Origin of the sequence: Roseibium aestuarii, from assembly GCF_008477545.1 — a bacterium.
GTDB classification, from domain to species: domain Bacteria; phylum Pseudomonadota; class Alphaproteobacteria; order Rhizobiales; family Stappiaceae; genus Roseibium; species Roseibium aestuarii.
In genome coordinates, this window is the sequence record NZ_VORA01000003.1 from 168,042 (window position 1) to 281,571 (window position 113,530).

Annotated in this window: 108 protein-coding genes (2 of these 108 only partly in view); 50 read left to right on the plus strand and 58 right to left on the minus strand. The window is 64.3% G+C overall.

The window, feature by feature from the left end:
• Nucleotides 1-1,113 carry the 5' portion of a D-alanyl-D-alanine carboxypeptidase family protein gene (locus FR728_RS13690; RefSeq protein ID WP_208998816.1) on the minus strand. 306 nt of this gene lie to the left of the window's left edge, so the window shows 1,113 of its 1,419 coding nt (coding positions 1-1,113); the start codon lies at nt 1,111-1,113; its stop codon lies beyond the left edge, outside the window.
• Nucleotides 1,114-1,509: 396 nt separating this feature from the next.
• Between FR728_RS13690 and FR728_RS13695 the strand changes: the two genes are divergently transcribed.
• From FR728_RS13695 to acs, 12 genes are all read left to right on the plus strand, one after another.
• On the plus strand, nt 1,510-2,385 hold the full coding sequence (locus FR728_RS13695; RefSeq protein ID WP_149893284.1) for an urease accessory protein UreD: 876 nt from the start codon (nt 1,510-1,512) through the stop codon (nt 2,383-2,385).
• 69 nt (nt 2,386-2,454) lie between these two features.
• Nucleotides 2,455-2,757, plus strand: a complete 303-nt coding sequence (locus FR728_RS13700) for an urease subunit gamma (RefSeq protein ID WP_149893285.1) — start codon at nt 2,455-2,457, stop codon at nt 2,755-2,757.
• 62 nt (nt 2,758-2,819) lie between these two features.
• The gene (locus tag FR728_RS13705; protein WP_149893286.1) at nt 2,820-3,017 is read left to right on the plus strand and encodes a hypothetical protein; all 198 of its coding nucleotides are present in this window, start codon (nt 2,820-2,822) and stop codon (nt 3,015-3,017) included.
• Between the two features lie 8 nt (nt 3,018-3,025).
• Entirely contained in the window at nt 3,026-3,313 is a 288-nt protein-coding gene (locus tag FR728_RS13710) for a GIY-YIG nuclease family protein (RefSeq protein ID WP_149893287.1), read from the plus strand.
• Nucleotides 3,314-3,446: 133 nt separating this feature from the next.
• Nucleotides 3,447-3,752 carry an urease subunit beta gene (locus FR728_RS13715; RefSeq protein WP_149893288.1) on the plus strand — a complete coding sequence of 102 codons (306 nt, stop codon included), beginning with the start codon at nt 3,447-3,449 and terminating at the stop codon, nt 3,750-3,752.
• Nucleotides 3,753-3,788: 36 nt separating this feature from the next.
• A complete protein-coding gene (locus tag FR728_RS13720; protein WP_244304632.1) occupies nt 3,789-4,232 on the plus strand; it encodes a lysozyme inhibitor LprI family protein in 444 nt (147 codons plus the stop codon).
• A gap of 65 nt (nt 4,233-4,297) precedes the next feature.
• Complete coding sequence (ureC, locus tag FR728_RS13725) at nt 4,298-6,010, plus strand: urease subunit alpha (RefSeq protein ID WP_149893289.1); 1,713 nt, start codon at nt 4,298-4,300, stop codon at nt 6,008-6,010.
• Nucleotides 6,011-6,117: 107 nt separating this feature from the next.
• Nucleotides 6,118-6,723, plus strand: coding sequence for a glutathione S-transferase family protein (locus tag FR728_RS13730; protein ID WP_149893290.1), 606 nt, complete (start codon nt 6,118-6,120; stop codon nt 6,721-6,723).
• Nucleotides 6,720-7,259 (plus strand): urease accessory protein UreE, encoded by a 540-nt coding sequence (locus FR728_RS13735; RefSeq protein ID WP_149893291.1) that lies wholly within the window; start codon nt 6,720-6,722, stop codon nt 7,257-7,259. Before FR728_RS13730 ends, FR728_RS13735 begins: the two co-directional genes overlap by 4 nt.
• Entirely contained in the window at nt 7,189-7,971 is a 783-nt protein-coding gene (locus tag FR728_RS13740) for an urease accessory protein UreF (protein WP_244304634.1), read from the plus strand. The genes FR728_RS13735 and FR728_RS13740 overlap by 71 nt, the downstream gene beginning before the upstream one ends.
• Entirely contained in the window at nt 7,968-8,579 is a 612-nt protein-coding gene (ureG, locus tag FR728_RS13745) for an urease accessory protein UreG (RefSeq protein ID WP_149893292.1), read from the plus strand. Before FR728_RS13740 ends, ureG begins: the two co-directional genes overlap by 4 nt.
• Nucleotides 8,580-8,794: 215 nt before the next feature.
• Nucleotides 8,795-10,735 carry an acetate--CoA ligase gene (acs, locus tag FR728_RS13750; RefSeq protein WP_149893293.1) on the plus strand — a complete coding sequence of 647 codons (1,941 nt, stop codon included), beginning with the start codon at nt 8,795-8,797 and terminating at the stop codon, nt 10,733-10,735.
• Nucleotides 10,736-10,812: 77 nt separating this feature from the next.
• Here the strand turns inward: acs and FR728_RS13755 are convergent, their stop codons facing one another.
• The 5 genes from FR728_RS13755 to trmD all read right to left on the minus strand — a co-directional run bounded on the left by FR728_RS13755 (nt 10,813) and on the right by trmD (nt 16,521).
• Nucleotides 10,813-12,243: a TadE/TadG family type IV pilus assembly protein gene (locus FR728_RS13755; RefSeq protein ID WP_149893294.1), complete on the minus strand. Its 1,431-nt coding sequence runs from the start codon at nt 12,241-12,243 to the stop codon at nt 10,813-10,815.
• Between the two features lie 172 nt (nt 12,244-12,415).
• On the minus strand, nt 12,416-12,973 hold the full coding sequence (locus FR728_RS13760) for an HNH endonuclease (RefSeq protein WP_149893295.1): 558 nt from the start codon (nt 12,971-12,973) through the stop codon (nt 12,416-12,418).
• A 392-nt stretch (nt 12,974-13,365) separates the two neighbouring features.
• Nucleotides 13,366-14,781, minus strand: coding sequence for a 3-isopropylmalate dehydratase large subunit (leuC, locus tag FR728_RS13765; RefSeq protein WP_149893296.1), 1,416 nt, complete (start codon nt 14,779-14,781; stop codon nt 13,366-13,368).
• A 322-nt stretch (nt 14,782-15,103) separates the two neighbouring features.
• Complete coding sequence (rplS, locus tag FR728_RS13770; protein WP_149893297.1) at nt 15,104-15,574, minus strand: 50S ribosomal protein L19; 471 nt, start codon at nt 15,572-15,574, stop codon at nt 15,104-15,106.
• Nucleotides 15,575-15,825: 251 nt separating this feature from the next.
• Nucleotides 15,826-16,521: a tRNA (guanosine(37)-N1)-methyltransferase TrmD gene (gene trmD, locus FR728_RS13775; protein WP_149893298.1), complete on the minus strand. Its 696-nt coding sequence runs from the start codon at nt 16,519-16,521 to the stop codon at nt 15,826-15,828.
• A 150-nt stretch (nt 16,522-16,671) separates the two neighbouring features.
• On the opposite strand from trmD, the gene FR728_RS13780 reads away from it, so the two are divergent.
• Entirely contained in the window at nt 16,672-17,178 is a 507-nt protein-coding gene (locus FR728_RS13780) for a VanZ family protein (protein WP_149893299.1), read from the plus strand.
• Here FR728_RS13780 and rimM read toward each other — a convergent pair.
• The 4 genes from rimM to ffh all read right to left on the minus strand — a co-directional run bounded on the left by rimM (nt 17,127) and on the right by ffh (nt 20,084).
• Nucleotides 17,127-17,684: a ribosome maturation factor RimM gene (gene rimM / locus FR728_RS13785; RefSeq protein ID WP_149893300.1), complete on the minus strand. Its 558-nt coding sequence runs from the start codon at nt 17,682-17,684 to the stop codon at nt 17,127-17,129. The two genes, FR728_RS13780 and rimM, sit on opposite strands and share 52 nt — an antisense overlap.
• 80 nt (nt 17,685-17,764) lie before the next feature.
• Nucleotides 17,765-18,160, minus strand: a complete 396-nt coding sequence (gene rpsP / locus FR728_RS13790) for a 30S ribosomal protein S16 (RefSeq protein WP_149893301.1) — start codon at nt 18,158-18,160, stop codon at nt 17,765-17,767.
• Between the two features lie 20 nt (nt 18,161-18,180).
• Nucleotides 18,181-18,510 carry a chorismate mutase gene (locus FR728_RS13795; protein WP_188318907.1) on the minus strand — a complete coding sequence of 110 codons (330 nt, stop codon included), beginning with the start codon at nt 18,508-18,510 and terminating at the stop codon, nt 18,181-18,183.
• Nucleotides 18,507-20,084: a signal recognition particle protein gene (gene ffh / locus FR728_RS13800; RefSeq protein WP_149893302.1), complete on the minus strand. Its 1,578-nt coding sequence runs from the start codon at nt 20,082-20,084 to the stop codon at nt 18,507-18,509. The genes FR728_RS13795 and ffh overlap by 4 nt, the downstream gene beginning before the upstream one ends.
• Before the next feature lie 466 nt (nt 20,085-20,550).
• Here ffh and FR728_RS13805 point away from each other — a divergent pair, with 466 nt between their 5' ends.
• Nucleotides 20,551-21,993 carry a TrkH family potassium uptake protein gene (locus FR728_RS13805; protein WP_149893303.1) on the plus strand — a complete coding sequence of 481 codons (1,443 nt, stop codon included), beginning with the start codon at nt 20,551-20,553 and terminating at the stop codon, nt 21,991-21,993.
• A gap of 329 nt (nt 21,994-22,322) precedes the next feature.
• On the opposite strand, the gene FR728_RS13810 is transcribed toward FR728_RS13805, so the two are convergent.
• Complete coding sequence (locus FR728_RS13810; protein ID WP_149893304.1) at nt 22,323-23,000, minus strand: YggS family pyridoxal phosphate-dependent enzyme; 678 nt, start codon at nt 22,998-23,000, stop codon at nt 22,323-22,325.
• 217 nt (nt 23,001-23,217) lie between these two features.
• Here FR728_RS13810 and leuS point away from each other — a divergent pair, with 217 nt between their 5' ends.
• The 3 genes from leuS (at nt 23,218) to holA (ending at nt 27,535) form a co-directional block, all read left to right on the plus strand.
• A complete protein-coding gene (leuS, locus tag FR728_RS13815) occupies nt 23,218-25,827 on the plus strand; it encodes a leucine--tRNA ligase (protein ID WP_149893305.1) in 2,610 nt (869 codons plus the stop codon).
• Nucleotides 25,814-26,422 carry a hypothetical protein gene (locus FR728_RS13820; RefSeq protein ID WP_149893306.1) on the plus strand — a complete coding sequence of 203 codons (609 nt, stop codon included), beginning with the start codon at nt 25,814-25,816 and terminating at the stop codon, nt 26,420-26,422. The genes leuS and FR728_RS13820 overlap by 14 nt, the downstream gene beginning before the upstream one ends.
• A 69-nt stretch (nt 26,423-26,491) precedes the next feature.
• Nucleotides 26,492-27,535, plus strand: a complete 1,044-nt coding sequence (holA, locus tag FR728_RS13825; protein WP_149893307.1) for a DNA polymerase III subunit delta — start codon at nt 26,492-26,494, stop codon at nt 27,533-27,535.
• 142 nt (nt 27,536-27,677) lie between these two features.
• Here holA and FR728_RS13830 read toward each other — a convergent pair whose 3' ends face one another.
• The 5 genes from FR728_RS13830 to mnmE all read right to left on the minus strand — a co-directional run bounded on the left by FR728_RS13830 (nt 27,678) and on the right by mnmE (nt 33,747).
• Nucleotides 27,678-28,583 (minus strand): ParB/RepB/Spo0J family partition protein, encoded by a 906-nt coding sequence (locus tag FR728_RS13830; protein ID WP_149893308.1) that lies wholly within the window; start codon nt 28,581-28,583, stop codon nt 27,678-27,680.
• Nucleotides 28,584-28,701: 118 nt separating this feature from the next.
• Entirely contained in the window at nt 28,702-29,526 is an 825-nt protein-coding gene (locus FR728_RS13835) for a ParA family protein (protein ID WP_149893309.1), read from the minus strand.
• Nucleotides 29,527-29,541: 15 nt separating this feature from the next.
• Entirely contained in the window at nt 29,542-30,201 is a 660-nt protein-coding gene (gene rsmG, locus FR728_RS13840; protein ID WP_244304636.1) for a 16S rRNA (guanine(527)-N(7))-methyltransferase RsmG, read from the minus strand.
• Nucleotides 30,198-32,075 carry a tRNA uridine-5-carboxymethylaminomethyl(34) synthesis enzyme MnmG gene (mnmG, locus tag FR728_RS13845; protein ID WP_149893310.1) on the minus strand — a complete coding sequence of 626 codons (1,878 nt, stop codon included), beginning with the start codon at nt 32,073-32,075 and terminating at the stop codon, nt 30,198-30,200. Before mnmG ends, rsmG begins: the two co-directional genes overlap by 4 nt.
• Nucleotides 32,076-32,400: 325 nt before the next feature.
• Nucleotides 32,401-33,747, minus strand: coding sequence for a tRNA uridine-5-carboxymethylaminomethyl(34) synthesis GTPase MnmE (gene mnmE / locus FR728_RS13850; protein WP_149893311.1), 1,347 nt, complete (start codon nt 33,745-33,747; stop codon nt 32,401-32,403).
• Nucleotides 33,748-33,888: 141 nt separating this feature from the next.
• Here mnmE and FR728_RS13855 point away from each other — a divergent pair, with 141 nt between their 5' ends.
• Entirely contained in the window at nt 33,889-35,892 is a 2,004-nt protein-coding gene (locus FR728_RS13855; RefSeq protein ID WP_149893312.1) for a thioredoxin domain-containing protein, read from the plus strand.
• Nucleotides 35,893-35,925: 33 nt separating this feature from the next.
• Here FR728_RS13855 and FR728_RS13860 read toward each other — a convergent pair whose 3' ends face one another.
• From FR728_RS13860 to hemE, 4 genes are all read right to left on the minus strand, one after another.
• Nucleotides 35,926-36,489, minus strand: coding sequence for a GNAT family N-acetyltransferase (locus FR728_RS13860; RefSeq protein ID WP_149893313.1), 564 nt, complete (start codon nt 36,487-36,489; stop codon nt 35,926-35,928).
• A 156-nt stretch (nt 36,490-36,645) separates the two neighbouring features.
• Nucleotides 36,646-37,911, minus strand: coding sequence for a transcription termination factor Rho (gene rho / locus FR728_RS13865; protein WP_149893314.1), 1,266 nt, complete (start codon nt 37,909-37,911; stop codon nt 36,646-36,648).
• Between the two features lie 278 nt (nt 37,912-38,189).
• Complete coding sequence (gene hemJ, locus FR728_RS13870) at nt 38,190-38,618, minus strand: protoporphyrinogen oxidase HemJ (RefSeq protein WP_149893315.1); 429 nt, start codon at nt 38,616-38,618, stop codon at nt 38,190-38,192.
• Nucleotide 38,619: 1 nt separating this feature from the next.
• Complete coding sequence (gene hemE, locus FR728_RS13875) at nt 38,620-39,648, minus strand: uroporphyrinogen decarboxylase (protein ID WP_149893316.1); 1,029 nt, start codon at nt 39,646-39,648, stop codon at nt 38,620-38,622.
• A gap of 431 nt (nt 39,649-40,079) precedes the next feature.
• Here hemE and FR728_RS13880 point away from each other — a divergent pair, with 431 nt between their 5' ends.
• The 5 genes from FR728_RS13880 to dnaQ all read left to right on the plus strand — a co-directional run bounded on the left by FR728_RS13880 (nt 40,080) and on the right by dnaQ (nt 43,819).
• Nucleotides 40,080-40,976, plus strand: a complete 897-nt coding sequence (locus FR728_RS13880; RefSeq protein ID WP_149893317.1) for a pyruvate, water dikinase regulatory protein — start codon at nt 40,080-40,082, stop codon at nt 40,974-40,976.
• The gene (locus FR728_RS13885) at nt 40,973-41,566 is read left to right on the plus strand and encodes a Maf-like protein (RefSeq protein ID WP_149893318.1); all 594 of its coding nucleotides are present in this window, start codon (nt 40,973-40,975) and stop codon (nt 41,564-41,566) included. The genes FR728_RS13880 and FR728_RS13885 overlap by 4 nt, the downstream gene beginning before the upstream one ends.
• Complete coding sequence (locus FR728_RS13890; RefSeq protein ID WP_149893319.1) at nt 41,563-42,408, plus strand: shikimate dehydrogenase; 846 nt, start codon at nt 41,563-41,565, stop codon at nt 42,406-42,408. Before FR728_RS13885 ends, FR728_RS13890 begins: the two co-directional genes overlap by 4 nt.
• Nucleotides 42,405-42,992 carry a dephospho-CoA kinase gene (gene coaE / locus FR728_RS13895; RefSeq protein WP_149893320.1) on the plus strand — a complete coding sequence of 196 codons (588 nt, stop codon included), beginning with the start codon at nt 42,405-42,407 and terminating at the stop codon, nt 42,990-42,992. The genes FR728_RS13890 and coaE overlap by 4 nt, the downstream gene beginning before the upstream one ends.
• Nucleotides 42,993-43,102: 110 nt before the next feature.
• Nucleotides 43,103-43,819: a DNA polymerase III subunit epsilon gene (gene dnaQ, locus FR728_RS13900; RefSeq protein WP_149893321.1), complete on the plus strand. Its 717-nt coding sequence runs from the start codon at nt 43,103-43,105 to the stop codon at nt 43,817-43,819.
• Nucleotides 43,820-43,911: 92 nt separating this feature from the next.
• Here the strand turns inward: dnaQ and FR728_RS13905 are convergent, their stop codons facing one another.
• Nucleotides 43,912-44,898: a 2-hydroxyacid dehydrogenase gene (locus FR728_RS13905; RefSeq protein WP_149893322.1), complete on the minus strand. Its 987-nt coding sequence runs from the start codon at nt 44,896-44,898 to the stop codon at nt 43,912-43,914.
• Nucleotides 44,899-45,137: 239 nt separating this feature from the next.
• On the opposite strand from FR728_RS13905, the gene FR728_RS13910 reads away from it, so the two are divergent.
• A complete protein-coding gene (locus tag FR728_RS13910; protein WP_244304638.1) occupies nt 45,138-45,686 on the plus strand; it encodes an SH3 domain-containing protein in 549 nt (182 codons plus the stop codon).
• Nucleotides 45,687-45,767: 81 nt separating this feature from the next.
• Here FR728_RS13910 and fabI read toward each other — a convergent pair whose 3' ends face one another.
• The 3 genes from fabI to fabA form a co-directional block, all read right to left on the minus strand.
• Entirely contained in the window at nt 45,768-46,583 is an 816-nt protein-coding gene (gene fabI / locus FR728_RS13915) for an enoyl-ACP reductase FabI (RefSeq protein WP_149893323.1), read from the minus strand.
• A gap of 9 nt (nt 46,584-46,592) precedes the next feature.
• Nucleotides 46,593-47,816 (minus strand): beta-ketoacyl-ACP synthase I, encoded by a 1,224-nt coding sequence (gene fabB / locus FR728_RS13920; RefSeq protein WP_149893324.1) that lies wholly within the window; start codon nt 47,814-47,816, stop codon nt 46,593-46,595.
• A 149-nt stretch (nt 47,817-47,965) separates the two neighbouring features.
• On the minus strand, nt 47,966-48,472 hold the full coding sequence (fabA, locus tag FR728_RS13925) for a 3-hydroxyacyl-[acyl-carrier-protein] dehydratase FabA (RefSeq protein WP_149893325.1): 507 nt from the start codon (nt 48,470-48,472) through the stop codon (nt 47,966-47,968).
• Nucleotides 48,473-48,894: 422 nt separating this feature from the next.
• Here fabA and irrA point away from each other — a divergent pair, with 422 nt between their 5' ends.
• Complete coding sequence (gene irrA / locus FR728_RS13930; protein WP_244304640.1) at nt 48,895-49,332, plus strand: iron response transcriptional regulator IrrA; 438 nt, start codon at nt 48,895-48,897, stop codon at nt 49,330-49,332.
• A 28-nt stretch (nt 49,333-49,360) separates the two neighbouring features.
• Here the strand turns inward: irrA and FR728_RS13935 are convergent, their stop codons facing one another.
• Entirely contained in the window at nt 49,361-49,885 is a 525-nt protein-coding gene (locus FR728_RS13935) for a GNAT family N-acetyltransferase (RefSeq protein WP_149893327.1), read from the minus strand.
• Nucleotides 49,885-50,748 carry an endonuclease III gene (nth, locus tag FR728_RS13940; protein WP_149893328.1) on the minus strand — a complete coding sequence of 288 codons (864 nt, stop codon included), beginning with the start codon at nt 50,746-50,748 and terminating at the stop codon, nt 49,885-49,887. Before nth ends, FR728_RS13935 begins: the two co-directional genes overlap by 1 nt.
• A gap of 22 nt (nt 50,749-50,770) precedes the next feature.
• Between nth and FR728_RS13945 the strand changes: the two genes are divergently transcribed.
• Nucleotides 50,771-51,331: a DUF2244 domain-containing protein gene (locus FR728_RS13945; RefSeq protein WP_149893329.1), complete on the plus strand. Its 561-nt coding sequence runs from the start codon at nt 50,771-50,773 to the stop codon at nt 51,329-51,331.
• 3 nt (nt 51,332-51,334) lie between these two features.
• Here FR728_RS13945 and mutS read toward each other — a convergent pair whose 3' ends face one another.
• Nucleotides 51,335-54,052, minus strand: a complete 2,718-nt coding sequence (mutS, locus tag FR728_RS13950) for a DNA mismatch repair protein MutS (RefSeq protein WP_149893330.1) — start codon at nt 54,050-54,052, stop codon at nt 51,335-51,337.
• Between the two features lie 130 nt (nt 54,053-54,182).
• On the opposite strand from mutS, the gene FR728_RS13955 reads away from it, so the two are divergent.
• From FR728_RS13955 to FR728_RS13990, 8 genes are all read left to right on the plus strand, one after another.
• Nucleotides 54,183-56,465 carry an NADP-dependent malic enzyme gene (locus FR728_RS13955; protein WP_149893331.1) on the plus strand — a complete coding sequence of 761 codons (2,283 nt, stop codon included), beginning with the start codon at nt 54,183-54,185 and terminating at the stop codon, nt 56,463-56,465.
• A gap of 136 nt (nt 56,466-56,601) precedes the next feature.
• Nucleotides 56,602-57,264: a phosphoribosylanthranilate isomerase gene (locus tag FR728_RS13960; RefSeq protein ID WP_149893332.1), complete on the plus strand. Its 663-nt coding sequence runs from the start codon at nt 56,602-56,604 to the stop codon at nt 57,262-57,264.
• Between the two features lie 5 nt (nt 57,265-57,269).
• The gene (gene trpB, locus FR728_RS13965) at nt 57,270-58,484 is read left to right on the plus strand and encodes a tryptophan synthase subunit beta (protein WP_149893333.1); all 1,215 of its coding nucleotides are present in this window, start codon (nt 57,270-57,272) and stop codon (nt 58,482-58,484) included.
• A gap of 257 nt (nt 58,485-58,741) precedes the next feature.
• Nucleotides 58,742-58,966 (plus strand): hypothetical protein, encoded by a 225-nt coding sequence (locus FR728_RS13970; protein WP_149893334.1) that lies wholly within the window; start codon nt 58,742-58,744, stop codon nt 58,964-58,966.
• A 156-nt stretch (nt 58,967-59,122) separates the two neighbouring features.
• The gene (gene trpA / locus FR728_RS13975; protein ID WP_149893335.1) at nt 59,123-59,956 is read left to right on the plus strand and encodes a tryptophan synthase subunit alpha; all 834 of its coding nucleotides are present in this window, start codon (nt 59,123-59,125) and stop codon (nt 59,954-59,956) included.
• Between the two features lie 143 nt (nt 59,957-60,099).
• Nucleotides 60,100-61,017 (plus strand): acetyl-CoA carboxylase, carboxyltransferase subunit beta, encoded by a 918-nt coding sequence (gene accD, locus FR728_RS13980; protein ID WP_149893336.1) that lies wholly within the window; start codon nt 60,100-60,102, stop codon nt 61,015-61,017.
• A 175-nt stretch (nt 61,018-61,192) separates the two neighbouring features.
• Nucleotides 61,193-62,509 (plus strand): bifunctional folylpolyglutamate synthase/dihydrofolate synthase, encoded by a 1,317-nt coding sequence (locus FR728_RS13985; protein WP_149893337.1) that lies wholly within the window; start codon nt 61,193-61,195, stop codon nt 62,507-62,509.
• 204 nt (nt 62,510-62,713) lie between these two features.
• The gene (locus FR728_RS13990; RefSeq protein WP_149893338.1) at nt 62,714-63,910 is read left to right on the plus strand and encodes a hypothetical protein; all 1,197 of its coding nucleotides are present in this window, start codon (nt 62,714-62,716) and stop codon (nt 63,908-63,910) included.
• Nucleotides 63,911-63,921: 11 nt separating this feature from the next.
• Here FR728_RS13990 and FR728_RS13995 read toward each other — a convergent pair whose 3' ends face one another.
• Nucleotides 63,922-64,830: a methylated-DNA--[protein]-cysteine S-methyltransferase gene (locus FR728_RS13995; RefSeq protein ID WP_149893339.1), complete on the minus strand. Its 909-nt coding sequence runs from the start codon at nt 64,828-64,830 to the stop codon at nt 63,922-63,924.
• A gap of 78 nt (nt 64,831-64,908) precedes the next feature.
• Nucleotides 64,909-65,361, minus strand: a complete 453-nt coding sequence (locus FR728_RS14000) for an Lrp/AsnC family transcriptional regulator (RefSeq protein ID WP_149893340.1) — start codon at nt 65,359-65,361, stop codon at nt 64,909-64,911.
• Between the two features lie 132 nt (nt 65,362-65,493).
• On the opposite strand from FR728_RS14000, the gene rocF reads away from it, so the two are divergent.
• The 3 genes from rocF to dgt all read left to right on the plus strand — a co-directional run bounded on the left by rocF (nt 65,494) and on the right by dgt (nt 69,033).
• Complete coding sequence (rocF, locus tag FR728_RS14005) at nt 65,494-66,429, plus strand: arginase (protein WP_280115346.1); 936 nt, start codon at nt 65,494-65,496, stop codon at nt 66,427-66,429.
• 5 nt (nt 66,430-66,434) lie between these two features.
• Nucleotides 66,435-67,532 carry an ornithine cyclodeaminase gene (locus FR728_RS14010; protein WP_149893341.1) on the plus strand — a complete coding sequence of 366 codons (1,098 nt, stop codon included), beginning with the start codon at nt 66,435-66,437 and terminating at the stop codon, nt 67,530-67,532.
• A gap of 157 nt (nt 67,533-67,689) precedes the next feature.
• Nucleotides 67,690-69,033, plus strand: coding sequence for a dGTP triphosphohydrolase (gene dgt, locus FR728_RS14015; RefSeq protein WP_208998819.1), 1,344 nt, complete (start codon nt 67,690-67,692; stop codon nt 69,031-69,033).
• 299 nt (nt 69,034-69,332) lie between these two features.
• Here the strand turns inward: dgt and pyrF are convergent, their stop codons facing one another.
• The gene (pyrF, locus tag FR728_RS14020) at nt 69,333-70,061 is read right to left on the minus strand and encodes an orotidine-5'-phosphate decarboxylase (protein ID WP_149893344.1); all 729 of its coding nucleotides are present in this window, start codon (nt 70,059-70,061) and stop codon (nt 69,333-69,335) included.
• 324 nt (nt 70,062-70,385) lie between these two features.
• On the opposite strand from pyrF, the gene hisB reads away from it, so the two are divergent.
• The 7 genes from hisB to coaA are packed head-to-tail and all read left to right on the plus strand — an operon-like array spanning nt 70,386 to nt 75,078.
• Nucleotides 70,386-70,979 (plus strand): imidazoleglycerol-phosphate dehydratase HisB, encoded by a 594-nt coding sequence (hisB, locus tag FR728_RS14025; RefSeq protein WP_149893345.1) that lies wholly within the window; start codon nt 70,386-70,388, stop codon nt 70,977-70,979.
• A gap of 15 nt (nt 70,980-70,994) precedes the next feature.
• Nucleotides 70,995-71,501, plus strand: a complete 507-nt coding sequence (locus FR728_RS14030) for a DUF2628 domain-containing protein (RefSeq protein ID WP_149893346.1) — start codon at nt 70,995-70,997, stop codon at nt 71,499-71,501.
• Nucleotides 71,498-72,151, plus strand: a complete 654-nt coding sequence (hisH, locus tag FR728_RS14035) for an imidazole glycerol phosphate synthase subunit HisH (protein WP_149893347.1) — start codon at nt 71,498-71,500, stop codon at nt 72,149-72,151. Before FR728_RS14030 ends, hisH begins: the two co-directional genes overlap by 4 nt.
• A 24-nt stretch (nt 72,152-72,175) precedes the next feature.
• On the plus strand, nt 72,176-72,916 hold the full coding sequence (gene hisA, locus FR728_RS14040) for a 1-(5-phosphoribosyl)-5-[(5-phosphoribosylamino)methylideneamino]imidazole-4-carboxamide isomerase (RefSeq protein WP_149893348.1): 741 nt from the start codon (nt 72,176-72,178) through the stop codon (nt 72,914-72,916).
• Entirely contained in the window at nt 72,913-73,698 is a 786-nt protein-coding gene (gene hisF, locus FR728_RS14045; protein ID WP_149893350.1) for an imidazole glycerol phosphate synthase subunit HisF, read from the plus strand. The genes hisA and hisF overlap by 4 nt, the downstream gene beginning before the upstream one ends.
• A gap of 46 nt (nt 73,699-73,744) precedes the next feature.
• A complete protein-coding gene (locus FR728_RS14050) occupies nt 73,745-74,068 on the plus strand; it encodes a phosphoribosyl-ATP diphosphatase (protein WP_149893351.1) in 324 nt (107 codons plus the stop codon).
• 44 nt (nt 74,069-74,112) lie between these two features.
• Nucleotides 74,113-75,078, plus strand: coding sequence for a type I pantothenate kinase (gene coaA, locus FR728_RS14055; RefSeq protein ID WP_149893352.1), 966 nt, complete (start codon nt 74,113-74,115; stop codon nt 75,076-75,078).
• Between the two features lie 76 nt (nt 75,079-75,154).
• On the opposite strand, the gene FR728_RS14060 is transcribed toward coaA, so the two are convergent.
• The 4 genes from FR728_RS14060 to FR728_RS14075 form a co-directional block, all read right to left on the minus strand.
• The gene (locus tag FR728_RS14060) at nt 75,155-76,759 is read right to left on the minus strand and encodes a methyl-accepting chemotaxis protein (RefSeq protein WP_208998820.1); all 1,605 of its coding nucleotides are present in this window, start codon (nt 76,757-76,759) and stop codon (nt 75,155-75,157) included.
• Between the two features lie 244 nt (nt 76,760-77,003).
• Nucleotides 77,004-78,947, minus strand: a complete 1,944-nt coding sequence (locus tag FR728_RS14065; RefSeq protein WP_149893354.1) for a VHL beta domain-containing protein — start codon at nt 78,945-78,947, stop codon at nt 77,004-77,006.
• A 144-nt stretch (nt 78,948-79,091) separates the two neighbouring features.
• Nucleotides 79,092-79,649: an ActR/PrrA/RegA family redox response regulator transcription factor gene (locus tag FR728_RS14070; RefSeq protein WP_149893355.1), complete on the minus strand. Its 558-nt coding sequence runs from the start codon at nt 79,647-79,649 to the stop codon at nt 79,092-79,094.
• A gap of 77 nt (nt 79,650-79,726) precedes the next feature.
• The gene (locus tag FR728_RS14075) at nt 79,727-81,082 is read right to left on the minus strand and encodes an ActS/PrrB/RegB family redox-sensitive histidine kinase (protein ID WP_149893356.1); all 1,356 of its coding nucleotides are present in this window, start codon (nt 81,080-81,082) and stop codon (nt 79,727-79,729) included.
• 216 nt (nt 81,083-81,298) lie between these two features.
• Here FR728_RS14075 and secB point away from each other — a divergent pair, with 216 nt between their 5' ends.
• Entirely contained in the window at nt 81,299-81,784 is a 486-nt protein-coding gene (gene secB / locus FR728_RS14080; protein WP_149893357.1) for a protein-export chaperone SecB, read from the plus strand.
• A gap of 144 nt (nt 81,785-81,928) precedes the next feature.
• On the opposite strand, the gene FR728_RS14085 is transcribed toward secB, so the two are convergent.
• The 11 genes from FR728_RS14085 to FR728_RS14135 form a co-directional block, all read right to left on the minus strand.
• Nucleotides 81,929-83,332: a TRAP transporter large permease gene (locus tag FR728_RS14085; protein WP_149893358.1), complete on the minus strand. Its 1,404-nt coding sequence runs from the start codon at nt 83,330-83,332 to the stop codon at nt 81,929-81,931.
• Between the two features lie 11 nt (nt 83,333-83,343).
• A complete protein-coding gene (locus FR728_RS14090; RefSeq protein WP_149893359.1) occupies nt 83,344-83,964 on the minus strand; it encodes a TRAP transporter small permease in 621 nt (206 codons plus the stop codon).
• Between the two features lie 165 nt (nt 83,965-84,129).
• Nucleotides 84,130-85,137: a DctP family TRAP transporter solute-binding subunit gene (locus FR728_RS14095; RefSeq protein ID WP_149893360.1), complete on the minus strand. Its 1,008-nt coding sequence runs from the start codon at nt 85,135-85,137 to the stop codon at nt 84,130-84,132.
• Nucleotides 85,138-85,349: 212 nt separating this feature from the next.
• Nucleotides 85,350-86,327 carry an RNA polymerase sigma factor SigJ gene (gene sigJ / locus FR728_RS14100; RefSeq protein ID WP_149893361.1) on the minus strand — a complete coding sequence of 326 codons (978 nt, stop codon included), beginning with the start codon at nt 86,325-86,327 and terminating at the stop codon, nt 85,350-85,352.
• A gap of 1 nt (nt 86,328) precedes the next feature.
• The gene (locus tag FR728_RS14105; RefSeq protein ID WP_149893362.1) at nt 86,329-86,763 is read right to left on the minus strand and encodes a carboxymuconolactone decarboxylase family protein; all 435 of its coding nucleotides are present in this window, start codon (nt 86,761-86,763) and stop codon (nt 86,329-86,331) included.
• 92 nt (nt 86,764-86,855) lie between these two features.
• Entirely contained in the window at nt 86,856-88,208 is a 1,353-nt protein-coding gene (locus FR728_RS14110) for a sigma-54-dependent transcriptional regulator (protein ID WP_149893363.1), read from the minus strand.
• Between the two features lie 51 nt (nt 88,209-88,259).
• The gene (locus FR728_RS14115) at nt 88,260-90,017 is read right to left on the minus strand and encodes a sensor histidine kinase (RefSeq protein WP_149893364.1); all 1,758 of its coding nucleotides are present in this window, start codon (nt 90,015-90,017) and stop codon (nt 88,260-88,262) included.
• 39 nt (nt 90,018-90,056) lie between these two features.
• Nucleotides 90,057-91,151: a molybdenum ABC transporter ATP-binding protein gene (gene modC / locus FR728_RS14120; protein WP_149893365.1), complete on the minus strand. Its 1,095-nt coding sequence runs from the start codon at nt 91,149-91,151 to the stop codon at nt 90,057-90,059.
• Nucleotides 91,144-91,809, minus strand: coding sequence for a molybdate ABC transporter permease subunit (gene modB / locus FR728_RS14125; RefSeq protein ID WP_244304653.1), 666 nt, complete (start codon nt 91,807-91,809; stop codon nt 91,144-91,146). The genes modC and modB overlap by 8 nt, the downstream gene beginning before the upstream one ends.
• Before the next feature lie 96 nt (nt 91,810-91,905).
• Entirely contained in the window at nt 91,906-92,697 is a 792-nt protein-coding gene (modA, locus tag FR728_RS14130; RefSeq protein ID WP_149893367.1) for a molybdate ABC transporter substrate-binding protein, read from the minus strand.
• Nucleotides 92,698-92,814: 117 nt separating this feature from the next.
• Nucleotides 92,815-94,434, minus strand: coding sequence for a GMC family oxidoreductase (locus tag FR728_RS14135; RefSeq protein WP_149893368.1), 1,620 nt, complete (start codon nt 94,432-94,434; stop codon nt 92,815-92,817).
• A gap of 205 nt (nt 94,435-94,639) precedes the next feature.
• Here FR728_RS14135 and FR728_RS14140 point away from each other — a divergent pair, with 205 nt between their 5' ends.
• Nucleotides 94,640-95,809 (plus strand): hypothetical protein, encoded by a 1,170-nt coding sequence (locus tag FR728_RS14140; RefSeq protein ID WP_149893369.1) that lies wholly within the window; start codon nt 94,640-94,642, stop codon nt 95,807-95,809.
• A 27-nt stretch (nt 95,810-95,836) separates the two neighbouring features.
• Here the strand turns inward: FR728_RS14140 and FR728_RS14145 are convergent, their stop codons facing one another.
• From FR728_RS14145 to rsmI, 4 genes are all read right to left on the minus strand, one after another.
• Nucleotides 95,837-96,574: a tellurite resistance TerB family protein gene (locus FR728_RS14145; protein WP_149893370.1), complete on the minus strand. Its 738-nt coding sequence runs from the start codon at nt 96,572-96,574 to the stop codon at nt 95,837-95,839.
• Nucleotides 96,575-96,764: 190 nt separating this feature from the next.
• Complete coding sequence (gshB, locus tag FR728_RS14150) at nt 96,765-97,709, minus strand: glutathione synthase (protein ID WP_149893371.1); 945 nt, start codon at nt 97,707-97,709, stop codon at nt 96,765-96,767.
• Nucleotides 97,710-97,838: 129 nt separating this feature from the next.
• The gene (locus FR728_RS14155) at nt 97,839-98,216 is read right to left on the minus strand and encodes a YraN family protein (protein WP_149893372.1); all 378 of its coding nucleotides are present in this window, start codon (nt 98,214-98,216) and stop codon (nt 97,839-97,841) included.
• 4 nt (nt 98,217-98,220) lie between these two features.
• Complete coding sequence (gene rsmI, locus FR728_RS14160; RefSeq protein WP_149893373.1) at nt 98,221-99,129, minus strand: 16S rRNA (cytidine(1402)-2'-O)-methyltransferase; 909 nt, start codon at nt 99,127-99,129, stop codon at nt 98,221-98,223.
• Nucleotides 99,130-99,440: 311 nt separating this feature from the next.
• Between rsmI and FR728_RS14165 the strand changes: the two genes are divergently transcribed.
• Together FR728_RS14165 and coaBC are read left to right on the plus strand one after the other, a co-directional pair.
• A complete protein-coding gene (locus tag FR728_RS14165) occupies nt 99,441-100,670 on the plus strand; it encodes a penicillin-binding protein activator (protein WP_341872937.1) in 1,230 nt (409 codons plus the stop codon).
• Nucleotides 100,671-100,720: 50 nt separating this feature from the next.
• Nucleotides 100,721-101,947, plus strand: coding sequence for a bifunctional phosphopantothenoylcysteine decarboxylase/phosphopantothenate--cysteine ligase CoaBC (gene coaBC / locus FR728_RS14170; RefSeq protein ID WP_149893374.1), 1,227 nt, complete (start codon nt 100,721-100,723; stop codon nt 101,945-101,947).
• A 17-nt stretch (nt 101,948-101,964) separates the two neighbouring features.
• Here the strand turns inward: coaBC and FR728_RS14175 are convergent, their stop codons facing one another.
• The gene (locus FR728_RS14175; protein ID WP_149893375.1) at nt 101,965-102,777 is read right to left on the minus strand and encodes a DODA-type extradiol aromatic ring-opening family dioxygenase; all 813 of its coding nucleotides are present in this window, start codon (nt 102,775-102,777) and stop codon (nt 101,965-101,967) included.
• A 269-nt stretch (nt 102,778-103,046) separates the two neighbouring features.
• Here FR728_RS14175 and dut point away from each other — a divergent pair, with 269 nt between their 5' ends.
• Both dut and cysK read left to right on the plus strand, forming a co-directional pair.
• Nucleotides 103,047-103,496 (plus strand): dUTP diphosphatase, encoded by a 450-nt coding sequence (dut, locus tag FR728_RS14180; RefSeq protein WP_188318909.1) that lies wholly within the window; start codon nt 103,047-103,049, stop codon nt 103,494-103,496.
• Between the two features lie 131 nt (nt 103,497-103,627).
• Nucleotides 103,628-104,587, plus strand: coding sequence for a cysteine synthase A (gene cysK, locus FR728_RS14185; RefSeq protein ID WP_149893377.1), 960 nt, complete (start codon nt 103,628-103,630; stop codon nt 104,585-104,587).
• Nucleotides 104,588-105,010: 423 nt separating this feature from the next.
• Here cysK and FR728_RS14190 read toward each other — a convergent pair whose 3' ends face one another.
• The 8 genes from FR728_RS14190 to mltA all read right to left on the minus strand — a co-directional run.
• Nucleotides 105,011-105,337: a heavy metal-binding domain-containing protein gene (locus tag FR728_RS14190; RefSeq protein WP_149893378.1), complete on the minus strand. Its 327-nt coding sequence runs from the start codon at nt 105,335-105,337 to the stop codon at nt 105,011-105,013.
• Between the two features lie 62 nt (nt 105,338-105,399).
• Nucleotides 105,400-105,963, minus strand: a complete 564-nt coding sequence (locus tag FR728_RS14195; RefSeq protein WP_149893379.1) for a DUF1176 domain-containing protein — start codon at nt 105,961-105,963, stop codon at nt 105,400-105,402.
• 137 nt (nt 105,964-106,100) lie between these two features.
• Nucleotides 106,101-107,180, minus strand: coding sequence for a tryptophan--tRNA ligase (gene trpS / locus FR728_RS14200; RefSeq protein WP_149893380.1), 1,080 nt, complete (start codon nt 107,178-107,180; stop codon nt 106,101-106,103).
• A 123-nt stretch (nt 107,181-107,303) separates the two neighbouring features.
• On the minus strand, nt 107,304-108,866 hold the full coding sequence (murJ, locus tag FR728_RS14205) for a murein biosynthesis integral membrane protein MurJ (protein ID WP_149893381.1): 1,563 nt from the start codon (nt 108,864-108,866) through the stop codon (nt 107,304-107,306).
• Nucleotides 108,867-108,912: 46 nt separating this feature from the next.
• Nucleotides 108,913-111,759: a [protein-PII] uridylyltransferase gene (locus FR728_RS14210; RefSeq protein WP_188318910.1), complete on the minus strand. Its 2,847-nt coding sequence runs from the start codon at nt 111,757-111,759 to the stop codon at nt 108,913-108,915.
• Between the two features lie 138 nt (nt 111,760-111,897).
• Nucleotides 111,898-112,269, minus strand: coding sequence for a helix-turn-helix domain-containing protein (locus FR728_RS14215; RefSeq protein WP_149893382.1), 372 nt, complete (start codon nt 112,267-112,269; stop codon nt 111,898-111,900).
• Nucleotides 112,266-112,901 (minus strand): Smr/MutS family protein, encoded by a 636-nt coding sequence (locus FR728_RS14220; protein WP_149893383.1) that lies wholly within the window; start codon nt 112,899-112,901, stop codon nt 112,266-112,268. Before FR728_RS14220 ends, FR728_RS14215 begins: the two co-directional genes overlap by 4 nt.
• A protein-coding gene (gene mltA / locus FR728_RS14225) for a murein transglycosylase A (protein ID WP_208998821.1) crosses the window boundary here: on the minus strand, nt 112,898-113,530 show its final stretch. It continues 672 nt past the right edge of the window; the window shows 633 of its 1,305 coding nt (coding positions 673-1,305); its start codon lies beyond the right edge, outside the window — the gene reads right to left on this strand; it ends in the stop codon at nt 112,898-112,900. The genes FR728_RS14220 and mltA overlap by 4 nt, the downstream gene beginning before the upstream one ends.

Here is a 113,530-nt window from a genome sequence, read left to right on the forward strand (position 1 = left end):
CTTCCAGTCCGGTTCGCCATTGGGCAGCTTGACGTCTGAGAGATCGGCCTTGCCGCCCGCCGCCGGTGCGGTGGCAGCTCCCGGCTTCAGCACGCTGCCCGGCCGGCCCGCCATGAAGGACATGAGACCGCTCGGCGCACCGCCCTGAAGATCAAAATCCGCCATCAGGCCTTCAAGACCGGGCTTCGCATTGCGCTTGCAATAGCCGTCGGCCGGTGGCTGACCCGGATTGCTGCTGAGACTGGCGAGCGAGCGGGATCCGGCGCGCTCGCGGAAGGCCTTGTCGATCACCTGACGGGCGAAGGCGGAACGCTCGAGCCCCGAGGCGCCGCCCAGCACCACCGCAATGATGGTGCGGCCGGACCGGGTGACCGAGGCGGCCACGTTGTAGCCGGAGTTGCAGATGTAACCGGTCTTTAGGCCGTCCGCGCCGGGAACCCGGGAGAGAAACTCCCGGTTGGCGGAGAGCAGGGTCTTCTGACCGTATTCGAGCCCACCCAGCCTGTAATAGTCGCGGGATTCGGGGAAATCCCGGCGCAGGGCCACGGCGAGAAGCGCCAGGTCGCGGGCGCTGGAGACCTGAGCATTGTCCGGCAGCCCATGGGGATTGACGAAACGGGTGCTGCGCATGCCGAGCCGCTGGGCCTCGGCATTCATCATGCCGACAAAGGCCCGCTCCCTGCCGCCGATGGCTTCCCCAAGCGCCACGGCAATGTCATTGGCTGACTTCACCATGACGATCTTGAGCGCCGTATCCACAGTCAGCGTCGTGCCGACCTTGAACCCCATCTTGCTCGGCGCCTGATTGAGCGAATTAGCCGATTGCACCACCACCGAGTTCAGACTGGCCCGGCCTTCGCGGATCGCCTTGAAGGTCACATAGGCGGTCATCATCTTGGTCAGGCTGGCCGGATACCAGAGGCGGGTGGCATTCTTCTCGTCCATCACCGTGCCGGTTCCCGCATCGACCACCACATAGGCGCCGATCTCGGCGCGCACCGGAGAGGCGACCAGACCGATGAGCCCCATCATCAGGCTCAGCAGCGCCAACAGGCGGCGCGCGGACCCATTGCGGGGCAGGCACAGGTCGGAACAGGCGGAACGTGACGTCACGGGAACCCTCTCTTGTGGTCTCCGGGTGTGGCCGCTGGCAGCACGGCACCTTACCCCATCAGACATAGCTGAAAACACGGTAAAGGACCAAAGGCTCCCCGGACCTTCACGCGATCCAAACGGACCATCGACGCCTCAGGCGCCGCTGTTTTGGGCAATTGCTGAAAATTGATGCAGTTGTAGATCATGACCCCGGACCCGGCGCCCGGCAACCCCGCGTGCCCTACAAAACCCCATCTGGCCCCGGCCTTGCTTGGTGAGGAAGGTTGACCGGACAGGGGGCCTGCCGTCTCGTCGACCCTTCCGCCGCCAGTCGCCCCAGGGGCTGGCCCTTGCCAGAATTGTCCAGGGACTTCACAGTCCTCTCACTCAGAGATCCCGAGTCCAGATCTGCCCATGCTTCATCCTCAGGTGCCGCTGACCCTTGCAGAACCGACCGCCCCGGACACCGTCCGGGACGTGACCCTGCAGCGCGCGCGCGGCGAGGCGCGGGTCACCTTCAAGCTCGCCCGCGGGCGCAGCTGTCTCGACGATCTCTATCAGGCCGGCGCAACCAAGGTGCGCCTGCCAAAGATCCATGAGCCGCGCCCGGTCGCCGTCTTCATCAACACCGCAGGCGGCATCACCGGCGGAGACCGCCTGTCCTATTCCGCCGGCACGGGCGAGGGGGCAGAGGCCACCCTCACCACCCAGGCGGCCGAGCGCGCCTATCGCCGCAGCACTGGTGTCGGCCGGGTCGAGACCCGGCTCACGGCCGCCGCAGGCAGCACCCTGGAGTGGCTGCCTCAGGAAACCATTCTCTTCGACCGTTCGGCCCTTGCCCGGCGTCTTCATGTGGACCTCACCGGCGACGCCCGGTTTCTCGCCCTCGAAAGCACGGTTCTCGGCCGCACCGCCATGGGCGAAAGCGTGGACGAGGTGCTCTTCCGCGACAGTTGGCGCATCCGCCGCGACGGCCGCCTGATCTTTGCCGACGAGATCCGCCTGGAAGGCAATTCCCGCGAGATCCTGAAAGGCGCGGCCACCGGGGACGGTGCGCTCGCCTTTGCCTCGCTCGTCGATTGCCGCCCGGATGCCGAGGACCATCTCGCCCGCGCCCGTTCCGCCCTTGAAGCCGCAGCACGACCCGGTCTGCGTGCCGCCGCCAGCGCCTGGAACGGCGTTCTGGCGGTCCGCCTCGTCGGCCGTGACGGCCGATGCCTGCGCGACGGACTGATGGCGTTTCTCGAAGCCTACCGGGCCCGGGCCCTGCCACGGGTCTGGCGACTCTGATCCGGGTTCCCAGAACCCGCACTCTTCCCGCCCGAGCGGCGGACCGAAAACACGAAAGGGAGGCTGTCCGTGAACCTGACGCCGCGCGAAAAGGACAAGTTGCTGATTTCCATGGCCGCCATGGTGGCCCGTCGCCGTCTCGAACGGGGCGTGAAGCTCAACCATCCCGAAGCCATCGCCCTGATCACCGATTTCGTGGTCGAAGGCGCCCGGGATGGCCGCACCGTCGCCGACCTGATGCAAGCCGGTGCCCAGGTCATCACCCGCGATCAGGTGATGGCAGGCGTCGCCGAAATGATCCACGACGTGCAGGTGGAAGCCACCTTCCCCGATGGCACCAAGCTCGTGACCGTTCACGAACCCATCCGCTGATCCCGGATCCTGCCCCCAGATCCTGCTCCAGTTCCTGCCTCCCTCAATGCAAGGAGACCCCGATGTTGAAGTTCCTGACCAGCCTCGCCACCGCCAGCCTTGCCGGCATCGCCACCGCCGCCGCGCATCCCAGCGCCCTGAACCACGCCCACCCGCATGAAGCCACCGGGATCTTCACCCCGGAGATGATCGTCGCCATCGCCCTCGGCCTCGCCATCGGCGGCGCCGTCGCCTTCGTCCGCAAGGGGCGCGGGGAGTAGGCCATGCCGTGACCGCCTTCGTCTACATCCTGGCATCTGCTCGCAACGGAACGCTTTACACCGGCGTGACCAATGACCTGAAGCGACGGATCTTCGAACACAGGACGGAAGCGGTTCCCGGTTTTACCGGGAAATATGGATGCAAGAGACTGGTCTGGTACGAAGTGCATGACACGATCGCCACCGCAATCCAGCGGGAAAAGTCGATCAAGCGCTACTACCGGGACTGGAAGCTGAACCTGATCGAGGGGATGAACCCGGAATGGGACGACCTTTACGATCACCTGAATAAGTGACTGGATTCTCGGGACGAGCCCGAGAATGACCATCGGAAGGGTGAAAAGCCTCTCACCGTCATCCTCGGGCTTGTCCCGAGGATCCAGATTGATGTCTTCGCCACGGCCCCGCGCCAGCACAGGAGAACCGCAGATGATCCCCGGAGAAATCTTTGCCGCCGCGGGCGAAATCGAGCTCAATGCCGGTCTTGAAACCGTCACCCTCGACGTGACCAACACCGGCGACCGGCCGATTCAGGTCGGCAGCCACTATCATTTCGCCGAGACCAATCCGGGTCTCGACTTCGACCGGGACAAGGCCCGCGGCATGCGCCTCGACATTCCCGCCGGCACCGCCGTGCGCTTCGAACCGGGCCAGAGCCGCTCGGTCACGCTCGTGGCATATCGCGGCGACCGCAAGGTCTATGGCTTCAACCAGAAGGTCATGGGCACGCTGTAAGCGCACCCGGCACCGGATCGCCAGGGGAGAGCATACATGATGGGTTCGAAAGCACGGATCAGCCCGCGTCTGGCTCTCGCAGCCGTGGCCGTGATCGCTCTCACACTGTCCCGGCCAGCCTTCGCCCAGGAGCCCAAGCTCGACTGCGCCGATGCCTACACCCAGTCCGACCTCAACCGCTGCGCCTATCAGGACTACGAGGCTGCCGATGCGGAGCTGAACCGGGTCTATGCGCAGGCGGTGGCCGCCATGACCGAAATGGACGAGGCGCTGACCGGCACCGGGCTTGAAGGCGCGGTCAAGGCCCTGCGCGCGGCGCAGAGAGCCTGGATCCCCTTCCGGGATGCGGCCTGCGAATCCGAGGGCTTCATGGCCCGAGGCGGCACCATGGAACCGATGGTCGTGGCCGGATGCATGACCACGCTGACCAAGCAGCGCATCGACGACTTGAAACAACTCGCCGAAGGTCTCGGCAACTAGAACGACATCGCCCGCCGGATCCCGCCCAGTGCGTGGGATCGGCCGCCGGCGAACAGGAGGATGACATGGCTTACAGGATGCCCCGCGCCGCATATGCGGACATGTTCGGACCGACCACCGGCGACAGGATCCGCCTGGCCGACACGGACCTGATCATCGAGGTGGAGAAGGACTTCACCATCTATGGCGAGGAAGTGAAATTCGGTGGCGGCAAGGTCATCCGCGACGGCATGGGCCAGGGTCAGCATTCCCGCGCCGCAGGGGCGGTGGACACGGTGATCACCAACGTGCTGATCGTCGACCACTGGGGCATCGTCAAGGCCGACGTGGGCCTGAAGGACGGCCGCATCGTCGGCATCGGCAAGGCAGGAAACCCGGATGTTCAGCCCGGCGTCGACATCATCGTCGGTCCGGGCACGGAGGCCATTGCCGGCGAGGGCAAGATCCTCACCGCCGGCGCTCTGGATGTGCACATCCACTTCATCTGCCCGCAGCAGATCGACGATGCGCTGATGTCCGGCGTGACGACCATGCTCGGCGGCGGCACGGGTCCGGCAACGGGAACCAACGCCACCACCTGCACCCCCGGCCCCTGGCACATCACCCGCATGCTGCAGGCCGCCGACAGCTTCCCCATGAACCTGGCCTTCGCCGGCAAGGGCAACGCCTCCCTGCGCGAAGGTCTGGAAGAGCAGATCCTCGCGGGCGCCTCCTGCCTGAAGCTGCATGAGGACTGGGGCACGACCCCAGCGGCCATCGACACCTGCCTGTCGGTTGCCGACGACTACGACATCCAGGTGATGATCCACACGGATACGCTCAACGAGAGCGGCTTCGTCGAGAACACCACCTCCGCCTTCAAGGGCCGCACCATCCACGCCTTCCATACGGAAGGGGCGGGCGGTGGCCACGCGCCGGACATCATCAAGGTCTGTGGCGAGAGCAACGTCATCCCGTCCTCCACCAACCCGACCCGCCCCTACACGGTGAACACCCTCGAAGAGCATCTCGACATGCTCATGGTCTGCCACCACCTGGATGCGTCCATCCCGGAGGACGTGGCCTTTGCCGAAAGCCGCATCCGCAAGGAAACCATTGCGGCGGAAGACATTCTCCACGACATGGGCGCCTTCTCCATCATCGCCTCCGACAGCCAGGCCATGGGCCGGGTCGGCGAAGTGATCATCCGCACCCTGCAGACCGCCCACAAGATGAAGGTCCAGCGCGGCCGCCTGTCGGAAGAAGCCGGCGAAAACGACAATTTCCGCGTCAAGCGCTACATGGCCAAGGTCACCATCAACCCGGCCATTGCCCATGGTCTCGATGCCCATATCGGCTCGGTGGAAGTCGGCAAGCTGGCCGATCTGGTTCTCTGGTCCCCAGCCTTCTTCGGTGTGAAGCCCGACATGGTGATGAAGCTCGGCACCATCGCCGCTGCCCCCATGGGCGACCCTAACGCCTCCATCCCGACGCCCCAGCCGGTGCATTATCGCCCGATGTTCGGCGCCTTCGGCAAGGCCATGACCGCCAGCCGCGTGACCTTCGTGTCCCAGGCTGCCTATGACAACGGCGTCAAGGACACGGCCGGGCTCGACAGTCTGGTTCTGCCGGTGAAGAACACCCGCGGCGGCATCTCCAAGGCCTCCATGGTGCACAATTCCGCCACCCCGGAGATCGACGTGCACCCGGAGACCTATGAAGTCCGCGCCAATGGCGAGCTGCTCACCTGTGAGCCGGCAAAGGAGCTGCCGATGGCCCAGCGGTACTTCCTGTTCTGAGGACATGAGGAATGGCCCTGCTCCGCGCGCCGGTCCCGGTCAGCGGAGCAGGGCAAGAGCCGCGAGAAAGACGGCAACCGGGCACGCAAGCCCTGAAGGGAGACAGCATGTACAAGATCATCGGAATGCCGCGCACCCGCGCCATGCGGGTCATGTGGGTGCTCGAGGAACTGGGCGAGCCCTATGAGATCGAACCGGCGGCCCCCCAGTCGCCGCAGATCCTGACCTACAACCCGAGCGGCAAGGTTCCGGTGCTCCTCGACGGGGATGCGGTACTCACCGATTCCGTCGCCATCTGCACCTATCTGGCCGACAAGCACGGCAAGCTCACCTTCCCGGCCGGCACCCTGGACCGTGCGCGGCAGGACAGCTTCACCCAGTTCTGTGTCGACGAGCTGGAAGGCGCACTCTGGACGGCGGCCAAGAACTCCTTCGCCAATCCGGAAGACGTGCGCGTGCCCGAGGTCAAGAAGGCGTGTGCCTTCGATTTCGCGCGCGGTCTCAAGACCCTGGAAGCCCGTCTGGGCGACGGCCCCTATGTGATGGGCGAGACCTTCACCATTGCCGACATCATCATCGGCCATTGCGGTGGCTGGGCGGTGGCAGCCAAGTTCGACCTGCCGAAGGACGGGCCGCTGGCGGCCTATTTCAAGCGCCTGCGCGAACGCCCGGCCTTCCAGGCGATGATGGCCAAGGTGCAGGCCCTGTCATGATCCGCGTCAGCGAAATTCTGCCTGCAGGAAGCTGGACCGCTGCCCCCGCCGACCGGATCACCCTGGACAGGGAGGACCGCCACCGGCGCCGCGCCGTGCTTACCGGGGAGGCGGGCACCGCCTTCCTTCTGGATGAGCCCGTTGCCGTCCACCTGCGCCACGGTGACGCCCTCAGGCTGGAGGACGGACGGATCGTCGAGGTCTGCGCCGCACCGGAAGAGCTGGTGGAAATCGCCGCAAACGATCACGCCCACCTGGTGAAGATCGCCTGGCATCTGGGCAACCGGCATCTGCCCACCCAGCTCATGGGCGAGACCCTGCGCATCCGCCGGGACCACGTGATCGAGGACATGGTGAAGCTGCTGGGCGGCACCATGACCGTCCTGCAGGCGCCCTTCGACCCGGAAGGCGGCGCCTATGGTCACGGCCAGACCCAGGGCCACAATCACGGGCATGGTCATTCTCATGACCACGGCCACGGGCACTCACACGAGCACGATCACGGGCATCATCACCATGATCACGACCATGGCTGACGCGCTCGACACGGCGACCCTCTACCGGCTGCTGGCGTTTCTCTCGCCCGCCTTTCCGATCGGCGCCTTCACCTACAGCCACGGGCTGGAGCAGGTGATCGACGAGGGGGACGTGCGCGATGCCGCCAGCCTGCAGGCCTGGCTTCAGGACGTTCTGACCCATGGAGCAGGGCGCAGCGACGGAATCCTGCTCGTGGAAACCCTGCGCGCGGCACACTCCGGCGATCGGGCGGCCGTGGAGGACCTGATCGAGCTCGGGCTCGCCCTGCAGCCGTCGAAGGAACGGCACCTGGAAAGCAGTGCCCAGGGCACGGCCTTCATGGGCGCTGTGACCGCTGCCTGGGCCCCTGAAGCCACGACACCGGCAAGCCGCCTTCTGGCCAATCTGACCATGGGCGAAGACAGGATCGAGACCTGGCCCTATCCGGTGGCCGTCGGCCTTGTCGCCGCCGCCTGGGCCGTTCCGGAAGACGCTATCCTGACCGCCTTCCTCCATGCCTTTGCCGCCAACATGGTCTCCGTTGCCATCCGGGCCGTGCCGCTCGGCCAGAGCGACGGCCAGCGCTGCCTTGCCGCCGCGCAAGGCCGGATCGCCACGCTCACCGACCGGATCCGCGCCTCCGGGCTGGAGGACCTGGGCACGGCCGGCCTTCTCACCGACATCGCCTCCATGGCGCACGAAACGAAATATTCGAGGTTGTTCCGCTCATGACGTCCCCCAACGGCCCCCTTCGCGTCGGCATCGGCGGTCCGGTTGGCGCCGGCAAGACCACGCTCACCGAAAAGCTCTGCAAGGCCATGCGTGACCGCTACTCGCTGGCGGTCATCACCAACGACATCTACACTGCCGAAGACGCCGAAGCCCTGATGCGCGCCCAGGCCCTCACGTCGGATCGCATTCGCGGCGTGGAGACCGGCGGTTGCCCACACACGGCCATCCGCGAGGACGCCTCGATCAATCTGGCCGCCGTTGCCGATCTCACCCGCTCCATTCCGGGCCTCGAGCTGATCCTGATCGAGAGCGGCGGGGACAATCTGGCAGCAACCTTCTCGCCCGAGCTGGCGGATCTGACCCTCTATGTCATCGACGTGGCGGCGGGAGAGGAAATCCCGCGCAAGGGCGGTCCGGGCATCACCCGCTCTGACCTGCTGATCATCAACAAGACCGATCTGGCGCCCTATGTGGGGGCGGACCTCTCGGTGATGGACCGGGACGCCACCCGCATGCGCAAGGGCAAGCCCTTCGTCTTCGCCAACATGAAGAAGGGCGACGGAATCGACACGGTGGTCGATTTCATCATCTCCCGCGGCGGGCTGTGACACAGGCCGCTTCCTCGATCGACGGCGGATTTCCGTCGGGAGAGACGCGGTCCGGGTCATTTCGCCGCCAAACTGACTGCTTCACGCTAACGTAACGCTACGAAAGTTCGATCGCGACCATATGGACGCGATCCGGCCCGACCCGCATAATCGGCACCGAGGAGATGGCGGCGCCGGAAGGCGTTCGCCCAAGATGTGTTCGGGAGGTCACATAAATGTCCGAAGCTGTTTTTCCCGTGCCCGCGGATGTCGCGGCGCGCGCGCTCGTGGACGATGCCAAGTACCAGGAAATGTACAACCGATCCGTCACGGACCCGGCCGGGTTCTGGGGCGAGCACGGGAAGCGCATCGACTGGATCAAACCCTTCACCAAGGTGAAGAACACGTCCTACGATTACCACAACGTGGCCATCAAGTGGTTCGAGGACGGCACGCTGAACGTCTCCGCCAACTGCGTTGACCGCCACGTGGCCACCCGCGGCGACCAGGCCGCCATCATCTGGGAGGGCGATGACCCGTCCGAGCACAAGGTCATCACCTATCGCGAGCTCCATGTTGAAGTCTGCAAGTTCGCCAACGTCCTCAAGGAGCAGGGCGTCAAGAAGGGCGACCGGGTCACCATCTATCTGCCGATGATCCCGGAGGCTGCCTATGCCATGCTGGCCTGCGCCCGCATCGGCGCGGTGCATTCCATCGTCTTTGCCGGCTTCTCTCCGGACAGCCTGGCGCAGCGGATCGAGGATTGCGGCTCGAAGATCGTTCTCACCGCCGATGAAGGCCTGCGCGGCGGCCGCAAGGTGCCGCTGAAGGCCAATGTGGACCGCGCCTGCGAGAAGGCCCCGGTCGACAGCGTTGTCGTAGTCAAGCGCACCGGCGGCGACGTGAAGATGGTCGACGGTCGCGACGTCTGGTACCACGAGGCCACCGCGAAGGTGCCGGCCACCTGCGAACCGGAAGAAATGAACGCGGAAGATCCGCTCTTCATCCTCTACACCTCCGGCTCCACCGGCAAGCCCAAGGGTGTGCTGCACACCTCCGGCGGCTATCTGGTCTACGCCTCCATGACCCACCAGTACGTCTTCGACTATCAGGACGGCGACATCTACTGGTGCACGGCCGACGTGGGCTGGGTCACCGGCCACAGCTACATCGTCTACGGGCCGCTGGCCAACGGCGCGACGACCCTGATGTTCGAGGGCGTGCCCACCTATCCCTCCGCCAGCCGCTGCTGGGATGTGGTCGACAAGCACAAGGTCAACATCTTCTACACCGCGCCGACGGCCATCCGCGCCCTCATGGGTGCCGGCACCGACTTCGTCACCCGCACCGACCGCTCGTCCCTGCGCCTGCTCGGCTCGGTCGGCGAACCGATCAACCCGGAAGCCTGGACCTGGTACTACAATGTGGTCGGCGAGAAGCGCTGCCCCATCGTCGACACCTGGTGGCAGACGGAAACAGGCGGCATCCTCATCACTCCGCTGCCCGGCGCCACGGCCCTCAAGCCCGGCTCGGCCACGCGGCCCTTCTTCGGCGTCCAGCCGGCGATCGTCGATGCGGAAGGCAACATCCTGGACGGCGCCACCGAGGGCAACCTGGTGATCACCGACAGCTGGCCCGGCCAGATGCGCACGGTCTATGGCGATCATGAGCGCTTCGTGCAGACCTATTTTGCCACCTACAAGGGCTATTACTTCACCGGCGACGGCTGCCGCCGCGATGCGGACGGCTACTACTGGATCACCGGCCGCGTTGACGACGTGATCAACGTCTCCGGTCACCGCATGGGCACCGCAGAGGTGGAAAGCGCGCTCGTTTCCCACCCGAAGGTCTCCGAAGCCGCGGTGGTCGGCTATCCCCATGACCTCAAGGGGCAGGGCATTTATGCCTATGTCACCCTGATGGAAGGGGAGGAGCCCACCGACGCCCTCAAGAAGGAGCTGGTGCAGCACGTTCGGGCCGAGATCGGTCCGATTGCCTCGCCGGACCTGATCCAGTTCGCACCCGGCCTGCCCAAGACCCGCTCCGGCAAGATCATGCGCCGCATCCTGCGCAAGATCGCGGAAGACAGCTTCGACAGCCTGGGCGACACCTCGACCCTCGCCGATCCGGGCGTCGTCGACGATCTGATCGACAACCGCCAGAACCGCGCCGGCTGACCGGACGATCCTGCGGAAGATATGAAAAAGGGCGGCTCACGGGCCGCCCTTTGTTTTTCTGCCGGAACCGGCAAACGTCACTTCGCCAGATAGATCGCCTGGATCTTCTTCGCGATATTCGCAAACGCGCTGTTCAGCGTGTCTGCATCATCGGCAAAGTAGAAATTCTTGCTGCTGCTTGCACAATAGCGCATCTCGTCTTCGCCGAAAGCGGAGCCCGTCGTCTCAAAATAGATCGAATAGACCGCTATCCCTGCAGACTTCATGTTGTCGCAAATGGCCCGTCCCCGAACCGCAGGATTGCCGTTGTAGCTGGAATTGCTCGTGTAGGTTTCGCGCCAGCCGTAATTGTCCTTGTAGGCATCGCAGACATAGACGTTCCTGGTCCGCCACTGCCAGCCATTCCAGTAATACTGGGTCTCGTAGTGACCGCTGGTGCAGGTGGTGCTCGTCTTCACATAGTTGTATTCCATGTTGAAGTCGCCATCGGTCATGATGATCGCGAATTTCAGAATGTCGTCGTTGGTGTATTCGGCAGGCTCGCTCCCCGCGGGCCAGAAGCTGGCCCAGTTCGGCGACAGTGTGAACCAGCCCCAGGCGATGCCCACCTGACCGGCCGTGCCGTTCACACCGCTCAGCGCACGGATCGCGGAAATCAGGGTCGTGCGGCTGGCAGTCAGAGGCACGACCGGGTTCGTCGGTGGGCAATCGGTCGAGCCGCCGCCGAAATAGGTGGTGATCGTTGGATCATTGCCCTCGATATCCGCGCCCCAGTCATAGGGATCATCGGTGAATTGCGCGTCGCTGATGCGCTCGGTCACACAGCCACCCGAGGCCTTGCCGTTGGACGCCGCGCTGGCATTTCCCGAGCCGATATTCACCCCTTCGCTGTAGGGAATCACCGAGATCTTGACCTTGCTGTCGGCCGCCACCGTCCCGTCAGGGATCAACGTGTCCACCAGCCCTTCGGAAGCGTCCCGAAGGGCGGCAATGTCGCGGTAGTCCTGCGCCATCGACCCGGTCACGTCGAGAATGAGTGCCAGTTCCACCTCGAATTTCGAATAGTTGACCTCGGAGCTCACCGTCATGGTGATCTTCTTGGGACCGATATCGCCGATATGAATGAAATAGGTCGGCACCGAAATCTCGGAGGCCACCGTCACCACCCCCTCGTCCGGATTGACGTTGAAGGTGAGATTCTCGAGCGCCTCGTCCGTATAGCCGAGAGAAGTCAGATTGGCCTCGAAGGCCGCTTCCAGAGCCGCCTGGATCTCGTCATCCGTCATGATGGAGGCGGAGAGCTGGCTCGCGATGTTCAGCGCCGCAACGTCCAGGGCGTTGGAGAGAACCTCACGCTGGCTGATGGCCCGGCCATAGTCGATGCCCGCTCCGGCAATCACCACCAGCGGGATCATTGCAAGCGCAAGGATGGGCAGGATCGCGCCACGCACATCGTGGCCGAACTCACGGGTCAGACGGGACAGGCGGCGCAGTGCGGCAAGGTCCATGAAGTCGGCTCCAGACATCGGTTGAACCGTTCTAGCCGAAACATGCTGACCGCGACGTAAACCTAGGCGGTTCTGACGGGGAGAATGAAGATGTCCCTAATTCTTCGTAAAGCGGCCACCGGATCTCGCCGGGCGGTTAAGGAAGATTGACCCGCATCTCAAAAAGAATGGCTTACGGTTCCAGCTCCGTATCCCAGTAGAGGAAGTCCAGCCAGCTGTCGTGCAGGTAGTTGGGCGGGAAGCCGCGACCGTTGTTGTGCAGGTCCTGGATGGTCGGCTGATGGGGCATGTGGAAAGGCCACATGTCGAGCTGCTCGCAGCTCTTGTTCGCCTTCTTCAGATTGCAGGGAGAGCAGGCGGTGATCACATTGTCCCAGGTGGTCAGGCCGCCCCGGGAGCGCGGGATCAGGTGATCGAAGGTCAGTTCCTCGCGAGAGCCGCAATACTGGCACTGGAATTTGTCGCGGAGAAAGACGTTGAAGCGCGTGAAGGCAGGATATCGGCTCGGCTTGACGAAGGTCTTGAGCGAAACGACGCTCGGAAGTCGGAATTCGAAGCTCGGACTTCGGACCAGCGTCTCGTATTCGGCAACAATATTCACCCGGTCGAGAAAGACCGCCTTGATCGTGTCCTGCCACGACCAGAGGGACAGCGGATAATAGCTCAAGGGCCTGTAATCCGCGTTCAGAACCAGCGCCGGATGTGCGCCCGCCGAGACCGCAATCGTCACCTTCCGCTCCTCATGCCTGTTTCGGCCCGCCGGAAGGATCCTGTCGACGCATCCTCTTTCCGTACTGGAAGTTTCAGTACTGCAGGGAACGCGTCTCACCTGATCACCGGGCGGGATCAGTCTTCATGAGACGAGAGTATTGTAGAGCCCACATGACACCCTTGTGAAGCCTGTTAAATTGTCTGGTGAGACGAGTTGTCACGCCCAGAGTGCTTGCGATTAACAAAGGTTAATAAGTTGATTTCGCTGGCCTTTCGCAAAGCGCCCACAAAGGACGGCAGACCCTCTTCCAAAAAACAAGGCGGGTGCCCGTAAGACACCCGCCTCGCATGGATCGAACCGGCTCGAATCACCCCCTTATCGGGAGCGCTGCAAGCCTAGAAGATCTGACCTCAGGCGACCTGTTCCCACTCGCGCACGTCGACGAAATGGCCGGCGATGGCGGCTGCTGCGGCCATGGCAGGAGACACCAGATGGGTGCGGCCCTTGAAGCCCTGACGGCCCTCGAAGTTACGGTTGGAGGTGGAGGCGCAGCGCTCGCCCGGCTTCAGCTTGTCCGGGTTCATGGCCAGGCACATGGAGCAGCCCGGCTCGCGCCATTCGAAGCCCGCGTCCTTGAAGATCTTGTCCAGACCCTCGGCTTCCGCCTGTTCCTTCACCAGACCGGAGCCCGGAACCACCATGGCCCCAACGTGCGACGCAACCTTGCGGCCGCCGATGACGGCAGCGGCCGCGCGCAGATCCTCGATGCGGCCGTTGGTGCAGGACCCGATGAAGACCCGGTCGATCTTGATGTCGGTGATCTTGGTGCCCGGGGTCAGGCCCATGTACTCCAGCGCGCGCCACTTGGACTTGCGGGTGTTCTCGTCCTTGATGTCATCCGGGTTCGGAACGACGCCCTGCACGGAGATCACGTCTTCGGGGGATGAGCCCCAGGAGACGATGGGCGGCAGATTGGCGGCATCCAGCTTCACCACCTTGTCGAACTTGGCGCCCTCATCGGTCGCCAGGCTCTTCCAGTAGGCAACGGCCCGGTCCCAGGCTTCGCCGGTCGGGGCCTTCGGGCGGCCCTTCAGATATTCGAAGGTCTTCTCGTCCGGAGCGATCAGGCCGGCGCGGGCGCCTGCCTCGATCGACATGTTGCAGACGGTCATGCGGCCTTCCATGGAGAGCGAACGGATGGCTTCACCCGCATACTCGATCACATAGCCGGTGCCGCCTGCGGTGCCGATCTCGCCGATGATGGCGAGGATGATGTCCTTGGCGGTCACGCCGTCCGGCAGCTGGCCGTCGACCTGGACCAGCATGTTCTTGCCCTTCTTCTGGATCAGCGTCTGGGTGGCCAGAACGTGTTCCACTTCGGACGTGCCGATGCCGTGGGCCAGAGCACCGAAGGCGCCGTGGGTCGAGGTGTGGCTGTCGCCGCAGACGATGGTCATGCCCGGCAGGGTGAAGCCCTGCTCCGGACCGACGATGTGCACCACGCCCTGACGCTTGTCATGGGCATCGTAATATTCGATGCCGAATTCTTCGGTGTTCTTCGCCAGCGCCGCGATCTGGATGACGCTGTCCGGATCCGGGTTCGGCAGGCTGCGGTCGGTGGTCGGAACGTTGTGGTCCACCACGGCCAGGGTGCGCTCCGGACGGCGGACCTTGCGGCCGGTCATGCGCAGACCTTCGAACGCCTGAGGGCTGGTGACTTCATGCACCAGATGGCGATCGATGTAGAGCAGGCCCGTTCCGTCTTCCTGCACGTCGACCAGATGGTCGTCCCAGATCTTGTCGTAAAGCGTCCTGGCCTTGGTCATGGTTCTCTCCTGAAACCCGGGCGGTCTCTTGATTGTGTCGCGTCGCGAGGAGAAGACCCCTGTCTCCCGTCCTCCCGGACCACCCGTCGTGGCGAACCGTCGGAACGCACGCGCCGACAGCCCTCAAGTCGTCATTTTAATGCCTGATCCCGTGGATCCGGGTCAAGGATCTCAAGTTGAGCATTTATCAAGTGCCCTTGAGACGGCGTTCGATGAGCAGCGCCGTCCGGCCCGATCCGCATACCTCGGGCTCAAATGCAAAAAAAAGGCGGACCCGAAGGCCCGCCTTTTCGAAAATTCGTCTCGCGAAACCGCGCAGATCTTATTCTGCGGCGCCTTCAGCAGAAGCCTTGGCGGCTTCCTTCTCGGCTGCCTTGGCAGCGCGCTCTGCAGCAGCTGCAGCGCGGGTTTCTTCGTTGAGGCGCTTGGCGCGAGCGTTGGTGGCTTCAACGATACGGGCAGACTTGCCGCGACGGTCGCGCAGGTAATAGAGCTTGGCGCGACGGACCTTGCCGCGACGGACCACTTCGACGCCTTCCAGCATCGGGGAGTAGACCGGGAACACGCGCTCGACGCCTTCGCCGTAAGAGATCTTGCGAACGGTGAAGCTCTCGTTGATGCCGCCGCCGGAGCGGGCAATCACGACGCCTTCATAGGCCTGCGTACGGGTACGGTTGCCTTCGGTAACCTTCACGTTCACGCGGACGGTGTCGCCGGGGGAAAACTCGGGCAGCTTGCGCAGCGCCTCGATGCGTTCCATTTCTTCCTTGTTCAGCTGCTCAATAATGTTCATGGCGTGTTTCCCTTTTCAATTTCGAAGCGGCCAGAGCACCCCTCAATCCGGAAGACTTTTGAGCCTGTCTCCAGGACGCAGGACGGATGAACCCGCTTCGAGCCATGGTGAAATCATTGCATGCACCGCCTGAAGGCGGCACCGGAAACGCCAGCCGAACCCCGGCCGGACGGATCCCCATCCAACAACTTGGGCGCGGTCATACAGGAGTTCGGCCCGGTTGTCATGCGGAATCTTGCAGGAAACCTGCGCTATTTCCGGGTGTAGGCGTCCCACAGATCCGGGCGGCGCTGCTGTGTCAGCTCCTCGGCCTGCTGCCGCTGCCATTCGGCGATCTTCTTGTGATTGCCGGAGGTCAGAACCTCGGGGATCGTCATCCCCTCGAACTCCTGCGGGCGGGTATATTGCGGGTGCTCCAGGAGCCCGGTCTCGAAGCTTTCCGTGTCGGCGCTGTGCATGTTGCCCATGACGCCGGGGATCAGACGCACCACCGCATCGAGCAGGGTGATGGCGCCGATCTCGCCCCCGGAGAGGATGTAGTCGCCGATGGAAATTTCCTCCAGCCGGCGACTGTCGATGACACGCTGGTCCACCCCTTCGAACCGGCCGCAGACGATAATCGCACCGGGTCCTTCCGCCAGCTCATGAGCGCGCGCCTGGGTGAGGGGACGTCCGCGCGGGCTCATCAGGATGCGCGGACGGGGATCCTCGACAGTGGCCGCATCATCGATGGCGCGCGCCAGAATGTCGGCGCGCAGCACCATGCCGGCACCGCCACCCGCAGGCGTATCATCGACGGAGCGATGCTTGTCCGTGGCGTAATCGCGGATCTGACGGGTCTGAAGGCCCCACAGGCCCTTCTCCAGCGCACGTCCCGACAGGCTGTGACCGAGCGGCCCCGGAAACATGTCCGGATAGAGGGTCAGGATCGTTGCTTCAAAGGCCATCGTCATTTGTCCGTATGTACTTGGGGTTACGCAAGGTACTGTTAACCCTGAACTTTCTTACTTCACCCAACGGCGTTCTGAGCCAATGCCGGTAGGATCACGTTAATCCTCGAGCGGCCAAGCTGACTCCAGTTTTTCGGAGGTTTCAGCGTGCGCAGTTTCCGCCTTCCCTTGCCCGTTTTCTTTCGCAAGTTTGCTCGGACGGACCACGTCGACATCGAGCCGATCCGCCTTGTCCCGCTGACCATCCTGCTTGTTGTCGGCGCGCTGCTCGGTCTGGTGTTCAACACCGGCGTCGGCCACCCCTATGACAAGATCATCCATATCAGCTTCTATGCAATGCTGACCCTGTCGATCCACGTTCTCTTCAATTGCCGCCTGCGGATTTCCGCCGTCACGGCCTTCGGGCTCGGGGTAGGGGGCGAGATCGCCCAGGCATTCGTCCCCCATCACGAAGCGTCCTTTGCGGACGCTTTCGCAAATGGTGTCGGCGTCGCCCTGATCGTCGCCGCCATTGCCCTGCGCCGGTCCGAGGAAAAGCAGGCGGTCAAGCAGGCCCCGGTCGAAGTCGATTATCGCGGCATGGGCCTCGAGCCGGTCAAGGCTTACATCTCGTCCGCACCGGACTCCTCGTCCAGCCGTTCTTCCGAGAAGTAATCCTCCGGCAGATCCACCACGAGACGTCCTTCCTCCAGGCTCACGTGGGGCACGAACTCCCGCGTGAAGGGAATGTAGAAGCTCTTGCCGCGCAGGGGCCGCACTTCCAGCAGGTCACCGGCACCGAAATCCTGCACAGCGATCACCTTGCCCAGAACCGCTCCCGCCGTATCCTCGACCGGAAGGCCGGTCAGGTCGGAATAGTAGAACTCGTCCTCTTCCGTTTCCGGCAGCTGGTCCCGCTCCACATAGAGATCCAGACCATTCAGCGCTTCGGCCTGGTTGCGGTCGGTGATGCCCTTGAACTGGGTCACGACGACGGTCTTCTGCACCCTTGCGCGCAGCACCTCGAAGCGCTGCTTGCCCGTCACATCGGTCAGCACGCCATAATCCGTGAAGGAGAGGGGGTCGTCGCCGAAGGACTTGACGCGAACCTCGCCGCGAATGCCATGCGCCGCGCCAATGCGCGCCAGCAGCACCTTGTCTCCGGCCTTGGTCTCAGACATTCAGATCTCCCGCTGTCTGGATACGAAAGCGCCGGGGCAAGCCCCGGCGCAAGCGTCACGTTGAAAACGTAAGGGTCCGATTACTCGGCAGCAGCTTCTTCGCCAGCGGAAGCAGCTTCAGCAGCAGCAGCAGCGGCTTCTTCTTCAGCCTGCTTCTTGAGAGCCAGCTTTTCCTTGGCCTTTGCACCCGGCTCACCCTTCTTCGGGTTGTTGCGGGCGTCGCGCTTCAGCAGGCCGGCAGCGTCCAGGAAACGGGCAACGCGGTCGGTCGGCTGTGCGCCGGTGCCGAGCCAGTACTGAACGCGCTCGACGTTCAGGGTCACGCGCTCTTCGGAATCCTTCGGCAGCATCGGGTTGTAGGCGCCGATCTTTTCGATGAAGCGGCCATCGCGCGGAGCGCGGATGTCGGCAACGACGATGCGGTAGTACGGACGCTTCTTGGAGCCGCCACGTGCGAGACGAATTTTGGTAGCCATTTTCTAGTTCTCCAGTTTGTTCAGTTGCCGGTTTCAGCGGCGATGGCTTCATGGTGCCGGATGACTTCCCGAACGATGAAGTTCAGGAATTTCTCGGCGAAATCAGGATCGAGCTGAGCGTCGCTCGCAAGCTGGCGCAGACGTTCGATCTGAATCTTTTCGCGAGCCGGATCCGCCGCGGGCAGATCGTTGGTCGCCTTGAGAACACCCACTTTCTGGGTGCACTTGAACCGCTCGGCCAGCATGTGGACCAGTGCGGCGTCAATGTTGTCGATGGAGGATCGCAGGGCCTTCAGCTCTTCGAGGGCCCGAGACTGGCCCAGCTGGATTTCCGCTTCGCTCACACTCATTTCTTCTTCCCCCGTCCCAGGCCGGGAAGGCCACCGAGACCGCCGGGAAGCTTCGGACCACCGAGCCCCGGAAGACCGGGCAGACCGCCAGGCATTCCTCCGCCGAGGCCCCCTCCGAGCCCCCCAAGACCACCGGGCAGGCCCTTGGGCAACTCGCCGCCGCCGGGCAGCTTGCCCGACTTGACCATCTCTTCAAGCTGCTTGGGATCGACGTCCGGCATGCCCATGCCGCCGGTCAGACCACCCATGAGCTTGCCGAGCATGCCCTTCTTCTTGCCCATCATCTTCATCATGTCCGCCATCTGGCGGTGCATCTTCAGAAGCTTGTTCACTTCGGCCACATCCACGCCGGAGCCGGCGGCGATGCGCTTCTTGCGGCTCGCCTTCAGGATGTCCGGCTTGGAGCGTTCCTGCTTGGTCATGGACGAGATGATGGCGACCTGACGCTTGAACACCTTGTCGTCGATGTTCGCGGCCTCGATCTGCTTCTTCATCTTGCCGACGCCCGGGAGCATGCCCATCATGCCGGACATGCCGCCCATCTTTTCCATCTGGCGCAGCTGCTCGGCCAGATCGTCCAGGTCGAAGTGACCCTTCTGCATGCGGGCGGCCATCTTGGCCGCCTTTTCCGCATCGATGGCTTCCGCGGCCTTTTCGACCAGCGAGACGATATCGCCCATGCCAAGAATGCGGTCGGCGATGCGCTTAGGATAGAAATCTTCCAGCGCGTCGGACTTTTCGCCCGTCCCGATCAGCTTTACCGGCTTGCCGGTCACGGCCTGCATGGAGAGCGCCGCGCCACCGCGTCCGTCGCCGTCCATACGGGTCAGGGCAATCCCGGTGATGCCGACACGCTCATCGAAGCTCTGGGCCAGATTGACCGCGTCCTGACCGGTCAGCGCATCGGCCACCAGCAGGATTTCATGCGGATTGGCGGCGGCCTTGACCTCGGCCATTTCCACCATCAGCGGCTCGTCGATGTGGATGCGGCCGGCGGTATCCAGCATCACCACGTCATAACCGCCGAGCCGTGCGGCCGTCATGGCGCGCTTGGCGATCTCGACCGGGCCCTGGCCCTCGATGATCGGCAGGGTGTCGACGCCGTTCTGCTCGCCGAGAACCTTCAGCTGCTCCTGAGCCGCCGGACGGCGGGTATCGAGCGAGGCCATCAGGACCTTGCGCTTGTCGCGCTGGGTCAGGCGACGGGCGATCTTGGACGTGGTCGTCGTCTTGCCCGAGCCCTGAAGACCGACCATCATGATGGCAACCGGGGCAGGGGCATTTAGGTCGATCCCGCCACCCACGCTGTCACCGCCGAGCATCTCGACGAGCTGGTCGTGAACGATCTTCACCACCATCTGGCCCGGAGTGATCGACTTGACCACCTCCGCGCCGACGGCGCGATTGCGGACCTTGTCCGTGAACGAGCGAACGACCGGCAGGGCAACGTCGGCTTCGATCAGTGCGCGGCGAATTTCGCGCATTGCCTCGTTGACGTCGTTTTCCGACAGCGCACCACGTCCGGTGAGCTTGTCGAAAATTCCGCTCAGTCGATCTGACAGGCTTTCGAACATGCAAAGGTCCTTACGGTCTCGTTCCTCGGGAGAAGTCTCCCGTCATATGGGGTGCCCGGTCCTGCGTGCCACCGCCCTGCGCCTTGTGCCGACATCGACATGCGCAAAGCAGATTGACACCCGAGGGCGCATCGCGCTGTCGGGTGGTGACCTCCGGGATCTCTTTACACCTTTACGGGTCCCGGTCGGCGGCTCGAATTTTCAGTCACTCATATGGAGTTGGACGGGGTTCTGCCCCAAAACAGCGAGGGAGTCAAGGAACCCTGCGGATTTCCTGCTGCCCCGGGACCGATCCGGCTCTGCGGAACAACCGGACCGCCCCGCCGTTATCGCTCAGGACGGCCCGAAACCGAGATGACTTGCAAGTGATCCGGAGCAGGACTAATCAGGGAGGAGAGAAGCAGGCGATCCCTTCCCGGTCGCCTCATGCCATCCGGTTCTCCCACGGTCGAGGCAGGACACACACATGGATTTCCGCGCGGTTGCGCTCCCGATCGGCAAGCTGCTGATCGTGATTGCCGTGTTCATGCTGATCCCGGCCTCGGTCGACCTGATGGCCCGCAACTCCGACTGGCAGGCTTTCCTCTTCTCGGCAGCCATCATCGGCTGTATCGGGGCGCTGTCGACGGCAGCCCTGTCCGGGCGCAGCGGCACCCTGCGCCGGCGCGAGACCTTTCTCTTCGTCAACATGGCCTGGCTCGCCTTCTGCACGGCCGGGGCCGTGCCGCTCTATGCCAGCGGCCTGCACATTTCCTTCACCGACGCCTTCTTTGAATCCGCCTCCGGTCTGACCACCACCGGTTCGACCATCCTCACCGGCCTCGACAAGCTGCCGCCCGGCATCCTGCTCTGGCGCTCGCTGCTGCAGTGGATCGGCGGCATCGGCATCGTGGTCATCGGCATCTGGCTTCTTCCCGGCCTGCGGGTGGGGGGAAGCCAGCTCTTCGCCATCGAGTCCTCGGAAAACACCGCCAAGCCCTATGGCCGCATCGAGCCCTTCATGATGCGGCTCCTGACCCTCTACGGCACCCTGACGGTCACCTGCATCCTGCTCTACATTGCCTGCGGCATGACCCTGTTCCAGGCGATCAACCACGCAATGACCACCGTCTCCACCGGCGGCTACTCCACCTCCGACAGCTCCTTCGGGCAGTTCTCCGGCAACGCGGTCTTCTGGGTCTCCAGCGTCTTCATGCTGGCCTCTTCAGTGCCGTTCCTGTTTCTCATCCGCCTGATCGAGGGCAGGGAGCTCAACGACAAGCAGCAGGTCTTCTGGCTGCTCGGCATCGTTGCCGCCGCCAGTGCCGCCATCTTCCTGGACCAGCGCTGGGTCCAGAGCGACGATCCGTTCCACCTGCTGACCATGGCCGTCTTCCACGTGGCCTCGGTCATCACCACCACCGGCTACGCGGCGACCGACTATCTGCAATGGGGCCCCTTCATCATCGCCCTGTTCTTCCTGCTCACCTTCCTGGGCGGGTGCAGCGGTTCGACCTCCGGAGGCTTCAAGATCTTCCGTATCGTTCTGCTGCTGCAGTTCATCCTGTCGCTGCTCCGCCGCATGGTATTCCCGCACCGCATCCTCGCACCGCGCTATGGCGACAAGCCGATTTCGCCCTCGGTCATGGAAGGTGTTCTGGTCTTCGGCATCCTCTATGCGGGCACCTTCGCGCTCTTCGCGATGATCTACGGATTCTTCGGCCTCGACCTGCCGACAGCGCTAAGCGCCTCGATCACGGCACTGGCCAACGTCGGCCCGGGGGTAGGGGACATCATCGGCCCCTCCGGCACCTTCAAGCCCATGCCCGACGCCGTGAAATGGATGCTGTCGATCCAGATGATCCTCGGCCGACTGGAAATCATCGCCGGACTGATCCTCATCTCGCCGGATTTCTGGCTGGAAGACTGAGCCGCGACATCCGGACAGGCACGCTATCAAGCTTGCGAGTCCCAGCCTCTCACCTCAAGCCACTTCATTCGTCATCCCTGCGCAGGAAGGAATCCAGTAACCCATTGAAGTGGCGTCGATTTTCGATCATCGGCCACCGCGATGACGACAGGTGAGGCGGGAGAGGTCCCGGCTCGAGGCCGGGACAGCTTGCTCAAAAAGGTGTGTCAGAGCGGCCTTGTGCGCCGCTCCTGACGCCATCATGCCATGGCCCGAACAGGACGAAGGAGAGGTCGGGAGCCACAGGAGAAGCGCAAGCCCCCTGCCCTATCGGCCGAAACCCGGCCTTATCACGCTGGGTAATCGCGATGCCCGAAGATGGCGGAGCCAACGCGGACATGGGTGGCGCCGAAGCCGACCGCAATCTCGTAGTCCGACGACATGCCCATGGAGAGCCCGGTGAGCCCGTTGCGCCGGGCGATCTGCTCCAGCAGCGCGAAGTGCGGGCCCGGCGCCTCGTCGACCGGCGGTATGCACATGAGGCCCACCACATTCAGCCCGATCTCGTCGCGGCAAAGCGTGAGGAACCCGTCCACCTCCGTCGGCGAAACGCCAGCCTTTTGCGGTTCCTCGCCCGTATTCACCTGGAGATAGCACGGCAGCGACCGGCCCTGCCTGTCCATTTCCACCTTCAGCGCCCGGGCGATCTTCTCCCGGTCGATGGTGTGGATCACGTCGAAGGTGGCCACCGCTTCCTTGGCCTTGTTGGACTGCAGCGGGCCGATGAGATGCAGCTCGATGCCCTCATACTCAGTCCGCAACCCCGGCCACTTGCCCATGGCTTCCTGCACCCGGTTCTCGCCGAAAACCCGCTGTCCCGCGTCGAGCACCGGCCGGATATCCTCTGCCTCGAAGGTCTTCGACACGGCGATGAGCGTCACGCTGCCCGGAGCGCGGCCCATTTCGGCCTCGGCAGCGGAAATGTCGGCGCGGACGGCGGAAAGACGCTCGGCGGCAGGTGCGGTCATGGCGTTCGGGGCCCCTCATCGGTTCGGGTGGTGTCTTGTCGTGCCCTCTGATAGGGTCGCGCGGACCAAAATTGCAAGCACCCCGGGCGCAGACAGGAAAATGCCTTCATTTTCCTGCCATCTCTGTTGACCGGGCGGCGGATTTCTGGTGACAGTCCGCCAGCACCCACAGACCTTTCGGCGCCTCTTTCTGGCGCCCTTCAAGACGGCATTACGAATGGCAACGGAACGGTATAACGCGCGGGAAGTCGAAGCGCGCTGGCAGAAGACCTGGACCGAGAAGGACGTCTTCGTCACGTCCAACGAAGACCCCCGCGACAAGTACTACGTCCTGGAGATGTTCCCCTATCCGAGCGGGCGCATCCACATGGGCCATGTGCGCAACTACACCATGGGCGACGTGGTGGCCCGCTACAAGCGCGCCGCCGGCTTCAACGTGCTGCATCCCATGGGCTGGGACGCCTTCGGCATGCCCGCCGAAAATGCCGCCATGCAGAACAAGGTTCATCCCAAGGACTGGACCTACGAGAACATCGCCACCATGCGCGACCAGCTCAAGATCATGGGCCTGTCCCTTGACTGGAGCCGCGAGTTCGCCACCTGCGACGTGGAATATTACACCCAGCAGCAGCGCCTGTTCCTGAAGTTCCTGGAAGCCGGTCTGGTCTATCGCAAGAACGCCAAGGTCAACTGGGATCCGGTCGACATGACCGTGCTCGCCAACGAGCAGGTGATCGACGGGCGCGGCTGGCGCTCGGGCGCCCTGGTGGAACAGCGCGAGCTGACCCAGTGGTTCTTCCGCATCTCCGACTATTCCGAAGACCTGCTCGAAGCCATCGACACCCTGGACCGCTGGCCGGACAAGGTGCGCCTGATGCAGAAGAACTGGATCGGCAAGTCGGAAGGCCTGCGCGTCCGCTTCGAATTCACCACGCCTGCCCCCACCGGTGACACGGCGCTCGAGATCTTCACCACCCGTCCAGACACCCTCTTCGGCGCCTCCTTCATGGGCCTGTCGCCGGACCATCCGGTGACGGCGAAGCTTGCCGAAACCAATCCGGAGCTGCAGGCCTTCATCGAGGAATGCCGCCGCATCGGCACCTCGGCGGAAGCCATCGAAACCGCCGAGAAGAAGGGCTTCGACACCGGCCTGCGCGTGCGTCATCCGCTGGATGCCTCGATCGAGCTACCGGTCTATGTGGCCAACTTCATCCTCATGGACTACGGCACCGGCGCCATCTTCGCCTGCCCGGCCCACGACCAGCGCGACCTGGACTTCGCCCGCAAGTACGACCTGCCGGTCAAGGCCGTGGTTCTGCCGAAGGATGCGGATCCGGCGAGCTTCGAAGTCGGCGACACCGCTTTCACCGATGACGGCACCATCTTCAATTCCGCCTTCCTCGACGGTCTGACGATTGCCGAGGCCAAGGAAGCCGTGGCAGCCAGGCTGGAGGCCATCTCCATTGACGGCGCGCCCCAGGCCGAACGCCAGGTGAACTACCGTCTGCGCGACTGGGGCATTTCCCGTCAGCGCTACTGGGGCTGCCCGATCCCGGTCATCCACTGCGATGACTGCGGCGTGGTTCCGGAAAAGGACGAGAACCTGCCGGTTCAACTGCCTGACGACATCAACTTCGACAAGCCGGGCAACCCGCTCGACCGTCACGCGACCTGGCGCAACACCTGCTGCCCGAAATGCGGCAAGGATGCCCTGCGCGAGACGGACACGATGGACACCTTCGTCGACAGCTCCTGGTACTTCGCCCGCTTCACCGCGCCGCGTTGCGACCAGCCGACAGAGCCGAAGGCCGCCAACGAATGGCTGCCGGTGGACCAGTATATCGGCGGCATCGAGCATGCGATCCTGCACCTGCTCTATTCCCGCTTCTTCACCCGGGCCATGCAGAAGGTCGGCGCGCTGGACCTGAAGGAGCCGTTCAAGGGCCTCTTCACGCAAGGCATGGTGACCCACGAGACCTACAAGTCCCAGGACGGAAAGTGGCTGAGCCCGGCCGAGATCACCCTCTCGGAGAACAACGGCGTGCGCGTCGCGGTTCATGCGGTCTCCGGCGAACCGGTCACCATCGGCTCCATCGAGAAGATGTCGAAGTCGAAGAAGAACACGGTCGACCCGACGGACATCATCGAGACCTACGGCGCCGACACGGCCCGCTGGTTCGTGCTCTCCGACAGCCCGCCCGAGCGTGACGTGATCTGGACCGAAGAAGGCGTCCAGGGCGCCTGGCGCTTCGTCCAGCGCGTCTGGCGTCTGGTGCAGGAAATCGCCGACGCCACCTCTGCCGCCCCTGCCCCGGCAGAGCTGGGCGAAGCCGCCACCGAGCTGCGCCGCGCCACCCACAAGACGCTCGCCGCAGTGACCAAGGATCTGGAAACCCTCGGGTTCAACCGCTCCGTTGCGCGCATCTACGAATATGTGAACCAGATCGGCAAGGCCCTGAACGACGGCGTCAGCGCCCCCGACATGGCCTTTGCGGTGCGTGAGGCCGGCGAATATCTGGTCCAGATGATCGCCCCGATGATGCCGCACCTCGCCGAGGAATGCTGGACCCGCCTGGGCAAGGACACGCTGATCTCCGAAGCCTCCTGGCCGGCGATCGAGGACGCGCTCCTGGTCGATGACAGCGTGGTTCTGCCCATCCAGGTGAACGGCAAGCGCCGCGGTGAGATCAAGGTTGCACGTGACGCTTCCATTCAGGAGGTCGAAGCAGCTACCTTGGCTCTGGATTTCGTGCAGCGGGCGCTGGAAGGCAAGCCGCCGCGCAAGGTGATTGTGGTGCCGCAGAGGATCGTGAATGTCGTTGCCTGAGGCTGTCCGGACCGCTCGGACCCGATTTGAAACCCTGACCCGGCGCGGAGCTTCCGCGCCGGGTCTCGGTGTTGCGCTCTGTCTGGCTCTGGGCCTGGCCCTGACCGCCTGTCAGGTCCGTCCGCTCTATGGCACCGCGCCCTCCGTCGGAGCTCTCGACCAGAGCGACACGGTCCAGACCCATCTCGCCTCCATCGAGATCGACAGCATTTCCAGCTCCAACGGTGTCGACAAGGACGCAAGGCGCGAGCTCTACAACGAGCTGACCTTCCTGTTCGAACGCGGCGCCGGCACCCCGGACAAGCGCTACCGCCTGGAGATCCTTATGGATCAGGCCACGGCGGAAGTGGGTGTCGAGCAGCTGGCGGACGTTCCGGCCGCCTACACGATGACGGTGAACACCAGCTTCGTTCTGGTGGACAAGGAAACCGACACGACGCTGATGACAGGCAAGTCCTTCGCCACCGCGTCGTATGACTTCTCGAACCAGCGCTTCGCCAACATCCGCGCCAAGCGGGATGCCGGCCAGCGCGCGGCTCGCGTGGTCGCAGCCGACATTCAGGCCCGCGTAGCCGGCTATTTCGCCACACGCTGACACGGAAAAACGGGGCCGGACCTTCCCTGAGGTCTCCGGCCCCTTCCCCCGCATCCGGAGATACCCGTCATGACCGCCCTGAAACCCGGCGACGTCGATCGGTTTCTCGCCCAGCCTCCCAAGGGTGGTGCCCTCGTTCTCATCTACGGACCGGATACGGGCCTCGTGAGCGAGCGGGCCGGACTGCTGGTCGCCAAGGCCTCGGAAGGCGACGACGATCCCTTCAACCTGGTCAAGATTGACGCTTCCGACATCGTTTCTGATCCGACTCGACTGATCGATGAAGCGCTGACCATTCCCCTGTTCGGTGGCCAGAGGGTCATCTGGATCAAGGATGCGGGCGGCAAGAACCTGCTGCCTGCCGTCTCGCCCCTGATCGAGACGCGGGACCTTTCCGCCTTCATCGTCATCGAGGCCGGTGACCTGAAGAAGGGAACGGGCCTGCGCAAGCTCTTCGAGAACGACCGCTCGGCCGTCGCCATCGCTTGCTACGCCGACACGACCCGCGATGTCGACCAGCTCATCGACCAGGAAACCCGCGCCGCCAATCTCACCATCAGCCGGGAGGCCCGGGCTGCCCTGCACTCCCTTCTGGGCGCCGATCGCATGGCAAGCCGGGGCGAGCTGAAGAAACTCTGCCTCTATGCCCATGGCCGCGAACGCATCGAAAGCGAGGATGTGGAGGCAATCATCGGCGATGCCTCGGCCTTCGAGCTGTCGCAACTCATCGATGCCACGGCGCTCGGCGATTTGGCAAAGCTGGATCACGGGCTAGAACGGCTGGATGCCGCTGGGGGCAGTGCCTCGGTCATGGCCGGACAGGCCCTCTCCCATTTCCAGATGCTGCACCGGATGCGGGCCATCGTCGACCGGGGAACTTCGGCCAAGGACGTGGTGGACGGCGCCCGCCCCCCTATCTTCTGGAACCGCAAGGCCGATATTGCCCGCCAGCTCACCCTCTGGCCCCTCGGCGATCTGGACAAGGCCACAGAGCGCCTGGGAGAGGCACAGAAGGTCTCCCGGCTCAATGACAAGCTTGGGGTGCCTGTACTCTCCGAAACGCTCCTGACCCTCGCCAGAGTCGCCAGAATGCACGCCCAGAGACGGCGCTGACCCTCAGCGGTCCTGAATCCTGGCGTGGCACCACGGCAACGCGGAGCCAGGTAAGATATCAAGCTATTGAGTTAAAAGAGAAAAAGCCGGGACAGGATCCCGGCTTTCGTGATTGTTTCGCTGTCGAATCCGTTTGAGCGGATTACCCGATCTGGACACCCAGCTTGCGGCAGAGTTCATCCAGCTGGTCGAGCGAGGTGTACTTGATCTTCAGGTCCCCGCTTTCCTTGCCCGGCTTGTGACCGACCACCACCTTCAGGCCAAGCGTATCGGTGAGGCGCTTCTCGAGGGCGCGCGTGTCGGCATCCTTGTCGAGCTTCGGCTTGCCTTCGGCCTTCTTCGACTGGGCCCAGTTCGGGTCCTGCGCCAGCTTCTCCGCCTCGCGGACGCTCAGGCCCTTCTCGACAATGATTTCCGCCAGAGCGGCCGGATCTTCCGCCGTGATCAGCGCACGCGCATGGCCGGCGGTCAGCAGACCTTCCGCCAGATAATCCTTCACCGAATTCGGAAGCTTCATCAGGCGCAGGGTGTTGGCCACATGGCTGCGGCTCTTGCCGATCACCTTGGCCAGCTCGCCCTGGCTGTAGTTGAACTCCTCGATCAGCTGATCATAGCCCATGGCCTCTTCGATCGGGTTGAGATCCGCGCGCTGCACGTTCTCGATGATCGCGAGCTCAAGCGCTTCCTGATCGGTCACATCGCGGATGACGATCGGAGCTTCGTGCAGCCCGGCCTTCTGGGCCGCCCGCCACCGGCGCTCGCCGGCGATGATCTCGAAGCGGTCCGCCTGCCCTGCTGCCGGACGAACCAGGATCGGCTGGATGATCCCCTTGGCGCGCAGCGACTCGCTGAGATCTTCCAGATCCTTGTCCGCAAAGGTCTTGCGCGGGTTGCGCGGGTTCGGCACCAGATGCTCGATCGGAACCTTGCGCACGTCCCGCGAGATCCGCTCGGCCGCCTTGGTCGGCTCCTGCATCATCGCGGAATCCCCGATCAGCGCGGCGAGACCGCGCCCGAGCCGTTTGTTCTTGTTGCTGTCATCCGCCATGACGAAACCCGTTGTCTTCCTGCTTCAGAAAAAACCGAAGGGCCGGACAGCCCTTCGGAGAATATGTCGGAGAGACCCGCGAGGGGGTCATCCCGGATCCGAATCGATCAGCCTCGGATCAGGCCGCCACGCGCCGCAGATTGCGCTCGCGCTGAATGATCTCGGAGGCCAGCCGCAGATAGGCCTGGCTGCCGGCACACTTCAGATCATAGAGCAGCGCCGGCTTGCCATAGGACGGCGCTTCGGAGATGCGCACATTGCGCGGGATCACCGTCTCGTAGACCGCATCGCCCATGGTTTCGCGAACGTCTGCAACTACTTGCGCCGAGAGATTGTTCCGGCTGTCATACATGGTCAGCACGATGCCGTGGATCGTCAGTTCCCGGTTCAGGGCATTGCGCACCTGCTCCACCGTGCTGAGCAGCTGGCTGAGACCTTCCAGCGCGAAGAACTCGCATTGCAGCGGCACGAGGATCGAATGGGCCGCAGACAGTGCATTGATCGTCAGCAGGTTGAGCGAGGGCGGACAGTCGACCAGCACATAGGTGAAGCCGAGCTCCTGATAGAGACTGGAGTGAGTCAGCCCCTCGATCGCCTGGCGCAGACGGAAGGCCCGGTCCGCGCTCGAGGCAATTTCCAGCTCCAGCCCGAGCAGGTCCATGGTGGACGGCGCCACCCAGAGCCGCGGCACGGAGGTTTCCTTGATCGCCTCGTCTAGGCTGCAGTCACCGGCCAGCACCTCGTAGGTGGACAGCCCGCGATCGCGGCGCTCGATGCCCAAGCCAGTGGAGGCGTTCCCCTGCGGGTCGAGGTCGATGACGAGCACCTTCTCCCCGATGGCGGCCAGGGCAGTTCCGAGATTGATCGCGGTGGTCGTCTTGCCCACCCCACCCTTCTGGTTCGCGAGAGCCAGCACACGGGGATTGTCTGGAAGCATGCTCATAAAAACCACACCTTCCTAAATCTGCCGGGAAGAAATATTTGTCAGAAGAAGAAGCCGGCTCGTTGCATCGATAAGGCTCTTTCTTTCTACCAGATCGAAGACCCAACGTTGAGACGCTTCGTTAACTTCTCGTTGAAAATCTTGGCCTTTGTGGAAAACGCAAGCAGCGCCCTCACCCCAGAACGGCGCGCTCAGCTCCAGAAGCAGGTCCAGATTGGCCAGCGCGCGGGCTGAGACCGCATCGACCGGGCCGTGGGACCATGATTTCGCAACCGACTCGATCCGCCCCGAGTGCACCGTGCCCTTCGCGCCCGTCTCTCGCAGGACCGTGCGCAGGAAGGCGACCTTGCGCTGATTGCTTTCGATGAAATGCACGTGAGCGTCCGGATCCTCCGCCTGAAGGATCGCCGTCACCAGGCCCGGGAACCCGGCGCCACTGCCAATGTCAACCCACACACGTGCTTCCGGCAAGGTCCACTTGGTGGCGAGGCTGTCAATGACATGACGCTCCCAGATGTCCGGGATCGTCGAGGGTGCGATCAGGTTCTGGGCCGGCTGCCACTTGAGGACGAGGTCCACATAGATGCGCAGGCGCTCCTCTGTTTCACGTGAAACGTCCCCATAGTTATGCACATCCCGGGAAGAACCTGTGACTTGCTGTTGAAAACCCATCATGCCGCCCCCCGCTGGCCCTGTCGCTTGAGTTGGGAAAGAACCAGCATCAGCGCCGCCGGCGTTACACCTTCCACCCGCGAGGCCTGACCCAGAGTGGCGGGCCGAACGGTTTCCAGCTTCTGCTTCACTTCATTGGAGAGACCTGCCAGCGCCTGGAAGTCGAAGTCGGCGGGAATACTCAGAGCTTCATCCCGGCGCAGGGCCTCGATGTCCTGAGCCTGACGCTCGAGATAGACGGCATAAAGTGCGTCGATGGCCACCTGCTCCGCAATCGCCGGATCGACAGAACCGAGCTCCTCCGGCCACACCTGAACCAGCCGCTCGAAGGTCATGTCCGGATAAGACAGAAGTTCGAAGGCCGACCGGCGGATGCCGTCCTGGTTCATCGGCAGCCCCTTCTTCAGGGCTTCGGCCGGGGTCAGCGACAGGCTCTTCAGCAGCGCCGTGATCTCGGCCAGTTTCGCGACCTTCGTTTCGAAAGCGACTCGACGGGTCTCGCTCACACAGCCGAGCGCGACACCAAGCGGCGTCAGGCGCTGATCCGCATTGTCTGCGCGCAGGGACAGTCGATATTCGGCCCGCGAGGTGAACATGCGATAGGGCTCGGTGATGCCGCGCGTGATCAGATCATCGATCATCACACCGATATAGCCCCGGCTGCGATCCACCACGAAGGGCTCCCGCCCCTGCACCTTCAACGCGGCATTGAGGCCGGCCACAAGGCCCTGAGCCCCGGCTTCCTCGTAGCCGGTGGTGCCATTGATCTGCCCGGCCAGGAAAAGGCCCGACATCTTCCGCGCCTCAAGCGTGCTGGTCAGCTCACGCGGGTCCACATGGTCATACTCGATGGCATAGGCCGGCTGCAGAACGGTCACGTTCTCCAGACCCGGAATGGTGCGCAGAAATTCGATCTGCACATCCTCCGGCAAGGACGTCGAGATGCCGTTCGGATAGACCGTGTGATCGTCCAGACCCTCCGGCTCCAGGAAAATCTGGTGGCCGTCACGATCGCCGAAGCGCACGATCTTGTCCTCGATTGACGGGCAATAGCGCGGGCCACGTCCCTTGATCTCGCCGGAATACATCGCCGACCGATGAATGTTCTCGCGGATGATCCGGTGGGTCTCCGGGGTCGTGCGGGTGATGTGACAGGAGATCTGCGGCACATCCACCTTCTCCGTCAGGGTCGAGAACGGGATCGGCACGTCGTCACCGGGCTGCTCCTCCAGCTGATCCCAGGCAATCGTCCGACCGTCGAGACGAGCCGGGGTGCCGGTCTTCAGCCGTCCCAGTTCGAAGCCGATCTGTTCCAGAGATTGGGACAGCCCCATGGCTGGCGCCTCTCCGGCCCGACCGGCCGGGATCTTGCGGTCGCCGATATGGATCAGGCCCCGCAGGAACGTACCCGAGGTCAGCACCACGGCCCCCGTCGTCACGGACCGGCCGTCCTTCAGCCCGACACCGGTGATGCGTCCCTCGGCAAAGGCAAAGCTGTCCGCCTCCCCTTCCACCACGGTGAGGTTGGGCTGGGCGGCGATTTCCGCCTGCATGGCTTCCCGGTAGAGCTTGCGATCCGCCTGAGCCCGAGGGCCGCGCACCGCAGGCCCCTTTCGCAGGTTGAGCATGCGGAACTGGATGCCGGCGCGGTCGGTCACCCGCCCCATCAGCCCGTCGAGCGCATCGATCTCGCGCACCAGATGCCCCTTGCCCAGGCCCCCGATGGCTGGGTTGCAGGACATGACGCCGATGGTGTCAAACCGGTGGGTGACCAGAGCCGTGCGCGCTCCCAGCCGAGCGGAAGCCGCAGCAGCCTCGCAGCCGGCGTGACCGCCGCCGATCACAACCACATCGAAATCCAGGTTCGTATCCGTCATGTCTACTCAGATCCGAATGACCACAGAATGCACGGCACCTCCCGTCAGAACGGGAGCTTGGCTGCAACTCCATGGCGCTTGATTAAATCCGGGGGAGCCGCGTCCGGCTCGACCCCCTTGGTCTCTTCGACCGGTGAGCGGAGCGTCGGCAAAAGTCCGACACAGGTTCCGCAGACCCACCGGTGTTGGCCCTTTATAAATTCAGCGCCCCACCGGGTCAAAGACATTTGGTGCTTTCAGATGGGTCGAGGCGGCCGAACCGGATTCACGTGAAACACCTTTCATTAACCCCTGACGAAGGGGAAATGATTCACGTGAAACACCCTCACTTACCGATGCAGAAATCCCGGAAGATCACATCGAGCAAGTCCTCGACGTCGATCCGCCCGGTGATGCGCCCGAGGCAGTCTGCCGCCTGGCGCAATTCTTCGGCCCGCAACTCGCCCGGCAGATGACTAAGGTCGACCGCACGACCAAGCACCTCGGCGCAGGACATCAGCGCATGCCGGTGCCGCTGCCGGGTCGCAAGAGGTGCCTCCCCCACAGAAATTGTTTCAGAAGCGAATCCAGTAAGGGCTTTCAGAAGCGCATCGGTTCCGTTCGGAACGGTGCAGCTTGCAGCAATCGCCTTGATCGTTCCGGAGGAGTCTTGTTTCGGAGGAGTCTCAAGATCGCTCTTGGTCCACACGGTCCAGACCGGCACCTCGGTCCAGTCGAAGCCTTCATCACCCGCGCCGAAGGCCGGCGCCGGACCCTGGGGCTCCCGCGCCCAGAGGATAAGGTCTGCGGCCTTCCCCCGCTCGCGGGCGCGGCGGATGCCTTCCTGCTCCACCCGCCCGGCTTCTTCGCGCAAGCCCGCGGTGTCGACCAGGGTGACCGGATAGCCCCCGAGATCCAGGTGAACCTCCAACACGTCCCGGGTGGTCCCCGCCTCCTCGGTGACAATCGCCACGTCCCGGCCAGCCAGAGCGTTCAGAAGGCTCGACTTGCCCGCATTGGGCGGCCCCATCAGCACCACCTGAAGGCCGGAGCGAAGACGCTCGCCACTCCGCGACCGGACCAGATGGTCCTCGATTTCCCGCTTCAGCGCCGCGGCCTCACCCCAGACCTGATCGGACACGCTGCCGGGAATATCGTCCTCATCGGCGAAATCGAACTCGGCCTCGATCATTGCCCGCATGTGAATGAGCCGCTTGCGCCAGTCGTCATAGAGACGGCCGAGCGCTCCTCCCATCTGCCGCACCGCCTGCTTCCGCTGAGCCTCGGTCTCCGCCGCGATCAGGTCAGCAAGCCCCTCCACTTCGGTCAGGTCCATCCGTCCGCGATCAAAGGCCCGCCGCGTGAACTCCCCGGCCTCCGCCGGACGCAGGCCCTCAAGCCCGGACAGCACATCCAGCAGCCGCGCCACAACCGCCCGCCCGCCGTGGCACTGCAGCTCGGCCACGTCTTCCCCGGTAAAACTGTTCGGGCCTTCAAAGAACAGGACCAGCGCCTCGTCGATCACATCTCCGGTCACAGGGTCCTTCAGGCGGCGCACCGACGCCTTGCGGGCGACGGGTACGTTACCCGCCAGACGCTCTAGAGCGGACCGGACATGCGGCCCCGATAGACGGATAACCGCGACCCCGGACGGAACCGCGCCACTCGAAAGGGCAAAAATCGTGTCGGCCATAGAACGGATATCCGCTTCAAGTGTTGATCGTGCAGGACCGGATCTGCCTTGGCGCCGATCCTCCCGCGCGGGTATACCAGAGACAGCGCCTCATTCCACCGTTCTTCCCCACCCTGCCGCGAGCCGCAAGAGACATTGCCCATGACCGAGAACCGCCTCTCCCGGACCACCAGTCCCTATCTGCTCCAGCACAAGGACAACCCGGTCGACTGGTACCCCTGGGGTGAGGAAGCGCTGGCCGAGGCTCGCCGGCTGGACAGGCCTATCCTGCTGTCTGTCGGCTACGCCGCCTGCCACTGGTGCCATGTCATGGCCCATGAGAGCTTCGAGGATGAAGCCACGGCGGAGGTGATGAACCGGCTCTACATCAACATCAAGGTGGACCGGGAAGAGCGGCCGGACATCGACCAGATCTACATGCGCGCCCTGCATGCCCTCGGCGAACAGGGGGGCTGGCCCCTCACCATGTTCCTGACGCCCGATGGCGAACCCTTCTGGGGCGGTACCTACTTTCCGAAGACCCCGCAATGGGGACGCCCATCCTTCGTCCAGGTGCTTGAGGCCGTGGCCCGAACCTATGAAACGGATCGGGCCCGAATCGACGGAAACCGTCAGGGTCTGATGGAGGCAATCACCCCTCGCCTCACGGGAAGGGACGACCTTGATCCGGGGCTCATCGGAGCAGCGGGCGAACGGCTTCTCTCCCTGTTCGATCCGGAACACGGGGGCATCAAGGGCGCGCCGAAATTCCCTCAGGCCAGCGTCATGGATCTGGTATGGCGCACCGGGCTGCGGCTCGACAATGGCAAGGCACGGGAGGCCTGTCTCCAGACCCTGCGTCATATTTCCAACGGCGGGATCTATGACCACCTGGGCGGCGGCATGGCCCGCTATTCGGTCGACCATCTCTGGCTCGCGCCGCATTTCGAGAAGATGCTCTATGACAACGGCCAGTATCTGACCCAGCTCGCTCTGGCCTATGAAACCACGGGAGACGATCTGTTTCGCCGACGAATCGAGGAAACCGCAGACTGGCTGCTGCGGGAAATGAAGGTCGACGGCGGCGCCTTCGCATCGTCCCTCGATGCGGACAGCGAGGGAGAAGAGGGGCGTTTCTACGTCTGGACCGCCGAGGAGATCTCGCAGGTGCTGGGCAAGCGGGACGGCTTTGTCCTCTCGGAAGCCTATGACGTTCACCCCTCCGGCAACTGGGAAGGCGTCACCATCCTCAACCGGCTCCACACGCCGCAACTCTCGAAGGAAGAAGAGGAGTGCCTCGTCCCCTTGCGGCAAAGGCTGCTGGACCACCGCAACAACCGGACCCGGCCGGAGCGGGACGACAAGGTGCTCGCCGACTGGAACGCCCTCGCCATCATCGGTCTGACGAAAGCCGGCCGCGCTGTTTCACGTGAATCATATTGCGAGGCCGCTCTCACCGCTTACGGCTTCATCCGGCAGACCATGATGCGGGATGGACGTCTCGGTCATTCCTGGCGTCAGGGCAGTCTGCTCTTCCCGGGCTTTGCATCGGACCATGCGGCGATGATGCTCGCAGCCATCTGCCTTGCCGATGCCCACCCCTCGCGTGCCACGGAGTTTCTCGGCGACGCCCGCGACTATGGTGCGGCCCTCACCCGCTGGTACGAGGCCGATCACGGGGGCTTCCACATGACCGCAAGCGACGCGGAAGGACTGATCCTGCGCCCCTTCACCATCGCGGACGAGGCAACCCCGAACGCCAATGCCCAGGCGGCGGAGGCCTTCTCCCGGATCTATCTCCTGACCGGAGATACGACCGCTCGCGACACGGCCGACCGGATCTTTTCCACCCTCGCGCCCGAGGTGCCGAAGAATGTCTTCGCCACCGCATCCCTGCTCGCCGCCTTCGATACCCGGTTGAACGGCCGGGTCCTCGTTCTGATCTGCGAGGACGGATCGGACCCGAATCCATTCCTTCAGGCAGCCGCCCGTTGCGCCGACCCGGCCCTGATGGTTCTGACTGTTCGGGGAACCGAGACCCTGGCGCCGGATCACCCTGCCCATGGTAAACCCGCATTGGGTGATGTCACGGCCTATCTCTGCCGCGAGGGCCAGTGCTCGGCTCCCCTAGCCTCGGCAACCGACCTGGCCGCCCTGCTCGGTTGACGGGATCGCAGCTCTGCCCGGTGCACGCCCCGATCAATCGGAGCGCGAGGCCTGCCAAGCCGCGCGCGTGAGCCGGTAGAGCACGTGCGGGGCAAGGGGATGATCCTCGGGCACCATCGGATGCGCGAAGTCATCCTCTGCGCGCCGGACCATGCCCAGACGCTGCATCACCCTTTGCGACGGGACATTGGAGGCCGCTGTAAAGGAAACGATTTCCTCCAGACCCAATGTTTCGAAACCGAATCCAAGCCAGGCGCGAGCAGCCTCGCTCGCATAGCCCTGCCCCCATGCAGAACGCATGAGGCTCCAACCAACTTCCACGCAAGGATCAAAGGGCAGAGGCTTGTCATAGGCAGGGCGCGACAGTCCGGTGAAACCGATGAAAGCTCCTGTCGCCTTCAACTCCACGGGACAGAAGCAGATACCGTCGGCCTCCGTCTTCGCGATCGCCCGGTCCATCATCACCCGCGCCTCATCCCGGCTCCGGGTCTTGAAGAAGTAGCGCATCACTTCGGGATCCACGCTCATGGCAGCCAGGGGGTCGAGATCCGCATCCTTCCAGGGACGCAGGATCAGGCGTTCGGTCTCGAGGATCATGAACAGGTTCCGAGAAAATCGATCCGGATCCGACTCGATGGATCAAGGGCCAGGGGCCGGCGGATTCACGTGAAACAGGTCTTAAAAAAAACTGAAGGCGCGGCACTTTCAACAAGTACCGCGCCCTCAGAAAATTCGCGTCGATCCGATGATCGATCAGGTGTTCATGCTGTCGAAGAATTCGTCGTTCGACTTGGTCTGCTTCAGCTTGTCGAGCAGGAACTCGACGGCATCCACCGTTCCCATAGGATTGAGAATACGACGCAGCACGAAGGTCTTCTTGAGCCGCTCCGGCGGCACCAGAAGCTCTTCCTTGCGGGTGCCCGACCGCTGAATGTCGATGGCCGGGTAGACGCGCTTGTCGGAGATCTTCCGGTCTAGGATGATTTCGGAGTTACCCGTGCCCTTGAACTCTTCGAAGATGACTTCGTCCATGCGGCTGCCCGTATCGATCAGAGCAGTTGCGATGATCGTGAGGGACCCGCCCTCTTCGATGTTACGCGCCGCACCGAAGAATCGCTTCGGACGCTGCAGGGCGTTGGCGTCCACACCACCGGTCAGAACCTTGCCCGAAGACGGAACGACGGTGTTGTAGGCGCGGCCCAGACGGGTGATCGAGTCCAGAAGGATGACGACGTCGCGGCCATGTTCGACCAGACGCTTCGCCTTTTCGATGACCATTTCGGCGACCTGAACGTGACGGGAGGCCGGTTCGTCGAAGGTGGAGGACACCACTTCGCCGTTCACCGTGCGCTGCATGTCCGTCACTTCTTCCGGACGCTCGTCGATCAGCAGAACGATCAGATAGCATTCCGGATGGTTGGTCGTGATCGACTTGGCGATGTTCTGAAGGAACACGGTCTTGCCGGTCCGCGGCGGAGCGGTGATCAGCGCACGCTGGCCCTTGCCGAGCGGAGCAACCAGATCGATCAGGCGGGACGACAGATCCTTGGTGGTCGGATCCTCGATTTCCATCTTGAAGCGCTCGTTCGGATAGAGCGGCGTTAGGTTGTCGAAGTGAACCTTGTGGCGCGCCTTTTCCGGCTCTTCGAAGTTGATCGTGTTCACCTTCAGAAGCGCGAAGTAGCGTTCGCCTTCCTTCGGGCTGCGGATCTGACCTTCGACCGTATCGCCGGTGCGCAGGGAGAAGCGACGGATCTGCGACGGGGAGACATAGATGTCATCCGGACCCGGCAGATAGTTCGCATCGGGAGAACGCAGGAAACCGAAGCCATCCTGGAGAACTTCAACGACCCCCTCGCCAATGATATCGACATCCTGGGCCGCGAGGCTCTTCAGAATGGCGAACATCAGCTCCTGCTTGCGCATGGTGCTTGCGTTTTCGACTTCAAGCTCTTCAGCGAATTGAAGGAGTTCGGTCGGGGTCTTTTCTTTGAGATCTTTGAGTTTCATTTCCCGCATCGATTGGGGTCTTGATTGATAGAGATGTGCCTGGAGAGAACTTCCGAAACCTGCATGGGTTCACAAGTCGAAAGCGTCGAGAGGAGATATGCTGAGATACTGCCGGGATGCTCTGGACAGGTCATACTGTCAGACGCGGTTGCCGGGCTCGGGAAATGCGAAACAGATTGCGTCGCCGGCAGTCAGTGGCACGGACAATAGAAGATTTGAAAATAGGATGCAACACGACTTTCGGCACACTCTGCGGTTTTCACCCGAGTGTGCCGAAGGTCAAAGCTTTAAAACGGTTTACCTATGACGAGAATGACAATACCGATCATCAATACGGTCGGGACTTCATTCAGAACGCGATAGAATTTCGCAGACTTCTTGTTCTCGTCACGGGCAAAGCGCTTGACGCAGCCCGAAAGGTAGCCGTGGGCACCGGACATCAGCAGGGCCAGCGTCAGCTTGGCGTGGAACCAGCCCTGAGAGAAGAACCCTGCGTCATAGGCCAGCCAGAGCCCGACCACCCAGGCAACCATCATCGACGGATTGATGATCGCCTTGAGCAGGCGCCGCTCCATGACCTTGAAGGTCTCCGATTGCGCTGATCCAGGTTCTGCTTCGCAGTGATAGACGAAAAGCCGCGGCAGATAGAGCATCCCCGCCATCCAGGCGATGATGGCAATCACGTGCAGCGACTTCAGCCAGAGATAGAGATCCATATTACCCCCTCTTCACCCGTTCGACCATGCGCGCCACATTGGCCGGATCGGCCTCCGGTGTCACCCCGTGACCGAGATTGAAGATCAGCGGGCCCTTGTCGAAGGTCGAGAGGATGTGGTCGATGCCCTCATCCAGCGCATGGCCACCGGCGACCAGGCGCATGGGGTCCAGGTTGCCCTGGATCGGCACCTGCTTCTGGATTTCCAGAGCCACTGGATCCGGCGCGGTCCAGTCCAGCCCCACCGCGTCCACACCGGTGCCGGCGATATAGCGCTGCAGCCGGCCGCTGGAGGCCTTCGGGAAGCCGATGATGCGGGCACCCGGTCTCAAGGCGCGAACCCCGTCCACGATCGCCCGAGTCGGCTTGATGGACCAGCGCTCGAACCCGGCATCATCCAGAACCCCGGCCCAGGTGTCGAAGATCTGCAGCGCGTCCGCGCCCGCATCCAGCTGACGGACAAGATAGACGATGGAGGCCTGAACCAATTGGTCGATGAAGCGTTGAACCAGCTCGGGATCGCGGTAAGCCCCCACGCGGGCGGCCGTCTGGTCCTGGGTGGTGTGTCCGGCGACGGAATAGCACGCAACGGTCCAGGGAGCGCCGCAGAAGCCCAACAGGGTGGTTTCAGCAGGCAGCTCCGCCCGCAGGCGTGAAACCGTCTCTATGACCGGTTTGAGGTGATCCTCGGCCTTGTCCTGATCAAGACGGTCCAGGATCTCGTGCGAGAGAGGCTCAAGCATCGGACCACGGCCGGTTTCAAACCAGACCGGATAGCCGATGGCGTCAGGGACGACGAAGATGTCGGAGAAGAGAATGCTCGCATCAAAGCCATAGCGGCGGATCGGCTGGAGCGTGACTTCCGTGGCCAGGTCCGGGTCGTAGCAGAAGGAGAGGAAGTCCTTCGCCTTGGCACGGGTCTCCCGGTACTCGGGGAGATAGCGGCCAGCCTGACGCATCATCCAGATGGGAGGCGGCCAGAGCTTCTCTCCAGCAAGCACTCGCATCACCGCACGGTCTTCGGATCTCATGAGGCAGGGCCCCTTTCTCACATTCCCAATCAATAAGATTCTTATTGAATGAATCTGTTTCTTTTATTTGTGGGTGGATTGGTGGGATCAATGAACGTCCACACTCCATCACACAACAGGCAATTCTGGGATAAAATGTCGCGAGGTTTTGGACAAGTTATCATCCACAGCCGGTGATAACCCGAAAACTTGCAGAATCTCAATTACCTGCAGAGGCGTTAACGTTCCGTTTACCTTTTGGGCGAGCGTGGATCGCCTGTGGGAATTGCCGAGCCAATCTGTTAATCCACAGGGGGGAGGACTCGTTTCGGCGGGAGTCAATTAACAACCCGGCTCTGTTCATAAAAAACGGTCTTCGCGGATAACTTTCGGGGGTACCGGGTGAAAGGCGTCAGTCTTCCCCTGTTGCCCACAGGCCTGGGGATAGTTCAGTGAATAAGTCGCGCCACTATTTTCACCTGCATCTCGTCTCGGACTCCACCGGTGAGACCCTGATGACGGTGGCCCGTGCGGCCACCGCGCAATACGAGATGGTTCAGGAGATCGAGCACGTCTATCCGCTTGTCAGGACGCAGAAGCAGCTCGACCGTGTCGTCTCCGAAATCGAGGCCGCGCCCGGCATCGTGCTCTACACCCTGGTCGACCGGGACATCAGCGAGCGCCTGGAGCGCACCTGTCAGGATCTCGGCATACCCTACGTGAACATCCTCGATCCGGTCTTCGCCGTGTTCCAGAGCTATCTGAACGTGACCAAGACCCACCGGATCGGCGGTCAGCACGATCTCGATGCGGAATATTTCAAGCGGATCGAAGCGCTGAACTACACGATGATGCATGACGACGGGCAGATCCCCGATGATCTGAACACTGCCGACATCGTGCTCGTGGGCGTATCCCGCACCTCCAAGACGCCGACCTGCATCTATCTGGCCAACCGCGGCATGAAGGCGGCCAACGTGCCTCTCGTGCCCGATCTGCCGATCCCGCATCAGCTCAACAATCTCACCCGGCCTCTGGTCGTCGGACTGATCGCCTCCGCAGAGCGGATCCAGCAGATCCGCCAGAACCGGGTGCTGTCCCTCAATTCTGAGGGCTACAACGATACCTATGTGAACCGGCAGGAAATCGCGCGGGAGATCAACATGTCCCGCCGCCTGTGCTCCGAACGGGGCTGGCCGCTGATCGATGTGACCCGCCGGTCCATCGAGGAAACGGCCGCCGAGATCATGGATCTCTACCGCAAGCACAGGGCCCAACAGATGGATCGGTCCTCGCAGGAGGCGACCCTTCCGGACACGACAGATCACCAAGGAGACACCCACCAATGACCCTGGTCCTTGCGAGCGGCAGCCGCATTCGCGGCGAATTGCTGCGCAATGCCGGTCTGACCTTTGAGGTCGATCCCGCAACCATCGACGAACGGCTGGTCGAAAAGCCGCTTCTGGACGCCGGCGTCGCGCCTGAGGACATCGCTCTCATTCTGGCGGAAGCCAAGGCCGATGACGTGTCCGCCCGCCGTCACGGAGATCTGGTGATCGGTGCCGATCAGGTCCTGGCGCTCGGCGACGAACGCTTCACCAAGCCGGCCGACATGGAAGCGGCCCGGCGTCAGCTCCTCAGTCTTTCCGGCAAGACCCACGAGCTGATTTCCTCCGTGGTTCTCTCGCAGAATGGCGAGGCCATCTGGCGGGAAACCTCTGTCGCGCGCCTGACCATGCGCCCGCTGTCGCCGGAATTCGTCGGCCAGTATCTCGCCGATGCCGGAGCGGACATCCTGAACAGCGTCGGTGGCTACCAGCTGGAAAGCCTCGGCGTACAGCTCTTCGAGAAGATCGAAGGGGACTATTTCACCATCCTCGGCCTGCCCCTGCTGCCGCTTCTCGGCAAGCTCCGCGATCTCGGGATCCTCAAGTCATGACGAAACATCCCCGTGCGGCCATCACCGGCTGGCCCGTGGCCCATTCGAGGTCTCCCCTCGTCCACGGCTACTGGCTGAAGAAACACGGTCTCGAGGGCGACTATGGCCGACAGGCCGTCGCCCCTGAAGAGGCGGAAGACTTCTACCGCAGCTTTACGACCAGCGGGCTGGTCGGTGGCAATGTCACCATTCCGCACAAGGAACTGGCTGCCCGGATCTGCGATCATCTGGACGAGGCCGCGCGCGCCATGGGCGCGGTGAACACGCTCTGGCTGGGCGAGGACGGCAGCCTCTGGGGCGCCAACACCGATGGGCTGGGCTTCCTGGGCAACATGGATCAGCACCAGCCGGGCTGGGACAGCCGGGTCGGCTCCGCTGTCGTCCTGGGGGCCGGCGGGGCCGCGCGGGCGATCATCTACTCCCTGCTTCAGCGGGGTGTGAAGACCGTGCATATCGTCAACCGAACCCTCGAGAATGCCAGAAAACTGCAGGATGAGTTCGGTCCTGCAACAATGGCCCATTCTTGGGACAAGCTTGGGGATCTCCTGGGGACAGCCGACTTGCTGGTCAACACCACCTCTCTGGGCATGACCGGTAAGCCGCCGCTGGAAATCGACCTCTCTCCCTTGGCCACCCATGCCATCGTCACGGATGCGATCTATGTCCCGCTGCGGACCGAACTGCTGAAACAGGCAGAGGCTCGCGGCAATCCGACGGTGGACGGACTGGGCATGCTCCTGCATCAGGCCGTGCCCGGGTTCGAGCGCTGGTTCGGGGTGCGGCCGGAGGTGGATGAGGCCCTGCGTCAGGTGATCATCGACGATCTCGAGGCACAGGGATGATCCGCATCGGCCTGACCGGCTCCATCGGCATGGGCAAGTCGACGACGGCGAAGATGTTCGCCCGTCACGGCGTGCCCGTCCATGATGCGGATGCGACCGTGCACCGGCTTTACGCCGGCCCGGCGGTTGCCGCCATCGAGGCGGCCTTTCCGGGCACCATCCGCGAAGGCCAGGTCGATCGCACCCTTCTCGGAGCCCAGGTGATCGGCAAGCCCGAGGCCATGAAGCGTCTTGAAGCCATCGTCCATCCGCTGGTCCATGAAGCCGAGCAGGGCTTTCTGGAAAAGGCACGGGCTGAAGGCCGCCGCGCCGTGCTTCTCGACATTCCCCTGCTCTTTGAAACCGGGGGCGAGGCCCGGGTGGATGTGCGCGTCGTCGTCACCGCACACCCGCATCTTCAGCGCCAGCGCGTGCTGGCCCGTCCCGGCATGTCGGAAGACCGGTTCGAGACCATTCTCGCCAAGCAGCTGCACGATGACCAGAAGCGGCTGCGTGCTCATTTCCTCATCGACACGTCCCACGGGGAAGCCTATGCGGAGCGCCAGGTGGAAGCCTGCCTGCGCGCCCTTAGCCCAATGCCCTGACGAAGCGTCCCGTCCAGCCTGAGCTGGGGAATCCCGGGAAAAAGACCGGCAATGCCTTGCCCTCGCCGCGGAAGACGGCACAGTGAGCGCAAGACAGAGGATCCCCGAACATGCGTGAAATCTCCTTCGATACGGAAACCACCGGCCTGAATCCGCGCGGGGGCGACCGGCTGGTGGAAATCGGCGGTGTGGAACTGTTCAATCACGTTCCCACCGGAAAGGTGTTTCACGTCTACATCAACCCGGAGCGGGACATGCCGGAGGAAGCCTTCAAGGTGCACGGCCTGTCCGCCGAGTTTCTCTCCGACAAGCCGAAATTCGCCGAAGTCGCGAAGGCTTTCGTCGAGTTCGTCGGCGATGCAACGCTGGTGATCCACAACGCGGCCTTCGACATGGGCTTCATCAACATGGAGCTTGGCAGGCTCAACATGCCGCCGATCCCGAACACCCAGGTCATCGATACGCTGGATCTCGCCCGCCGCCGCTTCCCAACGGGCCCGAATTCGCTGGACGCCCTGTGCTCGCGCTTCGGCATCGACAATTCCCGCCGGGTGAAGCACGGCGCTCTTCTCGATGCGGAGATCCTGGCCGAGGTCTATCTCGAGCTGAAGGGGGGAAAGCAGCGGGCCCTCATCCTGTCGCCGGACGACGAGGACGACGCAAGCGCCCTGCCTCCGGGCCACGAGCCGGGCAAGCTTGGCCCCTTCAATGCACGCCAGCGGCCGGAGCCGCTGGTCCGCCCGGACATTCGCGCCGAATATGCCGCCCATCGGGCCTTCATCGAGAAGATGGGCGAGAGCGCGATCTGGAAGAAATATCTCGACTGAGTGCTTAACGCCTCGATGTCATGACAAAGGGCCGCCCGATGAAGCGGCCCTTTGCGTATCTCTGATCTGTGACGTGAAGCCGGATCGCCGGCTCACAGCATGGACGGCAGGACCCGATCCGGCGGACGGTGCCCGTCCATGAAGGTCTTGATGTTGATGATGACCTTCTCGCCCATCTCGATGCGGCCCTCGATGGTGGCAGAGCCCATGTGTGGCAGCAGAACCACGTTGTCGAGCTTGGCCAGCTTCGGGTTCACGGCGGGCTCGTGTTCGAACACGTCGAGACCGGCGCCGGCAAGCGCGCCTTCTTCCAGCATGCGGATCAGGGCGTTTTCGTCGATCACTTCGCCGCGGGCCGTGTTCACCACATAGGCGTCCTTCTTCAGCAGGCGCAGGCGACGCGCCGACAGCAGATGGAAGGTGCCGGGCGTATGCGGGCAGTGGATGGAGACCACATCCATGCGGGCCAGCATCTGGTCGAGGCTTTCCCAGTAGGTGGCTTCCAGCTCCTCTTCCACTTCCGGGGTGACCGGGCGGCGGTTGTGATAGTGGATCGACATGCCGAAGGCCTTGGCCCGGCGGGCGACGGCCTGGCCGATGCGGCCCATGCCGATGATGCCCAGGCGCTTGCCCCAGATCCGGTGACCCAGCATCCAGGTCGGCGACCAGCCGGTCCACTCGCCCGCTTCCAGCGCCTTGATGCCGGCAGCCAGACGGCGCGGCACGGCGAGCATCAGCGCCATGGTCATGTCGGCGGTGTCTTCGGTCAGAACGCCGGGAGTGTTGGTCACGTTGATGCCGCGGTTGTTCGCGGTCACCACGTCGATGTTGTCGACCCCATTGCCGAAATTGGCAATCAGCTTGAGGTTGGGACCGGCCTGGGAGAGTACGGCGCCGTCGATGCGGTCCGTGACGGTCGGCACGACCACATCCGCGGTCCGCATCGCTTCGACCAGCTCGGCCTGGGTGAAGGGGCGGTCGCTTTCATTCAGTCGTGTCTCGAACAGCTCGCGCATGCGGGTTTCCACCACATCCGGCAGCTTGCGTGTCACGACAACGACCGGCTTCTTTTTCGCCATATCCTTAAGCCCTTGCCTTTATTGATCTGTCATTAACCACAATGGTTGCACGATGGAGAACATGCGAACATGTCACCGGTCCTGTCATTTTCCTAAACCAGATGGCCGGAAGGACACAAGGGGCAGGTGTGTCGGCGACGTCCCTGCCCGGACCCTCGGATGCTGGCCATCCCGAACGGATTTGGTTAGAGGTTTGTGCAGGATCTCGACCCGGAAAGACAATTGGACAAGCGAATAATATGGCCTTCTTCCTGATGCGTCTAAAACCCCTGCTCGGCCTTCTGGCACTCGCCGGTCTTCTGACGGTTGGAGCGGTGTCCTTTGGCGGATCCGCTCAGGCCCAGACGCCCACGATCGGCCCCAGTGGTCAGCCCATTCCGCGCTTCGTTTCGCTCAAGTCGGACCGCGTGAACGTGCGCAAAGGTCCCTCCCGCGAGCATGACGTGGTCTGGACGTATGTCCATGCCGGTCTGCCGGTGGAAGTGGTGCAGGAATACGAGAACTGGCGCCGCATCCGCGACTGGCAGGGCGAAATGGGCTGGGTGTTCCACTCCCTGCTCTCGAGCCGGAGGACGGCCCTCGTCACCCCCTGGGACGAAAGCCTGACGACCCCGTTGCGTGCCCGGCCCGAGAGTGGGGCGCCGATCGTCGCGGAACTCAAGGCCAATGTGCTGGCCACGGTCACCGAATGCGGCAACGGCTGGTGCCGGCTGCATGGCACGAATTATGACGGCTGGATCGATCAGAAGCGCCTCTTTGGCATCTACGAGGAAGAAAGTTTCGACTGATCGCCTTGCCGAAAATCGATTGCGACCATGAAAAAAGGGCGGCCACTGGCCGCCCTTTCGTGTTTCTGCAGAAGCGTCGGATCAGTCGTCGGAGACCCGGTCCTGCACCTTCAGCTCGTCCAGCCGGGGCATGGACATGATGTTGTAGCCCGCATCAACGTAGTGGATTTCGCCCGTCACGCCGTTTGACAGGTTCGACAGGAGATAGAGACCCGTTCCGCCGATGTCTTCCAGCGATGCGGTGCGGCAGAGCGGAGCGTTGCGCTTCTGATAGTTGAACATCAGACGGGCATCAGACACTCCGGAGCCAGCGAGCGTACGCACCGGGCCGGCCGAGATGGCGTTGACCCGGATGTTCTTCGGACCGTAATCGACCGCAAGATAGCGCACGGAGGATTCCAGCGCTGCCTTGGCCACGCCCATGACGTTGTAGTTCGGCATCACCTTGGTGGAGCCGCCATAGGTCAGGGTGATGATCGAACCGCCCTCGGGCATCAGCTCGGCCGCGCGCTTCGTCACTTCGGTGAAGGAGAAGCACGAGATCACCATGGTCCGGGAGAAATTCGCCCGGGTGGTGTCGGCATAGCGGCCACGCAGCTCGGTCTTGTCGGAGAAGCCAATGGCATGAACGAGGAAATCGATGCTTCCCCATTCCTGCTTCAGGGTCTCGAACACCGCATCGACGCTGTCGATGTCTTCCACGTCGCAAGGCAGCAGCATCTTGGCCCCGACGCTCTCGGCGAGCGGACGGGTGCGGCGGCCGAAGGCCTCGCCCTGATAGGTGAAGGCGAGTTCCGCACCATGCTCGGACAGGGTCTTGGCAATACCCCAGGCGATGGAGTGGTCGTTGGCCACACCCATCACCAGGCCGCGCTTGCCTTTCATGAGACCGGACATGAGGGCTCCTTAGCCGTGATAGCGCGACAGGGCCAGGGAAGCGTTGGTGCCGCCGAAGCCGAAGCTGTTCGACAGGACGGTGTCCAGACCCGCGTTGTCGATCCGCTTGGTCACGATCTCTTCCGGCTTCAGGGCCGGATCCAGCTCGGTGATGTTGGCGGAAGCGGTGATGAAGTCGTGCTTCAGCATCAGCAGGCAGTAGATGGCTTCCTGCACGCCGGTCGCGCCCAGGCTGTGGCCGGTCAGGGACTTGGTGGAGGACACCGGCGGCTGGTTTTCGCCAAACACGCGGCGGATCGCCTCAATTTCCCCGATGTCGCCGACCGGCGTGGAGGTGCCGTGGGTGTTGATGTAGTCGACCTTGCGGTCGCCCAGGGTCGAGGTGGCCAGACGCATGCAGCGCTCGCCGCCTTCACCGGACGGAGCCACCATGTCATAGCCGTCCGAATTGGCCGCATAACCGGTCACTTCGGCGTAGATCTTGGCACCGCGGGCCTTGGCATGTTCCAGCTCTTCCAGAACCACCACGCCACCGCCGCCGGCGATCACGAAGCCGTCGCGGGTCGCGTCATAGGCGCGTGCGGCGGTCTGCGGCGTGTCGTTGTACTTGGAGGACATGGCGCCCATGGCGTCGAACAGGCAGGACAGGGTCCAGTCCAGTTCCTCGCCGCCACCGGCAAACATCACGTCCTGCTTGCCGAACTGGATCTGTTCGGTGGCAGCGCCAATGCAGTGAGCCGAGGTGGAGCAGGCCGAGGTGATGGAATAGTTGATTCCCTTGATCTTGAAGGGCGTGGCAAGGCAGGCCGAGTTGGTGGAGCTCATGCCGCGGGTCACCATGAACGGGCCCATGCGCTTGGGCGAACCCTTTTCCAGAACGATCTGGTGGGCCTGGAACAGGTTCTTGGTGGAGGGACCGCCCGAACCCATGATCAGACCGGTGCGTTCGTTGGAGACGTCCTTGTCTTCCAGACCGCTGTCGGCGATGGCCTGCTGCATGGCGATGTAGTTGTAGGCTGCACCGTCACCCATGAAGCGCAGCTGGCGCTTGTCGACCAGGGCTTCGATGTCGACATTCGGCTTGCCGTGAACCTGGCTGCGGAAGCCGCGCTCGGCATATTCCGGCGCAAAGCTGATGCCCGACTTGCCAGCCCGCAGGCTTTCGAGAACTTCTTCTCCATTCGCGCCGATGGAGGACACGATTCCGAAACCGGTGATGACTACCCGCCGCATGACGGTCTCCTATTCTGATCGAAGCCGCACATCCGCGTCTGACGCCGGATATTCCGGGCTTCCATAGACTTGCCCCGCGCTTTGGGTCGAAAGCGCGGGACGATTGGGGCGTTGCCGGACCGCAAGCCGGTCCCGCGTCGTGGGTCAGATTACTGCTTCGCGAGGCCGACGCGCAGGTCGGTGGCCTTGTAGATCTGTTCGCCGTCGGCCTTCAGCCAGCCGTCCGCGATGCCCAGAACCAGGCGGCCCTTCATGACGCGCTTGAAGTCGATGCCGTATTCGATCTTCTTCACGTCCGGCGTCACCATGCCCTTGAACTTGATCTCGCCGGTGGACATGGCCATGCCCTTGCCTTCGAGACCGAGCCAGCCGAGATAGAAGCCGGTCAGCTGCCACATCGCGTCCAGACCCAGGCAGCCCGGCATGACCGGATTGCCCTGGAAGTGGCACGGGAAGAACCAGAGATCGGGCTTGATGTCGAATTCGGCGCGGGCATAGCCCTTGTCGAACTCGCCGCCGGTTTCCGAGATGTCCGTGATCCGGTCAAGCATCAGCATGGGCGGAAGCGGCAGCTGTGCGTTGCCGGGGCCGAAAAGTTCCCCGCGAGCACAGGCAAGCAGGTCTTCGTAGTCGTAGCTGGAGGGCCGTTCGGTCATTCACGATCCGTTGTCTTGAGCTCCCGCTCTCCGATCGATGCGCCGGTAGGGGAACGTGTGTCTGTTCGTTTGTGTGGCGCTTTCCTAACATAGGGAAACCGCCGCTGAAAGATCATCAGACCCTTATGTTGGGTGTTTCAATGCGTCTTTGGAAGGGAATTGCCGTCATTTTTCACGAGATTGATCAGGTCCGGGACGGGAGCCGAGTCCTGTCGGGACATGAAAAACTTGCATTTCACACCCAAGAAATGGCAGAAAGAAATCAACCGTTGTGCTGGACTTTCGAGGCCGCAGCACAAATGTCATGAGGAAAGGCGCCGGTTATCCTGGTCGCGGGAAGACATTCCGGCGCCGGATCTGCGCTCCACACCGCGTGAACTTGCGCGGAAACCACGAATTTGGGACTGACCGAACGTATGCATATGCATGTCCACGATCATGAGCACGACACGCCGCGCGATGTGACCGACATGCTGCGGGATGCCGGCCTGCGGCCGACCCGCCAGCGCGTCTCTCTTGCCGAAATTCTGTTTTCGCAGGGCGATCGGCACATTTCGGCCGAGCTCCTGCACGAGGAGGCCGTTGCTGCCCGCGTGCCGGTGTCCCTCGCCACCGTCTACAACACCCTGCACCAGTTCACCCAAGCCGGACTGCTGCGCGAGGTGGCCATCGACGGCAACAAGACCTACTTCGACACCAATGTCTCGGACCATCATCACTTCTTCGTTGAAGGCGAGAATTTCGTGATGGACATCCCGGGCGAGAAGGTGGGCATCGGCCTTGTGCCGCCCGCGCCGGAAGGCATGGAAGTCGTCCGCGTTGACGTGATCGTCCGCGTTCGCCCCAAGTCCCAGCGCTGATGAGTGAAGGTCTGGCCCGGTGTCCGGGTCAGGTCCTTTCCGCCTTCCAGTCCAGAACCGTGACCAGCATCCCGGTGGTCGGGTTCAGGATCTTTCCCCGTTTCGCAAAGCCAAGCGCGGCGAGCACCTTGAAAGAGGCCTCGTTGCCCGGTGCGACGATGGCGCAAAGACCGTTCAGGCCCAGGGTCTCCTGCGCATGGGCGAGAAGCGCTGCCGCCCCCTCACGGGCATAGCCGTGACCGCGCCACGCCGGCAGCAGGGCGTAGCCGATGTCGGGCTGCTGGAAACCCTCCCGTTGCAGCAGGGTGATGATCCCCACAGGCGCGCCATCCGCGCGGCGTTCGGCGAGAAACACCCCCATTCCGTCTGCCCGCGCATAGGCCGGCAGGAATTTGTCCTCGATATAGGCCCGTGCGGCTGCCTCATCGTGAATGTTGCGGTCGCCGATATGGCGCAGATACGCCGCATCGGTCATCAGCTGATAGAGGAAGCCGGCATCATCGACGGTCACCGGACGATAGACGAGCCGCGTGCTCGGGGCAGGGACGGACATCAGATGTCTGCCCGGGTCTTGCCCTGCGCAACCCAGCCGGCGACCCGTTCGGCGATTTCCGGCACCGCATCCAGCGCTTCCCGCTCCGGGCTTCGGCACAGATCATAGATCACGCAGCGCTTGCACTCGGGCTTGCGGGCCTTGCAGATGTAGCGCCCATGCAGGATCAGCCAGTGATGCGCATGCAGGCTGTAGTCCGGCGGAATGATCTTCTCCATCACCAGCTCCACGTCGAGCGGCGTCTTGCCCGGCGCAATGCCGATGCGGTTGCCGAGCCGGAAGAGATGGGTGTCGACCGCAATGGTCGGCTGGCCGAAGAAGATGTTCAGCACCACGTTGGCGGTCTTGCGCCCCACCCCCGGCAGCTTTTCCAGCTCCTCGCGCACCGGTGGAACCTCGCCGCCGTGATCCCGGATGAGCATCTCCGACATCAGAATGACGTTCTTCGCCTTGGTTTTGAAGAGACCGATGGTGCGGATTTCCTCCCGCACCCGGTCTTCGCCGAGCGCCACCATCTTCTCCGGCGTATCCGCCATCTTGAAGAGGTTCTTCGTCGCCCGGTTCACGCCCACGTCCGTGGCCTGGGCCGAGAGAAGCACGGCCACCAGAAGCGTATAGGCATTGGTGTAGTCCAGCTCGCCCTCGGGAACCGGGTTGTCCGCGTGGAAACGCTGGAAGATCGCGTTGGTTTCCGCCCGTGAATAGCGCGGACGCTTGAGCACCTTGCCCGGATTGTCGACCGAGGGGGCCTTGCGCTTCGGGCGTGCCTTGGCCGCTGTCGCAGATCGTGCGGCGCGTGGCTTCTTTACCGTATTTGCGGCCGAGGGTTCCGTTGCGTCCGGAGAGCTCTTTTCGTCTGTCATGCACCCTCTATAATCAAAGGTCATGCAGGACGACAACGACAAAACCCCGGCCGACACCGAAGTTTCCGATGCGATGGAAAAGCCGTTCTTTTCCGCCGTCCTCACCCCGTATCGGGCGCTTGGATCCCGCGGCTTCCTGGTGCTGATGCTGTCGCTCTGCACGATCAGCTTCATCGCCGGGATCTTTCTCGTGTCCGCCGGGGCCTGGCCGGTCTTCGGCTTCTTCGGTCTGGATGTGCTGCTCGTCTGGGGCGCCTTCCGGCTGAATTACGCCTCCGCCCGCGCCTTCGAGGAGATCGAGATCTCCCGCACCCAGATCCTGATCCGTCAGGTGGGGCCGGGTCGCCGCCATCACGAGACCCGCTTCAATCCCTTCTGGGTCCGCCTGCTCATCACCGAGCTGGAAGACGAAGGCGTGACCCGCATCGCCCTGTCGTCCCGGGGCGAGATCGTCGAGGTGGGCAAGTTCCTCAATCCGGATGACCGCACGAGCTTTGCCGGTGCCCTGGCCGGCGCACTGGGGCGCGCCAAGGCAGGGCTTCCCCTGCCCGATATTTCTCTGACGGACGCGGCCCCGACCTGAGGATCAGGCGTCCTTCCGGCTTTCCGCCTTCAGCTTGTAGAGCGCCTCCAGCGCCTCGCGCGGGGTCAGGTCGTCCGGGTCGATGGCGTCGAGCGCCGTGCGCAGCGGATCAGGTCCCTTGGCCGGGGCCGCGACCGGTTTTGGCGCGAGCGCGGCAAACAGCGGCAGCTCGTCGATCAGCGTTTCCGCCTTGGATCCCCGGTCCTGCTCCTCGAGCTGGGTCAGAACCTGCTGTGACCGCTGCACCACCGAGGCGGGCAGGCCGGCGAGCTTGGCCACCTGGATGCCGTAGGACCGGTCGGCCGCGCCCGGCACGATCTCGTGCAGGAAGACCACGTCCCCATCCCATTCCTTCACCAGCACCGTGGCATTGTGCAGCCGGTCCAGCTTCTGGGAGAGGGCGGTGAGCTCGTGATAATGGGTCGCGAACAGCGCCCGGCACCGGTTGACCTCATGCAGATGCTCAATGGTCGCCCAGGCGATGGAAAGCCCGTCGAAGGTTGCCGTGCCACGGCCGATCTCGTCGAGGATCACCAGGGACCGGTCGCCGGCCTGATTGAGGATGGCCGCCGTCTCCACCATCTCCACCATGAAGGTCGAGCGTCCGCGCGCCAGATCATCGGCCGCCCCGACGCGGGAAAACAGCCGGTCGACCACGCCGATATGCGCATGTTGGGCTGGCACGAAGCTGCCCATCTGGGCCAGCACGGCAATCAGCGCATTCTGCCGCAGGAAGGTGGACTTACCGGCCATATTCGGACCGGTGATCAGCCAGATATTGCCGTTGGGCGCCTCTTCCTCGGGCCCGAGATTGGCGTCATTGGCGACGAAGCTCTCGCCGCCCGACCGGCGCAGCGAGGCTTCCACCACCGGATGACGGCCGGCCTTGATCTCGAAGGCATGACTCATGTCGATGACGGGACGGGTATAGGCCTCTTCCTGGGCGAGCTTGGCGAGCGCCGCCGAGACATCCAGCACCGCCAGTCCGTGGGCCGCCGCCTTGATCGCATCGCCCGCCTCGATGACCGCAGTGGCCAGCCGGTCGAAGATTTCCAGCTCGATGGCGAGCGCCCGTTCACCGGCGCTTGCGATCTTGGATTCCAGCTCCGCCAGCTCCGTGGTCGTGAAGCGCATGGCGCCTGCCATGGTCTGACGGTGGATGAAGCGGGCCGGGTCTGCCTGCATCTTGTCGGACTGAGCCGTCGGGGCCTCGATGAACCAGCCGAGCACGTTGTTGTGCTTGATCTTCAGCGAGCGCAGGCCGAGTTCTTCCGCATAATCCGCCTGCAGCCGGGCGATCACCTTGCGGCTTTCGTCCCTCAGGGCCCGCAATTCGTCGAGGTTCGCGTCATATCCCGCGGCGACGAAATTGCCGTCCCGTTTCAGCAGAGGCGGCTCGTCCTTCAGGGCGCGTGTCAGCTCTTCGCTGAGCTCGTGGGGCGCAGCGGCGAGTCTATCGGCCGCCTGAGCGACCTCGTCCGGCATCGGGCCGGAGATGTTTCCGAGCCGGCTCAGGAACTCGCGGGACGCACCCAGCGCGTCCGAAATCGAGAGGATATCGCGGGGCCCGCCGCGCTGCAGGGCGATACGCGACAGGGCGCGGGCCATGTCCGGCGCGCCCTTCAGGGTCTGGCGCAGGCCTTCCCGCAGGATCTCGTTGTCGAGGAAGAAATCCACCGCGTCATGACGACGGGCGATCTCCGCCGGATTGACCAGCGGGCCGGCAAGGCGGCTGGCCAGAAGGCGGGAGCCCGCCCCGGTGACGGTGCGGTCGATGGTCGCCAGCAGGCTGCCCTGCTTCTCGCCGCCCAGGGTGCGGGCCAGCTCCAGATTGGCGCGGGTCGACGGGTCGATGAGCATCCGTCCGGCACCGCTTTCCCGGCTTGGCGGATCCAGCGGCGGCCTTTCGCCGAGCTGGGTCTTCTCCACATAGGCCAGAACCCCGGCCGCGGCCGAAAGCTCGGCCCGGGTGAAGGTGCCAAACCCGTCCAGGGTCTTGACCTTGAAATAGCGGGCCAGCCGGTCGGTCGCCGTGGCGCCGTCGAAGAAGGCGCGCGGCACGGGGGAAAGCGCTGCACCGCTCTGTTCCGTCAGCAGCCGCATCTCCGGCTCCTGCAGGAGCATATCGGGCAAGATCAGCTCGCGCGGGCCGATCTGCGCCAGATCCGCCGCCAGTCGCTGGTCGTCGGTCTCCGAGACGTGGAAGGCGCCGGTGGACATGTCGATCCACGCCAGACCATAGGCGCTGTCGCCGGTAAGCGAGCCGCCCTTCAGCCGCGTCAAAGCGCAGAGGAAATTGTTGGAGGAAGAGTCCAGCAGCCGGTCTTCGGTCAGCGTTCCGGGCGTCACGAGCCGGATCACGTCGCGCCGGACCACGGACTTGGAGCCGCGCTTCTTGGCCTCGGCCGGATCCTCGGTCTGTTCGCACACCGCAACCCGGTGGCCCAGGGCAATCAGCTTCTGCAGATAGTCGTCGGCCGCATGCACCGGCACGCCGCACATGGGAATGTCCTCACCCAGATGCTTGCCGCGCTTGGTCAGCGTGATGCCGAGGGCGCGGGAGGCGATCTCCGCATCCTCGAAGAACAGCTCATAGAAATCCCCCATCCGGTAGAACAGCAGACTGTCCGGATTGGCGGTCTTGATCTCGATGAACTGGGCCATCATGGGCGTGACCTTGTGGTCCGCCGCGGGGCTCTGGAGCGTTTGACTTTCCGACATTCGGCGAAAGTAGCAAACCCGTTTCCGCCTTTCACAGCATCCCTGCGCGATCACGCCTTGAGTGGGCAATTTTCAGGGGATAAGGTCTTCGCCCCGCAACGGGAAAACCTGCTAGAGGAAACGCACCGAGATGTCCGCCAAGTCCAAGTCGCCGAAGACGACCATCAGCTTCACGGATCAGGAAGCCCTGAAGTTCCACCAGGAAGGGCGGCCGGGGAAACTGGAGATCACCCCGACCAAGCCGATGGCCACCCAGCGTGACCTGTCGCTTGCCTATTCCCCCGGCGTGGCGGTGCCCGTGCTGGCCATCGCGGAAGACGCAAGCCGTGCCTTCGACTACACGACGCGCGGCAATCTGGTTGCGGTGATTTCCAACGGCACGGCCATTCTCGGTCTCGGCAATCTGGGTGCGCTCGCGTCCAAGCCGGTGATGGAGGGCAAGGCCGTCCTCTTCAAGCGCTTCGCCGACGTGGACAGCATCGATCTGGAGGTCGATACCCAGGACGTGGAGGAATTCATCAATTCCGTCCGCTATCTCGGCCCGTCCTTCGGCGGCATCAACCTGGAAGACATCAAGGCTCCCGACTGCTTCATCATCGAGCAGCGCCTGCGCGAGCTGATGGACATTCCGGTCTTCCATGACGATCAGCATGGTACGGCGATCATTGCCGCAGCCGGCATGATCAATGCCCTTCATCTGACCGGACGCGACATGAAGACCACCAAGGTGGTCTGCAACGGCGCGGGCGCGGCGGGCATTGCCTGCATCGAGCTGATCAAGGCGCTCGGCATTCCCAACGAGAATGTCATCCTCTGCGACACCAAGGGTGTGATCTACAAGGGCCGCACCGAGGGCATGAACCAGTGGAAGTCCGCCCATGCGGTGCAGACGGACGCGCGGTCCCTCTATGACGCCCTGAAGGGGGCGGACGTCTTCCTCGGGGTGTCGGTCAAGGGCGCGCTGACCCACGACATGCTGCGCGCCATGGCTCCGAACCCGATTATCTTCGCCATGGCCAATCCGGATCCGGAAATCACCCCGGAAGAGGCCCACGAGGTCCGCGAAGACGCCATCGTCGCCACGGGCCGTTCCGATTATCCCAATCAGGTCAACAACGTGCTGGGCTTCCCCTATATCTTCCGGGGCGCGCTGGACGTTCAGGCCATGACCATCAACGACGACATGAAGGTCGCCTGCGCCAAGGCCCTTGCCGATCTGGCCCGCGAGGAAGTGCCCGATGAGGTCGCCGCCGCCTACCGGGGCAACCGGCCGAAATTCGGCCCGGAATACATCATTCCCGTGCCGTTCGATCCGCGCCTGATCTACACCATTCCGCCGGCGGTCGCCCAGGCCGCCATGGACAGCGGCGTGGCGCGCAAGCCGATCGTCGACATGGAAGCCTACAAGCACCAGCTCTCCGCCCGTCGCGATCCGGTCGCCGGCACCCTGCAGCGCATCTTCTCCAAGGTGCGCCAGATGCCAAAGCGCGTGGTCTTTGCCGAGGGCGAGGAAGAGCCGGTCATCCGCGCCGCCGCCAGCTTCGTCAACCAGGGCCTCGGGGAAGCCATCCTCATCGGCCGGGAAGACGAGATCCACAAGATGGCCCAGCACGCCGGCGTCGACATCAACCGGGCCGGGATCACGATCCAGAACGCCCGGCTGTCGAACCGCAACAACGATTACGCGCAGTATCTCTATGGCCGTCTGCAGCGGAAGGGCTATCTGCTGCGAGACTGCCAGCGCATGGTCAACAACGACCGCAACTACTGGGGCGCCATCATGGTCGCCCGCGGCGATGCGGATGCCATGGTCACGGGCCTGACCCGAAATTACTCGGTGGCCCTCGATACGGTGCGCTCCTGCATCGACATCAAGCCCGGCCACCGGGTGATCGGTGTGTCGCTGGCTCTGGCCCGTGGCCGTACCGTGCTGATTGCCGACACGGCGGTCATCGACATGCCGACTTCCGAGGAACTGGCGGATATCGCAGAAGAGGCGGCCCATGTCGCCCGCAAGCTCGGCTATGAGCCGCGGGTCGCCATGCTGGCCTATTCCACCTTCGGCCATCCGAAGGGCGAGCGGTCGGAGAAGGTGCAGGAAGCCGTGCGCATCCTCGACCGCCGCCGGGTCGACTTCGAGTATGACGGCGAAATGGCCGCGGACGTGGCGCTCAACATGGACAAGATGAGCGCCTATCCGTTCTGCCGCCTGTCCGGACCGGCCAACGTGCTGGTCATGCCGGCCTTCCACTCGGCGTCCATCTCCACCAAGATGCTGCAGGAACTGGGCGGATCGACGGTCATCGGGCCGCTGCTCGTCGGTCTCGACAAGCCGGTGCAGATCGTGCCGCTGGGCGCCAAGGACAGCGACATCGTCAACATGGCAGCGATTGCCGCCTACAACGTGACCTGAGCCGGCAAACGCCGGCCTCGGCCATTCTCACGAGACTGTGACCCGTGACCGGAGGACATCTTCGGTCACCGGGCCATTTGTCGAATGCGCCAAGGCCCTATATGACAGGGCCAACGAGGAAACCCAGCGGACCGAAATGTCTGAAATCATGATCAAGATCTGCGGCCTGACCACGGAAGACACCATGCGCGCGGCACTGGATGCCGGTGCCGACATGGTGGGCCTGGTGTTCTTTCCGAAGAGCCCGCGGCACGTGTCTCTGAGCCAGGCGTGCAAGCTGGCCGACATGGCGCGCGGCCGGGCGCAGGTCGTGGCACTGACCGTCAACATGGATCTGGACAGCCTGTCGCGGATCAACGAGCTGGTGCGGCCGGACCTGTTCCAGTTTCACGGCTCGGAAACGCCCGAGGCCATTGCGGCGGCCAAGGTCATGTTCGGCAAGCCGGTGATGAAGGCTGTGGCGATCTCCAGTGCCGACGATCTGGAGGAAGCCCGCTTCTTTGCCGTCGTCGCGGACCGGCTGCTGTTCGACGCCAAGCCGCCGAAGGGGTCCGACCTGCCGGGTGGCAACGGGGTCAGCTTCGACTGGGATCTTCTCAAAGATCTTGACCTTCCAAAGCCCTTCATGCTTTCCGGAGGACTGGATCCGTCCAATGTGGCCGAAGCCATCCGCCGGTCCGGCGCACGTGCCGTGGACGTGTCGTCCGGAGTCGAGCGCGACAAGGGCGTGAAGGATATCGAAAAGATCAAAGCCTTCGTGGCGGCCGCCCGAAGCACATTTGCAGTGGCAGGGGAGTAAGAGACATGACCACATTGGCAAACACCATGCGGTCCGGGCCGGACGAGCGGGGCCATTTCGGCATCTTCGGCGGACGTTATGTCGCCGAAACGCTCATGCCGCTGATCCTGGACCTGGAGAAGGCCTATAACGACGCCAAGGCCGATCCGGAGTTCAAGCGTGAAATCGAGACGCTGAACAAGCACTACACCGGTCGCCCGTCGCCGCTCTATTTCGCCGAGCGTCTGACCGAGCACCTGGGCGGCGCGAAGATCTATTTCAAGCGCGACGAGCTGAACCACACCGGCTCGCACAAGATCAACAACTGCCTCGGCCAGATCCTTCTGGCCAAGCGCATGGGCAAGACCCGCATCATCGCGGAAACCGGTGCCGGTCAGCATGGCGTGGCGACCGCCACCGTCTGTGCCCGCTTCGGCCTCCCTTGCGTGGTCTACATGGGCGCCACCGACGTGGAGCGCCAGAAGCCCAACGTCTTCCGCATGAAGCTCCTCGGCGCGGAAATCGTGCCCGTCACCGCCGGTGCCGGCACCCTCAAGGATGCCATGAACGAGGCCCTGCGCGACTGGGTGACCAACGTCGACGACACCTACTACCTGATCGGCACGGCCGCTGGTCCCCATCCCTATCCGGAAATAGTGCGCGATCTCCAGTCGGTCATCGGCAAGGAAACCCGCGAGCAGATCCTCGAGGCCGAAGGTCGTCTGCCGGATGCCATCGTGGCGGCTGTGGGCGGCGGGTCCAACGCCATCGGCCTGTTCCATCCCTTCCTCGACGATGAAAGCGTGCAGATCTACGGTGTGGAAGCCGGTGGACGCGGCCTCGACGGTCATGAGCACTGCGCCTCGCTGACCGCCGGCAAGCCGGGCGTTCTCCATGGCAACCGCACCTATCTGCTGCAGGACGACGACGGCCAGATCCTCGAAGGCCACTCGATCTCCGCCGGTCTCGATTATCCGGGCATCGGTCCGGAGCACAGCTGGCTCAAGGAAGTCGGCCGCGCCAAATACGTGCCGATCATGGATGACGAGGCTCTCGAAGCCTTCCAGATGCTGACGAAGGTCGAGGGCATCATTCCGGCGCTCGAACCGGCCCACGCGCTGGCTCAGGTCATCAAGCTGGCCCCGACCATGGACAAGAACCAGATCATCGTCATGAACCTCTGCGGTCGTGGCGACAAGGACGTCTTCACCGTGGGCGGCATGCTCGGGTTCAATCTCTGATCCCTCGCGATCCGGACGCAGACTTCAAAAAAGGCGTCGCCCTCAGGGGTCGCGCCTTTTTCGCTTGGGTCGCCCAGTCTCTTCGCAGTGCAGGATGGAGCGGACGTAGCGGCCGAGCCATTCCGAAAGCGCATTGCTGCTTCGCAACATGAACAATTGTTCGATCGGCGAGCATGACTATCTTGTGAGCAACACCAGTTTCCGCATCCGGCTCGCCCGTTCAGGAGTGTCCGGATCGCACATGAAGGATCACGATCATGGCCATTGCTCACACCGCCTCTCCCCTTGAAGTCCTCTCCGGCGCCCTGTCCGCCTTCGGCAAGTCCTGCGCCGTTGTGTTCGAGGAAATCGGCCGCGCCCGTGCTGCTCGCGCCCTCTACTCCGAATTCGCCGCCATGAGCGATGCGGATCTCGATGCCCATGGCCTGAAGCGCGACGAAGTCACCCGCACCGTCTACGCCAAGGTCTACGATCTGCGCTGACCGTTGCTGCTGCGAAAGGGTTTCGGCGTGGCTTTCGAAAAAGCCCTCGCAGACCCCGCGGCGGATTGACAGGGGGACGCCCTGCCCCCTACATCCTTTTGACGATAAAAATGCCAGTCGACGCGGCATTTTATGGATGATCAGGGTAGGTGCTCAATGACCGAAACGCGTATCGACCGCCGCTTCAAGGCCTGTGCGGAACAGGGCCGGCCGGCGCTGGTGACCTTTATCACCGCAGGCGACCCGGACCTGGAAACCTCCTCCGCCATCCTCAAGGCCCTGCCGGCTGCCGGTGCGGATGTGATCGAGCTGGGCATGCCCTTCTCTGATCCCATGGCCGAAGGCGTTCCGATCCAGCTTGCGACCCTTCGCGCGCTGCACGCCGGCCAGACCATGAACAAGACCCTCGACATGGTCCGCGAATTCCGCAAGACCGATGCGGACACGCCGATCATCCTGATGGGCTACTACAACCCGATCTATGTGCGCGAGCCCGTGGCCTTCGTGAAGGAAGCCAAGGAAGCTGGAGTCGATGGCCTGATTGTAGTCGACATTCCGCCGGAAGCCGATGACGAGCTCTGCATTCCGGCCATGGAAGCGGGTCTCAACTTCATTCGTCTGGCAACGCCCACCACCGACGACAAGCGGCTCCCGGCCGTTCTCGCCAACACTTCCGGCTTCGTCTACTATGTGTCCGTGACCGGCATCACCGGCTCGGCCAACCTGAACGCGACCAACGTGTCCGAGGCGGTGACCCGCATCAAGGGACACACGGATCTGCCCGTTGCCGTGGGCTTCGGCATCAAGACCGCCGAGGATGCTGAAAACATCGGCCGCAAGGCGGATGGCGTCGTGGTCGGCTCCGTTCTGGTCAATGCGATCAAGGACAGCCTGGACGCAGACGGCCGCGCCACGGAAAAGACGGTTTCCGCTGTCACGGATCTTGTTTCGTCCCTTGCCGAAGGCGCCCGTCGCGCCCGCAAGGCATGAGAGACTAACCAAAAACCGGCTCGTCCCACGGGGTTTGCCGGCTTTTGGTTGTCACGGGGAACCGGAAAAGATAGACAGTCGCCAATTCTGGCCCCGGACCCGTGTCCGGTGCAGCCTTCGTGAAACAAGAACGGACGCGTCACGTGAACTGGATCAACTCCCTCGTTCGACCCAAGATCCGCGATCTTCTGAAGAAGCGCGAAGTTCCGGAAAACCTCTGGATTAAGTGCCCTGAAACCGGCGAGATGGTCTTCCATCGCGATCTGGAGGCCAATCTCTGGGTCGTTCCGAACTCTGGTCATCATATGCGCATGCCGGCGCGCAAGCGCCTGGAAGCCTTCTATGACGGTGGCGTCTATGACCGGGTGGCAACCCCCGAAGTCGTCGCGGATCCGCTCAAGTTCCGCGACAGCAAGCGCTATGTGGACCGCATCAAGGAATACCGCGCCAAGACCGGTGAGGACGATGCCGTCCACGTGGCCAAGGGCAAGGTCAACGGCCAGGTGATCACCTCCGCCGTCCAGGATTTCGACTTCATGGGCGGTTCGCTCGGCATGGCTGCCGGGGAAGCGATCCTGAAGGGCATGGAAACCGCCGTCGCCAACCGCACCCCCTTCGTCATGTTCACCGCATCCGGCGGCGCGCGCATGCAGGAAGGCATCCTGTCCCTGATGCAGATGCCGCGCACCACCGTGGGTGTGCAGATGCTGCGCGAGGAAGGTCTGCCCTACATCGTGGTGCTCACCAACCCGACCACCGGGGGCGTGTCCGCGTCCTACGCCATGCTGGGTGACGTGCACATTGCCGAACCGGGCGCGCAGATCGGCTTCGCCGGCCGCCGCGTGGTCGAACAGACCATCCGCGAAAAGCTGCCGGACGACTTCCAGAGCGCCGAATACCTGCTGGAGCACGGCATGGTCGACATGGTCGTCCATCGTCACGAGATGAAGGACACGATTTCCCGTCTCTGCTCCATCCTGATGAAGCAGGAGCGCGCGACTGCCGCCCAGGCCGCAAGTGCCGTCGCAGCCGCTGGAGCCGCCGCGCCGGCCACGGCCTGATCGGCCATTCCTGACGTGAACGGCCCCGCTTTCGACAACGGGGTCGTTCTTTCCTGCGTGCTGCCCTATACTTCCCGCCCGGGAGGTCGGACTTGAGCGCATGCGGGCCAGTTGCGGCGCAAGGCCGTCTGGCCCACCCGGTGGAGGAGCCGGGACCTTGATCCGTGAGGACGCCTTGGATCAGATTACCGCCATTCTCGATCGCCTTCTGGCGCTGCATCCGAAGGAAATTGATCTTTCCCTCGGGCGCATGGAGCGCCTTCTCGCCGCCCTTGGACACCCCGAGCGCCGTCTGCCGCCCGTGATCCATGTTGCCGGGACCAACGGCAAGGGATCGGTCACCGGCACCATGCGCGCCATTCTGGAAGCCGCTGGCAAGCGCTGCCACGTCTACACCTCCCCGCATCTGGTTTCGTTCAACGAGCGCATCCGTCTGGGCGAAGGCGGGCGCATTGTCGACGACGCCAAACTCTTCGACGCGCTGCTGCGCTGCGAGGAGGCCAATGCCGGGCAGGAAATCACATTCTTCGAGATCACGACGGCCGCCGGTCTGCTGCTCTTTGCGGAAGAACCGGCCGACGTGCTGCTGCTCGAGGTCGGTCTCGGCGGGCGGCTCGATGCCACCAATGTGATCGACCGTCCGCTGGCCAGCGTCATCACGCCCGTGTCCATGGATCACGAGAAGTTCCTCGGCTCCCGTCTCGGCGAGATCGCCGGAGAAAAGGCCGGGATCATCAAGCCGGGCTGCCCGGTGGTCGTCGCCCCGCAGGAGCCGGAGGCCGAAGCCGTCATCCTGCGCCTGGCGCAGCGCCTGCGCGCACCGGTTCATCTCTTCGGGCAGGATTTCACAGCCTTTCAGGATCACGGCCGCCTTGCCTTCCAGGACGAGGAAGGGCTCCATGACCTGCCCCTCAGCAACCTGTCCGGCAGCCATCAGATCATCAACGCGGGCGTGGCCATTGCCGCGCTCAAGGCCGCAGGCCTGTGGCCCGGGGCGGAGATTGCAGCCCGGGGCCTGCGCAAGGTCAACTGGCCGGGACGCCTGCAGCCCCTCACCCACGGGCCGCTTCTGGAGAAATGCCCGGAAGGGGCAGAGGTCTGGCTCGACGGCGGACACAATCCGGGGGCCGGGGTCGCTATTGCCCGCTTCATGGGCGAGCAGGAGGAGCGCCACCCGCGGCCGCTCTATCTGGTGAGCGCCATGCTCACCACCAAGGATCCGGTCGGCTTCTTCCGCCCCTTCGAGGGTCTGGCGCGTCATGTGGCCTGCGTGCCGATTACCTCCTCCACCACCGCGCGCGATCCCTTCGAACTCGCCGATTTCGCCCGCGTTGCCGGGCTGGAAGCCACGCCCTTCACGCGTCTCGACGATGCGCTTGCCGATATCGTCGCCTGCGCCCAGAAGGATGGCGAGCCGCCGCGCATCCTGATCTGCGGATCCCTCTATCTCGTGGGCGAGGTTCTTGCCGCCAACGGCATGACGCCACGATAAAGCCGTCAAGCTGCGGCAGGGAATGAAACGACGCTGAAGGAACAGACCCCGGACTGAGGAGATGCCCCTGTGACAGCCCCGCATGAACGCCTGACCGCACAAGGTCCTGCCGACCGGATCCGGACCCGGATTCAAGGCTGGGCCCGGTCACGCCTGTGGGTTTTGGCGCTTGCGGCCGGTCTTTTCCCGGCAACTCTCCTTCCCGTGCCGGCCCTGGCAATCTCCGACGTCTACGAAAGCGCGCCCGAGCGTGATCCGGCCGACGCCCTGCAGGTTCCGCCCACCGGTCCGGGCTACAGCTTCTCCGGTCCGGCCCGGGTGGAGAACGGACTGCGTGTCTTCTCCCTGGTGCAGCAGGGAGAGACCGTCAGCCTCAAGGGCGATGGGCTGGTCCTGTCGCGCTTGCGCGAACTGTCGGTCCTTCAGGGCCTCGAGAAGGCCCAGGCCACGGAAAGCTTCATTGAAGGCCTGAAACAGGCGGCCAATCGGCCCGTGGACTTCGTCCAGAGCACGGTTGCCGATCCGCTCGGTACGGCGCGGGAAACGGCCAACGGTGTGGGCAAGGTGATCGGCCGCATCACGACCGGCGTGGAAAAGGCCGTCACCGGCGATATCGGCTCCGCCGGGGAACTGGCGCGCGCCTTCACCGGACAGGACCGCGCCCGGCGTGAGCTGGCGCTGTCCCTCGGGGTTGATCCCTACACGTCCTATGCTCCACTTTCCCAGGCTCTCGACCGGGCTGCCCGGGTGTCCGCTGCCGGCAGCATGACGGTGAACGCGATGCTGGCGCTTGTGCCCGGTGGCCTTGCGGTGCAGGCCGTGGGGGGCGCGCAGAACCTGCGCCAGACCGTTCTGGACGACAGCCGTCAGGAACTGCTGGACCGCACGCGCCAGAAGCTTCTCGAACAGCGGATCCGGCCTGATCTCGTGGATCGGCTCATGGCGAGCACCCGCTTTACCCCCACGGAACTGGCGGTCATTGCCTATCATCTCGATGAGCTGAAGGAGATGGACGGCAAGGACGGACTGGTGGAGCTGGCCGCCGATGCGCCGGACCGGGGAATGGCCTACGCGGAGCTGCGCCGTCTCGTTCTGCTTGTCGATTATCGCAGCCGGGTCGCACCGCTTACCCGCGTGCGGCTCGTGGCCGGCCTGCCCGTGGCCTTCACCGGCGATGGACGTGCGCTTGTCGCCCTTCCGCTTGATTCCCTCGCCTGGACGCAGGACATGGCGACCCGCTTCACCCGTCTGGAAGAGGAGCTCAGCAACGCCTCGCCGGCGCCATCCTTTGTCGAGGTGATCATTCCGGGCGACATGACCGATCAGGCGGCGGAGCGGCTCGTCTCCCTCGGATGGGACGTGACGGCCACCTTCCCCCTGCCCGACAGCCCGGTGCACTGAGCCGGCGAAGGTTAGTCTGAGGCTCCGGTGCGCCCGAATTCCCAGCCCAGGATCGCCCGCTTGCGGGTGAGGCCCCAGTGATAGCCGCAGAGGCTCCCGCCCTTCCCCAGCACCCGATGACAGGGCACGACGAAGGAGATGGGGTTGCGCCCCACCGCCGAGCCCACGGCCCGCGAGGCCTTCGGGTTCCCCAGCCGGTTGGCAATGTGCGAATAGGTCGTGGCCCGGCCCATGGGAATGGAGAGCAGGGTCTCCCAGACCTTCACTTCGAAATCCGATCCGATGAAGACGACCCGCAAGGGCTGCTCCGCCTGCCAGGCTGACGGATCGAAGATCCGCTGCGCATAGGGCGCGGTGACGGTCGCATCCCGCAGATAGCCGGCGGCCGGCCAGCGGCGGGTCATGTCGGCCAGACAGTCATCCTCCCCGCCTTCGTCGCAAAAGGCGAGGCCTGCCAGTCCCTTGTCCGTCACCATCAGCAGGGCGGTGCCGAAGGGCGAGGGGTGAAAGCCATAGGAAATCGCCAGCCCGCGCCCCCGCTCCCGATAGGCCCCCGGCGTCATGGCTTCGTGGGTGACGAAGAGGTCGTGCAGCCGGCTGGAACCGGACAGTCCCACCTCCAGGCTGGTGTCCAGCACGGTCGCCGCATCCGCCAGCAGCGCCTTGGCATGGTCGAGGGTCAGGGCCTGCAGGAACTGCTTCGGCGTCAGCCCGGCCCAGCGGGAAAAGACCCGCTGCAACTGGATGGGCTGAAGATCCACCTCCCGCGCCAGATCCTCGAGCCCCGGCTGGCTGCGCCAATCCTCGGTCAGGCGCTCCAGGGTGTGGCGCACCACCTTGTAGTCGGCGGCAGACAGATCGGCGAGCGACCTCGGGTCGGCATCGCGCAGCAAGGTGGAGGGAGAGACGGCGTGTGTCATGACCGGGGCCCGGATCCGTTGAAACTGTGAGCGGAAGCCTAGGGCAGATCCGCCGCTCCGGCGACCCGTTTTGCGAGTTCAGGCGCTGCGCCGGTCCTGCGGGGCGGCAGGGCCCTTGCGGGTGGTCAGAAGCAGGTTGGTCTCCGTACCGGCAATCCCCTCGATCAGGCGGATCCGGTTGAGCACCTCGTCGAAGGCCCCCAGATCCCGCGTGGCAATGTCGAGCACCAGATCCCACTTGCCGTTGGTCGAATGGATGCTGCGGACCTCCGTCATGGCGGAGAGGATCTTCACCACCGGATCCGTGTTGCGACCGGCGATCTCCACCAGCGTGACGGCGCGGATGGGCAGATCGCGCCAGTCATCGCGCAGGATCACCGTATAGCCGAGGATCTCGCCCTGCTCTTCCAGACGGGACAGGCGGGTGCGCACGGTTGCCCGTGCGACCTTGAGCTCTTCCGCCAGATCGGACACGGAACGGCGCGCATCGGAACGCAGGGCAGCGATGATCTGCAGGTCGAGAGTGTCCATTCTTCTCACTTTGAACGATTGAACATCTCATTCTGATAGAATAAGCTACCTCTTTGCGCAAGTCTGCCGATTTACACTGCCGGGAATCCTTGAGATCCTTCCAACTTGTTTCGTCACAAGGAGGTTCGAGGCGTGGCCGGACAGGACATCGTGCTGGTTGGAATTCCCATGGAAGAAGGCTCCGGACGCCGGGGCTGCTGCATGGGGCCTGACGCCTATCGGACCGCCGGTCTGGAGCAGGAACTGGAGGCCCTCGGCCACACGGTGCGCGACCTCGGCAACCTGCGCAAGGAACAGGTCGCCCCGCTGAGCCATGCCAATGGCGCGATCAAGAGCCTTGATGCCATGGCCGGCTGGACCCGCGCGATCAACAAATGCGCGGCCAACCTCGCCCGCGATCCGGTGTTTCCCATCTTCATGGGTGGCGACCATGCGCTTGCCGCGGGCTCCGTCTCTGGCCTCGCCGAAGGAGCGGCCGAAGCCGGCAGACCGCTCTTTGTCTTGTGGCTTGATGCCCACGCGGATTTCAACACCCTGGCCAGCACCCAGAGCGGCAACCTGCACGGCACGCCCCTCGCCTTTCTCTGCGGTCTCGGCGGGTTCGAGACCTATCTCGGTCGCCCCCTGCGCCATCCGCTCGTGCCCGAGAATGTCGAGATCCTCGGCGTGCGCTCCATCGATGCGCCGGAGCGCGAGCTGCTCCTGCGCCACGGTGTAGGTGTCAGCGACATGCGCCGCATCGACGAGGAGGGCATTGCCGCCCCCCTGCGCCAGTTCCTCGACCGGGTGAAGCGCCACAACGGCCTGCTGCATGTCAGCCTGGATGTGGATTTCCTCGACCCCGGCATCGCGCCGGCCGTGGGCACCACCGTGCCCGGCGGCACCACCTTCCGGGAAGCCCATCTGGTGATGGAGATGCTCCATGACAGCGGGCTGGTGACCTCACTCGATCTGGTGGAACTCAACCCCTTCCTCGATGACCGGGGCCGCACGGCCCGTCTCATGGTTGATCTCGTGGCCTCCCTGTTCGGCCGCCGGGTCTTCGACCGCCCCACAAGGAGCTTCTGATCATCATGACCCGTCCCTATGCGCCTGTACCCGTGCACAAGCCCGCTCCGTCCGAGCTGGCCTATGTTCCCTTCGTCAGCGTCGACAACATGATGCGCATCGTTGCCGAACGTGGGGTGGAACATGTCATCGAAGGCATTGCCGCCTGCATCGAGGAGGACTTCCGCCGCTGGGGCGAATTCGACAAGAAGCCGCGCATTCCCGCTCATGCTCCCGAAGGGGTGATCGAGCTGATGCCGACCAGCGACGGCAAGACCTTTGGCTTCAAATATGTCAACGGCCACCCGGGCAACACCTACTCCGGCCGCCAGACGGTGACGGGCTTCGGTGTTCTCTCCGACCTGACCACCGGCTACCCTCTTCTCTTCAGCGAAATGACCATCCTCACGGCCCTGCGCACGGCGGCCGTGTCCGCTCTGGTGGGCCGCTATCTGGCGCCGAAGGGGTCGCGCACCATGGCCGTGATCGGCAATGGGGCCCAGTCGGACTTCCAGTGCCTCGGCTTCAAGCACCTGGTCGGCATTCGCGAAATCCGGGCCTATGACATCGATCGCCGGGCCAGCGAACGCCTTGCCCGGAACCTCTCCGGCGCCGGTCTCACCGTCACCATCTGCAGTTCGCCCGAAGAGGCGATCGAGGGGGCGCAGATCATCACCACGGTGACCGCCGACAAGAAGAGCGCGACGATCCTGACCGACAACATGGTCGGGCAGGGGGTACATATCAACGCGGTGGGGGGCGACTGCCCCGGCAAGACCGAGTTGCACCGGGACATCCTGCTGCGCTCCGACATTTTTGTGGAACTGCCCGAACAGACCCGCATCGAGGGCGAGATCCAGCAGCTTGATGCGGACCATCCGGTCACCGAACTGTGGCAGGTCCTGCGCGGTGAAGCGCCGGGCCGCGTCTCCGGCGAACAGATCACTCTCTTCGACAGCGTCGGCTTCGCCATCGAGGACTTCGCCGCCTTGCGCTATCTGAAGGGCGTGCTCGCCACCACCAGCCACTATGAGAAGCTTGATCTTCTGGCCGATCCGGATGATCCGCGGGATCTCTATGGCATGGTTCTGCGGGGCACGGTGGGCCAGCCCCACGCCGCCTGAGCACGTTCGTCGAGACGCTTCCGTCTCCACCGGCCGCGTGAGCGGAAGGGGTGGGGACGGGGCGGCATTGCCACGCGTTTCTTCACGCTTTCCCCTCGCCTCGCCGCTCCGCTGCCGCTAAAACACCAGGCACAGACATCAAGCCATGGAGCGCGCCTTGGATTGGGCCCAACTGTTGGACGGTCGTCGGCTGCACGACTCCCGTTACGAGGAAAAGGCCAACCGGCCGTCCTATCTGGTCGATGCGGACCGCATCACCTTTTCCGCCCCCTTCCGGCGTCTGGCCAACAAGACCCAGGTGCATCCGCTCTATGAGAATGATCACCTGCACCACCGGCTGATCCATTCCATCGAGACCAGCAGCGTCGGCCGGTCCCTGGGGGTCGAGGTCGGTGAATGGCTGGAGCGTGAGGGCCGGATCGCCGACGGCGAGCGGCACCGGATCTCGGGCATCGTCTCGGCCGCCTGTCTTGCCCATGACATCGGAAACCCGCCCTTCGGCCACTCCGGAGAAGCAGCTATCGGCCAATGGTTTGCCGGCAAATTTTTTGAAGGTCGACCCCTCTTTGCCGCGCTCGATCCGGCTCTGCGCGCCCAGTTAAACGATTTCGAGGGCAACGCCCAGGGCTTCCGCATCATCACCCGGCTGGAGATGCGCCGCAACGACGGCGGCATGCGCCTGTCTCGCGGCGTCCTTGGCGCCTTCAGCAAGTATCCGGTCACGGCCGCCGCGCGCGAGACGCTGCGCACGGGTCCGGCCGGCGGCTACTGCGGCCTGAAGAAATACGGTGTCTTTGCCAGCGACCTGCCGCAATTCGCGGAAGTGGCGGAAGCCACGGGCCTGCCCCGCGAAGGCTCGGGCGATGCGATCTGGTGGCGCCGGCATCCGCTGGTCTTCCTCGTCGAGGCCGCCGATGACATCTGCTACAACATCCTCGACATGGAGGACGCGCACACGTCCGGCGACCTGTCCTTCGATGCGGTCTTCGATCTCCTCGCCCCGCTGTCCGGATTGGATCGCCGTGGCCGTGACGGAGAAACGCCCGAGGAAACAATCGCCTATGCCCGCGCGCTCGGCGTCGGAAATGCGATCGCCGCCTGCGTCGAGGCGTTCCGGCAGCACCACGACGCGATCATGAACGGCACCTTCTCGGACGCCCTGATCGAAGTCTCCTCGAAGGCGGCGGAATTCGACCGCATCAAGGACGTGGCGAAGAAGCGTCTCTTCACCTCCCCGCGCAAGACAGAGCTGGAGGTCATGGGGCGCAACGTGGTCCACCGGGTTCTGGATGGCATCAGCGAAGTCTACGAAGCGCTCCACGCCGGCGGATGGCAGCAGGAGGCGCTCTCCTCCTATCACCGTCAGCTCGTCAAGGCGGCCGGTCTCGACCTGCGCGACGTCGCCGATCCCGAGACGGCGCTCCATTCGCTCGCGGATTACGTCTCCGGCATGACCGACCGCTATGCGGTCAAGATGGCCCGCATGCTGAGCGGTGGCTGAGGCACACCCTCACCTGCACCCCCTCCTCCGTCATCCTCGGCCCTGTGCCGAGGATCCAGCACTCTTGTGGTCAATCGGGAGAGCATCAACACGAATGCTGAGGGTGACCGAGCCTCTTTTTGGGCTGTCGCCTCCGGTCTCTCCTTTGTCATCCCCGACTTGATCGGGGATCCAGTACTCACCGGTTTCAGAGACCGGAAATCACAGGCAGCGCAGTCGGTTACTGGATCCCTGCCTTCGCAGGGATGACGACGGAGAGGTGGGGCAAGCCCGAGGATGACGGAGAGCGGGGAAACCCCTCAGAGGGCAGCGGCGATCTCGGCGACGATGGCGTCGGCCGTCGCGCGGGGGTCGGTGGCCTGGTTGAGCGGGCGTCCCACCACCAGATAGTCGGAGCCGGCGCGGATGGCGTCGCCCGGGGTCATCACCCGCTTCTGATCGCCTGCCGCATGGCCGCTCGGGCGGATGCCCGGGGTCACGGAGACCAGTTCGTCGCCCAGAATGGTCTTGAGGGAGCCCACTTCCGTCGCCGCGCAGACGATCCCGCCCATGCCGGCCTCCCGCGCATCGGCGGCCCGTGCCTGCACCAGATCGGCGATCGGGCCCTTGTAGCCGGCGGCGATGAGATCCGCCTCGTCCATGGAGGTGAGCACGGTCACGCCCAGCAGGCAGAGGTCGGTGTTGCCGTCTTCGCGCAGGGCCTGCACCGCGGCGCGCATCGTCTTGGGATAGGCATGCAGGGTCATGAAGGTGACACCCATGCGGGCCACGTTCTTCACCGCGCGCAGGATCGTGTTGTCGATGTCGTGCAGCTTGACGTCGAGAAAGATCCTGTGGCCGCTGGCGGCCAGATCACGGGCCAGCTCCAGCCCGCCGGCGAACTGCAGTTCCATCCCGATCTTGTAGACCCCGACCGCCCCCTCGGTCGCCTTCACCAGCGCCTCGGCCTGCTGCACGGTGGGAACATCGAGGCCCATCATCAGGCGGTCGCGGGCGGAGGTCGGCTTGAAGGAGCTGGTGCGGGTCATGGTCGGCCTTTGTCGAGGGCGCAAGGGACCGGAGGGACGGTGAGCCTTGCGCGTGCGGCCCCGGCCGCGCCTGTTGCACTGCCGGGAGCATCGTCTGGAAAACTGGGATGGGTCTTCCTAGCATCGCTTCGCTGCGGCGGCCAGCGGGATTTGCCGTGCGGCGTTCCGCTGCCTTCCCCCGCTGCCGGGCCCCAAGCTCCCTGACCCCCGCTCCCTGACCAATGCGGAAGGCCGGGACGGATAAATGTTTCAATGCCCGGCTCACCCTGCTAAAACGGCGGCGTTTCGCCGGTTGTCTCCGGCATGGCAGGAAAAGGATGAGAGATGCGCACAGCGAAGATCTCGCGCAACACCAAGGAAACCCGCATTTCCGTCGAGATCAATCTCGATGGCACGGGCGCCTATGACGTGGCGACCGGGGTTGGCTTCTTCGACCATATGCTGGAGCAGCTTGCGCGACATTCGCTCATCGACATCACCCTCCGCGCCGAGGGCGACACCCATATCGACTTCCACCACACGGCGGAAGACACGGGCATCGCGCTTGGCCAGGCCATCCGCGAGGCGCTTGGCGACATGTCGGGCATCACCCGCTATGCGGACACGCACCTCGCCATGGACGAGGCGCTGACCCGCTGCGCGCTGGATGTGTCCGGCCGTCCGTTCCTCGTCTGGGATGTGACCTTCACCCGCGACAAGGTGGGCGAGTTCGACACCGAGCTCTTCGAGGAATTTTTCCGCGCCTTCGCGATGAATGCGGGCATCACGCTTCACATCGCTAACCTTTATGGATCAAACTGCCACCATATTGCCGAGACATGCTTCAAGGCGGTGGCCAGGACCCTGCGCAAGGCGATCGAGATCGACCCGCGCCAGGCCAACCGGATCCCGACCACCAAGGGCCAGCTCGGCGGCTGAGGGCGCGTGACGGACATGACCAGTTATTATGTGATGGGACCGTCGGATCTGAAGGATCCGGTGGCCAGTCCGCATGAGGCGGACCGGCTCGTCTTCATTCCCGAAAAATTCTCCTGGGGCGCCTTCGTGCTCTCCGTCCTGTGGCTGCTGTGGCACCGCATGTGGCTGGTGCTGCTCGGCTTCCTGACGATCTCGATCCTCACCCAGGCCGCGGCCAGCTTCGCCGGCGGTCCCGCCCCGTTGCTGGCGGCCTGGGCCGTGGCCTTCCTTCTTGCGCTCGAGGCCAACGGCCTGCGCCGCTGGACCCTGGAACAGGCTGGATGGCGCCTGCTGGGCCTCGTCACCGGGTCGGACCAGACCGAGGCGGAGCTGCGCTACTTTGCAAAACTTCAGGCCCAGGCCATCGGCCACCGGGAAGAGGACGTGCCGCCCGCGCCGATCGAGCGCATCCGCGGCATCATTCCGCGCATCGGTTCCGAACGTGTCGCTGGCCTGACCCTGAGCCCGGAGGGCGGACGATGAGCGTCGCCATCATTGACTACGGATCCGGCAACCTGCACTCGGCCGCCAAGGCTTTCGAGCGTGCGGCCCGCGATCATGCCCGCAAGCCCGGTGTTTTCGTGACCTCCGATCCGGATCGGGTGGCGAAGGCCGACCGTATCGTCCTGCCGGGCGTCGGTGCCTATGCGGATTGCAAGCGCGGTCTCGCCGCCGTGGACGGCATGATCGAGGTTCTCAACGAGCAGGTGCATGAAAAGGGCAAGCCCTTCATGGGCATCTGCGTCGGCATGCAGCTGATGGCGAGCCGTGGCCTCGAATTCGAGACCGTGGACGGCCTGGACTGGATCTCCGGCGACGTGACGGCCATGCAGCCGTCCGATCCGTCTCTCAAGATCCCGCACATGGGCTGGAACACCATTTCCGTGCGCGAAGGGTCTCATCCGGTTCTGGCGGGGCTGCCCACGGGCGCGAACGGGCTCCATGCCTATTTCGTCCATTCCTTCCATTTCGCCACCGCGCGGGAAGAGGACTGCCTGGCAACCTTCGACTATGCCGGCACCTTCACCGCCATCGTGGCCAGGGACAACATGGTCGGAACCCAGTTCCACCCGGAAAAGAGCCAGCGGCTCGGCCTTGGCCTGATTTCGAATTTCCTGGATTGGGCGCCGTAAGGGCTGCCCGAGAGCGAGACCAACATGATCCTCTTTCCCGCAATCGACCTGAAGGACGGTCAGTGCGTGCGCCTGAAGCTGGGCGACATGGACCAAGCGACGGTGTTCAATGACAATCCCGGTGCTCAGGCCAAGGCCTTCGAGGACCAGGGCTTCGAATGGCTGCATGTGGTGGACCTGAACGGCGCCTTTGCCGGCGAAAGCGTCAATGGCGCGGCGGTGGATGCCATTCTCGCCTCCACCAAGAACCCGGTTCAGCTCGGCGGCGGCATCCGCACCCTCGACCATATCGAGACCTGGCTGAGCAAGGGCATTTCCCGCGTCATCCTGGGCACGATCGCCGTTCGCGACCCTGAGCTGGTGAAACAGGCCTGCAAGGCCTTCCCCGGCAAGGTCGCCGTCGGCATCGACGCCAAGGGCGGTTACGTGGCCGTCGAAGGCTGGGCGGAAACCTCGCAGCTCACCACCGTCGATCTGGCGCGCCGCTTCGAGGATGCGGGCGTCTCCGCCATCATCTTCACAGACATCGACCGGGATGGCGTTCTGAAGGGGCTGAACATCCCCTCCACCCTGGAGCTGGCCCGTTCCGTCTCGATCCCGGTCATTGCCTCGGGCGGACTTGCCTCCATCGATGACATCCATCGTCTACTCGAGCCGGATTGCGCCATCTTGGAAGGGGCGATTTCCGGCCGCGCGCTCTATGACGGCCGTCTCGATCCGAAGGAAGCCATGGACCTGATCCGGGCAAAGCGGAGCGCAGCATGACCCTCAAGGCTCGCGTGATCCCCTGTCTCGACGTCAAGGATGGCCGTGTCGTCAAGGGCGTGAACTTCGTCGATCTGGTGGATGCCGGTGATCCGGTGGAGGCCGCCAAGGCCTATGATGCCGCTGGCGCCGACGAGCTCTGCTTCCTCGATATCACCGCGTCCCACGAAGGCCGCGACACCATCTATGACGTGGTCCGCCGCACGGCGGAGGCCTGCTTCATGCCGGTGACGGTCGGCGGCGGCGTGCGCACGGTGGAAGACATCCGCAAGCTGCTGATTGCCGGCGCCGACAAGGTGTCCATCAACACGGCCGCCGTGAACAATCCGGACTTCATTCGCGAAGCGGCCGAGAAATTCGGTGCCCAGTGCATCGTGGTTTCCATCGATGCCAAGCAGGTGAATGCGCCGGGCGAGGCGGAGCGCTTCGAGATCTTCACCCATGGCGGCCGCAATCCGACCGGCATCGATGCGGTGGAGTTCGCGAAGAAGGCCGTCGAACTGGGCGCGGGCGAGCTGCTGGTCACCTCCATGGACCGGGACGGCACCAAGTCGGGCTACAATCTGGCGCTGACCCGTGCGATTGCCGACGCTGTGCCGGTGCCGGTCATCGCCTCGGGCGGTGTGGGCAATCTGGATCATCTGGTCGAAGGCGTTCGTGACGGCCACGCGACGGCGGTTCTGGCGGCCTCGATCTTCCACTTCGGCGAGTTCACCATTCACGAGGCCAAGAGCCACATGCGCGATGCGGGCATTCCCATGCGCATGGACGACATGATCTGACGCGACCTGTCTCATCGCGTCGCATGGCGTAACGGAAGCTATACGAATGACCGATTTTACTCTGTCCGATCTGGACGCCATTATCGCCGCGCGCGCAACGAGCGCGGACGAAAAGTCCTACACGCGCAAGCTGATCGGCAAGGGCGTTCCCAAATGCGCCCAGAAGCTGGGTGAGGAAGCCGTGGAGGCCGCGATTGCGGCCGCCCGGGGAGATCAGGCGGAGCTGACCGCGGAAGCGGCTGATGTGCTCTACCATCTGCTGGTGCTGCTCAAGGCCTGTGACGTCCCCCTCCAGGATGTCATGGCCGAGCTGCAGCGGCGTACGGCCCAGACGGGCCTCGAGGAAAAGGCATCGCGTCCCGCCGATTGAGGCGGGCCGTGAGGCAGAGTGCCGCGTCGGGACGGCAAACAGACATGGATCAGGCCTTGACCCTGAAACCGGAAATGGACCTCTCCCCCTATCGGGTGTTCACCGACAAGGAATGGGCGCGGCTTCGCAAGAACACCCCCCTGACCCTGACGGTGGAGGAGGTGATCGAGCTGCGGGGTCTGAACGACCCCATGTCGATTGCCGAGGTGGAGAAGATCTACCTGCCCCTGTCCCGTCTTCTGGCCTATTACGCCGAAGCGACGGTCGGCCTGCATCAGGCGTCCCAGAACTTCCTGGGGCTCAAGGACGGCAAGACCCCCTTCATCATCGGTGTGGCCGGGTCGGTCGCGGTGGGCAAGTCCACCACGTCGCGCCTGCTGAAGGCGCTTCTGGCCCGCTGGCCCGCCAGTCCCAAGGTGGATCTGGTGACCACCGACGGCTTCCTCTATCCCAATGCCGTGCTGGAAGCCGAAGGCCTGATGCACCGCAAGGGCTTTCCGGAAAGCTTCGACCGGGCGCGCCTGCTGAAGTTCCTGTCCGACATCAAGGCGGGTCAGCGCAACGTGCGGGCGCCGGTCTATTCCCACTTCTACTACGACGTGATGCCCGGCCACACGGTCACCGTCGACAAGCCGGACATCCTGATCGTCGAGGGCCTAAACGTGCTTCAGACCCGCGAGCTGCCCAAGGATGGCCGCGCGGTTCCCTTCGTCTCGGACTTCTTCGACTTCTCCATCTACATTGATGCGAGCGAAGATCTGCTCCTTTCCTGGTATGTGGAGCGCTTCATGCATCTGCGTGAAACCGCGTTCCGCGACCCGGGCTCCTACTTCCACAAATATTCGCGGATCTCGGAGGAAGAGGCGGTCGAGACGGCCCATCGCATCTGGACGGAGATCAACCTGGTCAATCTGCGGGACAACATCCTGCCGACCCGGCCGCGCGCGGATCTGATCCTCACCAAGAACGATGCCCACCGCATCGGCAAGGTGGCCCTGCGCAAGATCTGAGTCCGGACCGGAACCGACGTTCCATGAAAAAAGCCCGGCACGATGGCCGGGCTTTTTCCGTTTCAAGGTGTCCTGATCAGGCGGCGGACTGGGCCCGCACGTTCTGCAGGAACTGGGCCACGGTGTGCTTCAGCGTGTCCGCATTGGCTTCCAGCTCGCGGGCGGAGGCATCCACCGTCTCCGCATTGGTGCGCGTCAGGTCGGCGGCCTGTGCGACGCTGGTGATGCTGCTGGTCACTTCCACCGTGCTGCGGGAGGCCTCGGTCGCGTTGACCGCGATTTCCTGCGTGGCAGCACCCTGCTGTTCCACCGCGGCGGAGATCGAACCGGCGATCTCGTTCATGCGGTTGATGATCTCGGTGACCGAGGAGATGGCCTTGGCCGCTTCCTGGGTCTCGCCCTGGATGGCCGAGATCTGGCTCGAGATTTCCTCGGTTGCCTTGGAGGTCTGGTTGGCCAGCTCCTTCACCTCTGCCGCCACGACCGCGAAGCCCTTGCCGGCCTCCCCGGCACGGGCTGCCTCGATGGTCGCGTTCAGCGCCAGCAGGTTGGTCTGCTCGGCAATGGCCTGAATGAGGGTGACGACCTCGCCGATCCGGCCGGCAGCCTCGGAGAGACCGTTCATGCGCTTGTTGGTCGAGGTGGCTTCCGCAGCCGCATTGGCCGCGATCTCGGACGACGACTGCACCTGACGGCGGATCTCGTTGACAGAGGCGGAGAGCTCTTCGGCGGCCGCTGCCACGGTTTCCACGTTATGGGCCGCCTGGGACGAGGCGTTGCTCACCAGCGAGCTTTCCTGCGTGGTGCGGCTCGCACCGTTGGTCATGTCCTGAGAAGCCTTCTGCAGGGCCATGACGGAAGACTCGATGACGGTCATCATTTCCGTGACGGTGCGGTCGAACTCGCCGGAGAGGTTCTGGATCGCCTTGCCGCGCCGTGCGGCGTCTTCCGTTGCTGCCATCTGAGCGGCTTCCAGACGCTGGCGCTCGCGATCCTTGGAGATGAAGATCTCCAGGGTCTTGGCCATGATGCCGACTTCATCGGTACGATCCGTGTTACCGACGACCACATCGCTCCGGCCATCGGCCAGTTCCTTCATCGAACCGGTCAGGGCCAGGATCGGGCGGGTGATCCCGCGGATACTGACATAGGCGATCCCGATAGCCATCAACACGCCGACAATGGCGATGATCGCGACGGTGGTGGCCTGGTCCCAGAAGGCAACCCGCAGATCATCCACATAGACGCCGGTACCGATCATCCAGCCCCAGGGGTCGAACACTTCGGCCCAGCCATACTTGCCTTCTGGAATGTCAGAGTTCGGACGCGGCCATTCGTAGTAGATGGACCCGCCGCCTGCACGCCCAATCTTGATCATTTCCGCGATAATAGGCACGCCATTTGGGTCCTTGGTGCCGCTCATGTCGGTCCCGACCAGGCTCTCCTTGATGTGGACAAGATTGATGCCGTTGAGGTCATAAACGAAGAAATAGTCGTTCTGCTGGAAGCGGATCGCACCGATCGCCAGCTTCGCGGCGGCCTGGGCGTCTTCCCGGGTCATTGCACCCGATTGCTCCAGCTCGTAATACTTTGCTGAAATGGCCTTGGCTGCCTGGGTCAGGCTGTGAAGCCCGTGCAGCCGCTCCTTGAGCATGGTCTTGTCGAGAGATTGGAGCCCCATGAACCCGATCAGGCCGGTCAAAAGAATGATAAGCGTGATTGGGAGTGCGAGCTTCCGAGAGATCGACCAATTCTTGAAGTTCATGGTGGGAACCCTTGTCATTATTTGGCGCAAGGGTACGTGTGGAAATATAATGAAATAATTAAAACATGCCTATGTATCAATAATTTTAAATCGTCCAGATACACCGGCAGGTATACCCATCAGAGGTAATACGTAAGTATTTTTTGCAACCAAAGAGTACTTATTGAGCCAGACAGTATACATCCTGCGCGCCGGGTCGACTCCAGGTTGTGCTGCGCTCCTGGCCCTGAAAGGCAAAGGCACCTTCCGCATAGAGGAAGTTCGTCCCTGCAGAAATGCGCGGCAGGGTCACCGGATATTGTCCCATCTCCGCCACCGTCACCCGGTCTCCTCCGGCCGAGAAGCTGACCTGAAGATCCGCTCCCCCCGTGCAGAGGTAGTTGACCAGGGGGCCGCCCGCGGAGGTCGAAGAGACGGGCGCTGGCTGCCAGGAAGCGTTGGGTCCGAGGGAACGGCCGCCGCCGATGTCGCCGGGAGGAATGGGGCCGGCCGGACCTCCGAAGCCGTCGATGCTGCCGGGCTGCGACCAGCCGTCACCGCCCGCTGGAGCGCCGAAACCGGGCTGGACCGGCGCCGGTGCCCTTCCCCCGGAAATCACCACTTCCCTGTAGGGCGTGCGCGACACATAGATGCCGAGGCAGGGGCCGTTGCTCTCGCGCACGAGCCAGGCATGGCTGACATAGGTCGGCTGGTTCAGCACCTGTCCGGGCTGAAGTGTCGCGAAATACTGGGCCGCGCCGTCATAATCGATCCAGTTCACATCCACCGGGCGTCCGCCGTCATTGCGGAAGATGATCTCGCCATTGCGCTCGGCTTCCAGCGAACGGATGCGTCCGGCTTCGGTACAGGACACATCCGCCTGGGCAATCAGGTTTCCGCCCGCAGCGCCGGGCAGAAGGGCGGGATCTTCACCGACGATCTTCTGAGCTTCGGCGCAGGTGGCCAGGAACAGGCGCACGGGCGTGGCGCTGCCCTTCAGCGACACGGAATAGGCGGGCGTTCCCTGCACCTGGATCGTGAGCTGGCTCTCCTTGATCATCGCCTGCCACAGCGGGTCCGTCATGGGCAGGGCGATCTGGGGGAATGACTGGCCATACTGGTTGTTTCGGCTGGACCCCACGGCGGAATAGGACATGGAGAACCCGCCGGCGTAAATCGATACCGGTTCGGTCTTGCCTTCGCTGGTGCTGGCCGAGGTCTGGGCAAAGACGATGGTGGCCTGACCGGATTGGGTCAGGCAGGCGGCGCGGAAGTCGATGTCATCCGTCCCCGGTACCCCGTGGGTCAGGTAGCTCTTGTCGTCCGGAATGTTGCCGGGTTCGGCCTGCCATGTTCGGTTCTCAGACCCTGAGATGATCACAGTCTGACCGCCGGTCGCCGCAGCAGGCGGCTGGCCGCCGTCGCGATGGCGGTTGAGGCTCTCGCCCACGATGGACGACAGGTCGGAGCCACCCTCCGGCTTTTTCGTCGTCTCCAGGGTCCCAGAAGGCTCAAGCGGCTTGAGCGCCGCGCCATTTGCGGGCTTGTCGGCTCCCCGGGCGCTTCCGGAGGCTCCGGACGTCGGAGCCTGGACCTGGGTCTGGGCCTGAGCAGCAGGTGCCGACGGAGACGTTGCCGGTGACGCGGTGGAGCTGCTAGCGGCACTCTTGGAGCCCGAGTTGCTCGCGGCCGTGCCGGCAATCGGTGCGGGGCCGGTGCCGTTGATCACCCGCGCCGCACCCGGACGGCCGTCATCCTCCACGTCCACGACCAGCGTGCCGCCGGAGCAGATATTCGCGTCCCGGTTCAGAACCCGGCTGTTTTCGAGCGTGACCTGGAGTTTCACGTCGCAGGGCGGGGCGGAAGACGAGCTGCCAAGGGCGTCGATCACCACACCGGTGTCATCCCGGCTGATCACCGGGCGATAGCGGCCGTCCAGCGTCACGGCGCGGATGCCGGGCTTGGGCGGATTGACCTCGATGCGGAGCGTCTCGGGTGCCCCTTGCGCAAGGGTAGCCACCGGCGCCAGCAACCCGGTCGCGAGCAGTGTGGTCGCCAGGGCGAGCCCGCAGGCATGGCGGGTCGAAAGGCGGGTCTGTCTTGCGCGAGCGGTCAGCGGCCGCATGGGTACCTCCGGAGGGGTCGTCCGTTTTCAGGATAGGGCGTCAGTTAGATAGGCAAATCGACGCAAATAGGGCAAGGCCCGGAAGGGACCTTTGTCCGCTTGCCGTGAAGATGGCCCTGTGCGGGCGACGGTCCTGGGAGCCGTTCAGCGCGGGGCGCGCTTGGCGAGGATGCGCTGCAGGGTGCGGCGATGCATGTTGAGCCGGCGGGCGGTTTCCGACACGTTGCGGTCGCACAGCTCGTAGACCCGCTGGATATGCTCCCAGCGCACCCGGTCGGCGGACATGGGGTTTTCCGGCGGCGGAGCCTTCTCGGCGCTCTGGTTGGCAAGGGCCGCGACGATGTCGTCCGGATCGGCGGGCTTGGCGAGATAGTCCACGGCGCCGAGCTTCACGGCGGTCACCGCGGTGGCGATGTTGCCGTAGCCGGTGAGGATGATGGCGCGGGAGTCCGGGCGCACCTGACGGATTGCCTCGATCACGTCCAGACCGTTGCCGTCATCCAGCCGCATGTCCACGATGGCAAAGGCGGGAGCACGGCCCTGGATGCGCACGCGCGCCTCGGTCAGACCGTCGGCGGTTTCCACTTCGAAGCCGCGCTTTTCCATGGCGCGGGCAAGGCGCTGCTGGAAGGCCTTGTCGTCGTCCACGATCAGAAGCGACTTGTCTTCGTAATGTTCCAGTCCCGGTGCTTGATCGGTCATCGGCCCGTTCCCGTTTTGTCGTGTCTACGCTTCCAGGCGGTCGGCGGATCTTTGCAGAAGCGTTCCCGAGGGGGTCCTCAGGTCGGATTGTCGAGATCCTGCGGTTGCTTATGGCCGGAAAACCCGTAAGCGTCCACCTGTTCCTTGGCCTCGATTGTCGCACGTGGCCACGTCACGCGGATCGAAGCGCCCGTTGCGGGAGGGGACCGGTTCTCGATGAAGAGCTTGGCGCCCGTGCGCTCCAGCAGGGTCTTGGCGATGAAGAAACCGAGCCCCAGGCCACCTCCGGTTTCCCGGTTGCGGCCGCGCCGGGTGACATAGGGATCGCCGATCCGGGCCAGCAGGTCCGGCGTGAAGCCCGGTCCGTCATCCCGGATGGTGATGGTCAGGGTCCGGGCGTCCCACTGGGCCAGGATCTCGGCCTTGTCATTGGCGAAGTCGACGGCATTTTCCAGAAGGTTTCCAAGCCCGTAGCGGATCGCGGCATTGCGGGTTCCGACAGGCTCCGGCCCGTCCCCGGCCCCTTCGACCACGATCTCCACGCCGAAGCCCCGATGTGGATCGGCCACTTCCTCCATCAGCTGCGACACGGACATGCGCTGGTAGGTGCTGTCCTCGTCGCTGGAAAGCGAGGTGAGCCGCCGCAGGATCGCCTTGCAGCGCTCGGCCTGTTGCCGGATGAGCAGGATGTCGTCCTTGCGGTGGTCGCCGTCCTCGAACTCGTCGGTCATTTCCTTGGCCGCGAGCAGGATCGTGGCCAGCGGCGTCCCCAGTTCGTGGGCCGCGGCGGTTGCCAGCCCGTCCAGGGCATTCAGATGCTGCTCGTTCTGCAGCACCAGCTCTGTGGCGGCCAGGGCGTCGGCCAGCTTGCGGCCTTCGTCGGCCACCTTGAAGGCATAGGTGGACATGAAGCCGAGGGTGAGCACGAGCGCCAGCCACACCCCGATCACATAGACCGGGGGCTGGGAAAACCCGACCTCTCCCGGCCAGGGCAGGGGAAAATGCGACACGGTCAGGAAGCTGGCGGCGAAGGTTGCAAGCGCCCCGAGCGCCAGCGTGTACCAGGCCGACAGGGCCGTGGCGGAAACCATGACCGGAGCCAGCAGCAGGAAGGCAAAGGGGTTGCCGAGCCCGCCCGTCAGATAGAGCAGCCCGCTGAGCTGGAGAATGTCATAGGCGAGCTGGAGGGCGGCCGCCTTCTCCGACACCCGCACGGCCGCCGGCGAGCGGATCTTCAGGAACACGTTGATCCAGGCCGACAGGGCCACCAGCGAGAAGGCGAGCCCCACCGGAAGGGGATAGTCCAGGCCGATATGCACGATCAGCAGCGCCGCCGTCTGTCCGGCCACCGCCAGCCACCGCAGGCGCACCAGGGTGTCGAGCCGGAGCCGGCGGGAGGGGCGGGTGACGCGGAAGGCGGTGTTGTCCATCATCCTGTCGTTGTGCGAGGGATTTGCCCCCGAGACAAGGGCGATCTTTGGCGCATCCCTGTCCGCTTGCTCTTGTCGCGGCGGGCCGCAAATGCTAGCCAACCTTCATGCTGGGCAAAGGGCAACGCGGGCCCGGTGCCAGGTGGGGCTCCCCCGAGGGATCTCTCGAAAGAAGCGCCGCCGACGAAACCCGCGAAACGCGAAACGGAATGAGTGACGATGACCGATACCAATGACGCCGGCGCGCAGCCGCAGGCAGGATCCGCGCCCGCAGCACCGGGTCTCAACATCCTCGGACAGTACATCAAGGACCTGTCCTTCGAAAATCCGAACGCACCGCGCTCCCTGCAGCAGGGCGAGCAGCCGAAGCTCGACATCAACGTCAATGTGAACGCGCAGCCCCTGGGCGAAGGTCAGTTCGAAGTGGTCCTGACCCTGACCGCCAAGGCCGAGCGTCCGGACATGGTGATGTTCAACGTCGAACTGGTTTATGCTGGTCTGTTCCGCATCACCAACGTGCCGCAGGAACACATGCATCCGTTCGTGATGATCGAGTGCCCGCGCATGCTCTTCCCCTTCGCCCGCAACGTGCTGGCCGAGGCAACCCGCAACGGTGGCTTCCCGCCGCTGCTGCTCGATCCGATCGATTTCGCCCAGCTCTACCGCCAGAACATGGCGCAGGCTGCGGCCCAGAAGCCGAACTGAGCCCTTCGCTCGCAGGCTTTTGCAACTGACAGAAAGGCCGTGGCATCCGCCGCGGCCTTTTTCCTTGCCCAGCTTTGAGCGGGCGCATGCAAAAAGGCCGGAGCACTGGCCCGGCCTTTCGTTTTCTGAGATGCCTGACCGACCCTATCGGTTGGTGATGATTTCCGGTCCCATCAGGCTGTAGGGCAGCCAGGTGGACAGCGCGGGCACATAGGTCACCAAGATCAGGAAGAGGAAGAGGATCAGCACGAAGGGCGCTGCCGCCTTCACCACCTGCACCAGGCTCATGCCCGTGATCCCGGAGGTCACGAAGAGGTTGAGCCCGATGGGCGGGGTGATCATGCCGATTTCCATGTTCACCACCATGATGATGCCGAGATGGATCGGATCCACGCCCAGCTCCATGCCGATCGGGAACACCACCGGCGCCACGATCAGCAGCAGGCCCGACGGCTCCATGAACTGGCCGCCCAACAGCAGCAGCAGGTTGACCGCGATCAGGAAGGTGAACCAGTTGAAGCCGGCATCCAGCATCAGGTCGGTGATGGCCTGCGGAATGCGCTCGGAAGTCAGCACATGGGCAAAGAGCAGCGCGTTGACGATGATGAACATCAGCATGATCGTCGTCTTGGCCGCATCCGTCAGCACCTTCTTCGTGTCGGCGTGAACGCAGGCCGGGAAGAAGTAGATGATGGACATGGCCACGTTGCGCAGGATGGCGGCCGGGATGCTTTCCCCGTCCTTGCGCATCGGCACGTCTTTCAGCGGTCCCATGTCGCGATAGATGAAGATCGCGATCAGATAGGCATAGACGGCCGCAACCGCTGCGGCTTCGGTCGGGGTGAAGATCCCGCCGTAGATCCCGCCCAGGATGATGACGATCAGCAGCAGGCCGAACGCCGCCTCACCGGCCGCACCCGCGATCTCGCCGAAACCGGCGAAGGGCTGCTTCGGCATGTTCTTCATGCGGGCGTTTATGTAGATGGCGATCATCAGCATGAAGCCGGCAACCAGACCCGGAATGACCCCGGCCAGGAACATGCGGCCCACGGAAACGTCGGTCGCCGCCGCATAGACCACCATCACGATGGACGGCGGGATCAGGATGCCGAGGGTGCCCGCATTGGCGATGACGCCAGCCGCGAATTCCTTGGTGTAGCCGACCTGACGCATGCCCGCGATGGCAATGGTGCCGATGGCGACCACGGTTGCCGGAGACGAGCCGGACAGGGCGGCAAAGAGCATGCAGGAGAAGATCGCCGCGATGGCCAGACCGCCGCGCACATGGCCCACGCAGGCGATGGCGAAGCGGATGATGCGGCGTGCCACGCCCCCGGTCGACATGAAGGCCGAGGCCAGGATGAAGAACGGGATCGCCAACAAGGTGTAGTTCTGCGACGCGGTGAACAGCTGCAGCGCGACGGAGGAGATGCTGTCGTTCGAGAAGAACGCGATGGCCAGAACGCTGGAGAGGCCCAGCGAGATGGCGATGGGCACGCCGAGGAACAGGAATCCCAGGACGAGAATGAAGAGGACTGCGGCTTCCATGGATCTCTACCTCAATCCTTCAGGATGTCTTTGTTTTCGGCAACGAGATCTTCCGCCTCATGGGCGGCGATCATCATTTCCCGCTCGCCGCGCATGATCTGCCAGGCTGCCTGAGCGCAGCGATAGGCAAAGAGCGCGAGCCCGACCGGCAGGATGAGATAGGCGATCCAGCGCTGCACCCGCTCCTTCGTGCCGAAGGTCTCGATGATGAAGTCCGGATAGCGCAGGTCGTCCAGGCCGATGCCGATCTTGAACATCTTCTGCCAGTAGTCGATGGCGCCGCCCCTGGCCTCGATGCCGAAGAACTGCAGCCAGTCGGCCTGCAGCAGGATGACCGCATAGGCCACGCCGCATAGGGCGCCAAAGACCGCGACCGCGCGGAACATCGGGCGCGGGAAGAGACGGATCACCGCGTCCACGCCCAGATGGGAGCCGATCTTCACGCCGTAGCTCATGCCGAAGAGGATCAGCCACGCAAAGAGGATGCGCGTGAATTCCAGGGCGCCGCCCCAGCCGGAATTGAAGCCGTAGCGGGCCACGACCTGGGTGAAGGAAACAAGGGTCATGGCAGCAAGGAGCAACGCCAGAACGTTCTCCTCAAACCGCGTGACCCAATCATCGACACGTTTCATGACACATCCCCCGCAGGCGCAACGCTCAGGCGCCGCGCCGTTCAAGTTCTTGATCGTTTGATTGTTCTGTCCCGAAGCGGAAGGCCGCGGCCGATTTCGGCGGCGGCCTCCCTTCAGGTTCGCTTTTGGGCCGGTGCGGCCCGGTGACCGGGCCGCGAGGCGCCCTTAGTTGGTGGTGTTCGATGCCACGGCGGCGTCGATCAGGTCGGTACCGATGTCGCCTTCGAACTTGGCCCAGACCGGCTTCATGGTGTCGACCCATGCCTTGCGCTGGTCGGCGTCGAGGGTGCGGATGGTGGCTCCGGTTTCCTCGATGCGCTTGCGGTTGTCGGCTTCCTGGGACGCAACGCTGGCGTTGGCAGCGGCGGTCACTTCATCGCAGATCGCCAGGAACTGGGTCTTGACGTCTTCATCCAGGCTGTTCAGCCACTCGTCCGAGGTGACGAGCAGATAGGCCAGCAGCTGGTGGTTGGTTTCGGTGATGCCGTCCTGCACTTCGAAGAACTTCTGGGTATAGATGTTCGACCAGGTGTTTTCCTGACCGTCCACGACGCCGGTCTGCAGCGCGCCATAGACTTCCTTGAAGGCCAGCTTCTGGGCGTTGGCGCCAAGAGCTTCGATCATGGCCACGGCCACGTCGGAGGTCTGCACGCGGAACTTCAGGCCATTGGCGTCGGTCGGTGCGAGCAGCGGCTTGTTGGCCGAGAACTGCTTCAGACCGGAGCTCCAGTAGCCGAGACCCATGAAGCCGTAGTCGGTCATGGAGCCCAGCAGGCCCTTGCCGGCTTCGGACGTGGTGAAGCGCTCGACGGCATCCAGATCCTGGAACAGGAACGGCAGGTCGAAGAGACGGAACTTCAGCGTGTAGGCTTCGAACTTGGAGAGGGACGGAGCGGCCAGCTGGACGTCGCCGAGCAGGAGGGCTTCCATCACCTTGTCGTCATCGAACAGCTGGGAGTTCGGGAACACCTGCATGCAGGCCTTGCCGTCCATTTCCTTGTTGACCCGGTCGGCCAGCATGGTGGCTGCGTCGCCCTTCGGGTGGCCGGTAGCGGCAACCACGTGGCTGAACTTGATGACGATTTCACCGTCGTCGCAGGACTCGGTGGCCTGTGCGTTGCCGGCGAAGGCGAGGGTGGCCGCGGTGGCTGCGGCGAGCATGAGCTTCTTCATGAAATGTCCTCCCAGACATTATCTTATGAATCCTCCCGGACCGGGAGCGGTCCGGCGCCCTGAGGAAGAGCGTGAGCCCAAGTTTGCAACGCCCGTGCCAAGCCTCGAAAAAAAACGCGAAGCCGCGGAACCGCAGGCATTCCGGTGCATTCTCCTCATGCCCCTCGCATCAACCCGATGCACCCCTGGGTCGGAATCGACACACATCCCCCTCACCTGATGTGTCGATTCCGACCCATCCCTTTTGCGGCCGGCATGGTGTCCGCACAAATCTCCTCCAATTCGATCAGACCTGCCTTGCCGAGCGAGCCATATCGGCGACGCAGGCGCTGCAGCTTGTCCGGATTGCGCGTGATGTAGATCCTGGACAGCGTCCCGGCCCCGTCCCAATCTAGGGACACCGCGGCAATGACGCCCGACCCCTTCGTGACGAGAATTCCCGCAAGCCCGTTCATCTGACATGGCGTCAGCGTGAACTCCCGCCAGTTGGGCGCAAGGGCCCTTTCGATGAAGGGCAGAACCCTTTCCGGGCCATGCAGGATGCGACGTGCAGCAATCACCTTGCCGCCGCCGTCTGCGTGAAGCTGGATGTCCGCGCTGAGCAATCGATCCAGTCCGGTCGTCGATCCGGTGGTCAGCGCCGCTTCAAAGGCTCTCAGAAGCTCCATCTGCCGCATCTCTTCCGGTCTCGCCCTGACCCGCTCTTCCCCGATGTGCCGTCTGGCCCGGGCAACAAGCTGGCGGCAGGCCGGCTCTGTCAGGCCCAGGGTTTCGGCCACCAGCGGATAGGGCTGGGAGAAGATTTCGCGCAACAGATACGCCGCACGTTCCTTTGCCGTCAGGCGCTGCAAGAGAAGCAGGAAGGCTGTCGACAGGGTGTCTGCCAGCTGGTGCGCTTCTTCCGCCGTGTCCTGCGTGACGGTTTGCAGAGGCTCCGGCAGCCAGGGGCCGACGTAGTCCATGCGCTGTCGCGCACCGGATTTCAGGATATCGAGACAGCGGTTCGTGCAGGCGGTCGTGAGCCACGCAGCGGGAACCTTGATCGCCTTTCGATCCGCGCGAAGCCAGCGCATGTAGGTGTCCTGCACGGCATCCTCCGCGTCCGCAGACGAGCCGAGCAGGCGATAGGCCAGCCCCAGCAACCTGGGGCGGGCTTCTTCGAACAGTCGCGCATGACGTGGCAGGGTCATATCAGTGCTTCGAGACCTGGATCCGGTTCCACATGTTGATCATGGCGACAGCGACGGTGACGACGCTGATCTGATTGTCCGAGAAATGCTCGCGCAGGGCCGCCCGCAGGGGCTCATAGTCCGCCGCAGGTTGCAGGACCGTCAAGGCTTCGGTCCAGGCGAGAACCGCCCTCTCGGCCGGGGTGAAATCCTTCACGTGGCGCCACACGATCAGGCGGCCAAGACGCTCCTCGGTTTCTCCGGCCGCAACCGCTTCCTTCAGATGCATGTTCACGCAATAGGCGCACTGATTGATCTGGGAGGCGCGCAGCGAGATGAGGGGGAAGAGCGTCGCCGGCAGATCGGCCGAGGCCATCAGATCATAGACCGATACCAGGCGGCTGAAGATTTCCGGCGTCACTCGTTCATAGGCAACAGGGTTCGAAAGCGCGTTCATGGGCTTATTCTCCAGGGTGAAAACTTGCTTGCACCCTGATGACGATCGGCGTTTCGCGCCTGTGACACCGATGTTGCTCTTTTCTCGTGCCGTTAGGTTTCGTCCTTGCTGAGGCCGTATTTTCGCATCTTCTCGTAAAGCGCCTTTCGCGACAGGCCGAGCCCCTCGTAGGTCGCCTTGATCGAGCCTTCGTTGCGGGCGAGCGCTGCCTCGATCAGGGCCTTCTCATAGGCCGCCACCTGATCGAAGAGACTGTCCGGCCCCTGGCCTTCGCCCGGACCGGGCCCGTCGGCCTCATCATCCGCGACGCCGCCTTCCAGACCCAGCACGAAGCGATCCGCCACATTGCGCAACTCGCGCACATTGCCAGGCCAGGGGCGCGAGGCCAGCTCCGCCAGATAGGCGGGGGCCACATCCGGGATCTCGCGGCGGTAGCGGGCCCGGGCTTCAACGGCAAGGTGTTGGAACAGCAGCGGAATATCCTCCAGCCGGTCGCGCAGGGGCGGGATCGGTACGGTGACCACATTCAGCCGGTAGAACAGGTCGAGACGGAACCGCCCTTCCCGGCCGGCCTGCTCCAGGTTCTCCTTGGTCGCCGCAATGAAACGCACGTCCAGCTCGATGGACCTGTTGGACCCGAGACGCTCGATGCTGCGGGTTTCGATCACCCGCAGCAGCTTGACCTGCAATTCCAGCGGCATGGACTCGATTTCATCGAGAAACACCGTGCCACCATGGGCATATTCCAGCTTGCCGATGCGCTGGCCGCTGGCGCCTGTGAAGGCCCCCTTCTCGTGGCCGAAGAGCTCGCTCTCGATGATTTCCGCAGGCAGTGCGCCACAGTTCAGCGCCACGAAGGGCTTGCCCTTGCGCGGCCCCTCGTCGTGCAGGGCGCGGGCGACCACATCCTTGCCAGACCCGGTTTCCCCAAGGATCAGCACGTCCGCGTCGGTGGGCGCGAGCGCCAGCACGGTTCGGCGCAGGCGTTCCATGGCGGCAGAACGCCCCACCAGCCGGCTTTCCAGCCCGCTGCGGTCGGCCAGATCCTCGCGCAGGATGCGGTTTTCCAGAACCAGCCGCCGTTTCTCGATGGCGCGTTCGGCGACGGAGGCCAGATGGGCGACGGAGAAGGGCTTCTCCATGAAGTCATAGGCCCCGGCGCGCATGGCTTCGACTGCCAGCGGCACGTCTCCGTGTCCGGTGATCAACACCACGGGCAGGGCCGGATCGATCTCCATGGCCTTGCGCATGACCTCGAACCCGTCCTGCCCCGGCATGCGGATGTCGGTGACCAGAACCCCGTAGAAGCCCCGGTTCACATGCTGCAACGCCTCGTCCGCCTGGGAGGTGGCGATCACCTTGTGCCCGGTGAGCTCAAGCCCCTGCGCCAGGGAGCGGCAGAGGTCGGCTTCGTCATCCACCAGCAGAACACACGCCTGATCCATTCCATGTCATCCCTGCAGGCGGCCGGAGCCGCAGTCTGTCGAACGTGCCGATCACGCCGCCGGCGCTTGATCCGCCTCGGTCTTGCCCGCCGCCCACGGGCCGCCCGAACGGGGCAGGCGCATGGAAAAGCGGGCGCCTCCCAGCGGCCCGTCTTCCAGGACCAGCGATCCGTTGAAATCGTGCACGATCTTATAGGCAATCGACAGCCCGAGCCCAAGGCCCGCGCCGGTTTCCTTTGTGGTGAAAAACGGCTCGAAGATCTGCGGCCGGATATTTTCCGGCACGCCGGCGCCCGTATCGTCCACCGTCACGAGCGCATGGGGCCCGTCCGCGGTGACGGTCAGCACCACCCGGGGCGGCTGGCCGGAGGCATCGCGCGCGGCCCGTGCCGCATCCACCGCGTTGGACAGAAGGTTCACCAGAACCTGTTCCAGACGGATCTTGCCGCCATAGACCACGATCGGTTCCTGGGGCATGCGGATCACCAGCTCCGTTTCGGTCCGCTTGACCTGCGGCCGCAGCAGAAGGGCTGCTTCCTCCGCCACCTGGGCGAAGTCCACCGGCCGCACATCCGTCCCGGCCTTGCGGGTGAAACCCTTCAGGGTGCGGGCGATCTCGGCCATCCGGTCGACCATGGCGCCGATCCGCTGGAGATTGCCGACCGCTTCCCCGGCCCGGCCGCGCACGATCAGCATCTCCGCCACATCCGCGTCGGATCGGATGGCCGCGAGCGGCTGGTTGTACTCATGGGACAGGGAGGCGGACATTTCTCCCAGCGTGGCCAGCTTCGCCGCCTGAACCAGCTCGGCCTGCGCCTGGCGCAGATGTTCCTCGGCCCGCTGCCGGTCCTGAACTTCCTGCTGCAACTGGGCATTGGCCTGGCGCAGGGCGGCCGTGCGATGCAGCACCTTGCGCTCCAGCCGCAGGGCTTCTGCCCTCTGGCGACGTCCGCGCTGCGCCTGCGCCTCCCAGCGGGCGGCGAGCATGAACAGCAGGCCGCCCAGGATGACGCAGAGCAGGACCGCGATCAGCATGGCGCGCCAGACTTGCGACAGGCTCTCCGACTGGTCGGCGAGGGCATGAACCTCCCAGCCGAGCACGGGCAGCTGCCGCACGATGTGCAGGGGATTGCCGCTCGTCACCTCGGAGATCAGACGCCCGCGCCAGTCGGGCCGGTTGGAGACCAGGATCCGCCCGTCCGCATCCGTGGCGGCCAGCGGCACCTTGGTCAGCGCCCAGGCCTGTTCCACCGGCGCCAGCGGGACCCGCACGGCCAGCACGCCGACGAGGCGGTTTTCAACCCGGATCGGAGAGGCAAAGACATAGCTTGGCGGGCGGGAGGGCGAGCCGGGCAACAGCTGGCGGCCCAGTTGCCCCTGTGCGGCCTCGGCAAAGGCCTTGTCGATCATGCGGTTGCCGTCGGCCATGACCGCAAGGTCATCCGACAGGCTGGAGGCGATCGGCCGGCCTCGGGAGCTCAGGAACCAGACCTCTTCCGCCCCCGCCATGCCGGCGGCGATGGCAGCCACCCGCTTGCCCACCTGTTCGTCGATGAAGAGCGCCACCGCTTCCGCATTGGTGGAGCGGGCGACGACAGGCGCCAGAACGCGGAACTTCTCCAGATGGCTTTCCAGAATGCCGGCCTGCACCTGCAAGCCGGCGCTGACCCGGGTTTCCAGATCGCTGCGCAGGAAACGGGAGCTGGTTTCCGCCGTCAGCCAGACGCTTCCGGCGGACAGGGCCAGAAACAGACCGATGACGATCAGACGGATGCGACGGGTGCGCCGTCGCCGGGTGAAGCGGTTCATGGTTGCGGACTATATCAGGCTTTGCGCGGGCTCACGATCTCAGGCCGTGAGATTGGCCCGCTGACGGCGTTCGATGGCCACGCTCTTGATCATGAGAAAGATCGGTGTGCCCGGTGCCAGCGCCAGATCATGGGCCGAGGCCCGGGTGATGCGCGAGCGCAGGGTCTGGTCTGCCACCCGGCAGACCACTTCTGCATAGGGTCCGGTCTCCAGGCTCACGTCCATGATTTCTCCCTGCAGGATGTTGCGGATGCTCACCCCGTCCGGCCGCTCCCGGGCCAGCGCCACGTCCCTTGCGCGGATGCGCAGGCGCATCTGATCCCCGGCTTTCAGCGAAGGATCCGGGATCTGGATCACTTGCCCTGCACCGATGTCCACATGGGCGAGGCCCCAGGTCTCGTCGGCCAGACTGACCGTGCCTTCCACCAGAGCCCCGGCCTCATGCCGTCCTGTGGCGCTGCCCAGGTCGACGCGGGCCATGATGTCGGCCACCGGGCCATGGGCGAGAACCCGGCCCGCGCTGACGATCACCAGCGTTTCCGCCAGCCGCGCCACTTCCTCCATCGCATGGCTCACATAGACGATGGGAATGTTGGCTTCCTGCCGCACCCGGTCGAGATAGGGCAGGATGTCGGCCTTGCGGCCCTGATCGAGCGAGGCAAGGGGCTCGTCCATCACCAGCACTTGCGGGTCGGACAGAAGCGCACGGCCGATGGCGACGCGCTGCCTTTCCCCTCCCGAAAGATGCGCCGGCTTGCGTTTCAGCAGGTGTCCGATGCCGAGCAGCTCCACCACCTCGTCCAGCGAGCGGGTTGCGGCCCGTCCCCCCGCCCAGCGGGCGAAGGTCAGGTTGGAAGCGACCGAGAGATGGGGGAAGAGCCTTGCGTCCTGAAACACCTGACCCACCCGCCGCGCGCGGCTGGGAAGATCGATGCCGCGCGCGCTGTCGAAGACCACCTGGTCCTGGATGACGATCCGTCCGCGCGCCGGCCGCACGAGCCCGGCGATCATGTTGGCAATTGTCGTCTTTCCGGCGCCCGATTGTCCGAAAAGGGCGGTGACACCCGCCCCGCCGGAAAAGTGGGCGTCCAGATCGAAGGCGCCGAGCGTGCCCGTGACATCCACCTCAAGCATCGCGACCCTCCAGCCGGGTCCGCATCTGCCGGGCCCAGAGTTCGGAGAGGATGAGGGCCGCAAAGGCCACGGCGGCGGAGATCAGGGTCAGGCGCAGGGCAGGTCCCTCGCCGCCCGGCGATTGCAGGGAGGTGTAGAGGGCAAGCGACAGGGTGCGCGTCTCGCCGGGAATGTTCGAGACAAAGGTGATCGTGGCGCCGAACTCGCCCATGGCCTTTGCAAAGCCGAGCACCGCCCCGCCCAGAATGCCCGGAAGGGCAAGTGGCAGGGTGACCACGCAGAAGGTGGTGAGGCGCCGGGCGCCGAGCGACGCGGCCGCCTGATCCAGCCGCGGGTCAATGGCTTCGAAGGACAGGCGGATCGGTCGCACGATGAGCGGAAAGGCCATGACCCCGGCGGCCACCGCGGCCCCTTGCCAGGTGAAGGCCACCGTCCAGCCGAACCAGTCGGACAACAGGCTGCCGATGGGGCCCTTGCGGCCGAGGGCAAGCAGAAGCAGATAGCCCGTGACCACGGGCGGCAGCACCAGCGGCAGGTGGATCAGCGCATTCACCAGCCCATGTCCGGGAAAGCGATGGCGCGCGAGCAGCCAGGCGCAGCCGATGGCCAGAGGCACCGCAACCGCCAGGGCCACGCAGGTGACCCGCAGGGTCAGCATCAGCGCTTGCGTTTCTGCCGGTTGCAGGAAATCCAAGTGAACGCCCCTCCCGATGGCCTTCGTCGTGCCCGTGCCGCTGTGGTGCAATGCGGCGTCTCAGCGCCCATTCAGCGTCAGAAACCCCTTGGATTCAAGTATTTTCACCGCCTCTGGTGAGGTCAGGAAGTCGAGGAAAGCGCCCGCCTCGGGCTGGGCCTCCGGGGTCACGGCGGCCGGATAGGTGATGGGCGTGTGGGAGTCGTTCGGCAGCGTGGCCAGGACCCGCACACCCGGCTCGATCACCGCGTCGGAGCCATAGACCACGCCAAGCGGCGTTTCCCCGCGTGCCACCGTGGCAAGGGCAACGCGGACATTGTCCATCGGTGCGAGGCGAGGCTCCAGCGCGGACCAGTATCCAAGCGTCTCGAACGCCTGACGGGCATAGCGCCCGGCTGGAACGCTCTCCGGCTCGGCTATGGCCAGCCGTCCCGTTCCGAGCGAGCCCAGCACCGCATCCAGTGTCAGGGGGGCGGCCAGGGGCTCAGCTTCGGGCGCTCCCACAAGAACCAGCGCGTTGGCTGCGATTTCGACGATGCTGTCCGCTGCGACCGTGCCCTGCTCCTCTGCATGATCCATCCAGGCCTGATCGGCCGAGACAAAGAGATCGGCCGGTGCGCCTGCGTCGAGTTGACGGGCCAGCGTGCCCGTGCCGGCAAAGGAGAACACCGGTGCCGGGTGCCCGGCCCGCGCCCAGGCCGCGCCGATCTCGGTGAGTGCATCCGTCAGGCTTGCGGCCGCGAGGATCGTCAGCGGTTCCTCCGCCCGGGCCGCGCCGCCATTCGGCTGACCGGTCCAGAGGGCCGTGAGGACAAAAGTGAGGATGGCAAGGGGGCGGGAGTGTTTCAGCATGGTCTCGACCGATATGTCTGACCGAACATATCGATGCTGGCCGCCCCCGGCGCAAGCACCAGCCCCGGCCGCACCCCTGAAAACTTTGAAGCCGGGAGCATGTCGTCAGCCATGTCTCTAGCGCCCCGCACCCGCGCGACGGTCTTCCCGCATCATCTGCGCGCCCTTCTCGGCGATCATGATGGTCGGAGCATTGGTGTTGCCGGAGGTGATCGTCGGCATGATCGAGGCATCGATCACTCTGAGCCCCCTTACCCCGTTCACCTTCAGCCGGCCATCGACCACCGCGCCGTCATCCGCCCCCATGCGGCAGGTGCCGACGGGATGGAAGATCGTCGTGCCGATGGCGCCCGCAGCCTTTGCCAGATCCGCGTCGGAGGTAAGATCCGGCCCCGGCAGATATTCCTCGGGGCTGTGGGCGGAGAGCGCCGGGGCCGACATGATCCGCCGTGTCAGGCGAATGGCATCGGCCGCGACCCGGCGGTCCGTCTCGGTGGAGAGATAATTCGCAAGGATTTCCGGCTGGACCGACCGGTCCGAAGATGTGATGTGCACATGGCCCCGGCTTTCCGGGCGCAGGTTGCAGACGCTGGCGGTCAGCGCCGGGAACGGGTGCAGCGGATTGCCGAACTTGTCCAGCGACAAGGGCTGGACGTGATACTCCAGATTGGCCGTGGCAAAGGAGGAGTCCGACTTGGCAAAGGCGCCGAGCTGACTGGGCGCCATGGACATTGGTCCGCGTCGGCGCAGCACATAGTCCATGCCGATCCGGGCCTTGCCGAACCAGGAATTCGCCAGTGTGTTCAGGGTCAATGCGCCACGAACCTTGAAGATCGTGCGCAGCTGCAGGTGATCCTGCAGGTTCTCGCCCACCTGCGGCAGGGCATGAACCGTGTCGATGCCGACCGCAGACAGCACGTCCGGCCGGCCGATGCCGGAGAGTTCGAGCAGCTGCGGCGAGCCGATGGCCCCGGCGGACAGCACCAGTTCCCCGTCGATGCTCACCCGGGCCGCTGCCCCCTTGACCGTGAGCTCCAGCCCTGCGGCGCGCCCGTCCTGCAAGAGGATCCGGCTGGCCTGGGCTTCTGTCAGCACCGTCAGATTCGGCCGCTTCATGGCCGGGCGCAGGAACCCCTTGGCCACGTTCCAGCGGATGCCCGAGCGCTGGGTGACCTGGAAATAGGACGCACCTTCGTTGTCGCCCCGGTTGAAATCATCGATCTTCGGGATACCCGTCTGGGCGCAGGCCTCGCGGAAGGCATCGAGGATCGGCCAGGAGAGGCGCTGTTCTTCCACCCGCACCCCGCCGCCCTGCCCGTGCAGATCGTCGTTCCAGCGGTAATGGTCTTCCGACTTGCGGAAGAGGGGCAGCACGTCGTCCCAGCCCCAGCCGGGCAAGCCCTGCTGGCGCCAGCCGTCATAATCGGCGGCCTGACCGCGCATGTAGATCATGCCGTTGATGGAGGAACATCCACCGATCACCTTGCCGCGCGGATACATCAGCGAGCGGCCGTTCAGGCCCGGATCTTCCTTCGTGCGGAACCCCCAGTCCGTGCGCGGATTGCCCATGCAGTAGAGATAGCCGACCGGCACGTGGATCCAGATGTAATTGTCGTCCTTGCCGGCCTCCAGCAGCAGGACCTTCACCTCCGGGTCCTCGCTCAGCCGGTTGGCCATCACGCACCCGGCCGAGCCGGCGCCGACAATCACGTAATCGAAGGATCCGAGATCCCGCATGGTCTTCCTCCCCAAGGACTTTTACCGATTGGAGACATGGAAGCCCCTGTTCGGCAAGGCCGGTTCTGGAAAAGCTGTTCGGAAACTGCCGCAGAGCCTGTGGTTGCCGGAAACTCCATTTACGTAAAAATTACGGGGCTTTGCTAGGGTTTCGGCCAGCCGCGCCTCAGCGCGCGGCGTATGGGGTGAAAAAGGGGACTGGCCGGTGAATCCGCTTGCAACATTTGTCGAGGACACGTTCCGGGCGATCTGGTCCCGCGCCGTCCGGCTCTATTACCCCCAGCGCCATCTCATCGGCGGGTTCATCCTGCTGCTCTTCACGGTCATGACGGTGGCGGTGGTGAAGGTCTATCCGCTCTCCAACTGGGACATGTTCGCCTATACGGCGGCGATTCTGGAGGACGAGATCGACGACTCGGTCGCCCTGCACGACAAGGCCTATGCCCTGATGAAGGCCGATCTTTCGGAGGGCGAGTATCTGACCCTGACCCAGGACCGGGAATACCGCATCCGCCAGGCCGAGGATCCCCGCGCCTTCGCCACCATGATGGGCTTCTACGATCTCAAGCTCGGCTATGTGGAAACGGCCAGACTGCTGGCAAAGATGACGGATCCGGTCTCTGCCCTGCGCTGGATCTCCATCCTGTCGGCGGCGGCGACAGGCGTGCTGCTGATGCGGTGGCTGGCCCGCTACAAGCTGATGGGGGCCGGGCCCATCGTGGTTTCCATGCTGCTGGTCTGCGGCTTCGGCCCCATCGCGGCGCTGGTCACGCCGGACCTCTATGCGTCCTTCTTCCTGCTGCTCGCCTTCTATCTCTATTGCGAGAAGCACGATATTCCCGCTGCGCTCTGCCTGCTGGCGGCGCTCTTCATCCGGCCGGATCACTTGGCCTTCATCGGGGTCTTCTTCGTCTTCGCGCTGGTCTACGGGCCTCGCCGCCTGGTGATGACCGCCTGTTTCGCGGCGGCCTGCGCCGCCTACATGTTCATTCTGAAGGACGAAGGGCATCCGGGCTGGTGGGTCCACATGTGGTTCACCCATGTGGAATATGTTCCGACGCTCGAGGGTTTCAATCCGCCCTTCTCGCCACTGATCTACGTGCAGATGCTGGTGCGCTCCACCGTGCGCTCCCTCACCAACCAGACCTGGGTCGCGGTGCTCTTCGCGCTCGCGATCTTCCACGCCCGCTGCATCAACAAGCCGGCCATGCCGGAACGGCCGAAGGTGCTGCTCTATGCGATCTTCACCAGCATCATCGCCAAGTATTTCGTCTTCCCTCACTACGAGACGCGGTTCTATTTCCCCTATCTCATGGGCATGGGCATGATCCTGCTGGTGGCGCGCATGCGTCAGGACCGCGGCCTGATGAGCTGACGTCGGGCCGCGGCGCCCTGCAGGTCCTCAGCCGGCCAGCTGCGCCTCGCGCACGGCCAGCTCGATCTCGTCCACCAGCGCCGGATCCAGCTCCAGCCGCGCGGCAAGCATCTGCAGATAAGCCTTTTCGGCCGCATGGTCCGGATCGATGGCAAGCCGCGAGACCGCGTAGATCTCGGCCGCAGCCTCCGGTGTCGCGGCCGCCCGCACCACCTTGTCCAGATCCAGCGGCGCACGCAGCTCGTCCATGAGGAAGGCCTTGGCCTCGCTGTCGAGCCCGGCTTCGTCGATCTTGTCGAAGATCCGGGTCTGCTCGTCCCGGTCGATGTGCCCGTCGGCCTTGGCGGCCGCGATCATCGCGGTGAGCAGCGTCACGGCCATACCGCTCTCGCCCCCCGGTTGCCGGGCGGGATCGAAGCTGGTGCCCGCAGGGGCTTTCAGCGGCAGCGGGTCGGTTTGCGGGCGCGGCGCGCCCTGCTTCGAGGCGGAATAGTTCTGATAGGCCTTGTAGGCGAGGCCCGCGGCAAGCGCGAGACCGCCGTAGCTCACGGCCTTCTTGCCCAGCTTGCGGCCCGCCTTGCTGCCAAGCAGGATGCCGGCGAGCCCGCCGAGCGCCAGACCCTGCCCCTGTGAACCGAGGAAGTCGCGGCCCATGGACAACAGATCGTCCGCGCCGCCTCGAGACTTGGGCGAGGCGCCGTCCTGCCCGGCGGCACCGGCCGCGCCACCGAGAAACTGATCCAGAAGAGACTTGGCATCAAACATGGGAGGGTTCCTTATCTGTCGGACCTGATCTGGTCGTGTTTCCGGAGGAGGTGGGACCTCCGGCGGCCTGACGCAAGGGCCGCAGACACTTCGATACAAGTTGCCTGCGACAGAAAGACGAACGCGGACGGGTTCGGCTGAACCCGCCCGCGTCGAGAGCATCATGAGAGATGGGGCGGTCCGGGCTGCCTCAGCCCTTCACCTTGGCCTCCAGCACGTCCCAGACATGCGCGGCCACATCCGGTCCGCCGAGCCGCTTGACCGCGCGGATGCCGGTCGGGGCGGTGACGTTGATTTCCGTCAGGCGGCCGTCGATGACGTCGATGCCGACGAGGATCAGGCCCTTGGCCTTGAGCGACGGTCCGAGGCGGGCGCAGATTTCCCGTTCCTTGTCCGTCAGTTCGCTTTCCCGAGCCGCCCCGCCGCGCACCATGTTGGAGCGCAGGTCGCCTGCGGCGGGCACCCGGTTCACGGCGCCGGCGAACTCGCCGTCCACCAGCAGGATGCGCTTGTCGCCATGCTTCACGTTGGGCAGGAACTGCTGGATGACCCAGGGCTCGCGGAAGGTCGCGGCGAAGAAGTCATAGAGCGAGCCGTAGTTCAGATCGTCGGAAGTGATGCGGAACACGGCCGCCCCACCATGACCGAACAGCGGCTTCATGACGATGTCGCCATATTGCTCGCGGAACAGGTCGATCTCTGCCTTGTCGCGGGTAATCAGGGTCGGCGGCATCAGGTCGGAAAACTCGGTGACGAAGAGCTTTTCCGGCGCGTTGCGCACCTCGCGCGGGTCATTCACCACCAGGGTCTTGGGGTGGATCTTCTCCAGCAGGTGGGTTGCGGCGATATAGGCGAGGTCGAAGGGCGGGTCCTGCCGCATCAGCACCACGTCGATATCGGCCATGTTGAAGCGCTGCTTCTCGCCGAGGGTGAAGTGGTTGCCCTTCTCGTCGCGCACCTCGACCGGTTCCAGCGCGGCAAAGACATCCTCGCCCCACATGGCCAGCCGGTCCGGGGTGTAGTGATAGAGCTCATGGCCGCGGGCCTGGGCTTCCAGCATCATCGCGAAGGCGCTGTCGCCGGCAATGTTGATGGACGAGATATGGTCCATCTGGACCGCCACCTTGAGGGGCATGGGGGATCTCCGGGCAGATGGCGCGCGCCGATCGGGCACGCCGGGAATTGAGGAAGGACTGGTCCAGATATGCGGTCGCGGGTCGGCTTTGTCCAGAGCGACCGAGGTCGCAATCACGGGAGGAGCAGGTCAGTCGTGGGCGGGAAAGGCGTTCTCGATCCGCTCCGGCCAGCGCCAGGGCCGCACGATCATCACGTCGAAACGCAGGGTGTAGAAGACGGCTTTCGGATGTCCCGCGATGAAGTGGCGGGCGGCCTTGACGATCCGCCGCCGGGCTGTCAGCGTCACGGCTTCCAGGCCGGCCTCCCGGCTCCGGCGCGCCTTCACTTCGATGAAGGCCACCACCTTGCCCCGCTTGGCGATGAGGTCGATCTCGCCCGAGGGCGTCTTGTAGCGGCGCTTCAGGATGCGCCAGCCCGTGAGCCGCAGGGCCAGGGCGGCCCGGGTCTCGGCGGCTAGCCCCAGGCGATAGGCGCGGCGGCGGTTGGAAGTCGCATCCGCACCCATCGGCTCACGCCTCCCCCTGCGCCTTGAGCTCCAGCGCCCGCTTGTAGATCTCGTTGCGGTCGCCGCCGATTTCCTTTGCCACGGACTTTGCCGCGGCACTCACCGGCATGTCGGCAAGCGCCTGGCGCAGCAGTGTGTCGATGTCGTCGGCGCTGGCTTCTTCCGCTTGCCCCGGCGGCCCGACCAGGATGACGATCTCGCCCTTCGGCGCCTCGCCGGAAAAGACCTCGGCAAGTTCGGAAAGGGTCCCGCGCTCGAAGGTCTCGAAGCGCTTTGTCAGTTCCCGAGCGACCGAAGCCTCCCGGTCTGCCCCCAGTTCCTCGGCCATCACGGCAAGTGTTGCGCCCAGTCGCCGGGGGCTTTCATAGAAGACCAGCGTGCCGACGATGGATTTCAGCTCGTTCAGGCGGCTGCGCTTCTGCCCGTCCTTCTGGGAAAGAAAGCCGGCAAAGCAAACCGTGTCGCTGGGCAGTCCCGCGCCGACCAGACCGGCCAGCAGGGCCGAGGCGCCGGGGATCGGCACCACCTTGTACCCTTCGGCGACCACGTCCCGCACCAGCCGGTATCCCGGATCGGACACCAGCGGCGTGCCCGCATCGCTGACCAGCGCAACCGCTCCGCCTTCTGCCAGCACGGCCATAAGCTTCGGCCGCTGCTTGTCCGCGTTGTGCTCGTGATAGGGCAAGAGCCTTGCCTTGAGGCCGTAGCGCTGGGTCAGGATGCCCGTGACCCGCGTGTCCTCGCAGGCAATCACGTCGGCCGCGGCAAGCGTCTCCAGTGCGCGGATGGTGATGTCGCGCAGATTGCCGATCGGCGTCGAGACGATGTAGAGCGCGCTCTCCAGCGCAGGGGCGCTCAGGGCATGTTCCCCAAGAAAATAGCGGCGCGTCGTCTGGTGGTCGTCTGCGGTCATGGCCCTGTCCGGTCGGCATTCCTCGAGCCACGAGGCTCCTTGTTCCCCCTTAACCCGCTCGTGCAGGCGGGTAAAGGAAAAGCCTCCCCCGTTCCTCTGTCCTGCCTTCAAGGACGCACCAGGGAGAGACGCACAGGGACCCGAGAGGGTGTTTTAATTAACGACATTAATTTATTCCCGCGCCTTCCCGGGTTGGTTCGGCCGCAGAAACGCTTGAAAACGGGCGCAAGTGGGGTTCCCGGTTGCGGTCCCAGTGGACAGGGCGCCGATCAATTCGTTAAGTAATTCAAAAGGCGATCGAGGAGGCATCCGTGATTGAATTGAAAGCTCTGCGTGCGGCGCACTGGCTGAAGTCCGCCACCCGTGTCGGCTCCCGCAGCCTTGCGGCCCTTTCGGCCCTCGCGCTTGCCGGGTGCCTTGGCTCCAATCTCGGCTCCTATCCGGGAGATCAGATCAATGCGCCGGCCCAGCCCCAGGTGTCTGGCGAAGTCATCGGCACGGGCACCGTGCGGGTCGGCCTGCTGCTGCCCATGAGCGGTCAGGGAAGTGCTGCCTCCATCGCCTCGGTCTTCCGCAATTCCGCCGAGCTGGCCCTGAAGAACTTTCCCAACGCGGATATCCAGCTTCTGCTGAAGGATACCGGCGGCACCGCCGAAGGCGGACGGGCAGCTGCCCAGTCGGCCATCGCAGACGGCGCGGAGCTGATCCTCGGCCCGGTCTTCGCACCCGCCGTCGCAGGGGCCGCCGCCACGGCGCGCGCCTCTGGCGTGCCGGTCGTGGCCTTCTCCACCGACACGTCGGTTGCCTCGCGCGGCGTCTATCTGCTCAGCTTCCTGCCCCAGAGCGACGTGAAGCGGATCATTTCCCACGCTGCATCCCAGGGCAAGCGCTCCTATGCAGCGCTGATCCCGGGGGACTCCTATGGCGCGGTGATCGAGGCGGCCTTCCGTCAGGAAGTCGGCCGCACCGGGGGCCGCATCGTCTCCATCCAGCGCTACTCCACCGAAGGCGGCAGCACCGCGGATCTGACCGCCAAGGCCCAGGCTCTCTCCGGCGCCCTCAGTCAGGTCGACGCGGTCTTTATCCCTGCCGGCGGCCCGGTCCCGATCCTCGCCATGCAGACCCTGATGCAGCAGGGTGGCAATCTGGGCAACGTGACCCTGCTGGGCACCGGCCAGTGGGACAGCCGCGAGATCAAGTCCAGCCCGATCCTGGCAGGTGCCTGGTATCCGGGGCCGGAAGACACGGGCTATCAGGCCTTCGCGGGCCGCTATGCCCAGGCCTATGGTTCGCAGCCGCCGCGAAATGCCACCCTTGCCTATGACGGCGTGACTCTGGCCGCAGGGCTGGTGCGCTCAGCCGGGGCGCAACGCTTCTCCACCTCCGTCCTGACCAATCAGGACGGGTTCATCGGCATCGACGGCCTGTTCCGCTTCCTGCCGACGGGCGAGAATGAACGCGGCCTTGCGGTCTATCAGCTGACGGGAACCGGCGCGCAGCCGATTTCTCCGGCCCCGCGCGATTTCCGCTCGGGCACCTGACCCCCGCTGCCAGCCAGTCCCGGCCCACGGGCCCGCAGGAGTGATGAGACATGCTTCGAGATGCCCGCGTGGTGCTGATCCTCTCCGGAGGCATCGCGGTCTACAAGTCGCTCGACCTGATCCGGCGTCTGCGGGAACGCGGCGCCGTGGTCACGGCGATCATGACCTCCGGGGCGCAGCAGTTCATCACGCCGCTGGCCGTGGGCGCGCTCACCGGTCAGCCGGTCTATACCGAACTCTTCGACCGGGAGGCCGAGCAGGACGTGGGGCACATCCGCCTCGCCCGCGATCACGACCTGATCCTGGTGGCCCCTGCGACCGCCAATCTCATGGCCCGCATGGCCAATGGTCTGGCGGATGATCTCGCGACGGCCGTGCTGCTGGCCACCGACAAGCCGGTGCTCATGGCCCCTGCCATGAACCCGAAGATGTGGGATGCCCCCGCGACCCGCCGCAACCATGCCACCCTCATCGGCGATGGCGTGCAGTTCATCGGCCCGAATGCCGGCGAAATGGCCGAAAGCGGCGAGGCAGGTGTCGGCCGCATGGCCGAACCGCTGGAAATTGCCCGCGCCGCCGCAGCACTCCTGCGCAAGGTGAAGGGGCCGGTTGGCCCTCTGGCAGGTCGCAAGGTGCTGATCACCGCCGGTCCGACCCACGAGCCCATCGATCCGGTGCGCTATATCGCCAACCGCTCCTCCGGCAAGCAGGGCTATGCGATTGCCGCCGCCGCGGCCGCTGCGGGTGCCGAGGTCACGCTGGTCAGCGGCCCGGTGTCCCTTGCCGATCCGGACGGGGTGACGGTCGTGCGGGTGGAAAGCGCGCGCGAGATGCTGACGGCCGTGGAAGCCGCCCTGCCCGCCGATGTGGCGATCATGGCCGCCGCCGTGGCCGACTGGCGCATGGCCGAGGATGCCGCCCAGAAGATCAAGAAGGACGGGTCCGGCAAGCCGCCGACCCTTCAGTTCGCCGAGAACCCGGACATTCTGGCCACGCTCGGCCATCATGCGGCCCTGCGGCCGCGCCTGCTGGTCGGCTTCGCGGCGGAAACCCAGAACGTGCTCGACAATGCGGCGTCCAAGCTGACCCGCAAGAACGCCGACTGGATTGTCGCCAATGACGTCAGTCCTGCGACCGGCATCATGGGGGGCGACCGCAACACGGTGCATCTGGTGAGCCGGGACGGGGTGGAAGACTGGCCGGATCTCGCCAAGGGTGAGGTGGCGACCCGCTTGGTCGAGCGGATCGCCTTTGCGCTCGGTGCGCGGGACGCCTGAACGCCCCGCGGGGTCGATCAGGCCGCGAGGGCGTCGACCCTGGCGTCGAACTGCCAGTAGCTCATGCTGATCGAGCCATGCGAATAGCTGCGATGGAGCAATTGCGGCGCGGGGGCATGCCCTTCGGCGTCGGCGGCAGCGCCCATCGCGAAGAAGAGGGGCAGCAGATGTTCCTCGGTCGGATGGGCGCGACGGAAGTCCGGACGCTCCGTGAGATCCGCGAAGCTGCCGATCGTGCCTGTGGCCAGTCCCTCGTCGAGATAGGCATCGAACCCTTTCGCCCAGCCGGGGGCTGGCGCGCCCTCGGGAGCCAGCTCGCGCAGATTGTGGACCGTTCCACCGGACCCGATCAGGAGAACGCCTTGCTCCCGCAGGGGGGCAAGTGCCCGACCGATAGCAAAGATTTGCTCCGGCGTGCTGTCGTGGGGCACGGAGACCTGAACCACCGGCACTTCCAGCTTCGGGAAGACCAGCGACAGGGGAACCCAGGCGCCGTGGTCCAGACCCCAGCCGCTGTCGCGGCGATAGGTCAGGCCTGCGCCTTCAAGCCGTGATGCGACTGCGCCGACCAGCTCGTCCGTCGCTTCGGCCGGATATTGGATCTCGAACAGGGCCCGGGGAAATCCGCCGAAGTCATGGATCGTTTCCAGCGGCCCCGGCGCATTGATCCGAAGCCCCGCCGTTTCCCAATGCGGGGACATGATGACGATGGCGCGAGGCGCGGGCAGATCGGCTCCGAGCGCGCGCAGGAAGTCATGGGCGGGAATGGGGGTCAGCGCCAGCATGGGGGAGCCATGCGCAAGGAACAGGGTGGGAAGGGCGGTGGACATGATGACAATCCTTGTGTCGGGCGCGGTCGGCGGTCCGTGCCGCGTCCTGCGCTCCTGCAGTGTTGCCCTCAATCTGCGCCCCGGAGACGCCCTTCGGAAGCCCACAAAACCGAATATGGTCGTTCATCAATAGTGAACAGTATTGTCTCCCGTTGCGGCATTGGTCACCGCTTGGGCGGTGGGGACGTGCGGGACGGATCCCGCTCTGTCTTGACAAATCCGGAGCGCCAACGTCTGAAGGGCGAAACCGCAGTCACATGAGGAATGCCATGACCGTCCGGCTCGAATTCAAGAAACTCCCCCACGGCGCCGACCTGCCGCTCCCGCGCTACCAGTCCGACCTGGCCGCCGGGCTTGATCTTCTGGCGGCGGTTGAAGCTTCGGTGGTGCTGGAGCCGGGCAAGCGGGCGCTTGTCCCCACCGGCCTGTCCATGTCCCTGCCCGCCGGCTTTGAGGGTCAGGTGCGCCCGCGCTCGGGTCTCGCCGCCAAGAACGGCGTCACCGTGCTGAACACGCCCGGCACCATCGACGCGGATTATCGCGGCGAGGTGAAGGTCATCCTGATCAATCTCGGCGACGAGCCCTTCGTGATCGAGCGCGGCAGCCGCATCGCCCAGATGGTGATCGCCCCCGTTCTCCAGGCCGAGATCGTGGAAGTGGAAGAGCTTTCCGAAACGGCACGCGGAACCGGTGGTTTCGGCTCGACCGGCACCGCCTGAGAAAACAATATTCCTCGCAATTTTCGGCAATCCCCTTACATTCGGGGTCAGTCGAAAGAGCGGGTGCGGGTGGGCGCTTGCGGCAAACGCAGGCCCTGCTTCCATCCGGAAAACTGTTCTGGGAGAATGGAATGAGTGACAAGAAGCCTGGCCGCGGACGGATTTACGGCTCCATCACCGAGACCATCGGCGACACGCCCATCGTGCGTCTGGATCGCCTGGCCAAGGCCAAGGGCGTGAAGGCCAACCTTCTCGCCAAGCTCGAGTTCTTCAATCCGATTTCCAGCGTGAAGGACCGCATCGGCGTCGCCATGATCGAAGCGCTCGAAGCCGAGGGCAAGATCGCGCCGGGCAAGACGACCCTCGTGGAGCCGACATCGGGCAACACGGGCATCGCGCTGGCCTTTACCGCGGCCGCCAAGGGCTATCGCCTGATCCTCGTCATGCCGGAGACCATGTCGGTCGAACGCCGCAAGATGTTCAAGATCCTCGGCGCCGAGCTGGAGCTGACCGAAGGCCCGAAGGGCATGAAGGGCGCCATCGCCCGCGCTCAGGAGCTGGTCGACAGCATCGAGGGCGCCCTGATGCCCCAGCAGTTCGAGAACCCGGCCAACCCGGACATCCATCGCAAGACGACGGCCGAGGAAATCTGGAACGACACCAACGGCGAAGTCGACGTCTTCGTGTCTGGCATCGGCACCGGCGGCACCATCACCGGCGTCTCCAGCGTGCTCAAGGCCCGCAAGCCCGGCCTGCATGTGGTGGCGGTGGAACCGGCAGACAGCCCGGTGCTCTCCGGTGGCCAGCCCGGCCCGCACAAGATCCAGGGCATCGGCGCTGGCTTCGTTCCGGGCGTGCTCGACACCTCCGTCTATGATGAGGTCGTGACCGTCAGCAACGACGAGGCCTTTGCCATGGCCCGTGAAGTGGCGGCCACCGAAGGCGTGCCCGTCGGCATCTCCTCCGGCGCAGCCCTGACCGCGGCCATCAAGGTCGGCCAGCGCGACGACATGGCGGGCAAGACCATCGTGGTCATCATCCCGTCCTTCGCCGAACGCTATCTGTCGACGGCCCTCTTCGACGGTCTTTGATGTGAAAAAGGCCCGGGAAACCGGGCCTTTTGCTTTGAGACGAGCACATTCCGTTTCGTCGGCCATCCCGGGCAAGTGTCGCGCGACCCGGGACTTGTGAGCCAGAAACGTCACCGGCTCACCGATCCCGGATCTCAAGGCTCGGCCTTTCGTTCGGGAGGACAAAGGAGAGGGTTTGTCTAAAGGCCTAGCCGTCCGTCATTCCCGGCCTTGTGCCGGGAATCCAGCCTGTTGGGATGACGGTCCGGCAGACTGGATGCTCGGGACAGGCCCGAGCATGACCGTCGAGAGCCAAAGAACGCTTTCGCACCGGACATTCCGCCGTCCCGGACGCAGCGCAAGCGGAGATCCGGGACCTCGCAAGCAACGCGCACATGGATCGTCGGGAGAAGGGTTGGTCCCGGCTCAGGGCCGGGACGGCGCTCAGAGCCCTGCGACGATGACCGCCGTGCCCGTCGCACTGACCATCAGCATGGAACCGCCCTGGCCGACGGTCTCATAGTCCAGATCGACCCCGATCACCGCATTCGCGCCCATCGCCCGCGCCCGCTGTTGCATTTCGCTGAGAGCGATCTCGCGCGCCCGGCCGAGCTCTTCCTCATAGGCGCCGGAGCGTCCGCCGACGATGTCGCGGATGCCGGCGAAGAGATCCTTGAAGATGTTGGCGCCCAGAATGGCCTCGCCGGTGACGAGACCGCGATATTCCGTAATGTCGCGGCCCTGCAGCGTATTGGTGGTGGTGATCAGCATGGATGTCCTCCCTCGGGATAAGGCCTGTATCCCTGTTTAGATGGGAGGTCCTGTCCGCCGGATCAATCCAGCACCCCTTCCGTCGAGAACCCGCAGACTTCTGCCATCTTGCCGTAAACGGCAGAGAAACCGGCCATGGAGGCCTGAAAGAGCGGTTGTCCGTTGACCTGCACCGTGAGGGCGTCTGAGCGGCGCATGGCTTGCAGCAGCGCGAGGGCAACGCCCGGCTCCGGGTTTGCGTGAGCCTCCTTCAGCCCCTCGTCGGTGAAGCCGGCTTCCGCCGCAGCCAGGAATCTGCTGCCGTCATCCAGGACGAAGCGCACGTCGTCGCCGGTCTGGGTCAGCGTATCATAGTGGCGGGGCGCATATTCGGTGAGCACCAGCAGCGGATAGTCATAAGGCGGCCCGGCATCGCCGGTGTAGTGCTCATAGGCGAGGATCGGATCCCCGTCCCCACCGGTCCACGCCCGGCAGATCGAATGATCATCCTCTTCGGAGGCCACCGGTTCGACGGTCAGCTGCCAGTCCTTGTGAGACCAGTAGAAGTCTTCGGCGAGAGCGGTTCCGCCGGGAAGTGCGAACATGGAGAAAAACAGACCCGCTGCAGCAAGCGGCTTGAAAGGCATGGGCTCAAATCCTTGAAGTCGTGAATGTTTCGCAACTCTTGCGCACGGCTCTCTAATTCTTTGCCACTCTCAAACGTAAAATGCCCGGAACAGGGGTTGCTCCGGGCATTCATGTCTATTCGCAAGACCGTGCGAGATCAGCGCAGCTCGAGGAAGCCGACGATGCGGCGCACGTCCTTGAGGATCGGCTCGGCAATGGCGGAGGCGCGCTCGGCCCCGTCCTTCAGCACCTTGTCGATCTCGGCCTGGTCGCCCATCAGGCGGCGCATCTCGTCGGTCATCGGCGACAGCTTGGCGACCGCCAGATCGGAGAGGGCCGGCTTGAAGGCGGAGAACTGCTGACCGCCATATTCGCCGAGCACGTCCTGCTTGGTCATGCCGGCCAGCGCCGCATAGATGCCGACCAGATTGTCCGCTTCCGGGCGGTCCTTCAGGCCATCGGTTTCCGACGGCAGTGCATCCGGGTCCGTCTTGGCCTTCTTGATCTTCTTGGAGATCGCGTCGGCGTCGTCGGTCAGGTTGATGCGCGACAGGTCGGAGGGATCCGACTTGGACATCTTCTTGGTGCCGTCGCGCAAGGACATGATGCGGGTGGCCGGACCGGCGATCATCGGCTCGGTGAGCGGGAAATAAACCTGCTCCGGGGTTTCCGGCGACGGGGTCGGGTTGGGCACGCCGAGGCCCAGTTCCTTTATGCTCGCGGCAAAGTCATTGTTGAACTTGGCGGCAATGTCGCGGGTCAGTTCAAGGTGCTGCTTCTGGTCGTCGCCAACCGGCACGTGGGTGGCGCGATAGGCCAGAATGTCGGCGGCCATCAGGTTCGGATAGGCAAACAGGCCGACCGAGGCGTTTTCCTTGTTCTTGCCCGCCTTCTCCTTGAACTGGGTCATGCGGTTGAGCCAGCCCATGCGGGCGACGCAATTGAAGATCCAGGCCAGTTCCGCGTGCTCGCGCACCTGGGACTGGTTGAAGATGATGGACTTGCTGGCGTCGATCCCGGCGGCGAGATAGGCGGCAGTCACCTCGCGGGTGGCATGACGCAGGGTGGCCGGATCGGGGAAGCCCGCGGTGATCGCGTGAAGATCCACCACACAGAAGATGGTCTCCATCTGGTCCTGCAGCGGAACCCAGCGGGAGACCGCGCCGAGATAGTTGCCGAGATGGAGATTGCCGGTGGGCTGAACGCCGGAAAAGACGCGATTGTGGAACGCCGTCATTGTCTGGTCCTGTCTGCAGGCGGCCGGTTGGAAGGGCGCCTGATGGGTCAAGTTGCAGCCCGGTCTTAGCTTCCGGGCTGCGGGATGGCAAGGGATCTGCGGCGGCCCCGCGGCCGCGCAAACTCAGGTGTTGCGCCGTCTCAACGCCCGCACATGGGCGAGAAGGTCGCTGCCGCCGGTGATCTGGACGAGGAGCGCATAGGCCACGATGCCGATGAGCACCAGCGCGGTCAGGGCAGCCAGCCGCAGCAGCAGGGCGCTATCGGCAAGCCAGGGCGCCAGCGCCTGGGCGGAAAACTCCAGCACGACGCCCATCAGCAGGCTGGAGACCAGCAGGAAGACCAGCTTGCGCAGGATCCTCCGGTCCGGCTGGAAATGGCCGCGCTTCCACAGCACGCCCACCAGCAGGCCCGTGTTGACCCAACCGGCCAGCGTCGTGGCCAGGGCGATGCCCACATGTTGCAGGCTGGAGAAGAGCGCGAGCGACAGGATCACGTTCACCGCCATGCCCACGCCCGCGAAGATCATCGGTGTGCGCGTGTCTTCCCGGGCGAAATAGCCGGGCGAGAAGACCTTGTTGAGCACGAACCCGGGAAGCCCGAAGGCAAAGGCGGCGAGGGCTGCCGATGTTCCGGCCGTGGCCGCATCGTCGAAGGCACCGCGCTGGAACAGCACGCTGACGATCTCGTCTGGCACAACGGCCAGCGCCACGGAGGCCGGCAGGGTCAGGGCCAGGGAGAACTCCAGGGCGTTGTTCAGGCTGCGCTGATACTGGTCCGTATGGCCCGAGCGAAGCTGACGGGTCAGGCTCGGCAGCAGCACCACGCCGATGGCGATGCCGATCACCCCGAGCGGCAGCTGGTAGAGCCGGTCGGCATAGTAGAGCAGGGCGTTGGCCCCGTCCTGCATGGAGGCGATCACCTGCCCCACGGCGACGTTGATCTGGGTGACGCCGCCTGCCACCACGCCGGGAACGCCAAGCGCCAGCAGCTTCTTCACGGCGGGCGTCATGCGCGGCCGCAGGATCGGCACGCCGAGCCCGGCCCGCTTCAGATCGATGAGCACGACCGCCAGCTGCACCAGACCGGCGACGCTCACCCCGACCGTCAGGATGACGCCCAGCTGGGTGGAGGGCGGCACGCCGACGAAAAGCACCACCGCAAGCACCACGCTCATGACGATGTTCAGCATCACCGGCGCCAGCGCGGCCGCGGCGAACCGGTCGTAGGTGTTGAGGATCCCCGACAGGAAGGCGAGGATCGACATGAAGATCAGATAGGGGAAGGCGATCCGCGACATCAGCACGGTGAGATCGAACTTCTCCGGATCATCGACAAAGCCGGGCGCCAGCGCCCAGACCACCGCAGGCATGAAGATCTGCGCCAGCGCCGTGACCACCAGCAGGCAGGAGATCAGCGCCGAGCCGATCTCGCCGGCGATCTGTCGTGCCCGTGCGTCGCCCTCTTCCTCGACTGCCCGCCCGAACAGGGGAACGAAGGCGGAATTGAAGGCCCCTTCCGCGAAGAGGCGGCGGAACAGGTTGGGCAGGCGGAAGGCCACCACGAAGGCATCCGCCACCGGGCCCGTGCCCACAGCGGCGGCCAGCAGCGTGTCGCGGACAAAACCGAGCAGACGGCTTGCCAGGGTTGCTCCGCCAACGGTGGCGAAGCTGCGCAGAAGATTCATGTCTCAAATCCCGGAGCCCGCGACAGGGCCGATGAAAGGCAGGACGTCAGGAAACCTGGCGCGCGATCGGGGCGGCGGGACTGAGGTCCACCTTGCCGTCGACGGCTTCGCCCAGTCGTTCGCGGATGATTTCCTGCCGTCCGATGTTGGCAATCTTTTGTCCGGTCAGGTCGGTCACGTAGAAAACGTCGACCACCCGTTCGCCGAAGGTGGAAATATGCGCCGAGCCGATGTTCAGGTTCAGCGTCGAGATGCAGCGCGTCAGGTCGTAGAGCAGGCCGGCCCGGTCGAGGCCGGAAATCTCCAGCACGGTGTATTCCTCCGACCAGGAGTTGTTCACCAGCACGTCCGCCTCGACCTTGAAGGCCTTCACCTTGCCCTTCATGGCGCCCTTGCGCTGGGTCTGGTCCGGCAGGGGGGCCTCGCCCGACAGGGCCTTGCGGATATTGTCCGCGATCCGCTCGCCGCGGCGGATCTCGTCCGCATCATCCGGCAATTCCCGGCTGATGAAGATCGTGTCCAGCGCGAAGCCGTCGGTGGTTGTGTCGATCTGGGCATCCACGATGTTGGCCCCGGTCACGTAGCAGGCCCCGGCAATGATCGAGAGCAGGCGCGGATGGTCGGGCGCCAGAACGGTCACCTCGGTCACCCCCTCGAAGGCATGGGGCGTGACCTTGAACGCCAGCTGCTGGCCGGACTTGTCGGTCTTGCGGAAGAGTTCCGCATGGGCGACCAGCCGCTCCGGGTCCGTGCGCAGCCAGTAGGCCTTGTAGTGGCGCTTGCCATAGGCGGTGCGCTCCTTCTCCGACCAGTGCCCCAGCTTTTCCATGAGCGTGCGGCGGGCGGAGTCCACGGCCTGATTGTGGGACATGGTGGTGTGGCCACCGGTCAGGTGCAGCTCGCATTCGTAATAGAGGGTGCGTAGCAGCTGTCCCTTCCAGCCGTTGAAGACCCCCGGCCCCACGGCGCGGATGTCGGCCACGGTCAGGATCAGCAGCAGCTTCAGCCGCTCCATGGACTGAACGATCTGGGCGAAGTCGTGGATCGTCTTGCGATCGGAAAGATCGCGGGACTGGGCGACGGTACTCATGTCCAGGTGATGTTCGATCAGCCAGGCGACGGTCTCCGTTTCCGACGCGCTCAGACCAAAGCGCGGGCAGAGCTTGCGGGCAATGCGCGCACCGGCGATCGAGTGATCTTCCGGCCGGCCCTTGGCGATGTCATGCAGGAACATGGCCACGAACAGGACCTTCCGGTTCTGCAGGGTCTTGATCAGGTTGGTCGACAGCGGGTTCTCGTCGCCGCTTTCGCCGCGCTCGATCTCGTGCAGCACGCCGATGGAGCGGATCAGGTGCTCGTCCACCGTGTAGTGGTGGTACATGTTGAACTGCATCATCGCCACGACCTTGCCGAAGTCGGGAACGAAGCGGCCGAGCACCCCGGTCTCGTTCATCTTGCGCAGGGTCTTTTCCGGCGTGTTGCGCGAGGTCAGGATCGCCACGAACAGCCGGTTGGCTTCCGGGTCCTTGCGCACGTTGCCGTCGATCAGACCCAGCGAGCGGCGGATCATCCGCGTCAGCTCCGGATGCAGGTTGTAGCCGTTCTTGTCGGCGATCTGGAACACCCGGATCAGATTGACCGGATCATCCTCGAACAGCCGGTCGGAGAGGGTGTAGAGCCGGTTGTTCTCCACCTCGAAGGCCGGATAGCCTTCCACGGGCCGTGCTGCCTTGGAGGGCCGTCCGCCCCGCAGGCGGCGCATGAACCCACCGATCTGGGCGCCGATCTGGTGTCCGATCTGCTGGCCCAGCGGCTCCTTCACGTGCTGTTCTTCCAGAGCGGCGCAGAAGATGCGGGTCAGATCCCCCACGTCCTTGGCTACCAGGAAGTAGTGCTTCATGAAGCGTTCCACGTCCTTCATGCCCGGATGCTGGGTGTAGCCCAGTCGGATGGCAATCTCGCGCTGAACGTCGAAGGACAGGCGTTCCTCCGGACGCTTCGTCAGGAAATGCAGGTGGCAGCGCACGGCCCAGAGAAAGTCCTCGCACTTGACGAAGAGATTGTACTCCGAGCGCGACAGCACGCCGGCCTTCACCAGCTCCGACTGGTCGCGCACCTGGTAGTGGTACTTGGCGATCCAGAACAGGGTGTTGAGGTCGCGCAGGCCGCCCTTGCCTTCCTTGATGTTCGGCTCCACCAGATAGCGCGAGACGCCCTGGCGCTTGTGGCGGCTGTCCCGCTCGGCAAGTTTCGCGGCGATGAATTCCGAGCTGGTGCCTTCCACCACTTCGGACAGGAACCGCTGCAGCAGCTCCTCGAACAGGGGTTCGTCGCCGCAGATGCGACGGGCTTCCAGAATGGCGGTGCGGATCGTCATGTCGGCGCGCGACAGGCGCACGCATTCATCGATGTTGCGGGTGGCGTGGCCGACCTTCAGCCCGAGATCCCACAGCATGTAGAGGATGTACTCGACAACCTGCTCGCCCCAGGGGGTCTGCTTGTAGGGCAGCACGAAGAGCAGGTCCACGTCCGACCCGGGCGCGAGCGTGCCGCGGCCATATCCGCCAACGGCTGCGACCATGAGCCGTTCTGCGGCCGAGGGGTTCTGGGTGCGGTAGACCCGGGACAGGGCGAAATCGAAGACGAGGCGGATCAGTTCGTCCTGCAGATGGGACAGGCGCCACGCGCAGCGCAGGCCGCCGCCATCCTCGTTCAGCCGCTGCTCCGCAAGGGTCCGGCCATCCTGCATGGCCTTCTTTAGCAGCATCAGGATCTGGGTGCGGACCTTCGGATCGGCGCCATTGCCACCGGCGGCATCGGCAAGCGCGTGCATCTGGTCCTGGAGCGCGGCGCTGTCGATCAGCCCGGCAAGGTCTTCCCTGGAAATCTTCATGAACACCCGATCACTGCAATCGCTGGAACATCATCACACCCTCCGGGCGTGTCGCCTGTCGGGGTTGCGTGCTCTTCATAAGGGATTTCAAGATAATGGGCCGTAAAGAGCGGATCGCGGCCCGGTCGGGGCGAGAGCCTAAACCCCGTCCTTGGCCGCCACAACCCGAACCTGATGGAGAAGATGGGCGAGCGACTCCGGCGAGAGGCCCGAGATCGTCGCCGACAGACGGTTGGCCAGCTCGGTCGCCTGGGGATGCAGGCCGGACGTGTCGATCAGGACCTTGGGATCGGAGAGTTCCGCAAGGCGCTGGATCTCTTCCGCCTCGTCCCAGATCACGTTGAAATAGGTGATGATCCGCTGGACCATAAACCAGGTCGGCTTGCCGCGCTTGCCATGCTCCAGTGCCGACAGATAGGCGCTGGAAACCCCCAGCCCTTCGGCCATGTCCTTTAGCGAGATGCCGCGCTTGGCGCGCAGTTCCCGGATCTTCGCTCCAAGCGGTGTCACGACCCCGCCCCTTCCTTCTTGCGTCGAATGCGCACATAGAGCGCGCCCGACCCGCCATGGGTCAAGTGCGCTTCTTCATAGCCCACCACCAGCATTCGCATCTCCGGCAGGGAGAGCCAGTGCGGCACCATGCGCCGCAGGACCCCCCGTTCCTCGCCGTGAATGCCGCTCCACGCGCCGGTCTTGCGTCCCGTTCCGCCCTTGCCGGTGATCACCAGAACCAGCTTGTGGCCGCGCAGCTGAGCGTCATGAAGGAATCCGCGCAGACGGATGTGGGCCTCGTCCTGGCGCAAGCCGTGCAGGTCGATCCGCCCGTCGATGGGTCGCACGCCGCGGATCACCCGCTTGCGGAACCGGTGTTCCAGCATGTGCAGCGGCGGTTGGGCGGGGGCCGTCTTGGCCGGCGTCGAGATCGGTGCGCGCATGGCGGTGTCGGCCCGCGCGGCCGGCGTGGGAGAGGCGGACGCATTGGCTCCACCCTCCCCCATCAGCTCCTGAAAGCTCGTGGTGTCCGGTTCGGGCGGGCTGCGGTCCGGCGTCAGCGGCGTGGTCGTCTTGGCGACCTTGGCCCAGAGCACCCGCTCCTCGTCGGTCAGGTGCCGTTTCTTGCGGCGTGGCGGCGTGTCGCTCACGGGCGTCTCGCCTCCTCTGCTGCAGGGGCCGCGCGCGGGACGAGCAGGGTCATGCCCACCCGGTGGCGCAGTTCACCGGCCAGATGTCCGGCCTCGTCACCCGATCCGGTGAAGAGATCGCCGCGCCCTGCCCCCTTGATGGCGGAGCCCGTATCGTCGGCAATGACCAGCCGATGCAGCGGCGCGAGCGTGCCGTCCAGCCCGGGTGCCTGACCGCTCAGGAACACCGGCAGACCATAGCGCACATGCTCCGGATCCGCGGCGAGGCTGCGTCCGGGCACGAGCGGCAGGCCGAGTGCTCCGACCGGCCCCTGATCGGCGCTCAGCTCGGTCATCTCGCGGAAGAAGATGTAGGACCTGTTCCGGCGCAGCAGGCCATCGACCTCTTGCGGATGATCCCGCAGCCACTGGCGCAGGCCCGCCATGGTGAAATCCTCAGGCTGGCCACGCCCCTCCAGCACCAACTCGCGGGCGATGGAGGTGTAGGGGTGGCCGGTCTTGCCCGCATAGCCCACGCGCATCACCGAGCCGTCGTTCAGCCGCAGGCGCGCGGAGCCCTGCACGTGGATGAAGAAGGCGTCCACCTTGTCCAGATAGGCAAGCTCCGCCCCCTGCCCGGCCAGCGCCCC

Excerpts from the sequence above, each read along its gene's own strand:
- FR728_RS13695 (WP_149893284.1), top strand. The coding sequence starts at position 1,510 with ATGCTTCATCCTCAGGTGCCGCTGACCCTTGCAGAACCGACCGCCCCG.
- FR728_RS13705 (WP_149893286.1), top strand. The coding sequence starts at position 2,820 with ATGTTGAAGTTCCTGACCAGCCTCGCCACCGCCAGCCTTGCCGGCATC.
- FR728_RS13715 (WP_149893288.1), top strand. The coding sequence starts at position 3,447 with ATGATCCCCGGAGAAATCTTTGCCGCCGCGGGCGAAATCGAGCTCAAT.
- FR728_RS13720 (WP_244304632.1), top strand. The coding sequence starts at position 3,789 with ATGATGGGTTCGAAAGCACGGATCAGCCCGCGTCTGGCTCTCGCAGCC.
- ureC (WP_149893289.1), top strand. The coding sequence starts at position 4,298 with ATGGCTTACAGGATGCCCCGCGCCGCATATGCGGACATGTTCGGACCG.
- FR728_RS13730 (WP_149893290.1), top strand. The coding sequence starts at position 6,118 with ATGTACAAGATCATCGGAATGCCGCGCACCCGCGCCATGCGGGTCATG.
- FR728_RS13735 (WP_149893291.1), top strand. The coding sequence starts at position 6,720 with ATGATCCGCGTCAGCGAAATTCTGCCTGCAGGAAGCTGGACCGCTGCC.
- FR728_RS13740 (WP_244304634.1), top strand. The coding sequence starts at position 7,189 with ATGACCACGGCCACGGGCACTCACACGAGCACGATCACGGGCATCATC.
- ureG (WP_149893292.1), top strand. The coding sequence starts at position 7,968 with ATGACGTCCCCCAACGGCCCCCTTCGCGTCGGCATCGGCGGTCCGGTT.
- acs (WP_149893293.1), top strand. The coding sequence starts at position 8,795 with ATGTCCGAAGCTGTTTTTCCCGTGCCCGCGGATGTCGCGGCGCGCGCG.
- FR728_RS13755 (WP_149893294.1), bottom strand. The coding sequence starts at position 12,243 with ATGGACCTTGCCGCACTGCGCCGCCTGTCCCGTCTGACCCGTGAGTTC.
- leuC (WP_149893296.1), bottom strand. The coding sequence starts at position 14,781 with ATGACCAAGGCCAGGACGCTTTACGACAAGATCTGGGACGACCATCTG.
- rplS (WP_149893297.1), bottom strand. The coding sequence starts at position 15,574 with ATGAACATTATTGAGCAGCTGAACAAGGAAGAAATGGAACGCATCGAG.
- trmD (WP_149893298.1), bottom strand. The coding sequence starts at position 16,521 with ATGGCCTTTGAAGCAACGATCCTGACCCTCTATCCGGACATGTTTCCG.
- rimM (WP_149893300.1), bottom strand. The coding sequence starts at position 17,684 with ATGTCTGAGACCAAGGCCGGAGACAAGGTGCTGCTGGCGCGCATTGGC.
- rpsP (WP_149893301.1), bottom strand. The coding sequence starts at position 18,160 with ATGGCTACCAAAATTCGTCTCGCACGTGGCGGCTCCAAGAAGCGTCCG.
- FR728_RS13795 (WP_188318907.1), bottom strand. The coding sequence starts at position 18,510 with ATGAGTGTGAGCGAAGCGGAAATCCAGCTGGGCCAGTCTCGGGCCCTC.
- ffh (WP_149893302.1), bottom strand. The coding sequence starts at position 20,084 with ATGTTCGAAAGCCTGTCAGATCGACTGAGCGGAATTTTCGACAAGCTC.
- FR728_RS13805 (WP_149893303.1), top strand. The coding sequence starts at position 20,551 with ATGGATTTCCGCGCGGTTGCGCTCCCGATCGGCAAGCTGCTGATCGTG.
- FR728_RS13810 (WP_149893304.1), bottom strand. The coding sequence starts at position 23,000 with ATGACCGCACCTGCCGCCGAGCGTCTTTCCGCCGTCCGCGCCGACATT.
- leuS (WP_149893305.1), top strand. The coding sequence starts at position 23,218 with ATGGCAACGGAACGGTATAACGCGCGGGAAGTCGAAGCGCGCTGGCAG.
- FR728_RS13820 (WP_149893306.1), top strand. The coding sequence starts at position 25,814 with ATGTCGTTGCCTGAGGCTGTCCGGACCGCTCGGACCCGATTTGAAACC.
- holA (WP_149893307.1), top strand. The coding sequence starts at position 26,492 with ATGACCGCCCTGAAACCCGGCGACGTCGATCGGTTTCTCGCCCAGCCT.
- FR728_RS13830 (WP_149893308.1), bottom strand. The coding sequence starts at position 28,583 with ATGGCGGATGACAGCAACAAGAACAAACGGCTCGGGCGCGGTCTCGCC.
- FR728_RS13835 (WP_149893309.1), bottom strand. The coding sequence starts at position 29,526 with ATGAGCATGCTTCCAGACAATCCCCGTGTGCTGGCTCTCGCGAACCAG.
- rsmG (WP_244304636.1), bottom strand. The coding sequence starts at position 30,201 with ATGATGGGTTTTCAACAGCAAGTCACAGGTTCTTCCCGGGATGTGCAT.
- mnmG (WP_149893310.1), bottom strand. The coding sequence starts at position 32,075 with ATGACGGATACGAACCTGGATTTCGATGTGGTTGTGATCGGCGGCGGT.
- mnmE (WP_149893311.1), bottom strand. The coding sequence starts at position 33,747 with ATGGCCGACACGATTTTTGCCCTTTCGAGTGGCGCGGTTCCGTCCGGG.
- FR728_RS13855 (WP_149893312.1), top strand. The coding sequence starts at position 33,889 with ATGACCGAGAACCGCCTCTCCCGGACCACCAGTCCCTATCTGCTCCAG.
- FR728_RS13860 (WP_149893313.1), bottom strand. The coding sequence starts at position 36,489 with ATGATCCTCGAGACCGAACGCCTGATCCTGCGTCCCTGGAAGGATGCG.
- rho (WP_149893314.1), bottom strand. The coding sequence starts at position 37,911 with ATGCGGGAAATGAAACTCAAAGATCTCAAAGAAAAGACCCCGACCGAA.
- hemJ (WP_149893315.1), bottom strand. The coding sequence starts at position 38,618 with ATGGATCTCTATCTCTGGCTGAAGTCGCTGCACGTGATTGCCATCATC.
- hemE (WP_149893316.1), bottom strand. The coding sequence starts at position 39,648 with ATGAGATCCGAAGACCGTGCGGTGATGCGAGTGCTTGCTGGAGAGAAG.
- FR728_RS13885 (WP_149893318.1), top strand. The coding sequence starts at position 40,973 with ATGACCCTGGTCCTTGCGAGCGGCAGCCGCATTCGCGGCGAATTGCTG.
- FR728_RS13890 (WP_149893319.1), top strand. The coding sequence starts at position 41,563 with ATGACGAAACATCCCCGTGCGGCCATCACCGGCTGGCCCGTGGCCCAT.
- coaE (WP_149893320.1), top strand. The coding sequence starts at position 42,405 with ATGATCCGCATCGGCCTGACCGGCTCCATCGGCATGGGCAAGTCGACG.
- dnaQ (WP_149893321.1), top strand. The coding sequence starts at position 43,103 with ATGCGTGAAATCTCCTTCGATACGGAAACCACCGGCCTGAATCCGCGC.
- FR728_RS13905 (WP_149893322.1), bottom strand. The coding sequence starts at position 44,898 with ATGGCGAAAAAGAAGCCGGTCGTTGTCGTGACACGCAAGCTGCCGGAT.
- FR728_RS13910 (WP_244304638.1), top strand. The coding sequence starts at position 45,138 with ATGGCCTTCTTCCTGATGCGTCTAAAACCCCTGCTCGGCCTTCTGGCA.
- fabI (WP_149893323.1), bottom strand. The coding sequence starts at position 46,583 with ATGTCCGGTCTCATGAAAGGCAAGCGCGGCCTGGTGATGGGTGTGGCC.
- fabB (WP_149893324.1), bottom strand. The coding sequence starts at position 47,816 with ATGCGGCGGGTAGTCATCACCGGTTTCGGAATCGTGTCCTCCATCGGC.
- fabA (WP_149893325.1), bottom strand. The coding sequence starts at position 48,472 with ATGACCGAACGGCCCTCCAGCTACGACTACGAAGACCTGCTTGCCTGT.
- irrA (WP_244304640.1), top strand. The coding sequence starts at position 48,895 with ATGCATGTCCACGATCATGAGCACGACACGCCGCGCGATGTGACCGAC.
- FR728_RS13935 (WP_149893327.1), bottom strand. The coding sequence starts at position 49,885 with ATGTCCGTCCCTGCCCCGAGCACGCGGCTCGTCTATCGTCCGGTGACC.
- nth (WP_149893328.1), bottom strand. The coding sequence starts at position 50,748 with ATGACAGACGAAAAGAGCTCTCCGGACGCAACGGAACCCTCGGCCGCA.
- FR728_RS13945 (WP_149893329.1), top strand. The coding sequence starts at position 50,771 with ATGCAGGACGACAACGACAAAACCCCGGCCGACACCGAAGTTTCCGAT.
- mutS (WP_149893330.1), bottom strand. The coding sequence starts at position 54,052 with ATGTCGGAAAGTCAAACGCTCCAGAGCCCCGCGGCGGACCACAAGGTC.
- FR728_RS13955 (WP_149893331.1), top strand. The coding sequence starts at position 54,183 with ATGTCCGCCAAGTCCAAGTCGCCGAAGACGACCATCAGCTTCACGGAT.
- FR728_RS13960 (WP_149893332.1), top strand. The coding sequence starts at position 56,602 with ATGTCTGAAATCATGATCAAGATCTGCGGCCTGACCACGGAAGACACC.
- trpB (WP_149893333.1), top strand. The coding sequence starts at position 57,270 with ATGACCACATTGGCAAACACCATGCGGTCCGGGCCGGACGAGCGGGGC.
- FR728_RS13970 (WP_149893334.1), top strand. The coding sequence starts at position 58,742 with ATGGCCATTGCTCACACCGCCTCTCCCCTTGAAGTCCTCTCCGGCGCC.
- trpA (WP_149893335.1), top strand. The coding sequence starts at position 59,123 with ATGACCGAAACGCGTATCGACCGCCGCTTCAAGGCCTGTGCGGAACAG.
- FR728_RS13995 (WP_149893339.1), bottom strand. The coding sequence starts at position 64,830 with ATGACACACGCCGTCTCTCCCTCCACCTTGCTGCGCGATGCCGACCCG.
- FR728_RS14000 (WP_149893340.1), bottom strand. The coding sequence starts at position 65,361 with ATGGACACTCTCGACCTGCAGATCATCGCTGCCCTGCGTTCCGATGCG.
- FR728_RS14010 (WP_149893341.1), top strand. The coding sequence starts at position 66,435 with ATGACCCGTCCCTATGCGCCTGTACCCGTGCACAAGCCCGCTCCGTCC.
- pyrF (WP_149893344.1), bottom strand. The coding sequence starts at position 70,061 with ATGACCCGCACCAGCTCCTTCAAGCCGACCTCCGCCCGCGACCGCCTG.
- hisB (WP_149893345.1), top strand. The coding sequence starts at position 70,386 with ATGCGCACAGCGAAGATCTCGCGCAACACCAAGGAAACCCGCATTTCC.
- FR728_RS14030 (WP_149893346.1), top strand. The coding sequence starts at position 70,995 with ATGACCAGTTATTATGTGATGGGACCGTCGGATCTGAAGGATCCGGTG.
- hisH (WP_149893347.1), top strand. The coding sequence starts at position 71,498 with ATGAGCGTCGCCATCATTGACTACGGATCCGGCAACCTGCACTCGGCC.
- hisA (WP_149893348.1), top strand. The coding sequence starts at position 72,176 with ATGATCCTCTTTCCCGCAATCGACCTGAAGGACGGTCAGTGCGTGCGC.
- hisF (WP_149893350.1), top strand. The coding sequence starts at position 72,913 with ATGACCCTCAAGGCTCGCGTGATCCCCTGTCTCGACGTCAAGGATGGC.
- FR728_RS14050 (WP_149893351.1), top strand. The coding sequence starts at position 73,745 with ATGACCGATTTTACTCTGTCCGATCTGGACGCCATTATCGCCGCGCGC.
- coaA (WP_149893352.1), top strand. The coding sequence starts at position 74,113 with ATGGATCAGGCCTTGACCCTGAAACCGGAAATGGACCTCTCCCCCTAT.
- FR728_RS14060 (WP_208998820.1), bottom strand. The coding sequence starts at position 76,759 with ATGGGGCTCCAATCTCTCGACAAGACCATGCTCAAGGAGCGGCTGCAC.
- FR728_RS14065 (WP_149893354.1), bottom strand. The coding sequence starts at position 78,947 with ATGCGGCCGCTGACCGCTCGCGCAAGACAGACCCGCCTTTCGACCCGC.
- FR728_RS14070 (WP_149893355.1), bottom strand. The coding sequence starts at position 79,649 with ATGACCGATCAAGCACCGGGACTGGAACATTACGAAGACAAGTCGCTT.
- FR728_RS14075 (WP_149893356.1), bottom strand. The coding sequence starts at position 81,082 with ATGATGGACAACACCGCCTTCCGCGTCACCCGCCCCTCCCGCCGGCTC.
- secB (WP_149893357.1), top strand. The coding sequence starts at position 81,299 with ATGACCGATACCAATGACGCCGGCGCGCAGCCGCAGGCAGGATCCGCG.
- FR728_RS14085 (WP_149893358.1), bottom strand. The coding sequence starts at position 83,332 with ATGGAAGCCGCAGTCCTCTTCATTCTCGTCCTGGGATTCCTGTTCCTC.
- FR728_RS14090 (WP_149893359.1), bottom strand. The coding sequence starts at position 83,964 with ATGAAACGTGTCGATGATTGGGTCACGCGGTTTGAGGAGAACGTTCTG.
- FR728_RS14095 (WP_149893360.1), bottom strand. The coding sequence starts at position 85,137 with ATGAAGAAGCTCATGCTCGCCGCAGCCACCGCGGCCACCCTCGCCTTC.
- sigJ (WP_149893361.1), bottom strand. The coding sequence starts at position 86,327 with ATGACCCTGCCACGTCATGCGCGACTGTTCGAAGAAGCCCGCCCCAGG.
- FR728_RS14105 (WP_149893362.1), bottom strand. The coding sequence starts at position 86,763 with ATGAACGCGCTTTCGAACCCTGTTGCCTATGAACGAGTGACGCCGGAA.
- FR728_RS14110 (WP_149893363.1), bottom strand. The coding sequence starts at position 88,208 with ATGGATCAGGCGTGTGTTCTGCTGGTGGATGACGAAGCCGACCTCTGC.
- FR728_RS14115 (WP_149893364.1), bottom strand. The coding sequence starts at position 90,017 with ATGAACCGCTTCACCCGGCGACGGCGCACCCGTCGCATCCGTCTGATC.
- modC (WP_149893365.1), bottom strand. The coding sequence starts at position 91,151 with ATGCTTGAGGTGGATGTCACGGGCACGCTCGGCGCCTTCGATCTGGAC.
- modB (WP_244304653.1), bottom strand. The coding sequence starts at position 91,809 with ATGCTGACCCTGCGGGTCACCTGCGTGGCCCTGGCGGTTGCGGTGCCT.
- modA (WP_149893367.1), bottom strand. The coding sequence starts at position 92,697 with ATGCTGAAACACTCCCGCCCCCTTGCCATCCTCACTTTTGTCCTCACG.
- FR728_RS14135 (WP_149893368.1), bottom strand. The coding sequence starts at position 94,434 with ATGCGGGATCTCGGATCCTTCGATTACGTGATTGTCGGCGCCGGCTCG.
- FR728_RS14145 (WP_149893370.1), bottom strand. The coding sequence starts at position 96,574 with ATGTTTGATGCCAAGTCTCTTCTGGATCAGTTTCTCGGTGGCGCGGCC.
- gshB (WP_149893371.1), bottom strand. The coding sequence starts at position 97,709 with ATGCCCCTCAAGGTGGCGGTCCAGATGGACCATATCTCGTCCATCAAC.
- FR728_RS14155 (WP_149893372.1), bottom strand. The coding sequence starts at position 98,216 with ATGGGTGCGGATGCGACTTCCAACCGCCGCCGCGCCTATCGCCTGGGG.
- rsmI (WP_149893373.1), bottom strand. The coding sequence starts at position 99,129 with ATGACCGCAGACGACCACCAGACGACGCGCCGCTATTTTCTTGGGGAA.
- coaBC (WP_149893374.1), top strand. The coding sequence starts at position 100,721 with ATGCTTCGAGATGCCCGCGTGGTGCTGATCCTCTCCGGAGGCATCGCG.
- FR728_RS14175 (WP_149893375.1), bottom strand. The coding sequence starts at position 102,777 with ATGTCCACCGCCCTTCCCACCCTGTTCCTTGCGCATGGCTCCCCCATG.
- dut (WP_188318909.1), top strand. The coding sequence starts at position 103,047 with ATGACCGTCCGGCTCGAATTCAAGAAACTCCCCCACGGCGCCGACCTG.
- cysK (WP_149893377.1), top strand. The coding sequence starts at position 103,628 with ATGAGTGACAAGAAGCCTGGCCGCGGACGGATTTACGGCTCCATCACC.
- FR728_RS14190 (WP_149893378.1), bottom strand. The coding sequence starts at position 105,337 with ATGCTGATCACCACCACCAATACGCTGCAGGGCCGCGACATTACGGAA.
- FR728_RS14195 (WP_149893379.1), bottom strand. The coding sequence starts at position 105,963 with ATGCCTTTCAAGCCGCTTGCTGCAGCGGGTCTGTTTTTCTCCATGTTC.
- trpS (WP_149893380.1), bottom strand. The coding sequence starts at position 107,180 with ATGACGGCGTTCCACAATCGCGTCTTTTCCGGCGTTCAGCCCACCGGC.
- murJ (WP_149893381.1), bottom strand. The coding sequence starts at position 108,866 with ATGAATCTTCTGCGCAGCTTCGCCACCGTTGGCGGAGCAACCCTGGCA.
- FR728_RS14210 (WP_188318910.1), bottom strand. The coding sequence starts at position 111,759 with ATGAAGATTTCCAGGGAAGACCTTGCCGGGCTGATCGACAGCGCCGCG.